Source organism: Serratia symbiotica, from assembly GCF_000821185.2.
GTDB classification, from domain to species: domain Bacteria; phylum Pseudomonadota; class Gammaproteobacteria; order Enterobacterales; family Enterobacteriaceae; genus Serratia; species Serratia symbiotica.
Genome location: NZ_CP050855.1, coordinates 2,353,224 through 2,468,566, shown reverse-complemented (window position 1 = coordinate 2,468,566; position 115,343 = coordinate 2,353,224). Strand labels below are relative to the sequence as shown.

The following is a 115,343-nucleotide window of genomic DNA, read 5'->3' as shown; positions in this document are numbered from 1 at the left end:
CTGACCGTATAATCCAACCCCGCCACCCAGCGCGCCCTTAGCTCAGTTGGATAGAGCAACGGCCTTCTAAGCCGTAGGTCACAGGTTCGAATCCTGTAGGGCGTACCATTTCGAAGTAAACAGACGTCAACCGACGTCTTTTTTTATGCCTAAAATTCAGCAGGTTGGTTGATTTTAGTGCATCGAGATTCTCTGCAAGTCTACCTACATCTACCAGCATCAAGTAGTATCTGTTGGTATATGTGATGGTACATCCCCGTTCAATAAAATCTTGTACCAACAGCCAGCAACGGAGGGCCTTAAATGGCATTAACCGATGTAAAGGTAAGAAGTGCAAAGCCTACCGATAAGCCTTACAAGCTTACCGATGGCGAAGGAATGCATTTAATGGTTCATCCCAATGGATCTAAATACTGGCGCTTACAGTACCGCTTTGACGGTAAACAAAAGATGCTGGCGTTAGGTATCTATCCAGAGATTTCGTTATCTGAAGCCAGACAACGCAGAGATGAAGCTAAACGGCAAGTCGCTAACGCTATTGATCCCAGTGAACAGAAAAAGGTTGAGAAACAAGCTCGCAAAGCGACGGTAGAAAACACCTTCAAAGCTATCGCACTGGAGTGGCATGAGTATAAACGCCCTAACTGGTCGAAGGGTTACGCTGAAGACATTATGGAAGCGTTTGAAAACGATATCTTCCCGGATATCGGTAAGCGCCCAATTGCAGAGATAAAGCCTCTGGAGATTCTCAGTTCACTTCGTAAACTCGAAAAACGTGGTGTTTTAGACAAACTGCGCAAAATCCGCCAGGCCTGTAATCAGGTATTTTGTAGTGGCACACTGAATTTGGCCACCTGAACAGAGGTGATATGCTCACCTCAGGACATTACAGGTGCTTCAATGAAAAAAAGAAATTTCAGTGCAGAGTTCAAACGCGAATCCGCTCAACTGGTCGTTGACCAGAACTACACCGTGGCAGATGCAGCCAGTGCTATGGATGTCGGCCTTTCCACAATGACGCGATGGGTGAAGCAGTTGCGTGATGAGCGGCAGGGAAAAATACCTAAAGCCTCTCCCATTACTCCTGAACAAATTGAAATACGTGAGCTGAGGAAAAAAATACAACGTATTGAAATGGAAAACGAAATATTAAAAAAGGCTACCGCGCTCTTGATGTCAGACTCCCTGAACAGTTCTCGATAATCGGGAAACTCAGAGCGCATTATCCGGTGGTCACACTCTGCCACGTGTTCGGGGTTCATCGCAGCAGCTACAAATACTGGAAAAACCGTCCTGAAAAACCAGATGGCAGACGAGCTGTATTACGCAGCCAGGTACTGGAACTGCATAGCGTCAGCCATGGCTCTGCTGGCGCAAGGAGTATCGCAACTATGGCAACCATGAAGGGCTTCAGGATGGGACGATGGCTCGCCGGCAGGCTCATGAAAGAGCTGGGGCTGGTCAGTTGTCAACAGCCCACTCATCGGTATAAATGCGGTGGCCTTGAACACATCGCTATCCCGAATCACCTTGAGCGGCAGTTCGCAGTGACAGAGCCTAATCAGGTGTGGTGTGGCGATGTGACCTATATCTGGACAGGCAGGCGCTGGGCCTACCTCGCCGTTGTTCTCGACCTGTTCGCGAGAAAACCGGTGGGCTGGGCAATGTCGTTCTCACCGGACAGCAGGCTGACCATCAAAGCGCTGGAGATGGCGTGGGAGGCCCGGGGAAAACCAGCCGGAGTGATGTTCCACAGCGATCAGGGCAGCCATTACACAAGCAGACAGTTCCGGCAGTCACTGTGGAGGTATCGGATCAGACAGAGTATGAGTCGGCGTGGAAACTGCTGGGATAATAGCCCAATGGAGCGCTTCTTCAGGAGTCTGAAGAACGAATGGGTACCGGTGACGGGTTACATAAACTTCAGCGATGCAGCCCACGCAATAACGGACTATATCGTTGGGTATTACAGCGCGCTCAGGCCGCATGAATATAACGGTGGGTTACCACCAAACGAATCGGAAAACCGATACTGGAAAAACTCTAACGCGGTGGCCAGTTTTAGTTGACCACTACAGTGTGGACGCCCAAGTATCGCTACAAGATTTTAACTGGGGCGGTAGGTAAAGAGCTTTACCGCTCAGTTTATATACTTTGCAATATGAAAGATTGCGAGGTACTGGAACTGAATGTTCAACCAGACCATGTTCATCTTGTCGTGATGATCCCACCTAAACTCTCAATCTCAACGCTGATGGGCGTCCTGAAAGGGCGCACTGCTATTCGTCTCTACAACAAGTTCCCGCATATACGAAAGAAGCTCTGGGGTAATCATTTTTGGGCGAGGGGATACTTTGCAGACACAGTTTGGAGTGAACGAAGAAATTATCAGGCGTTACGTGAGGCATCAGGATAAGAAAGACCAAGAATACGAACAGCAAATGGCGTTATTACAGGACTAAAACGGACAAGCCCCCCTTTTAGGGGGCCCCATTTAAATCCACCTCTTCAAGAGGTGGATTTTTACTTGTAACCGAACTTTGAGTGAAAACATAAAAGTACTATGATAAAAAATGAGTTAGTAACCTTACAGAGAAATACAGATAACAAAATTATTTTAAAGGAATTATGTGACAAGTGTATAATGCCGGGATTACCAAAACATCTAAAAAACAATTCAGTTTTTAACGTGAAGCAATAAAACTTTCTCCGCAAACCCCTCGTCCAGCACATAGAAATAACACTCAGGGACGTTAAGTACACGTGCCAGTGCGCACATAGTCGTAAAGGACGGGGTGTAGGTACCACTCTCGTATTGGGAGACCCGCGAACGGGCAGTGGCTTCATCAATACCCGCCAGTACACCCAGTTTCTCTTGTGTAAGCCCAGCCTGAAGGCGGGCACTTTTCAGTCGTTGGGGAACCATGGTCTGCCGTCATAGAAAGGATTGACAACATGTTTAGCATTACTTAACATCAGACTTGTTTAGAGTTGCTAAACATCAGAGACACCAACCATGCAATACGCTAGGAAACACCAGGGAGACAAAAGGCCGGTCACTTGACCGGCCTGCCTGTTTTTACCTATCGGCCATTCACTACCGACCTTTAAGCATCATCACCGCCTCCGCTTCCGGCATCGAGAACTGCACCGATGCCGCGCAGCCACATCCAGCGCAAACACCTTCGTATAGACCTCAGTCGAGCTGATCGACTTGTGCCCCATCAACGCTTGCAGCTCCTTGAGTGGAATACCGGCATACAGCATATGCATCGCGTAGCTGTGTCGGAAAGTGTGCGGGGTGATGGGGACCGAGAACGTCACACCATCCTGCGCTGCCGTTCTGTCAGTGATTGTCCACAGGCGTACTTTCTCCATGCGACCGTTTTTGGGATCCCGGCGTTCCAGTGGAATTTTCAGCGTGGCCACCATGGTCTGCAATTGCGCGACGTACTGCGGATCAGACTTCGGCACCAGGCGGTGTGCCGAGCTGCCAGCCTGCGGTTCGCGCGGCCTTCTTCTGCCCGCAGCTTGAGCGTGGCCAACTGCGCGAACGGGTAGGGCGGTGCCAACGAAAAATCCCCCTTGTCAGCGCCAGCGCTTCGTTAATCCGGTCGCCGGTATTCCACAACGTAGCCAGCAACATCTTGCAGTGCAGATCCGGCACATAGTGGAGCAGGGCGCTCTTCGGCAGTTCGTCCTGTACCAGTGCCATCTGGCACAGCGCCAGCGCAGCCGGGTAGTCGATGGACACAGGCAACTGAGTTGCAGTTCCTGGCTGCCCCAGGGTAACAAGCCCGGTCATCAGGAGGCCTCTCCGGCTGGAGGTATGTTCAGTGCTGACGCTATAATTTCCCAGTTTTCCTCATTACGCAAGTTACCGAAATAGCCCACTTCCAGGCGCAGGGACTGGTGTGCCGCCTCTATAAGGTCAGATACTCTCTGCAGGGAATTCTGTGGCTGCTGCGCGGATATCGCTCTTGGCACATCATGTTCATCCACGCCGTTACGGTGCACCAGGTCGTTTCGCCACTCTGCGATGATGCCCAGCGGCTTAACCGGCCAGACGGGTGGGATGTGCAGCACGGCGCCGAAATAGCGCTCAATGGTTTCAACGTTATGAAATGTCATTCGGGAAACAACATTCTGCGCCGCAGGGCGGAACAGAGACAGACCCATGTCACGGGCAGCATGTTTTTCCGGATTTTTGATTCGTTTGGACTTCATGTAATACGCATCCCTGAAGCGTTTAAGGGGCTAGTCATGTTCCAGCAGGGCCCTGGCGCAGTACATCAGATACGCCTCCATGACCGTCACAGCATGGACGAAAGACATCCTGTACACCAGTTCAGGCTGTTCTTTATCGAGTAGGGCATATAACTTCTTCAGCTCCTGATTTGCGTGCAGGTAACGCTGACGAACATTGTTCAGGGAAGCCACAAACAGCTCGTGTTCATGATCCCACTGAGCCTGATCGGCAAGCGCCTCCTGCTCCCATTCTTCAGAGTCGGGGATAACATCCGGGTAATTTTCCGCAAACCATTCATCAAATCGTTCAGCTTCAATATCCAGCATCAGGTCTTTCATGCTTCCCATAACACCTGTACCTTTCTGTGTGGTTTTATAAATGAGAAATCCCGATACCGGCGACTGCGCAGGCATCGCCGGGGAGAACTCCGGAACCACTAAACCGCTCATGCATTATTCCTCTCGGCCAGTCGTTGCTTGTGCCGCGACTTTCGCTCTTTACGCCAGCATTGCCACAGCGTTTTCTGCGGAGACCAGCGGTATTTGTCGAGGCGGGAAGAGGGCATGCCGGTGCAAATACAGCTGAATGAGGAACGCAGCCCAGTGGTGGGAAAATAACGTTAAACATCAGTACCAGCACGCCGGTATGTAACAACACTCAGGGCCATAGCATAAACCGACCAGGACAAGGCAATCACCCGGTCGGTGTCGCCCAATGTTTACTTTCCCTCACTTTTCAGACACATTGGCAGGCAGCACCGCACTGCGTTGTGCACGACTGGCGCTCAGGCCAAGAGAGAAAAGCAGGCATACCAGCACCAGGATGGTAATCCACGAGATAGCGACGACGGAAAGGTTGCCAACTGTGGACAAATAAGAACCGAATATGAACCCTATACCCAGGCCGATTGCACTCGTCATAAAATTGAACAATGTTATTCTCTGTAACGTATTTTCTGGTGTATCGGTAATTAAATCCACAGCCAATTGTGGTACCAGATATTCACCGAGAGAGAAAATAAAAACTACAAAAGCCAATCCAAAATAGCCAGATACCAGGGGCGTTGAAATCAATGATAGGCATGAACAGAAGCTACCAAAGGCCAAAATGGATATTTTTGGAAGTTTGTCAATCTTCCTTATCACTCTCCCGCCAAAAAAAGAAAAAACAATTAGGAAAATCGAGTTCAATGTAAAAATATAGGCAACACCATCCTGAATATCATTCTCTTTTATTTTTAACGTAATGAATGTGTATATCTGCGCTTCGAAGATATAATGAAAAAGCGCCCCCAAAGAAAGCAGTACAAAAGCTTTGTCGCGAATAATCTGAATAATGCCTTGAAACACATTTACAAACTGTGCCGGCTGAGACTTCTTTACACCGGGAACAAACAGAAAAACCAATATGGCTGCGAACAAAAAAGTGATCGCGCAAAAAACTGATAGAGCGCCATACCCCCCGTAATTGATGAGGGCTTGTCCAATAACTGGTCCGAGCCCGCCACCGATACTATTAACAAATTTTATATTAGAAAATAATCTTAACTTCTCGTGTTCTTTATCGAGCGAGTAAATTTGATACGCGCGCGAGATATTATAATAGACGCCCACAGAAAACCGATAAAGTACAACACAACACAAAAGAAGGACATACTGATAAACCGTGCTGGAGATATTGCTGACGAAGTAAAAACCAAAAGCGGCCAAAGAGAACACCATCAGTGCCAGCGTAAATACAGGTTTATACACCTTTTCAGACAAAAACATGCAAACAATGACAGAGGATAAATTGCCAGCAATAATACCCACTGACATCATGATGCCCACATCAGCAGCAGTAAAGGCATAATGCCCTGTCAGGATAGTGACAAGGAAAGGGAAAAACGAAAACATGCTAACACAAGATATTAGCATAACGAACATGAGTATATAGTTAGTTCTGCTCATTTTGCGTCCTGAATCATATTTGACTGTTCCCACTCAAATGTATATCGGTTTTATCAGGGTTTGGCACAGCTCGAGCTTACTTTTCACATCCTCGGGTGTGCTGCAAATCACATAGCCATTACGTGAAAAAGAATCGACGGGGCGGGAAAGTGGCGCATTGATGAGTTCAGGTAAACTTACGTCTTTGACGTAGGGTAACAGTTTAACACGTTGTTCACCGCAAAGACTACTGACCTGACCAGGTTCAAAATCAAAGAAGAGAATCCCACTATTATTGCTCACCGACTTGCGCGTATTATCCAAAGGCAGGCCCGACGCATCTTGTATCGCCAGTGAATACAGATCGACTCCCGTCGCATGGTAAACCAATTCAGGAATACTGTCGCCGCCGACCCGATTATGGGACTCAATGATGTGTATGCCACTCAGATCGACCTTCACTTCGGTATGGGTCGCGCCGGACTCAATCCCGATAAGGGATAAGAAGCCACAGACAAAATCATCGATCGCGGCAAAAAACGGCCCATCATTATTCTCCCTGGAGACAACATGTCCATGCTCAACAAACCGGGAGTCTTCATTATCAAACAGGGATTTCTCGGTGACCGCGTGAACGGTATGTACCCCATTGACAGAAAATGCCTCAATGGAATATTCCTTTCCCCCGATGTACTGTTCTGCGATTAATGTCTGCAGAACGTTTATTGTCGAAAGTTGCTTATCATCGACAACAAGATGAACATTTTCGCTTCCCACACCCCGAGATGGTTTCAGAATAAACGGAAATCCGAGCTGGGCAGCGGCCCGAGACAGATCATTGGCGGAATGGACCGCATGATAGTTGACATTACCGTAGGGGGTTGCCCTAAGCCTATCACGCATTAATATTTTATTTTTGACTATTTCAGCGATCGTACTATTTTTAGTATCGTACGATAATTCGTCATTTATCCATGCCGCTGCTGGCAAAGCTTTCTCAGAAAGCGTCAGGACCTTTTCGATTCGTTGCTCCCGTAAGAAATCCAATATCATCTTTTTATTATCAGCGGCATCATAGTCACACAGCAGAACACTGTCTGCCAGTGCAATAGCTTCCATCGAAGCAAGTGACTGTTTTTGAATCAGTACCACATAAAGACCAAACGACTTCGCGCGATCTAAAAGCAGTTTACCGCTGCCGATAAAACCAATTTTATTTACCATGCTCACCACCAAAATAAAATGTATTGTCAAGTCAGGACAATGCCGACTGGGTAATATTGAAACCATTACCATCAAGCAGAGCGTTAACACGCAGCTCAATCTGCTGATAACGGTCTTTATTTAAAATGACATACCCCAACCGGTCTTCGCTGCTGCGCAACCCTTTCAGTGTTTTTGGGAGCGAAAAAATATTGATCCGGGAGAAAATGTCCCCATCACTCTCGACGGTAATATCGGTTATATGTCCACAGCGACTATCTGTGATATACACGATAGCCGAAGCATCCCCCTGTACGCCTGTGTTTTCTATACTCAAAGGTTGATTGATATTCGCTTCCAACATAAGACCAGCTGCATCATACCCTTTCGCATTTTTCATGAGTTCGATAATCATGTCTCCCCCCAAGCGCGGATTGATTTCAATGACATCAAAGCGCCCATCGGAGAATTTAAATTCCATATGTAAAAACGTATTTCGCAGACCAATATGTTTAAGTATACGGTTGGCATGCAGGCTCACCTGCTCTGAAAATTCACTGCCGTCTGCATACGGAAAAATATGGGCCTTTTCGACGCAAAACGGGGGAGGAGTAACAAATTTTTGCGTAACGCCAAGCAGTCTCCAGTCCTCATTTTCACAATCCCAAACCAACTCGGCACTGTATTCTTCCCCGGTAATAAACTCTTCAACCAGGATGTCTTTTGAAACGGTAAACCCGCGACCATTATATTTTGGTAGAGACAGAATATAGTCGATAGCCTCGTCCGACTCCGATTTTGAATGACACACCTTGACACCGATGCTGCCACTTTCATCTACCGGCTTGATTACACATGGGTATTTCAATAACGCTTGATGGGCTGTGCTGTCACCCGCCAAACGTGTAAAGTCAATTGCATACGCAGTATTGTTGAGTTTTTCTCTTAACAAATGTTTAAATCGCACCGTCAATAATGCCTCAACAGCAGGCGCATACGGCAGGTTAAGGAACTGATTAATGAGCGCGGCCTGTATCATTCTAAAGTCATCAAATGCCATGACTGCGTCAACCGTATCCGGGTAACTCTGGAAGAAGGCCAGTAGCTTGGCTATGTCATAAGAGTCAACAACGGCCACTTCATCCGCAAAATCAATCGGATTAATCACGGTATTGGCGTATTCCGCTTTATTTCCACAGACAAAAAGCGTTTTATAACCCTTTAGTTTGGCCGCCTGAATGACTAAGGTACCATTGCCTGCCAGGTTTGACTCAAGAACAGCAATAACTGACATATTTATCTCCTAGTTTTTCAGTAAATTAGCTAATGCAGTGTGCAAGGAATTTCTCAGCGAATGGTCCAGAATACCTCGGCCTGCATCAAAATAGTCGGTATGCTGCCTGCGAGGGATCTTCAATGCGGTCACTGGCACGCGGCCAATAGTGATGCTGTCCATTGCCACGTTGCGCTCGTATTCGCTATCCAGGTAGGTTGACTTGAGCCCGACGGATGAGAAAGCAACTCTCACTTTACACCCGGTGAAACCAAGAGAATCCGCAGGGGACAGGGACAATTTCTGTTCTTTAAGCAAATACGCAACCAGATCGCAGCCTGACTTTATGCGCCCGTGCGTCGCCTTGATCAAATAGTCGAAATCGAGCAAAAATCCGTGCCCTGCGGCTGGTTTATGCGTGGTGTTTATCACCTGCTCCCCCAGAGAGTTATTGATGTCATACACAGACGCATCAATAATACGCGCACGTTGTGCACTTTCCAGATTGTTTTCTCTGATATATTCATGACAGTGTAGAACACCGTACTTGACCATTTCCAGTGCCACATTTGAGATCGACGGGTTTTTCGCAGAACAGATATCACGCAGCGCTGCGATAATATTCTCCCCACCACATGCCCAACCCACCCTGACATTGGCCAGATTTAAAAATTTGGAAGCACTTTTAATCGTTACGATATTGTCAGGATGCTGCGTAAAATATTTTGCCATCTGAGGAGTTCTCTCCTCATCGTTAAATTCCGTACCAGAAAAAACACTATCTACAAAAACCGCTATATTAAATTCAATACACACTTTAGACAGTGCCATGAGCTCAGCATCTGTATAAATCGCACCGGTTTGCGTAGGATTAAACAAGAACAGTGTATCAATTTCTTTTTCTGATACCGATTTAGACAATTCTTCCGCTGTCAGTTTATAATCATTTTCAATCTTCGTATACTGGCACGTAAGATGTTCGTGATATAACGCTGACCACTTTATCAGGTTGTGATAGAACGAAGAAGGCACTAAATAACGACGTCCTTTTCCGATATAATAAGTAAATATGGCATCAAAGAAACTGGTCGAACCGTGTGACAGCACAATATTGTTGGCGAGACTCTCATGTATCCCATCCGCCTTGAAATCATCGATGATCCAGGTTTCCAACTCTGCATTATGCGTCATCACATGGTAGTCATCAGGGGAGTAACGATCATCGAGCAATGCTAAAACCCCCGCAGAAATAATGCCGCACTGAGGTCGTCTTGTGCCGTCGCCGTGAGAGAGAGAAACGACATCGCTGTCAAACATCCCCGGAAAGACTTTCATACCGGTTTCATCGTTTCCGGACAGGACGTTGCGCGCATTTTTGTATGCGTGGAAGAGAAGGTTAGACATGTTTACTCCTCAACGTTTGATAGCGTTGTACCAACTCAGCGGACACCTCAGCGACCTCAGAAATATGATATTCCCCGAGCCCAAATCCCATCAGGGCATTCATGACATCCGAGGATTCTTGCTTGAGCCGGATATAACCGTCCTGGATACTGTCAATCCCATCATACCGCTGGCCTTTTTCATTGATGCTGATCGCGTCTGAGAGTGAAATATCGTCATTGAGCGCCACATCGAAAGTTCGCCTGCCAATGGTGACGGGATACCCTCCGACTAAGCCCCTGACACCTGGTGCATGTGCCGCTATCGTTTTATCACCGAAAAAGCCTTCAATAATTCTCACTGCCGAACTGGCAGTTACAAACATACCGTCCTTTCCTCTTTTTCTCTTTAAGTCTGTTTTGATGTGTTTGAAGATTTTATCGTGCGGTAACATGTCCTGACTGATTTCCTCCCCATTATTTTTTACGCTCAAATGATAAGGCGCGCCCTTTGCATGTCCTTCTGAGGGAATGGTATTGCCAACATAGTGGTGAGCGACTATTTTGACGGAGATTGAAGATATGTCACTATTGAGAATCTTTGAAACCGCCTCGCGGATAGGCTGACAAATATTTGAGACATTGCCAATGCCGATATCAGGGGCAAGTGCTATGCCCTTAAGCAACGGATTCACTGCATCAGGAAATGCCGCGTTGACTACCGTCGTTTTTACACCGGAGGCTTTTATTGCTTTCATCAATTGGAGTGCCGGATAGGCATGGCATGCGGTCCAGGGGCCCACGCCTGCGGACCATAATGCTTTGCTGATATGATCGGGCAGTTCTGAAACAACCCAAAATGACTGAACTGAAGCAGTATTGAAAATTAAATCAGGTTCAATATCACTAATGATTTCCGCCATTTCCTCAACAGAGTCAAGGTTGATTTTTTTTGACGATATATTAAATGTATGGCCAACATTCTCTGACGTGAATTTTATCAGGTTCACAATTTCGTCTGCAGCATTTTCATTCCTGGCAGCAATCGTTACCTGGCACGGAAAATTTCTCCAAGCCAACATCTCTGAAACCATCGTAGAAAGGATACCTGAACCAATGATAAGTACCTTATACATAATCACCCCTGTAGATTTAGAATATAATCATGCAACCCTTCATTTAATTCATCTTCGCTATACTGCAAACCACCACATCCAGCGACCAGTATGGTTTTAAGTGACGCAGAATTCCCTCCCAAAATATCCGTTTCTAGCGAATCCCCCAACATGCAAGCATTTGCTTTTTTCACACCAATCCCTGCCAATGCAATATTAAAAATATCCGTATTAGGTTTGCCATACTCGTAAACAGTACCACCGGCTTCTCTCACTTTTTGACAGAAGTACCCCGCAGCCTTATGAATACGACCTCCAATATTGACAAGTTTATCCGGATTCGTTGAATATACGACTAACCCTCTTCCTATGATTTTTCTTACTAACCTTTCGATCTCTTCATCATTTTCATAAATGATGTTTGCAGCAATAACAAAATCACATGTTTCGATAGAAGAGACTTGTCGATCAAAAATCGTAGTAAGCCAGTGGCATTCACCGGCGGTGCCCACTAGGATGAAAGTGTGTTGTGGATTGGCAGCAAAATGGCGAGTAATTCGTTCTTTGCACAGGCTTCCAGACGTGAAAATTCCATCAATAAATGTTCCTGAAATCCCTTTATCGTCCAGTAATAAAGCCAACTCTTCCGACGAGCGTGAGGTATTGCTCACGAGTGCGATCCGGCCATGTATTTTCATTTTCCGGATCAAATCATCGGCAATATGAGTTTTCGATTGGCCATCGTATAAGACACCCCACACGTCTACGAGATAACCTTCGAATACAGGCAATTCATCCACACAGGCAAGGCACTTTTTAGCTTTTTTCATCATGCATCCATTCGTGGAGTTGAAAATCATTCTCGTTTATTTATATGTAAATTATGCTCAAATATGTAGCAGTGCATATGGTATATGGGAAGTGTTTTTTGTTATTAAATTGTTACTCATCCGTTACATTTTACTCATCCAATTGAAATATAATGCATTAATGAAAACTAAGACCATTCCTAATTCATAAGATTTTTTGGTGATACATTTCAACGTCAATGACTTATCAAGCACATAATAAACTGCATCGTCAGCGTATCTTTCAGTTGCGTGATCTGTATCACGGGGGCTTTCCGTCTAAACCCCATATTGAACGATGGCTGGAATAGGGCAGTGATCACTCAATCTACGACAACAACCTGTGCAACCTCTGCCTTCCGAGGTATACGCGTCTGCTGGTTACACAAATGACGAAGCGGGCAGACTTTGCACCAGGAAATAGGTCCCTTGCTAACTACCGAACATGTAGTAACGCTGCGTTGAATGGCTTGCAGAGATGCGGTTGAGGTAAACACCGGTCTGCTGTTGTGAAACTGGCGATACTTTGATGGGAATGGAGGTTATCTGGCTGGATGCTGGTTGTATTAACAGCAAACTTGAGGTGTCAGACATCGCGCGCCCCTGGCTCCACCTCGGTCGATGTAGGTTATTTAACTTATGTTAAGCGTGAATCTAGTTCATAATCTACAGTAACTATATCTCTTTGATTTAAATTGGTATTTTTAATAAAAATATAAATTCACTTCAGGAGAACTTCATGAACTAACAAAGAATATGCTTCTTATGAGCATTTTCTGACAGCTTACTTACTTCAGTTCATCAATCATTTCCCATCGTAATTGCACGACCAAGCGCACTAAACTTTAGGGATTATCTAATTGTCTTCTTGAACAACTCATGAGTTTTGATAACATTCGGATATGCCTATACTTAATCGGCACTGATGTCTCTGGGGGCGGCAGCGTTGGCAAGGCTGACTGGGTTTGCCAGAAGGGATATAAGCTCAATCCCTAGTAGCCAGTTAGCTTCCAATTGAATGAGTTTCTTCAGTCCCTTGTCTATCCTTATATAAGGTTCTAATCCAGCGTTTTTTCATTATAAGAGGAATTTAAATGTACAATGGTACACCAACTGAAGTAGAAGAAAAACTTAGAACATGTCAGGTAGAAAGTATTAGTGTAGCGGCAAAATATTTTAGATCGCGCTCTTCTGGCTCATGTCTTATAAGCTTGCCGACAGGGGCAGGGAAAAGTGGTGTTATATGTTGTCTAAGTCAATTCAGTAAATATAAAAAAATATTAATTGTTACTTATCGAAGAGCTGTTTGCGATCAGTTGTATAAACAGATTAGAGGTGATTTTTTTACTAAATTAACCGACTCGGATAAATCTAAATCACTTACAATTAAAGATGTGCACAACAACATCAATAAAGAAAGTAATAGAGGGGTCTTTTGTACTACCTTCCAAAAATTACTCAAAATCAACAGCGAGGAAATAAATAAAATATGTGATGAATTTGAGTTGGTCATTATTGATGAAGGCCATTCCGAACCATCTCCAGAATGGGGAGGGGTTATTCGCAGGTTTAATGCAAAAAAATAATAGTGACTGCCACACCATACCGAAACGACTTATTTATTTTTGATGTTGACACAGAACACTCATATATATACATATAAAAATGCCATAGAAGAAGGTATAATATCAGCACCTATTTTTGAAAAAGCAAAAAAAAAAGAAGAATTAGTCAATGTAGTAAGGGGCTATTTAAACAAAAATAGTGATTCGTTGTGCAAATTGATGCCTGGATGACGCTCTTCGTGAATCACCCATAACTAAAACCGAGTCGTTGGGAAACTGTCGCAGCAGTGAGTAATATTAGCGCTGCTGGCGCTGGATATTGTCATTGTGATTTCGTGAAAGAGGGCGAAAATGTACATAGTCAGGACAGGATCTCAAGTCGATACGCTCCCGGTGAAGTAAGCGAAGTCTTTGCTCAAGGATCCATTGACCCAAATCTGGCGTTTGTGCATTGTTCCAGCGCCAGGGCGCTTGTAAGGTTGCCAGAGTGGGGAAAAAAGTTTCAACAGTGCTTTTCCAGTCTGGCATAGGGCCGCTGAAGCTGAAGATACACTGCATCGGGTCTCCAAAGACGACTGTTGGTAGCAAGCGTGAAAGCGCACAGGTCAGATTATGTTGCTGGCTATTGCAGTCCTGGTATTCATCGACCAGCAAACGCGAATAAGTGGCCGTGATGATTTCGCTAATATTACCGTTAACAACCAGATTCAGTACGGCACGGCGAAGAGAAGGGTAGAAAACGGTTGGATTTTCAGGACCCACATCAAGCGGACACAATCGCGGAAAGCAGCCTGCTATTTTCAGAGCCCATCCATCGATTGTTGTCACAATATAGTTCCGCAGAGGAATTGCAAAACGGCTCAGTCGCTTTTTGAGTGCCGTGACACCTGCGGTTGTGTGCGTCAGCACGAGATACGGCTTACTTTGCGCAATACCAAGAGCTTCAGTAATCAGGTGGGTTTTGCCACATCCCGCAGGTGCTACAATCAGGCCTTTACTGGCGTTTAGAACGGCATCCACACTCATCGGGGGTCACCATTTTCCGCAGCCCATGCTTTGAAAAGCTGCTACGGACGTGTTTATGCTCTATAAGTGATTTTCTGTTCTGCGTGCCTGTAACGTCCTGGCGTTATGACGAACAACTCTCTTATCAAGTGACTTTTGCCCCGTATCTAGCTCCGTTGGCTCGACTGATAGAGAGAACTGTAGGGAAGGGAGGCAAGCGAGATGGTTACGTGACGTTATATGTTGGTATAAAAAAGTTGTAACTTAATTTTTTTGTTATTTTTCATAGTGTAATGAAATGAATTCGAAGCCTGTAGGAACAAAAATAACAAACCTATATTTGACTGACTGGCTTGTGGTACGGCTTTAAACGTTAGTTTAGAATGTGCAACCTTTGCATTTCATCAGACTGTTTCTCTGATGCTGGAGGTTTTGTGGAGTACCAATTACAGACAACCGATGGCTGCGCTCGCCGTGGTCGCCTGATCTTTGAACGCGGCGTGGTGGAAACTCCGGCTTTTATGCCGGTTGGCACCTATGGCACGGTTAAAGGCATGACGCCAGAAGAAGTGAAAGAGACAGGGGCACAGATCCTGTTGGGTAACACTTTCCACCTGTGGCTGCGTCCAGGGCAGACGATCATGAAGTTGCACGGTGACTTGCACGATTTCATGCAGTGGCACGGCCCGATCCTCACTGATTCCGGTGGCTTTCAAGTGTTTAGCCTGGGCGCGATGCGCAAGATTAAAGAGGAAGGCGTCTATTTCCGTAACCCGATCAACGGCGACAAAGTATTTCTTAGCCCCGAAAAATCGATGGAAATCCAGTATGACCTGGGTTCTGATATCGTGATGATCTTTGACGAGTGCACGCCGTACCCAGCTGATTGGGATTACGCCAAGCGTTCGATGGAGCTGTCACTGCGCTGGGCGCAGCGCAGTCGTCAACGTTTTGACGAGTTGAATAATAAAAATGCTTTATTCGGCATTATCCAGGGTGGCGTTTACGAAGATTTACGTGATGCTTCAGTAAAAGGGCTGGTGGATATCGGCTTTGATGGTTACGCTATTGGCGGCTTGGCGGTGGGGGAGCCAAAAGAGGCTATGCACCGCATTCTCGAACACGTTTGCCCGCAAATTCCGCCAGATAAGCCACGCTATCTGATGGGCGTCGGCAAGCCTGAAGATTTGGTGGAGGGTGTGCGTCGCGGCATTGACATGTTCGATTGCGTGATGCCAACGCGTAACGCCCGCAACGGTCATCTGTTCGTCACTGACGGTGTGGTTAAAATTCGTAATGCCAAGTATAAAGATGATATTTCTCCGTTGGATAAAGACTGTGATTGCTATACTTGTCGCCATTACAGCCGTGCCTATTTGCATCATCTTGATCGTTGCAACGAAATACTGGGGGCTAGATTGAACACTATTCATAACCTGCGCTATTACCAGCGTCTGATGGCGGGTTTACGCCAGGCCATTGAAGAGGGTAAATTAGCGCTGTTTGTTGCGGATTTTTATGGTCGGCTCGGCAAGCCGATGCCACCTTTAAATACCTAATAGACCTCAAAATGCGGCAAAGTGGCGACCAAACGAATCCTCAGGGCTTTAGAGTGCTATGTGATGGGGAGAGGGAAGCCAACACCGCTGTAGTTTGAAAGATGAAGGGTAGAATTGCTAAATCTATACCCTAAATAATTCGAGTTGCAGGAAGGCGGCAACGCAGCGGCTTCCCAGGCGCTTACCCCAGTCAGCGCCTATCCCAGTAGGCGTACATTGTTGCAGCCAGTTTGCACCAGGACAGCGTGCAACAGCCGTAGCGTACATGGCGTACATGGCGTACGTGAGGAGGGTGAGCACTGCCCAGGGCCAAAATGGCAAAAAAATAGCCTAATGGGATAAGTTCTGAGTGACTGGGGTGAGTGAGGGAAGCTGACGTACAGGCAACTTGAAGTATGACGGGTATAATAATTGATAACTTAATGAGGGAATTTTAATGAGCTTTTTCATGTCTGACGCCATCGCATCCCCAGGGGCTCCGGCTCAGGGAAGCCCGTACTCTCTGATCATTATGCTAGTGATGTTCGGTCTGATTTTCTATTTCATGATCCTACGGCCTCAACAGAAACGCGCTAAAGATCATAAAAAACTGATGGATTCCATCGGCAAGGGTGATGAAGTTATGACTACCGGTGGTCTGATTGGCCGCGTGGCCAAAGTGGCCGACACCGGCATTATCACCATTGCGTTAAACGACACCACGGAAGTGATGATCAAGCGCGACTTCGTGGCGGCCGTTCTGCCTAAAGGTACCATGAAGGCCCTATAATTTTTTTCCCTAAGGGAATTGCCGTGTTAAACCGTTATCCTCTGTGGAAGTATCTGATGTTGATCGTGGTGATCCTCATTGGGCTGCTTTATGCACTTCCCAACCTTTACGGTGAGGATCCAGCCTTACAAATCACTGGTGCGCGCGGTGTCGCCGCCAGTGAAACTACACTGGATCAGATCCGTACCGTATTAGAAAAAGACCATATCGCGATCAAGTCGATAGCGTTGGAAAATGGTGCCATCTTGGCGCGTTTTAATGCTCCTGACATTCAACTGCGCGCCCGTGAAGCGCTGATGGCGGAACTGGGTGACAAATTTGTCGTCGCGCTGAACCTGGCCCCGGCCACGCCGAGCTGGTTGGTGATGCTGGGGGCTGAGCCGATGAAACTCGGCCTGGATCTGCGTGGCGGTGTGCACTTCCTGATGGAAGTTGACATGAACACCGCGCTCGGCAAGTTGCAGGAACAGACCATGGATACCTTGCGTAGCGAGCTGCGCGAAAAGGGCATTCCTTACGCGTCTATCCGTAAGTTAAGCAACAATGGCGTGGAAGTGCGCTTCCGTGACGATGCCACCCGCGATAAGGCCATCAGCTACATGGGGCCACGCCAACGCGACCTGGTGCTTTCCAGCAATGGCAGCAACACTCTGAAAGCCAACCTGTCTGATGCCCGTCTGAGCGAAGCGCGTGAATATGCGGTGCAGCAAAACATCACTATTCTGCGTAACCGCGTTAACCAGCTTGGTGTTGCCGAACCCCTGGTGCAGCGCCAGGGGACTGATCGCATTGTGGTCGAGTTACCGGGTATTCAGGATACCGCACGGGCTAAAGAGATCCTGGGTGCGACTGCAACGCTGGAGTTCCGTTTGGTGAACACCACTGCGGATGCCACTGCGGCGGCCAATGGCCGCGTGCCGGGCGATTCCGAAGTGAAATACACCCGTGATGGTCATCCGATAGTGCTGTACAAGCGCGTGATCCTGACTGGTAACCACATCACCGATTCCACCTCAAGCACCGACGAGTACAACCAGCCGCAGGTTAATATCTCGCTGGACAGCGCTGGCGGTACCTCAATGTCTAACTTCACCAAGGACAACATCGGCAAGCCGATGTCGACCCTGTTCGTGGAGTATAAAGATAGCGGCAAGAAAGACGCCAATGGTCGTGCAGTGTTGGTCAAGCAAGAAGAAGTGATCAACGTGGCAAATATTCAGTCGCGTCTGGGCAACAGCTTCCGCATTACCGGTATCGGTAATGCGAACGAAGCACGTCAGCTTGCGCTGTTGCTACGTGCTGGTGCACTGATCGCGCCGATCCAGATTGTTGAAGAACGCACCATCGGCCCAACGTTGGGTCAGCAGAACATTGCCCAAGGTCTGGAAGCCTGTTTATGGGGGCTGGTGGCATCCATCATCTTCATGGTGGCTTGGTATCGCAAGTTTGGCATGATCGCCACCACTGCGCTGGTCGCGAACCTGGTGTTGATCGTTGGTGTGATGTCCCTGCTACCGGGGGCGACGCTGACCATGCCGGGCATTGCCGGGATCGTATTGACGTTGGCGGTGGCAGTAGACGCCAATGTACTGATAAACGAACGTATCAAGGAAGAGCTGAAGAACGGGCGTTCTGTTCAGCAAGCGATCCATGAGGGCTATAAAGGTGCCTTCTCCAGTATCGTTGACGCCAACATCACCACCCTGATCACCGCAGTCATTTTGTACGCTGTGGGAACGGGTTCGATCAAGGGCTTTGCAATTACCACCGCAATCGGTGTGGCGACCTCCATGTTCACCGCGATTGTCGGTACTCGTGCTATCGTCAACCTGCTTTACGGCGGCAAACGCATTAACAAGCTGTCTATCTGAGGAGTGCGTTGTGGCACAGGATTATACTGTTGAGCAACTCAACTATGGCCGTAAAGTCTACGACTTTATGCGCTGGGATTACGTGGCCTTTGGCATCTCATTGTTGCTGCTGGTCGCATCAATCGCCACCATGTCGGTGCGTGGATTTAACTGGGGGTTAGATTTTACTGGCGGTACGGTAATTGAAATTAACCTGGAAAAACCGGCTAACCTTGACCTGATACGCGATAGGCTGGAAAAAGCTGGGTTCCAAGACCCGATTATCCAAAATTTTGGCAGCAGCCGCGACGTGATGGTGCGTATGCCCCCGACGACCGGTACTGCAGGCCAGGAACTGGGTAATAAGGTGATCAACGTGATCAATGACTCGGTGGATAACCACGCCATCGTGAAGCGTATCGAGTTTGTTGGCCCAAGCGTGGGCAGCGAGTTGGCGCAAAACGGTGGTATGGCGTTACTGGTGGCGTTGATTTGTATTCTGATCTACGTCGGTTTCCGCTTTGAATGGCGTCTGGCGTTGGGGGCGGTTATTGCCTTGGCGCACGATGTGGTCATCACCTTGGGCGTACTATCGCTGTTCCACATCGAGATTGACCTCACTATCGTCGCATCCCTGATGTCAGTTATTGGTTACTCGTTGAACGACAGCATTGTGGTTTCTGATCGTATTCGTGAGAACTTCCGTAAGATCCGCCGTGGCACGCCTTATGAGATCATGAATGTATCCTTGACTCAAACGTTGAGCCGCACGCTGATGACCTCTGGCACCACGTTGTTGGTGGTGCTGATGCTGTACATTTTCGGTGGTGCGATGCTGCATGGCTTCTCGCTGGCGATGCTGATCGGCGTGTCGATTGGTACCCTCTCTTCCATCTATGTTGCCTCGGCGCTGGCATTAAAGCTGGGTATGAAGCGCGAGCACATGCTGCAACAAAAAGTGGAAAAAGAGGGCGCGGATCAGCCGGCGATCCTGCCGTAAACCAGGTGGTGTTCAGCTAAATAATTTAAGGGGCGCCGATTGGCGTAATGCTTGTCAGTTAAGCTTTTGAGGACGCCGCAACGGGTAACGTTGCGGCTTCTTTTTTACCGCTCTTGGATAATGTCTTTGCCGTCGGGCTGGCAGGACGAAGCTTTCAGCCATCGCCAGGATTTCATTCATCACTTTCGGCACCTTTCCCGGAGCCACCGCTGGCAGTATGCTCAGTTGCGCTGTTAGATACAGTGCAGCCTGTTTAAACCCTATCTGGTAAGGCTCCACGTTTTTCAGGCTGTAAGCCATCTGTGCCATCATGAACCTCAGCAGGTTATAAGCCAGCACTACACCCCAGAGTTCCTGTCTTATTAGCTCTGGCTTTCTGCTTCTCAGCGTCAGTTCATTTTGCAACAGATGCTGTTTCATTTCTCTGAAGCCCTGCTCGATTTCCCAACGCTGCCCGTAAAGGTCAACGATATCAGCTTTAGGGTAACGTAACGGATCGCACATTGACGTCAGGATCTGTATTGTTTTTCCGTTGATTTCTTTACTTATCAACCTCGCCGTCAGTGTTTGAGGCGCATCTTTCCATTTCTTACGGGCCTGAGGGGGTAAGCTGAGTTCGACCAGTTCATGTCCTGCACCCAGCTTCTCGCGCACCTGATACTGCGCGCCTTTGCGCAGTGGGATCATCCAGTGTTTTTCTGTTCCTGATGACCACCAGTGGTGAAGCAACCCGAGTGCATAGAAGCCTTTATCCAGTATCGTCAGTGAGTGGTCCTGCGTCTGCCCGGCCAATTGAGCGGCAAGGTCAACTTCGCTGGTTTCTGACACGCTGCCAAAGCTCACACCGGATAACAGATGACTGGTCACTTCCATCTGACAGACCATACGCAGCTGTGGCCAGTCGGACTGGGCATACTCATTAGCTGTTCGTCCAAAAGCAGCATCATTTTCCGGCGTGTCCGGTGTTCTCCACAGAGTGCCGTCTACAGCCATCAATGTCAGACCGTTCCAGTGGGATAACGGTGTTTTCTCGAACCAGAGTTGGCGTGTTTTCTCGAAAACCAGTCTAACCACATCTTCCCCGAGCCGCTGACGGGCTTGTACCACGGCGCTGGGTGCGACAAAAGGACGCTTACCCGGCAGCATAATATCGAGATGTGAAACCAACTGATTCATGGAAAATGAGCGGAACAAGGACATACCGGCGACAGCCCAGACCATCATCTCCATGGGGAGACGGCGCTTGCGAAGCGTCACGACCCCGGTATCAGCCAGGCACTCATCGATAAGCTCAGGTGAGAGCAAATCAGACAGTGCAGCAAACTCTTTAGGAGAGAATTTAAGAACGGCATCAAGCGCCTGACTCAGTAACATAAAAAAATCCGTAATCTCAGGGAGATTACGGATTTTCACACAGAGGTAGGATCGTTCAAGTGATCCTTAACTGATCGGCATTACGCCGATTGGCGCTCTTTTTTTGCCCGGCTAACGGATGGGCGGCTTGTGAGCAGTAGTGACAATCAGCACATTGCTGAAGGCTCCATTGCGAAGCCTGGCCGATCACAACAAATGGCCGATGACCTTTGTTGTGGCCGCACTATCGCGTTAAACTGCCTAACTATGAAATCGTTTATCAGGACGTGTTATGCATTGCCCTTTCTGTGCCGCCGTTGATACCAAAGTCATTGATTCCCGCCTGGTGGGTGATGGTTCGCAGGTACGCCGCCGCCGTCAGTGTCTGATGTGTAGCGAACGCTTTACTACCTTTGAGGTGGCTGAGCTGGTGATGCCACGGGTGATTAAAAGCAGTGAGGTGCGCGAGCCATTCGATGAAAACAAACTGCGTCGCGGCATGCTGAAGGCGCTGGAAAAACGCCCGGTGAGTGCGGATGATGTGGAAAATGCCATCAATCATATCAAATCACAGCTACGCGCTATGGGGGAACGAGAAGTGCCGACCAAGCTGGTCGGCAATCTGGTGATGGAGGCGCTGAAAAAATTGGATAAGGTAGCTTATATCCGCTTTGCATCGGTATACCGCAGTTTTGAAGATATCCGCGAATTCGGCGAAGAGATCGCCCGCCTACAGGACTGAAGGAGCAGGGGATGCAAAGTGACGAATTTTACATGGCGCGTGCTTTTAAACTGGCGCGGCTGGGGCGTTTTACCACTGCCCCTAATCCCAACGTTGGCTGTGTTATTGTGCGCGATGGCGAAATCGTGGGTGAAGGGTATCATCTACGCGCTGGTGAACCCCACGCAGAAGTGCATGCACTGTGCATGGCGGGAGAAAAGGCGCGTGGTGCCACCGCCTATGTCACGCTTGAACCGTGCAGCCATCATGGCCGCACGCCGCCGTGCGCCGATGCGTTGGTTGCAGCTGGCGTCAGCCGGGTGGTCACCGCGATGCAGGATCCCAATCCACAGGTGGCGGGGCGTGGGTTGTACCAATTGCAGCAGGCTGGTATCGAGGTGTGTCACGGCTTGATGCTGGCGGAAGCCGAAGCAGTGAATCCGGGCTTTCTGAAACGTATGCGCACCGGATTCCCTTATGTGCAACTTAAGCTTGCGGTATCGCTGGATGGCCGCACGGCGATGGCCTCCGGTGAAAGCCAATGGATCACCTCCTCTCAGGCTCGCCAAGACGTACAGCGTCTACGCGCGCAAAGCGCGGCGATCCTCAGTACCAGCGCCACCGTATTGGCAGACGATCCTGCGCTGACGGTGCGTTGGGATGAGCTGGATGCCGAAACGCAAAGCCTATATCCGCAGGAAAACCTGCGCCAGCCATGGCGTATTATCCTTGACAGCCAGAACCGCGTGACGCCGCAGCATCGGGTAGTGCAACAGCCGGGCGCTACCTGGCTGGCGCGCCTACAGCCAGATAAACAGGCTTGGCCGCAGGATGTTGAACAGTTGATCTTTCCAGCGCACGGTGGCGGCGTCGATCTGGTGGTGATGATGATGCATCTGGCGAAGCGCCAAGTGAACTCAATCTGGGTCGAAGCGGGCGCTCAATTGTCCGGTGCGCTGCTCCAGGCCGGGCTAGTAGATGAGCTAGTTCTGTACCTCGCCCCAAAACTGTTGGGTGATGATGGCCGGGGTCTGTGTCATCTGCCGGGACTTGAGCAACTGGCTGATGCGCCTGAGTTTGTTTTCAGCGAGGTGCGGCAAGTCGGGCCTGATCTGCGCCTGCGGCTCAGGGCTAAGTACGGAATATAATGTGCGGCGAGGGGCGAAACTGCCCGTGCAGGCAGATATACCCCAAATCATTGGCGTGGCATCAATGTGGCAAGGGCGTTTATCCAATGAGTCAGTGCTTATCCCAGTAGGCATACATTATTGCAGCCAGTCTGGATCAGGACAGCGCGCAACAGCCGATGCAACTTGAAGTATCACGGGTATAGATGCAGCTTCAAGTATGACGGGTATAAAGGATATGATAGAATCCGCCCCCTTGTGGGATACTGAACCCTTTTTTAAGGAAAGCCTATGAAAATTATCGAAGGTGTTATTGCGACTCCAGATGCCCGTGTAGCGATCGCAATTGCACGTTTTAACAATTTCATCAACGGCAGCCTGCTGCAAGGTGCCAGCGACGCACTAAAGCGCATCGGTCAGGTTGCTGACGACAACATCACCGTGGTCTGGGTTCCAGGGGCTTACGAGTTGCCGTTGGCTGTGCGCGTACTGGCCAACACGGGCAAATATGACGCAGTTATCGCATTGGGTACCGTTATCCGTGGGGGGACTGCGCACTTCGAATATGTGGCGGGTGAAGCTAGCTCCGGCATCGGGAGTGTTGCTTTGAACACTGAAGTCCCGGTTGCCTTTGGCGTGCTGACCACTGAAAGCATTGAACAGGCTATCGAACGTGCTGGCACCAAAGCGGGCAACAAAGGTGCTGAAGCTGCGCTGACTGCACTTGAAATGATTAATGTTATCAAAGCTATTAAAGCCTGAATTTAGTTAAGGGGAATTCCGTGAAACCTGCTGCTCGTCGTCGCGCTCGTGAGTGCGCTGTTCAAGCGCTTTACTCTTGGCAGTTGTCTAAAAATGACATCGCCGATGTTGAACACCAGTTCCTGACGGAGCAGGATGTCAACGGTGTTGACATCGCCTATTTTCGCGAGTTGTTTTCCGGCGTAGCGGTGAATGCAGGTATGCTGGATACGCTGATGGTTCCCTATTTGTCGCGCCAGCTTGACGAACTGGGCCAGGTGGAGCGTGCAGTTTTGCGCATTGCGCTGTTTGAGCTGAAAATGCGTGAAGACGTTCCTTACAAAGTGGCCATCAATGAAGCGATCGAATTGGCGAAAACCTTCGGCGCTGAGGATAGCCACAAGTTTGTGAATGGCGTGCTGGATAAAGCGGCACCCACTATTCGCAAGAAAAAATAAAAGTTAGGGGCGGCATGCCCGGCCTTAACTGCTGTTACTGGAATATCGACCATGGCATGCAGCGAATTTGACCTCATTGCTCGCTATTTTAACCGGATTGAACACTTACGCCGGGACGTACAGTTGGGCATTGGAGATGACTGCGCACTTCTTACAGTGGCAGAAAAACAGCTTTTGGCCGTCAGTACCGACACTCTGGTTGCTGGCATTCACTTTCTACCGGATATCGCTCCGGCCGATCTCGGCCGCAAGGCGCTGGCGGTTAACCTAAGCGATCTGGCAGCGATGGGGGCCGATCCAGCCTGGCTTTCACTGGCACTCACGCTACCTAAAGTGGATGAAGCGTGGCTTAAGGCATTTAGCGACAGCCTATTCGAACAGCTTGATTACTACGGCATGCAGTTGATTGGTGGTGATACCACGCGTGGCCCGCTGAGCATGACGCTGACTATCCAGGGGTTGATCCCGGCTGGGCGAGCGCTGACCCGCAGCGGCGCGCGTATTGGCGACTGGATCTACGTTACCGGCACGTTGGGCGATAGCGCCGCCGGTTTAGCGATTATTCAGGGGCGCCTACAAGTTACGGATGCACAAGCCCGTGATTACTTGATTGGCCGTCACCTGTGGCCGCAGCCTCGGGTATTACAGGGCCAGGCGCTACGCGATCTGGCCAGTTCGGCGATCGACATCTCCGATGGTTTGATCGCTGATCTGAGGCATGTGCTGAAGGCCAGCGAATGTGGTGCGCGTATCGATTTGGATGAATTACCGCTGTCGCAGATGCTGAGTCGTCACGCGGATGCCGAACAGGCATTGTACTGGGGGCTGACGGGTGGCGAGGATTACGAACTGTGTTTCACTGTGCCGGAGATCAACCGTGGCGCGCTGGAAGTGGCATTGAGCCACCTCGGCGCGGACTACACTTGCATTGGTCAGATTTGCCCGCTGTCGGAAGGTATCAAATTCTATCGCCATGATCAGGTGGTGGAACTGGCGTGGAAAGGTTATGACCATTTCAGCCCTGGGCAGGGTGGGGTTTATGGATGAAGCCAAACGTCGCCTGCGGATGAGCAATCCATGGCACCTGCTGGCTACCGGCTTTGGCAGCGGTTTGTCATCGGTGATGCCGGGTACCATAGGGTCGCTGGCGGCGATCCCGTTCTGGCTACTGCTGATCCAGCTACCGTGGCAATTGTATTTGCTACTGCTGATGTTCAGCATCTGCATTGGTGTTTATCTCTGCCATCAGACCGCCAAAGACATGCGGGTGCACGATCACGGCAGCATCGTTTGGGATGAGTTTGTCGGTATGTGGATCACGCTGATGGCGCTGCCAGTTAATAATTGGCAGTGGGTGATCGCCGGTTTGGTGATTTTCCGCATTCTGGATATAGGGAAACCCTGGCCGATCCGCTGGTTTGATCGCAATGTGCAGGGCGGAATGGGCATCATGATCGATGACATCGTCGCCGGGGTGTTGTCAGCCGGTATTATCTACCTGATAGGCCACTACCAGCCAATGTGAACGTCATGAGCACGTTGATTTATGGTGGCTAAGGGCCTCCCAACTGTTTTCATTAGGCGTCACGGGAAATATTCCAAATGACGTTTTCATAGGCAGATTTTCGCCAAAAACAAATATGCCCCAGCAAATGGGGCAAGAAAGCGTTATTGTGCCAACCAGCTTTCGATCTGGCGTTGAATGCCAGCGGCATCCAACGCCAGGTCGGCGCGCACTTCTTCCTGGCTACCTTGTGGCACGAAGCTGTCCGGTAGGCCGATATTTAGCACCGCAACCGGGCGGCAGCGGGCCATCAGTAACTCATTGACGCCGCTGCCAGCGCCGCCGATGACGGCGTTTTCTTCCAGCGTCACCAGCACCTCGTGGCTGGCGGCCATTTCCAGCACCAACTGTTCGTCCAGCGGTTTGACAAAGCGCATGTCCACCAGCGTGGCGTCGAGCACTTCCGCCGCCTGAGCGGCTTCCGGCAGCAAGGTACCGAAATTAAGGATAGCGATGTTCTTACCGGCGCGGCGCACTCTGCCTTTACCGATCGGCAGCATGTTGAGTGGCTCCAGCGTTGCGCCAGTGCCGGTGCCGCGTGGGTAGCGCACTGCGCTTGGGCCATCGTTGTAGTGATAGCCGGTGTATAACATCTGGCGGCACTCGTTCTCATCGCTCGGCGTCATGATCACCATGGTCGGGATACAACGCAGGAACGACAAATCGAAAGCGCCCTGATGGGTCTGGCCGTCAGCGCCAACGATACCACCGCGATCAATGGCGAACATCACCGGGAGTTGTTGGATTGCCACATCGTGGATCAGTTGATCGTAGGCGCGTTGCAAGAAGGTGGAGTAGATCGCCACTACTGGCTTGTAGCCGCCGATTGCCAGCCCAGCGGCGAAGGTTACCGCGTGCTGCTCGGCGATCGCTACGTCAAAATATTGTTGTGGGTAGTCACGCGAGAATTGCACCATGCCGGAACCCTCACGCATCGCTGGCGTAATGGCCATCAGCGCGCTATCTTTGGCGGCCGTTTCACACAACCAGTCACCAAAAATTTTTGAATAGCTCGGCAAGCTGCCGACGATCGTCGGCAGCTTGCCACTGGCTGGATCGAACTTTGGCACCGAGTGGAAGCTGATCGGGTCTTTTTCCGCTGGTGCATAGCCCCGGCCTTTCTTCGTCATGATGTGCAGTAGCTGCGGGCCTTTCAGGTCACGCATGTTTTTCAACGTGGCGACCAGGTTATGGACATCGTGGCCGTCAACCGGGCCGATATAATTGAAGCCTAGTTCTTCGAACAATGTACCGGGAACCACCATACCTTTCAGGTGTTCTTCGGTGCGTTTCACCAGTTCTTTGATTGGCGGTAGGCCGGACAGCACTTTTTTACCCCCCTCGCGTAACGTGGTGTATAGCTTGCCGGAGAGCAACTGCGCCAGATGGTTATTCAGCGCCCCGACATTCTCCGAGATCGACATCTCGTTATCGTTTAACACCACCAGTATATCCGGGTTGATGTCTCCGGCGTGGTTCATCGCTTCAAACGCCATGCCAGCGGTAATAGCACCATCGCCGATCACGCACAGGGTGCGGCGGCCCAGCCCCTCACGCTGCGCTGCCACCGCCATGCCGAGGCCAGCGCTGATCGAGGTTGACGAATGGCCGACCGACAGCACATCGTATTCGCTTTCGGCACGCCAAGGGAAGGGATGCAGGCCGCCTTTTTGACGGATGGTGGCGATACGGTCACGGCGACCGGTTAAAATTTTATGTGGGTAGGCTTGGTGGCCAACATCCCACACCAGGCGATCGAACGGCGTATGGTAGACATAGTGTAACGCCACCGTCAGTTCGACGGTACCTAGCCCGGAGGCGAAGTGGCCGCTGGAGCGGCTGACGCTGTCTAGCAAGTATTGCCGCAGTTCATCACACAGCTTCGGCAAGCTCTCTTTGGGTAGCAAACGGAGTTCATGGGGATCCTCCGCTAGCGCTAAGGTTGGGTATTTGGCTATATCAATACTCATTCGATACTCATATCAGAGGAGTTTACCCTTCATCTTTCAAGTTGCAGCGGCGTTGGCCACCTTCGATTACCTGGCCCCTCTATGGGCCAGGCCTCTTACGGGGGCGTTGCTAGCAGTACTCAAATCTGCTCGCGGTAGATTTGTCACCTCAGTGACTAAGTTATCGCTCAGTCACCACCTAGCCGCAGATTGAAATCTATTGGGTATAATGTCACACGTTAATTGTCGCGTTTAATAATAAAACTAGCTAGTGCTCGCAATGGCGCTGTGTCATAAGATTGCGCCGCCAAAGCATTTAATGCAGCTAATGCTTCCTGATAGAGTTCCCACGCCTTAGCCTTTGCGTAGTCAAGCCCCAACAAGGCGGGATAGGTACTTTTGCGGTGTTGCTGATCCGCTCCTTGACGTTTGCCGATTTTTTCGGTTTCACCGATAACATCTAAAATGTCGTCTTGCACTTGAAATGCCAGGCCGATGGCAGCGGCGTAACGGTCAAGCAGTGGCAGGGCCGCCCGACCGGAACTACCGGCGGCCAGAGCGCCAAGACGAATTGCTGCACGGATCAGGGCACCGGTTTTGTGACGGTGGATCTGCTCCAGCGCTGCCAAGCCGATTTGCTTGCCCTCGGCGTCCAGATCCATCGACTGGCCACCGCACATGCCGGCTACGCCGCTGGCAGCCGCCAGCTCGGAGACCATCGCTAATCGATCACGCAACGCTACGTCGGGCATCTCGGCGTCGGCCAAAATGGAAAAGGCCAGACTTTGCAGTGCATCCCCAGCCAGAATGGCGTTGGCTTCGCCAAATTTGATATGGCAGGTCGGCTGACCACGGCGTAGATCGTCGTTGTCCATCGCCGGCAGATCGTCATGGATCAGCGAATAGGCATGAATGCACTCGACTGCGGCGGCTGGTGCATCCAGGTTATTCTGTGCAATGCCAAACATTTGCCCGGTGGTGTAAACCAAGAATGGACGCAGGCGTTTGCCACCCAGCAGCGCGCCGTGACGCATTGACGCCACCAAATCGCCATCGTTGAATGGCAAAGGTGCGATGAAATCCAGCAGCGTGCGATCAGCGCGCTGGCGGAAAGCCAGCAACTGATCGGCAAAGGCGGCGGATTTGCCGATCTCAGGCATGGGTGTTACTCGGTATCCGGGGTGAAAGGTACCAGCGGTGCATCTTCGGCGCTGTCGTTAAGTAGCATTTGTACACGTTGTTCTGCCTGTTGCAGCTTTTGCTGGCCCTGACGCGCCAACTGTACGCCGCGTTCGAATTCACTCAGCGCGTCTTCCAGCGGCAATTCACCGGATTCCAGACGTGTCACGATGTTTTCCAACTCGTTAAGGGAGCTTTCAAAATGGGTGCTTTTATTTTTACCGCCTGATTTTGAATTATTTTTTTGCATAATCTTCTTTTTACATCATCATGTGAACCAGGGTCTCAGAGACTATCCTAGCGGATCTTGATTAGCAAATCATGGTGCATATGTATGGAATTCTGCGCTGAGCCTAGTGATAGGGTGATATACTCCGCGCCGGAATTCTTATCTGACAACAAAGATCGCCATGAAGTTTATCATTAAATTATTTCCGGAAATCACCATCAAGAGCCAATCTGTGCGTTTGCGCTTTATCAAGATCCTCTCGACCAATATTCGCAACGTCCTAAAGCAGTATGATGAAACGCTGGCGGTAGTCCGTCACTGGGATCATATTGAAGTTCGTGCCAAAGATGAAAAACAGCAGCCAGTGATTGCCGACGCGCTGACACGCATTCCCGGTATCCATCATATTCTGGCAGTGGATGATCGCACCTATACCGATGTTCACCACATTTTTGAACAGACGCTGGCCGCTTACCGTGAGCAGTTGGTAGGGAAAACCTTCTGTGTGCGGGTTAAACGCCGAGGTAAGCAGGATTTCAACTCGCAGGATCTAGAGCGCTATGTTGGCGGTGGGTTGAACCAGCATATTGAAAGTGCATGCGTGAATCTCTCCTGCCCACAGGTGACGGTGAATCTGGAAATTGAAGACAACAAGCTGATGTTGGTCAAGGGGCGCAGCGAGGGCATCGGTGGTTATCCCGTTGGCACTCAGGATGATGTGCTGTCGCTGATCTCCGGCGGTTTTGATTCAGGCGTGTCCAGCTATATGCTGATGCGTCGTGGCTGCCGTGTGCATTTCTGTTTCTTCAACCTAGGCGGCGCGGCGCATGAGATCGGCGTCAAGCAGGTAGCTCACTACCTGTGGAACCGCTTCGCCAGCTCGCACAAGGTGCGTTTCGTTGCCATCGACTTTGAGCCAGTGGTGGGCGAAATACTGGAGAAGGTCGACGACGGTCAGATGGGTGTGGTGTTGAAGCGCATGATGGTGCGCGCTGCTTCACAGATTGCCGAACGTTACGGGGTGCAGGCGCTGGTGACCGGTGAGGCGCTGGGTCAGGTATCAAGTCAGACACTGACCAACCTGCGTCTGATCGATAATGCCTCGGATACGCTGATTTTGCGTCCGCTGATTTCCCATGACAAAGAGCACATCATTAAAGTAGCGCGTGAGATAGGCACCGAAGATTTCGCCAAAACCATGCCTGAATATTGCGGCGTGATTTCGAAAAGCCCTACGGTAAAGGCCATCAAAGCCAAAATCGAGGAAGAGGAAAGTCACTTCGACTTTTCTATTCTCGATCGGGTGGTGAGCGAAGCGAAAAACGTCGATATCCGCACCATCGCCGAGCAAGCGCAGGAGCAGGTTGCCGAAGTAGAAACCGTCGTGGACTTTGGCGCGGATGATGTGATCCTCGATATCCGTTCAAACGATGAGCAGGAAGACAAACCGCTACAATTGGCGCAAGTTGAAGTGAAACCCTTGCCGTTCTATAAGCTCGGCAGCCAATTCGGCACCCTGGATCAGAGCAAGACTTACCTGCTGTATTGCGAGCGCGGTGTGATGAGCCGCCTGCAAGCGCTGTACCTGCTTGAGCAGGGCTATAGTAATGTGAAAGTTTATCGCCCCTAATCCACTTCAATTATTTGGGGGATTTTATATTTTGCTCGCAGAACAGAAAATGCTTAATCGCGGAAATCGTACATCCCCGGGATCAGCACCAGTTGCGCGGCGATCTCCGCCGCTTTGGCTTTGCCGAGCAGCAAATCGATCAGCTTTAGCGCAAATTCCATCGCAGTTCCCGGCCCCTGGCTGGTGAGCAAATTAACGCGCGCGTCATACACTACCCGCCGCTCTAGCCATTTGTTCGCCGGGATTTGCTCTTTTAGGCCGGGAAAGCTGGTCATATTGCCGATCGGGAACAGATCGTGGTGCTGCAATACCAGCGCGGGCGCGGCACAAATGGCCGCCACGATGTTGCCCTGCAAGTGTGTCTGACGCACCTTTTCTACCAGCAGCGGGCTGTCGCGGAAGCATTCGGCACCTTGCATCCCACCGGGTAGCACGATAGCGTTAAAGGGCTGATCAGCGATCGATACCAGCGGCGTGTCGGCCAGTAGTTTCACGCCGCGCGAGCAGACAATGGTTAGGTCGCCATCGGCAGCTACGCTGGCGGTGGTGACTTTGACGCCGGCCCGCACCAACAAATCGATGGTGGTGACGGCTTCGGTTTCTTCACTACCCGGTGCCAGGCAGACCAGTGCTGATACGCTCATATTCATTTTCCTTTCGCTTAACAAATTCAAATAGCCGCGTGTTTTCCGGTAAGGTAATGCCGTGGTGGTGCGCGCGTCGTAGCAGGTAGCCGGTAATATAGTCAATCTCGGTAGGTCGCTGGGTGCGAATGTCTTGCAGCATTGAGGAGATGTTATCCGCTGTGCTCTGAATCACTGCCATGACATACTGCCTCAGCGTGTCATCAGCGGTGTGGTAGCCTTCTCGCTCCATCACGCTGGCGACTTCGTGACAGATAGCCGCAATCTGTTGCGGATAGCGCTGTAGCTCGCCGTTGCGGCAATCGTATAGCGCTGTCAACGGATTGATCACGCAGTTGACTGCCAGTTTGAGCCAGCTTGCCGAGGCGATGTTGTTATGCCAAACGACGTTGGGCAAAGCCTGATGCAACACCTCCGCCACATGGTTGAGGTGTTGCGCCGCTGGCGATGTCGGGCCGATGTGAGTGGTGCCACTGGCGACATGAACAATGCTGTTGCCGTCATGGCGCGCTGCGTGGGTGGTAGTGCCTGCAAGCATTGGCTGAGTGCTTGGCGGCAGTTCATCCTGGGTGCCCATGCCGTTATGTAACAGCAGAATGGCGCAGTTGGCGTTAAGCTTTGGCAGCAGTGGACTGACGGTGGCGGAAACCTGCCAGGCTTTCAGCGTAACCAGCAGTAGCTCACTGTGCGCCAAATGGTCAAAATTGTTGGCAGGCAAAGTGTGGTTGCACCAGGTCCCATCAGGTTCGATCACCTTCACTGGGCAGAAGGGCTGTGGCACCCTTAACCATCCCTGTACATCGTGACCCTGCTGATACAGCCGCGAGAACCACAGTTGTCCGAGCGCACCGCAACCAAGAATAGTTATTTTCATCTAGACTCCTTGGCAATACCGCTCAATGACTGGCAGTTAAATTTAGACTTTGCTGCTACCCTAGGCATTATCCATGGGGCATTCTGCAGATTTTGCCTGATAGGGTAAAGCGGTTATCATATACGGCATTAAAATTGTCTAAGGTATTCATTCAGGAGGAAGAAGTATGCCATCTTTCGACATTGTTTCTGAAATTGATATGCAGGAAGTGCGTAACGCCGTTGAAAACGCCTCGCGCGATCTCAGTACCCGCTGGGATTTTCGTAATGTGCCAGCCAGCTTTGAATTGAACGAGAAAAACGAAAGCATCAAGGTTGCCAGTGGATCCGATTTCCAGGTGCAGCAGTTGCTCGATATTTTGCGCGAAAAGTTAAGTAAGCGCAGCATCGAAGGCGGCGCGTTGGAGATCCCGGACGAACTGACTCACAGCGGAAAAACCTTCAGCGTGGATGCCAAGCTGAAGCAGGGTATCGACACTATCCAGGCGAAGAAAATCGTCAAGCTGATTAAAGACAGCAAGCTGAAGGTCCAGGCGCAGATCCAGGGCGATGAAGTGCGCGTGACCGGTAAATCGCGCGACGACCTGCAAAGCGTGATGGCGCTGGTGCGTGGCGCGGATCTGGAGCAGCCATTCCAGTTCAAGAACTTCCGCGATTAACCAACCAGAGCCAGTATATTGGCTCTGGTTTTTATCGTGAATTCATTAGCGCTTCAAGTTGGCTTCGGCTGGTCTGTTTGATATCGACCTTGATGTAGGCGCTGCGCTCTTCCGGCAGTACAATCGCTTCCGCCACGCCGGGCTGGGCTTTCAGGCGGCTTTCCAGCGCTGAATCTTTCACCGCCAGTGCTGACAGTGTGATGCGTAGGCTACTGACGTAAGGGGGTTCTTTCATGGTGCTACTGATCAGGAACCAGAGAGCGGCAAGCACCGCGCCGGCGATAAACACCAGCCCTGCGCCTTGCAGGCTATATAACCAACCGCCCAGGCTGCCACCGATCGCCACACCGATAAATTGGCTGGTGGAGTAAGCCCCCATTGCGGTACCCTTATAGCCGGCTGGCGATTCTTTACTGATCAACGAAGGCAGGATCGCCTCCATCACGTTAAATGCCATAAAGAACAACTGCACGCCAGTAATGATGCCCCACAGGTGAGCGTTGGACAGCCATAGCAGTACTTCAGCGCAGAACAGCATCGCCACGCAGCCCATGAACACCTGCTTCATGCGGCGATATTTCTCGGCGTAGATAATGAAAGGCAGCACGGTGGCGAACGACACCAGCATAGTGACCAGATAGACTTTCCAATGTTCGCAGGCTGCCAACCCGGCTTTTTCCATCGCCAATGGTAGCGCCACGAAGCTCGACATCAGCAGAATATGCAGGCACATGATACCGACGTTGAGTTTCAGTAGCCGCGAATTGCTTAGCACCTTGCTGAAGCTGCCGCGCACCATGCTTGACTCACGGTTCAGCACGTGGTGATCGGCAGAAGGTACGATAGCCAGGATTATCACGATGCCAGCAAGAGCCAGCACGGCGATCATCCAGAACAGCGCATGCAGGCCAAAGGCATGGGTAACGATTGGCCCCAGTACCATCGCGATGGCAAAGGTAATGCCGAAGCTTACGCCAATAAACGCCATGGCTTTAGTGCGGTTTTGTTCACGAGTCAGATCGGATAACAGTGCCATCACCGCCGCCGCAATGGCACCGGAACCTTGCAGTGCCCGGCCGAGGATCACACCCCAAATAGAGTCAGTGGTTGCGGCGATCATGCTGCCAGTTGCAAAGATCAACAACCCACAGACGATCAGCGGTTTGCGGCCAACACGATCGGAAATCAGGCCGAACGGAATTTGAAATACTGCTTGTGCCAAGCCATAGATGCCGATGGCAATGCCGATCAGCGCCTCGCTGGCACCGTTGAGCACCATGCCGTAGGTAGTTAACACCGGCAGCACCATAAACATGCCGAGCATGCGCAGTGAGAACACGGTACCCAGCCCCCAGGTGGCGCGCAGCTCCAGTGGGGTCATTGTATTATCGTTCACATCAAACCTCGGTAAAAACTCTTCTATCAGGCATTTGAAGATAGTGCCTAAGAGAAGGGACTCTATGCTGCGTCATTTTAGTGTGAAGGGCGGGGAGGGTAAACCTAATGTTGTTTAACAGATATTTCCGTTTGGCCACTTTTCGCAGAGAGAAATAAAATGAGCCGCAGAAGCGGCTCATCTACAGCCAATTTGGTTTACCGGACGTAGGTTACCAGCGCTCCTGGCATAGCTGTGACACTGAAGTCGATCGACATCATCACGCTCAGAGAAATGATGGCAACGATAGAGAACACAAACAATTTGCGCGCCCAGATGCTGTCATTTTCGGTTTTGTAACCGCGTAGTGCCATGCCCAGCCACCATGCGCTCACCGCTGCAGCGACGAGCAGGTACTTGTAGCCAGCGTAGCCGCTCAGGGTCAACATCAGCGTGGCGATCATAAACGCTAGGATATAAACAGTGATATGATTTTTGGCGACGGAGATACCCTTCACCACAGGCAGTACTGGGATGTTAGCCGCTTGGTAATCTTTAAAGCGGAAAATGGCGATCGCATAGGAATGCGGCATCTGCCACAAGCTAAAGATGGCCAGCAGGATCAATGCACCAGTGTCAAGCTCGTTGGTCACCGCACAGTAGCCGATAACCGGTGGTGCGGCACCCGACAAGCTACCTATCAGCGTGCCATATACCGAATGACGTTTCATGTACAGGCTGTAAACGCCAACATAAACCACGAAGCCCATCACCGCCAGCCACATGGCCAACGGATTAGCACCGATATACAGCAACGCAAGACCCACAATACCTAGAACGGTAGCATAAACCAGGGTGACACTCGGTGCGATCAGACCTCTGACCAGTACCCGGTTCTTCGTTCTCTCCATTTTCTTATCGATGTCGCGATCGATGTAGTTGTTAAACACACAGCCTGAGGCGACCACCAACGAGACACCCAGCAGGGTAGCAAGGAACAAGGGATAATCGATGCTGCCTTTGGAGGCAAGCAGGAATCCCCCAACGACAGAAATTAAATTGCCGAAAATAATTCCTGGTTTAGTGACTTGCAGGTATTGCTTAATCATCACGTGCAGCTCGATTGTTAACTGACCATCATATTGATGTTGAGGTTATACATAATCCAGAGTGAACCTACAACAACGATACCGATGACCATAGCGGTGAACAGCAATGCCACCAGGTTCCAGCGCTCTTCCGATGAGGTGTTCATGTGCAGGAAGTAAATCAGGTGAACTAGCACCTGAATCACCGCCGTGCCAACAACAACCGCTAGGATGGTGGCATGAGAAGCGGAGTCGTTCATCACCATCGCAAATGGGATTACCGTCAGGATGATCGACAGGATAAAGCCGATCAGATATGACTTAACGCTGCCGTGGCTTGCGCCGCCGTGAGAAGTTTCATGGGATGAATGACTCATGACATAACCCCCAGCAGGTAGACAACGGTAAATACGCAAATCCAAATCACATCCAAGAAATGCCAGAATAGGCTCAGACACATCAAACGGGTTTTATTGATTGAGGTCAGACCGCGTTGACTCACTTGAATCATCATGATGGTGATCCAAATCAAGCCGATAGACACATGCAGACCGTGAGTCGCAACCAGCGCGAAGAAGCTGGACAGGAATGCGCTGCGATCTGGACCGAAGCCTTCGACGATCAAGTGATGGAACTCATAGATTTCCATCGCGACGAAGCCCAGACCAAACAGGAAGGTTAGGAACAGCCAGATATTTACGCCACCCACTTTGCCTTTTTTCATGGCGATCATTGCCATGCCGTAGGTGATGGAGCTGAATAACAGCAGGAAAGTTTCAACCAAGACAAACTTCAGCTCGAAGATGTCTTTGCCCGCAGGCCCCCCTGCGGTTCCGTTCGCCAGTACAGCATAAGTCGCGAACAAGCATGCAAACAAAATACAATCGCTCATTAGGTAGATCCAAAACCCAAAGACTTTGGTCTCTCCCGCGTCGTGGTGCCCATGCTCTGCATGGGCTGCGTTAGGGGTAATCAGAGTATCAGTTGACATGTTTCACGCCTGCTTTGCTGATTTGTTCATAGTGTTGGTTTTCAATGCGCTCGATTTCATCAACTTGCACATAGTAATCAACATCTTCATCGAAGCTCTTGGCTATCCAAGTCACGATCATGCCCACGAAGCCAGCGATCGCCATCCACCAGATATTCCAGATCATCGCGAAACCGAATACCAGGCTAAAGCCAGCAATAATCACACCGGCACCGGTATTTTTCGGCATATGAATCGGTTCGTATTTCGCCGGTTTCTTATAGGCTTCACCTTTTTCTTTCATGTCCCAGAATTCATCGCGATCATGAATTTGTGGCACTACGGCAAAGTTGTAGAACGGCGGTGGAGACGAGGTTGACCACTCCAGTGTGCGAGCGTCCCATGGGTCACCAGTCAGATCGCGGTTCTGCTCGCGGTCACGCACGCTAACGAAGATCTGAATCAACTGGCACAGGACACCACAGGCAATCAGCGCTGCACCACAAGCCGCTACCAGCAGCAGAGGGTGGAACTCAGGGTTGATGTTCTGGCTGATACGACGAGTCATACCCATAAAACCCAGAGCGTACAGCGGCATAAAGGCAATGAAGAAGCCGATGATCCAGCACCAAAACGCACGGATGCCCCATTTCTCGTTAAGCCTGAAGCCGAAAGATTTAGGGAACCAGTAGGTCAGGCCAGCAAAGCAACCGAACACCACACCGCCGATGATTACGTTATGGAAGTGGGCAATCAGGAACAAGCTGTTGTGCAACACGAAGTTCGCGCCTGGCACCGCCAGCAGAACGCCAGTCATGCCACCTACAGAAAAGGTGATGATGAAGCCAACAGTCCACAGCATGATAGAGTTGAACTGTATACGGCCCTGATACATGGTAAACAGCCAGTTAAAGATCTTCACCCCGGTTGGGATGGAAATGATCATGGTGGCGATACCGAAGAAGGCGTTAACGTTCGCGCCGGACCCCATGGTGAAGAAGTGGTGCAACCATACGATGAATGACAGAAGGGTAATCGCGATGGTTGCCCATACCAGCGAGGTATAACCGAATAGGCGTTTTCTGGAGAAGGTGGCGGTAACTTCGGAGAACACACCGAATACCGGCAGCACCAGAATGTACACTTCTGGGTGACCCCAAGCCCAGATCAGGTTGATGTACATCATCATGTTGCCACCCATATCATTGGTGAAGAAATGGGTACCCAGATAGCGATCCAGGGTCAGCAATGCGATGGTTACAGTCAGAATGGGGAAAGCAACGATGATCAGGACGTTAGTACAGAGTACCGCCCAAGTGAATACCGGCATCTTCATCAGCGGCATGCCAGGAGCACGCATCTTCATGATGGTAGCGAAGAAGTTCACGCCGGTCAGCAGGGTACCCAGCCCAGAAATTTGCAGGCTCCAGATCCAGTAATCAACTCCGACGCCAGGGCTGTACTCTTTGCCCGACAGTGGCGGATACGCCAGCCAACCGGTTTGTGCGAACTCACCAACGCCCAGCGAGAGGTTGATCAACACCACGCCTACCACAAACAGCCAGAAACTCAGGGAGTTCAGGAACGGGAAAGCTACGTCACGCGCACCGATTTGCAACGGTACCACGATATTCATCAGACCGACCACCAGCGGCATCGCCATGAAGAAGATCATGATGACGCCGTGGGCGGTGAAGATTTGATCGTAGTGGTGAGGCGGCAGGAACCCAGCCTCACCGGCGGACGCAATCGCCTGCTGGCTTCGCATCATGATGGCATCGGCAAAACCGCGTAGCAGCATAACCATGGCTACAATGATGTACATGATACCAATTTTCTTGTGGTCGACCGAAGTCAGCCAATCTTTCCACAGCCATTTCCATTTACCTAAATATGTTATCAGTGCCAGCAGCGCCAGACCCCCAATAACAATCGCAGCAACGGTGACCATGATGATCGGTTCGTGGTATGGAACCGCATCAAGTGTTAATTTTCCCAACATCAGTTTATTCCTCAGCTCCAGCGTGAGCATGTTCACCCATGTCCATACCCTGGCTCATGTCCATACCTGGATGAGCAGTAGCGCCAGTGTGCATGTCCATATCGCCCATGAATTTGGCAATAGTCTCTTTGAACAAATTCGATTTGACACTGGAGAAGTACGTGACCGGGTTGTTTTCACTCGGTGCTGCCAGTGTGTTAAAGTCGCTGGTAGCATTAAGGTTATTAGGTGATGCTTTCACCTTGGCAACCCACTGATCAAAGCCGCCTTTGGTCGGAGTCACAATTGCGGTGAACTTCATGCCGGAGAACCCACGGCCACTGTAGCTGCTGGAAATACCGGCGTATTCCCCAGCTTCGTTACCGATCAGGTGCAGTTTGGTTTGCATCCCGGCCATCGCATAAATCTGCCCACCTAACTGAGGAATAAAGAACGAGTTCATTACTGAGTCAGAAGTGACCTTAAATTCGATAGGAACGTCTTTCGGGAAAGCCAGCTCATTAACAGTCGCAATGCCTTGCTCTGGGTAGATAAACAGCCATTTCCAGTCGAGCGACACCACTTCGATAGTCATCGGCTTCTTGTCAGTGACAATCGGCTTGAACGGATCAAGCTCATGTGTGGTCTTCCAGGTAATAGTGCCGAGGATGGCAATAATAATGATAGGAATGGTCCAGACGACTACTTCAATCTTATTGGAGTGTGCCCAGTTAGGACGGTATTTGGCGTCTTTGTTGGAGGCTCGGTACTTCCAGGCAAAAGTGAACGCCATAAAAATAACCGGTATTACCACGATCAGCATTAACATGATTGCAGTGATAATCAGTGTTCGTTGCTCAACACCAATTGCTCCTTTGGGGTTCATCAATACCATATTATGGCAGCCACTGAGCACTACCGTTGCTGCAATTAATGACATTACCCCAATACTTTTATTGTATTTCTTAAGTCTCATCTAACGACCCCAATTGCTAAAGCTCTATTGTCGTTTCATGTGTATGGACATTTTACGGGAAGGGCGCAGTACTGTAAACATGCTTAAGGGTATGTCAGCGCCTGAGTTGGCACTTTCTGTTAACGAGGTCACAGATGTTGCCCTGCTGCGTATTTACCCAATGGCAATGACACGTTGTCATGTTGCAACATGTTGGGGCGTATGTTAAGGAAAAATAAAGGTATGCGGAATCAGACAGGCGAAGCATATTTTTAAAAGCAGAAGAAATGGTTGGCTTGATGTAAATTAATTGTGAGTTAAGGGTGAATTTAATTTGATTTCGAATACGTGTTGGGCGGACAAAAAATAATTTTGCCGCCAGTGATCTTTTTTAACCAATAGATTCGCGCGGGGGGTTTTTGCTGACCAGCGTGAACGTCGGCCAGCGACATCATACCCGCATGCGGCGTAATGCCAGAGAGTCCAACAGGCTACCCATCAGGATGCCCATCAGACTGAACGCGGCACCGATCTGTAACATCCTCTCTGCCAGACCGGGCACCTGGAACCAGTCCAGATTATCGGCTATCAGCAACAATAGCCACAAGCCTAGCAGCGTACAACCTAGCGTCAATAACCGCAGCGTCCAGCTATAAGCCCTAGGGAACGCCTCACGCGGCATAAAATTACCGGTCTTTTGAGTATATTCAAGCGTCTTGCGGCAGATGCCCAGCAGCAGCAGGCCAGGTAAGGCGGCGGCGATCGAGAATAAATAGAACAGCGGCCAGCCATTGGTCTCGACGAACCAGCCAGCGATCGGGCCGACATAGACACGGCCAACGGCGGAGAACGCGGAAAGCAACGCAAATTGGGTGGCGGAAAATGATCGATTGCATAGAGTCATCAGCAGCGTGACGAACGCCGCAGTACCCATACCCCCGCACAGGTGTTCCAGGAAGATGACGCTGCCCATGGTGAAGATGTTTTTGTCGGTCACCGCCAGAACCCAGTAGCCGAGGTTGGAGACCGCCTGTAGGATACCGAACAGCATCAGAGCGCGGAACAGGCTTATCTGTTGCATTAGCACGCCACCAAACAACGCACCGCCGATAGTGGCGAGCAGGCCAAGGGTCTTGTTCACCAGACCCACTTCACTCGCATTGAAACCCACGCCACGGATCAGGAAAGTGGTGCTCAGACTACCGGCGAAGGCATCGCCCATTTTGTACGTCACGATCAGCAGCAGGATCAGCCAGGCATTATTACGTGCAAAGAAATCGCGCAGCGGTGCGACCACCGCCTGCTCCATAGTGCGCGGTACCGGGATACTGTTGTCCGGCTCTGGAGCCATCAGGGTAGCGGCGATGCCAATCAGCATCAGCCCGGCCATCAGCCAATAGGTCACCTGCCAACCGAGATAGCGATCCGCCAGCCACAATGCTAGCCCGCCGGAAACCAGCATTGCCAGCCGGTAGCTAAGCACCGATATTGCGGCGCCGGCACCGCGTTCCTTTGCACTTAGCAGGTCAGTTTTGTAGGCGTCAAAAACAATATCTTGCGATGCGGAACAGAACGCCACCATCACTGCCAGTGCCGCCAGCCACCCTAAATGCTGTGCTGGCTGCATGAAGCCCATCGCCGCTATTGCCGCAACCAGCAGGATTTGGCTAATCAGTAGCCAACCTCGCCGCCGCCCTAAGAAGGGCGGGGTGTAGCGATCCATAAAGGGTGCCCAGAGGAATTTAAACACATAGGCTTGACCGACCAGCGAGAAGATGCCGATGGTTTTCAAATCGATATTTTCGACAGTCATCCAAGCCTGTAGTGTGCCGGAGGATAATGCCAACGGCAAACCCGATGCAAAGCCCAGCAACAGCAGAATGGCATAATTGCGCTGGGTGAAGATGTTCAAATACTGTTTTAACATGAGTTCCTGGTCTGTATCCTTGGGTTATTATCCGCGCGGCATAAGGTATTGTCGCATTAGCGCGCATTTTTCTGGATAAAGTCGTTGATGATGGTGTCCTGCGCCATATTGGCGATGACAACGCCGAGTATGCTATTGACTGCACTGGTGATTTTCTCATTAGTGGCGGTGAAAGCGCCTTGCACGTTATAGGTGGAGCGGTAGTTTTTCACCTGTTTGTTGCCGTTCTTCGCCTGGGCGATGACCGAAATATCAGCTTTGGTGGTGATGTTGTAGCGCAGGTTGCCTTCGGATACATCGGCATACAGATTATTGACCACGATTTGCAGATCAACTGCGCCAGTGTTTCCGATCATGTAGCCACGGGCATTCATCTGTTTTTCCAGCACTTCCTGTAACAGAAAGCGCAGATCGCGCGTTGGCCTCAAGGTCACCAATTGGCCATTGCGGTTCACTGTGGCCAGCGCTTGATCCTGGCGCTGATCCGCGCCATTGATGCTGACGGTGACGCCTTGCAGGGTGGGAACTTGCTGCGGCAACACGATCTTCGGCGTCACGTTTAGCGTGTTGCTGCTGGCCGCACAACCTAACAGTAGCAGTGCGCCCAGCAAGGGAAGACAAAGTTTCTTTAACATGGTTACTGTCTCATTTTCGACGGATTTAGCCATAATCAGAGCAACATAGCGCTGATACCATAGCATTGTCGCTGCTTGGTGACAGCGCATAATGCGCATGAGTGATAAATTTTTATTTGTTATTGATGAAAACAGACTTTTTAACAGATTCAATCAGATTAATCCCAATAGGCATGGCGCGTTGACCACCATATGTCCTGGAAGAAACAGAAATTTATCTGGGCGATGCGTTAAAATGGGGTTGCTTCTGCTAGGCTGTGTCCGGTAATTGGTTGTGGTGGCGCTCACCTGGACATGGTCGGACACAGCCTAATATTGAACTGGATGAGTATGATCTTCATGCCAGTGGTGTAAGGAAATCCTATGGTTCGCGAGCAGATAGAAGCAAAGTTAAAGGCGGCGTTTGAGCCTACGCATCTGGATGTCGTTGATGAAAGCTATCGTCACAACGTTCCGGTCGGTTCAGAAAGCCATTTCAAGGTGGTATTGGTCAGTGATCGCTTTATTGGCGAGCGTTTGTTAACGCGCCACCGTTCGATCTACGGCGTGCTGTCGGAAGAACTGGCAGACGGTGTGCATGCACTGGCCTTGCACACCTTTACCCTGAAAGAGTGGGAAAGGCAACAGGACAAGGTACCGGCCTCGCCACGCTGTCGCGGGGCTGGCACCTTGGCCTAAGGTTAAAATTGACAGTAATCAGTGGAACTTTTCCCTTGATTTGGGGTATTACTACTGACGAATTTTGGAGCGGCCTGCGGGCCGTTTCTGTTTTGGCTTTTGACGACCACACAGGTGATGACCAATAGGGCTACGCGGTGGTCGGCTTCGGTGGCCCTTTGACCATCAAATTGGCAGAATGTGCGTTTTAATGCGTCAGTGTTGCCTTGCTGTCCTCGACTCGCCACGCATGCACCGCTATAATGCCGCGTTTTATTTTTTGGAATGGTTTCGGTACGCTTCTGTCATCAGGGAACTCGGTTCTGCATGTAGCCGCCCTGGTACTTGGGCGGAGTTAACCGAGCACTGTGATTTTTTTGAGGTAACAAGATGCAAGTTTCAGTAGAAACCACTCAAGGTCTGGGGCGCCGTCTCTCTATTACTGTACCCGCCGAAAGTATCAGCCAGGCAGTTAAGAAAGAACTGATCAATACGGCGAAAAGCGTTCGTATTGATGGCTTCCGTAAAGGAAAAGTGCCGCGTAACATCGTTGAACAGCGTTACGGCACCTCTATTCGTCAGGACGTGCTGGGCGAAGTGATGCAGCGCAGCTTCATTGATGCGATCGTCAAAGAAAAGATCAATCCGGCTGGTAGGCCAAATTACCTGCCGGGCGAATATAAAGAAGGTGAAGATTTCAGCTTCGCTGTTGAGTTCGAAGTGTATCCAGACGTTGAGCTGAAAGCTCTGGACAGCATTGAGGTCGAGAAGCCATTGGTTGAAGTTACCGATGCTGACGTTGACACCATGTTGGAAACTTTGCGCAAGCAGCAGGCGACTTGGAAAGAAAGTGACCGCGCAACAGAGGTTGAAGACCGCGTGACCATTGACTTCACCGGTTCTATCGACGGCGAGGAGTTTGAAGGCGGTAAAGCTTCTGATTTTGTGCTGGTCATGGGCCAGGGCCGCATGATCCCAGGTTTTGAAGAAGGTCTGGCTGGTCACAAGGCCGGTGAAGAATTCACCATCGATGTTAACTTTCCGGAAGACTACCACGCAGAAAATCTGCAGGGTAAAGCGGCTAAATTCGCTATTGTTCTGAAGAAAGTTGAAGAGCGTGAGTTGCCAGAGCTGAGCGAAGAGTTCATCAAGCGCTTTGGTGTGGCTGATGGTTCCGTTGACGGTCTGCGCGCCGAAGTGCGTAAAAACATGGAACGCGAGCTGAAAGGTGCCGTGCGTAACCGTATCAAGACTCAGGTAATCGACGGCTTGGTCAGCACTAACGACATCGACGTGCCTGCTGTGCTGATCGATGGTGAGGTTGACGTTCTGCGCCATCAGGCGGCACAGCGTTTCGGTGGCGACGAGAAACAAGCACTGGAACTGCCACGCGAACTGTTTGAAGAGCAGGCTAAGCGTCGCGTTGCTGTCGGTCTGCTGCTGGGCGAAGTGATCTCTGCCAACAATCTGAAAGCTGACGAAGAGCGCGTAAAAACTCTGATTGAGGAAATGGCCTCCGCCTACGAAGATCCGCGAGAAGTTGTTGAATTCTATAGTAAGAACAAAGATCTGATGAACAACATGCGCAACGTGGCATTGGAAGATCAAGCGGTCGAAACCCTGTTGGCAAAAGCACAAGTGACCGAGAAGGCCATCACTTTCAGCGAATTGATGAACCAGCCTCAACAGGCGTAATAGCAGTATTTGAGTGCGGAGGGAACGCTCTGGTTTTCACTGGCGGAGCGCTGTAGGCTGTATAATAAAAAGCCCGTAACCTTCAGTTGCGGGCTTTTATTTTATCATGTTGCTGATTAATCACCGCTTTAATCTTAGCAATAGATACATGTTTACTTGGTTACATATTGGTCACACGGCATGCTGGGGACTGGAGCGATAAAGTCATCGTCTGGGCTTGAAAACCCGCCATCGCTCCCCAATGTGTAAAAATCTAGCGACTGTTTGCCAAAATGCATGGGATGATGAAATAGCCGTTGGGTAGGTGTGGAGTGGGTCGAATGCTTGAGCATAGTCATCATGACCGTTCTCAAGTAGAATTGGTGTATTAGGGGGTAACCCTAGCCGCCAAAGCAATTTCTATTAGGAGACGGTAATGTCATACAGTGGCGAAAGAGACCAATGCGCACCTCACATGGCTTTGGTGCCGATGGTGGTAGAGCAGACTTCACGCGGGGAACGTTCTTACGATATCTATTCCCGCCTGCTGAAAGAGCGCATCATTTTCCTGACTGGTCAAGTAGAAGACCACATGGCCAACCTGATTGTGGCACAGATGCTGTTCCTCGAAGCGGAAAGCCCGGAAAAAGACATTTTCCTCTACATCAACTCGCCGGGTGGCGTGATCACTGCGGGTATGTCAATCTATGACACCATGAAATTCATCAAGCCGGACGTCAGCACCATTTGTATGGGGCAAGCGTGTTCGATGGGATCCTTCCTGTTGACTGCCGGTGCCAAAGGCAAGCGTTTCTGCTTGCCTAATTCGCGCGTAATGATTCACCAGCCGCTGGGCGGCTATCAGGGCCAGGCGACGGATATCGAAATCCACGCGCGTGAAATCTTGAAAGTGAAGGCACGCATGAATGAATTGATGGCGGAGCATACCGGCCAGTCATTGGCGCAGATCGAATGTGACACCGAGCGCGATCGCTTTATGACTGCGGACGAAGCCGTAGAATACGGTTTGGTTGACGGCATTCTGACACACCGCAGCTAGACGTGGTGCCTTGAGTATAGAAATCAGAATAGGCACGGCTCGTTCTGTTGAGGGTTTTCGGTGTTCCCGATAGGTGTCTGGGGTATCACTGTCGCCGTAATGTTCTTGCGGGACAAAGACTAAGAAGAGGTTTGACTTATGACAGATAGACGCAAAGACGGTTCAGGAAAGCTGCTGTACTGCTCTTTCTGCGGCAAAAGCCAGCATGAAGTACGTAAGCTGATTGCCGGCCCGTCAGTGTATATCTGCGATGAATGTGTTGACCTGTGTAACGACATTATTCGCGAAGAGATTAAAGACGTTGCACCGCATCGTGAGCGCAGTGAGCTGCCGACGCCGCACGAAATTCGCCAGCATCTGGATGACTACGTTATTGGTCAAGAACAGGCGAAGAAAGTGCTGGCGGTTGCGGTGTACAACCACTACAAACGCCTGCGCAACGGCGATGCCAGCAATGGTGTCGAGTTGGGTAAAAGCAACATTTTGCTGATTGGCCCGACTGGCAGCGGTAAGACGCTGCTGGCGGAAACCTTGGCGCGTTTTCTGGATGTGCCGTTCACCATGGCTGATGCCACTACATTGACCGAAGCCGGTTATGTGGGTGAGGACGTGGAGAATATCATCCAAAAATTGTTGCAAAAATGTGACTATGACGTACAGAAAGCGCAGCGTGGTATCGTCTATATCGATGAAATCGATAAGATTTCCCGTAAGTCAGATAACCCATCTATCACCCGTGATGTATCGGGCGAAGGTGTGCAGCAGGCGCTGCTAAAGCTGATTGAAGGCACTATCGCCGCCGTTCCGCCGCAGGGCGGGCGTAAGCATCCACAGCAGGAATTCCTGCAAGTTGATACCTCGAAGATCTTGTTTATCTGCGGCGGCGCTTTTGCTGGCCTGGATAAAGTGATCGGTCAGCGCGTCAACACGGGTTCCGGCATTGGTTTTGGCGCAACCGTCAAAGGAGAATCTGAGAAAGCGACCGAAGGCGAACTGCTGCTACAGGCCGAACCGGAAGATTTGATCAAGTTTGGTCTGATCCCTGAATTTATTGGCCGTTTGCCGGTAGTGGCAACGTTGAGCGAGCTAAGTGAAGATGCGCTGATCCAGATCCTGAAAGAGCCGAAAAATGCCCTGACCAAGCAATATCAGGCATTGTTCAATCTGGAAGGTGCGGAGCTTGAGTTCCGTGACGAGGCGTTGAACGCCATTGCCAAGAAAGCCATGGCGCGTAAAACCGGCGCTCGTGGTTTGCGCTCTATCGTGGAGGGCGCGCTGCTCGACACTATGTACGATCTGCCATCGATGGACAGCGTAGAAAAAGTGGTGATCGACGAGCCGGTAATCGCGGGTCAGTCGAAGCCGCTGCTGATTTATGGCAAACCGGAAGCGCAGGCTTCAGGTGAATAATTCGCCAGTCAAACCATAATGTTAGACAGTAAAATGGGGGATCTTATCCCCCATTTCTCTTTCCTGTATTCTGGCTGTTGAATGTCAGCCATTCGTCCCCATATACTCACAACCAGATTTTGTGAAACGTGTGATGCTGACGTCTTATGAGATCCCCTAAACCTGGCGGAAATTAAAACTAAGAGAGAGCTCTATGAACCTTGAGCGTTCCGAACGCATTGAAATCCCCGTTTTGCCATTGCGCGACGTGGTGGTTTATCCGCACATGGTGATCCCGTTATTTGTTGGCCGGGAAAAATCGATTCGGTGCCTAGAAGCAGCAATGGATCATGATAAAAAGATCATGCTGGTGGCACAGAAAGAGGCCTCAACGGATGAGCCTAGCATTAATGATTTATTCTCTGTCGGCACCGTAGCGTCGATTCTACAGATGCTGAAGCTGCCGGATGGCACGGTCAAAGTGCTGGTGGAGGGACTCCAGCGTATGCATATCACCACGCTTTCCGACAGCGGTGAGTGTTTTACCGCCCAGGCGGAATACCTTGAGTCACCGGCGATTGATGAGCGTGAGCAGGAAGTACTGGTGCGTACTGCGATCAACCAGTTTGAAGGCTACATCAAACTGAACAAGAAGATCCCCCCGGAGGTGCTGGCTTCACTCAATAGCATCGACGATGCCGCACGTCTAGCGGATACCATCGCCGCGCATATGCCGCTGAAGCTTAACGACAAGCAGTCGGTGTTGGAGATGTTCGATATTACTGAACGCTTGGAATACCTGATGGCGATGATGGAATCGGAAATCGACCTGCTACAGGTAGAAAAACGCATTCGTAATCGCGTCAAAAAACAGATGGAAAAAAGTCAGCGCGAATACTATCTGAATGAGCAAATGAAGGCGATTCAGAAAGAACTCGGCGAGATGGATGATGTGCCGGATGAACATGAAGCGCTGAAACGCAAGATCGCAGCGGCAAAAATGCCGAAAGAAGCGCGTGAAAAAACCGAAGCTGAACTGCAAAAGCTGAAAATGATGTCGCCGATGTCTGCGGAAGCGACTGTGGTGCGTGGCTATATCGACTGGATGCTGCAAGTGCCTTGGAATGCGCGCAGCAAGGTGAAAAAAGACTTACTCAAGGCGCAGGAAGTGCTCGATACCGATCACTATGGCCTGGCACGCGTCAAAGATCGCATTCTTGAGTATCTCGCTGTGCAGAGCCGCGTCAGCAAAATCAAGGGGCCGATCCTGTGCCTGGTGGGGCCTCCGGGCGTGGGGAAAACCTCGCTGGGCCAGTCGATCGCTAAGGCAACTGGGCGTCAGTATGTGCGTATGGCATTGGGCGGCGTGCGGGACGAAGCAGAAATTCGCGGACATCGGCGCACTTACATCGGTTCGATGCCCGGTAAGCTGATCCAAAAAATGGCTAAGGTCGGGGTGAAGAACCCGTTGTTCCTGCTAGATGAGATCGACAAAATGTCTTCCGACATGCGCGGTGATCCGGCTTCTGCACTACTTGAGGTGCTGGATCCGGAACAAAACGTGGCGTTTAATGATCACTACCTGGAAGTGGATTATGATCTGTCCGATGTCATGTTCGTCGCTACCTCAAACTCGATGAGCATCCCTGGGCCGTTGCTGGATCGTATGGAAGTGATCCGCCTGTCGGGTTACACCGAGGATGAAAAGTTCAACATTGCCAAGCAGCATTTGTTGCCGAAGCAGCTTGAGCGCAACGCGTTGCAGCAAAGCGAACTGGTGGTTGATGACAGCGCCATTATCGGCATTATCCGCTATTACACCCGTGAAGCTGGGGTGCGTAGTTTGGAACGCGAAATTTCCAAGCTGTGCCGTAAAGCGGTGAAAACGCTATTGATGGACAAAAAAGTCAAACATATCAAAATCAATGGCGACAACTTGAAAGATTATCTGGGTGTGCAGCGTGTTGACTATGGTCGTGCGGACATCGAAAACCGCGTAGGTCAGGTTACTGGCTTGGCGTGGACGGAAGTGGGCGGCGATTTGCTAACCATCGAAACTGCTTGTGTGCCGGGCAAGGGTAAACTGACCTACACCGGTTCCTTGGGTGAAGTGATGCAGGAATCGATCCAAGCTGCGCTGACCGTGGTACGTGCGAGCGCAGAAAAACTGGGTATCAACGCTGATTTCTATGAAAAGCGTGACATCCATGTCCATGTGCCGGAAGGTGCGACGCCGAAAGACGGGCCGAGTGCCGGTATTGCGATGTGCACCGCGCTGGTTTCCTGCCTGACTGGCAACCCGGTACGTGCCGATGTAGCAATGACCGGTGAGATCACCCTACGTGGTCAAGTGTTGCCGATAGGTGGCCTGAAAGAGAAGCTGCTGGCGGCGCATCGCGGCGGCATCAAAACCGTGCTGATCCCACATGAGAACAAGCGCGATCTGGAAGAAATTCCGGACAACGTTATCGCCGATTTGGAGATTCATCCGGTACAGAGAATTGATGAGGTTTTGAACATTACCTTGCAAAATCCAGCCTTCGGCGCACTACCAGTCGCGGTAAAAACGGTGACGAAGAGCAAAAGCCATTGATAAAACTTATGCTGATAAGCCATTTCGGACTTGCCAGTATTTTTTTGTGCCGCTAAGTTAGAGACTGTCGGCCTGTGTTTGGCCTCGAAGTCGGTGGCTTACCAAGATTCGACGGGACTGATATAACCGCTGCGCTGCTGCAACCGTAAATCTTTCTCGGTGCGGCGATAGAATTCTAGAGGGGATGATAGAGTGAATAAGTCACAACTGATCGACAAGATTGCCACAGGTGCCGATATTTCCAAAGCGGCAGCCGGGCGCGCTTTAGACGCAGTAATTGCTTCTGTTACCGACTCCTTGAAAGCAGGGGATGATGTGGCTCTGGTGGGTTTCGGCACCTTCACTGTGCGTGAGCGTTCGGCGCGTACTGGCCGCAACCCACAAACGGGTAAAGAGATCACCATCGCGGCAGCCAAAGTTCCGGCTTTCCGCGCAGGGAAAGCGCTTAAAGACGCAGTCAATTGATAGCTTGTGTCTAACCGTATAGCGAAACAGGTATGGCAATAAACAATCACCTGACGCAAAGCGACTGGTAAGGTAAGATACAAGGCGCATCGTTACGATGCGCCTTTTTTATTTTTGTCGCAGGGGGGAACCCTGCGCAAGGGTTGTTAATCCATATCACAGCGGAGTGTTGTCACACTATGATGGACAATTTACGCGCGGCTGCAAATCACGTCGCGCTCAAAATCATCTTGGCCCTGATCATCCTGTCATTCATTTTGACCGGGGTGGGTAATTACCTGATCGGCGGCTTCGGCGATTATGCGGCAAAAGTAAATGGTCAGGTGATTGAACGCGCTCAACTGGAACAGGTTTTCCAAAGCGAACGCCAACGCATGCAGCAGCAACTGGGTGACCAGTTCTCTGTGCTGGCTGGCAATGAAGGCTATATGCAGCGGATGCGCCAACAAGTGCTATCACAACTGATCGATAACATGCTGCTGGCCCAATACGCCAAGAAATTAGGTCTGAGCGTCAGCGACGAGCAGATCAAAAATGCCATCCGCAAGACCCCTTACTTCCAGACCGACGGCCAATTCGATAACGCCAAATATCTCGACTTGCTCGGCCGCATGGGTTACACCGCAGATGATTTCGCGCAGTCCATGCGCCAGCAATTGGTTAACCAGCAAGTGACCCAAGCTTTCGGCGAGTCGGGTTTCGTGCTACCTGCTGAGTCCCAGGCCATGGCGGCGTTGCTGTTGCAGCAGCGCAATGTGCGCCTGGCGACGATTGATCTGAGCGCGTTGCAGGCTAAGCAGAACGTCAGTGACGACGAGCTAAAAGCCTACTACCAACAGAACCAGAATAGCTTTATCGCACCTGAGCAGATCAAGGTGAGTTATATCTCGATAGACGCTGTGTCCATGCAAGACAAGGTGAAAGTCAGTGATGCGGACATTAGCGCCTATTACGATCGGCACAAAAGTAGCTACGGCCAGCCGGAGCGCAAGAACTACAGCGTGATCCAACTGAAAACCGAGACAGAAGCCAACGCGGTGCTCAGTGAGCTGAAAAAAGGCGGTGATTTTGCCACCCTGGCGAAGGACAAATCTACCGATATCATCTCACGCCGCACTGGTGGTGAACTGGGCTGGTTGGAGCCGGAAACCACTGCCGACGAACTGAAACAAGCTCACCTGACTGAAAAAGGCCAACTGTCCAGCGTAGTGAAGTCTTCCATCGGCTATTTGATCGTGCGTCTAAATGATATCGAGCCTGAGAAAATGAAGCCGCTGAGCGACGTGCATGAGACCATCGCTAAACAGGTTCGGCGGGAGAAAGCGCTAGATGCCTATTACGCGCTGCAACAGAAGGTGAGCGCAGCGGCGACCAGCGACAACGAATCCCTGGCCTCGGCTGAAGAAGTAGCCGGCGTGAAAGCGGCGCAAACTGGCTGGTTCACCCGCGACAGCATTCCCGCCGCGCTGAACTTCAAACCGGTAGTGCAGTCGATCTTCGACGGTTCACTGCTTGGCGAGAACGGTGCACCGGGTAGTAACTCTGACGTGATTACCGTGGAGGGTGATCGGGCATTTGTGGTGCGCGTGACTGCCCACAAAGCGGAAGGCATTGAACCTTTCGATCAGGTGAAAGATCGCGTAGCAGAGCGGGTAAAACACAACAAAGCGCTGGAAAAAGCGAAACTGCAAGGCGAGCAACTGTTGGTAGAGTTGAAGCAGGGCAAGGGCGACGAGGCGATGAAAGCCGCTGGTCTGAGCTTTGGCAGCGTGCAAAAGATGGTGCGTGCTTCAGAAGATAAGCCGTTGGTGGAAAATGTGTTTGCACTGCCGCACCCACAGGAAGGTAAACCGGTTTATGGCATGTCGCAGGATCGTCAGGACAATGTGGTGTTGATCGCGCTTGATGTGGTTAAACCAGGTTCGTTACCAGCCGATGAAATGAAAACTTTCGTCAGCAAGATGGAACAGAGTGCCGCCAGCGGCACCTTCTACTCTCTTCTGGCGAGCCTGCGTAAAGACGCCAAAATCAATATGGGTGCCGCTGAGCAGTATCAACCTCAGTAACCACCGCATTTTTATGTAACGCATTGCAATAACCCAAGGCCGCTTTCGCGGCCTTTACCAGATCTAAAATCTGCCGATTGCTGAACATTTGCCACTGCGGCAAAGTGAGCCTGCTGTTAAACACAAGGAGAATACAGCATGCAACATACAGAAAAAAAGGCGCTTTATGATTATGGGATCCACACTTGGGTGTTCCTGCTGTGCCTGATGGCTTCAGCGGTGGCGGTAGCTGAAAAAGTATCGCCGTCGCCGATGCTTTCGCAGCCAGCAGCTAACCCCGGACAAGGTGCGGTGATGCCGGTGGCAGGTGAGGCGGCAGTGAGCATTAATCAAGCGGGTGCTGAGCAGTTGGCCAGCATACTTAAAGGCATTGGCCTGAAAAAGGCCGAAAGCATAGTTCGTTACCGCGAGCAGAATGGGCCTTTCACTCAGATTGAGCAGTTGCAGGAAGTACCGGGCATCGGGCCGGAGCTGTTTGAAAAGAACCGATCGCGCTTGAAAATATGATCCTGTTAGCGCTTGCGCGGCAAAGTACCATTGCAGCAGTTCTTTCGCTACTATATTTCATCGGTCTTATCAGCTTAATTTATTGACGAAACGGGTGAGGGGGTCGTACATGGCCCCTTCTTTCTATAATCATTAGTGGATACGTATGAGTAGCCAAAGGGGGGACTAGGCTGTGTTCCATCATTAACCGTAGCGTCGTAGACCCAAAAGCCGGTAATCAAGGCAGAAGGTGCAATGGCATCGCGGGCCTATATTCAAGCCCGACAACGCGGAGTACCAGCTTTGGGGTGTCCCCCTAAGGGCTGAGGCCATTTAGGCACCCAAGGTGAGGTGCTGCTTATTTGGCCCACCAAACCTCACGGCTTGCGCCTTGCTGGGCGTTCAAATGATCGCCAGCGACGCTCACGGGCCATTGCTGGACACAGCCTAATGGCAAGAGCAGCATCTGAAACCAAAGAGTGGTGATACTACATGCTCTACATTTGCAACGGCTTGAAAACCTGGTGGGGCTGACGGCTGATGATCGAGGGGCAACTGGGCTAACACCGGCAGATGCTCACGTAGCTGGAAGAGAATCAATAAAGCAAACTCTTAACCACCGTTATTTTTCAGGCTAGACCGGTTTTCTGCTTCAGAGCCGCCATCACTTCCGCCTTGTTGAGTTGGTATTGCGCCAGGCCGTTTGCCCGCAGGTGGCATGCCGCGCACTCACCGCAGCCTTCGCCTTTAATACCGTTGTAGCAGGTCAGTGTGTCTTGACGCACCAGATCCAACTGATGGTAATAATCTGCCAGCGCCCAGGTTTCTGCCTTATTCAGCCACATCAGCGGCGTTTCGAAGCGAATATGGCGGGCGATGCCTAGCACGATCGCCTGATTCAGCGCTTTGATAAACTCGTCGCGGCAGTCGGGGTAACCTGAGAAATCAGTTTCGCAGACGCCAGTGATCACTGTTTCTGCTGCTATCTGGTAGGCGTAAATCGCCGCCAGCGTCAGGAACAAAATATTACGGCCCGGCACGAAGGTGCTTGGCAGCGCATTTTTCTGGTTGAGGTTATCGGGTCGCGCAAGGGAACTTCCCCCCTGCGCTCCCACGGAACCGGACGTGACAGTCTCCCGTCATCCGGCTCTTGTCGTTGACCACTCACGCCGCGTACAAATTTCCCAGTGTGCAAACAGACCGGGCCTGGCGCGCTGTATCCGTCTTAACCATTCATATGCCTGAGCCAGACTACCGTGGACCCGCTTATATTTGCGGGCGACCCATTTCGCAAGGTGCAGATCTACATGAGTGGCTATACAGTTCATTGCTGAACGATAAAAGTGACCATAGTACTTAACCCAGCCCCGTAACATGGGGTTGAGCCAACGGGCCATGACTTCCAGCGATAACGGCGTTTTGTGGCTCAGATCCCAGCCCCGTACCGTCTGCCGGATTGCCTTCGCAGCTCTGCCGCTCATTGCTGGCAGGAAATTCACCGACAGCTCTCCCTCTTTCGAGAAGGACTTTCTTGGCCTGAACGTATAGCCCACAAAGTCGAAGCTGATTTCAGGATATGCTTCCGTTCTTTCCCTGTCCTTGCAGTAAACGACTTTAGTCTTGCCCGGACTCATCTCCAGCTTACACTCAGCCAGCCGTTTTCTGAGCCTGCCACGCAGCATCATTGCCTGAGCATGACTCTTGCAGTGAATGACTACATCATCAGCGTATCGCTCGAACCGGACGACGGGGAATTCCCGCGTCATCCACATATCGAATGCATAATGCAGAAACAGATTGGCAAGTAATGGACTAATGACTCCGCCCTGAGGCGTTCCCTTGTCCCTCATCTGCACCGTTCCGTCCGGCATACACACCGATGCGGTCAGCCATCGCTCAATGTAGAGTTTCACCCATCTGCAGTCCGTATGCCTGCACACCGCTCTCATCAGGAGTTCGTGATCGATATTGTCGAAGAACCCCTTGATGTCCACGTCCAGCACCCAGTCAGTACGCCAGCATCGATGCCGGGCCATCCTCAGGGCATCGTGCGCAGATTTGTGCGGGCGATAGCCATAAGAGTCATTGTGGAACAGTGCCTCCAGAATCGGCTCCAGCATGTCTTTGACAACCATCTGCGCAATGCGATCCGAGACTGTGGGGATCCCCAGGGGTCTCGTTCCACCCGTCGCCTTGGGTATATCAACACGCCGAACCGCTGGCGGCATATAGCTGCCCGAGGCCATTCGGTTCCAGATTTTGTACAAGTTCCCCACGAGGTTCCTATCAAATTCCTCAATCGACTGACCATCGATCCCAGCACTGCCTTTGTTGGCTTTTACTTTCTTGTACGCGCTCCAGACGGCATGTCTGGATAACGCAAACGGTTTGGACTGGTTCACAGGCTCCTCCCGCTTATGCGGTTGGCCTGCAGTACAGCCCCAACGACTGGCCCCCTTCGCTCCACGTCCATTACAGACGCTTCATCACTACTACGGAACCATCTGCCCCTGTGCCCCGCATTGGTACTCTGGCGCTCGCAGGGTTTCTGCTCGACGCCGCTCCCTTCGCATCGGGACGACAGGTTCCCACGTTCCATGCCAGAGCCTGTGTTGTGCTCATGCTGTCTATATGCCGGATGCCGACCAGCCAGTAACCAGATAACCGCTGGACTTATCACGCACCGCTTAGAAAGCGCGTTTTTGACATCATCTTGTTCCTTTCGACACTGCATCTACAGTTCACTCTCGTTCATCTTCACAACACATACATGACGCATCTGACTGCGCCTTTTCCCTGACGCTCACCACCACCGCTCTTAACGGCAGCAGCTCAGGGTAGTTTGAAGGCTGCATCTGGACACCGCCTCCGAGGGGCCGCCCCTCATCTCTCGCACAGCATTGCACCCTTATTTGCCATAGGGTACATTCGTGGCACACATAGGCGGGAACCGGAATGTTGTCACGGGTCAGGCTGCTGATCGCCAGTTCGTTCAGCAAACCTACATCCAGCACCTTATGCGCTTTGGCACCAAGGGTTAACGACAGCTCCTGTGCTACCGCGATCTCGGCATGATGGCGCTGACCGTAATCGAATGTGACGCAGTGAACCTCGTCATATTGTTGTAATGCCTGGATCAAGCAGGTCGTGGAATCTTGTCCACCGCTGAAAATGACAACTGCACGCTTCATATGATCACCTTATTATTGGATTTGGCCTTTTCCGATATACCCGCCATATTTCAAGTTGTCGGTGCGTTAGCTTTCCTGGCTCACCCCAGTCACTTAACGATGTAAGCGCTTGCCGCCTTCCTGTAACTCGAATTATTTAGGGTATATACCATCGGGCAGTGGGATAAAAATGCGTTGCAGCGGCGATGGTAGCAGAAATAATGGGATGGCACAGGGGAAAAGCCTATGTTCAGCCTGCGGAGGGCTGCTCTGGGTTATCTACTGGCGACGGCCCCTACAGAAATCGAAACCAGCCATGGGCGGTCAGCGTGATGCCATGAATGCGCGGCTGCGCGCTGATTTAGTGTTGATAGTGGAGCTAGGGGGGGATAATGACAGCGCGCATCAACTGCTAATAGTAACTTTTCAACTGCTCGAAGCGCGGTGCCAGCAGTGGCTGAATTTGCCGCAGCCATCTCCCGTTGCCGCTGTCCTCGTTCTGTGGTCAGGACGCCGCACTACTGGGTATTTTACCGCAAGCGACTCTCCAGCGTCACTTCAGGCACCTCGCCGAGCAGGTTATCCACCTGCCGCAGGTCGGCCTGGGCGATTTGTGCCAGGTTTTGCCAGTGCTTGCCGGGGTAATAGCGTACTTCCAGTATGTAGCCGTGCTGCGCCAGTTACTGCTGAATGATGTGGTTTATTACAGTTGGTCAGGTATCGCTACTCGGTTTTTTATACTTACAGCCTTGGCTTAATGAGCTGACTTTTTAAGCTCGCAGCTTTGTTGCTATAGAGCGTCAGTAAAATTCCGATTAATAATGGCAGAATAAGCCACAGCGAGGCGTTGCTGATAGTGGTATTTTCAACCATTTTTTCAATGCCAATAGCGATAAGTGGAAAGACCAGAAATACCAGAGATGCCTGAAATGCACTGGCATATTGCTGTAGGGCGAAATAGGCCATAATACCGCAGACGCCAGCGATCACACCCAAATAGGCAACCGCTGACAGTGAACTTACTGAAAATAGACGGGTATCGGGCATTTCAACAAAATGTCCAAAAAAGAGCAGTAAAAAACCAGCGCCGAGACAAGGTAAGGTATTGTAGGTCAGTACGGAGACTTTTTGCCCACGCTTTTTACATAATACATACATAACGGCATGAATTAGCACCGCTGCTAACAGCGCTAGCACGCCGGGCCACCGTGTTTCTCCGCTATTGGCTGACTCTAGCCACAGAATGCCAGCCAGGCTGCCGACGCCAAGAATCAGTCCCGCCAATTGCGTCATACTCACGCGTTCCCCTAATAATAAAACGGAGGTCATCAATACAGCGACAGGCATATTGGCAAAAATAATTGAAGCCAATGCTGAGTTAACATAGCGCTCACCATAAATCATCAACGTAAAAGGGATAGCAAAATAGGCGATGCACACCCAAAGTTGAAATACTCGGTTGCCTTTGGGAAATAACAGCGGTGTCCGGGTGAAATAGCTCAATAGTATTAAGAGCGGTGAAGCCGCCAGAAAACGTAATCCAGTGGCATAAATGGGGGGGACAGTGGAGACGGCAATTTTCATTGCCATCCATGTGGTACCCCATGTGAGGGCAACCAGCGTGAATAAGATGATAATTATTCCCGTATTCTTAATTTTACTCGTCATCTCAGCGATTGGCTACCTATTATGAAGGACAGTACCCATAGAGTACGGCAATAATTAGGAAAGAATGTTGCTTTTCAACCTTCTTTTTTGTTTAAATGGAGAAAAATTTTCTCTGGATTGGCGATATGCTAGATAAAACAGACCGTAAGCTGCTATGTATGTTGCAGCAGGACTGCACCCAATCGCTACAGGCGCTGGCCGAAGCGGTCAATTTAACCTCCACTCCATGCTGGAAACGGCTGAAGCGGCTGGAGGATGAAGGCTATATCCGTGGCCGAGTGGCGCTGCTGGACAACGAAAAGTTGGGTCTAGGGCTGACGGCCTTTGTGCTGATTAAAACCCAGCAGCACAGCAGCGAGTGGTATCGGACGTTTGTTCAACTGACTGCCCAAATTCCCGAGGTGTTAGCGTTCTACCGCATGGCGGGTGAATACGACTACCTGATGCAAGTGGAAGTGGCGGATATGAAGAGCTACGACATCTTTTACAAGCGGCTAGTCAACGGCGTGCCAGGCCTGGTCGATGTCACTTCCAGCTTCGCCATGGAGAAAATCAAATATACCACCGCGCTGCCAGTGCCAGAGTGAAAAGTTCACCAAACTGACGCTGAATCGGTGGTATCCTGCTGTGCTGGAGCAGAGCAAAAGATAAAACCTATTCAATCCTGGAATCAAACTGCGTGAGATTATTTGCTCAAATCGGTTGGTATTTCCGCCGAGAATGGCACCGCTACCTGGGGGCAGTGGTGTTGCTGATCGTTATCGCTATTCTGCAACTGTTACCGCCCAAGCTGGTAGGCATTATCGTGGATGGTGTCACCGAAAAACAGATGTCGACCGACGTGCTGATGGCATGGCTGGGGCTGATGTTTGGTTCCGCGATTATTGTTTACCTGCTGCGCTACCTGTGGCGGGTATTGCTGTTTGGCGCGTCTTACCAGTTGGCCGTCGAGCTACGCGAGAATTTCTACCGCCAGCTTAGTCACCAGAACCCGGCTTTCTACCTGCGTCACCGCACTGGCGATCTGATGGCGCGTGCCACCAACGACGTGGATCGGGTGGTGTTTGCTGCTGGTGAAGGTGTGTTGACACTGGTGGACTCACTAGTGATGGGGGTGATAGTGCTGGTGGTGATGAGCACCCAAATCAGTTGGCAACTGACGCTCCTGTCTTTGATCCCAATGCCGCTGATGGCGATCGTCATCAAATATTACGGCGACCAACTGCATCAGCGCTTTAAATCAGCACAGGCGGCGTTTTCCCGCCTGAACGATCAGGCGCAGGAAAGTATGACCAGCATCCGCATGATCAAAGCCTTTGGTCTGGAGGATCACCAGTCCAAGCGGTTCGCCGAAGTGGCGGTGCAGACAGGTGCGAAGAACATGCATGTGGCGCGGGTTGACGCGTGCTTTGACCCGACGATCTATATCGCCATCGGCACCTCCAATCTGTTGGCTATTGGCGGCGGCAGTTGGATGGTAGTGAACGGTTCTCTAACGCTGGGGCAGTTGACCAGCTTTGTGATGTATCTCGGCCTGATGATTTGGCCGATGTTAGCGCTGGCTTGGATGTTCAATATCGTTGAACGCGGCAGTGCCGCATACAGCCGCATCCGTAGCCTGCTTGCAGAGGCACCGACGGTACAAGATGGTCAACTGCCGCTGCCTGCTGGCCGTGGCGTATTGGTGGCGGATATCCGAGCATTCCATTACCCAGAGAGTAAGCTGTCTGTGTTGTACAAGGTCATGTTGAGGCTAGAGCCTGGGCAGATGCTGGGGTTGTGCGGGCCAACGGGGGCCGGTAAATCGACGCTGTTATCGCTGATCCAGCGCCAGTTCGACGTTGACGCTGGTCAGATAAGCTACCACGGCTTGCCGCTGAGCCAGGTCAAGCTTGATGATTGGCGTTTGCGGTTGTCGGTGGTCAGTCAGACGCCATTCTTATTCTCCGACAGCGTGGCGAACAATATTGCGCTAGGCAATCCGGGAGCGACGCAAGAGCAAATTGAACAGGCGGCGCGGCTGGCCAGCGTGCACGAGGATATCCTGCGTCTGCCACAGGGCTATGAAACTGAAGTGGGCGAACGCGGTGTGATGCTCTCTGGTGGTCAGAAGCAGCGTATTTCCATCGCCCGTGCGCTGTTACTGGACACAGAGATCCTGATCCTCGACGATGCACTTTCAGCGGTAGATGGTCGTACTGAGCACCAAATTCTGCATAACTTGCGCCGTTGGGGGCAGGATCGCACGGTGATTATCAGTGCGCACCGGCTGTCGGCATTGACCGGAGCTAGCGAGATCCTGGTGATGCAGCATGGTAGCGTGGTGCAGCGCGGTGAACACCCAGCGCTGGCGACTCAGCCAGGTTGGTATCGCGATATGTACCGCTACCAGCAGTTGGAGGCGGCGCTGGATGAAGTGCCGGACTGCGGTGAGGAAGCGTTAGCCAATGAATAAAGTGCAAAAGCTGTGGCCGACGCTAAAACGGCTGCTGGCTTACGGTTCGCCATACCGCAAACCGCTGGGGATTGCGGTGTTGATGCTGTGGGTGGCGGCAGCGGCGGAAGTCGCTGGGCCAATCTTGATCAGCTATTTTATCGATCACTACGTTGCCAAAGGGCAACTGCCGCTGGCAATCGTCGGCGGGCTGGCGACGACCTACGTACTGCTAGAACTGCTGGCGGCGGCGTTGCATTATTTCCAGGCGCTGTTGTTCAATCAGGCGGCGGTGGGGGTGGTGCAGCGTTTGCGCACCGATGTGATGGACGCCGCGCTGCGCCAGCCGCTCAGTGCCTTCGACACCCAGCCGGTCGGGCAGTTGATCTCGCGCGTTACCAACGATACCGAGGTTATCAAGGATCTTTACGTGATGGTGGTCTCCACGGTGCTGAAAAGCGCCGCGTTGATCGGTACCATGCTGGTGGCAATGTTCCTCCTCGACTGGCGCATGGCACTGGTGGCGATCTGCATCTTCCCGGCAGTACTTGTGGTGATGGGCATCTATCAGTACTACAGTGCGCCGATCGTGCGGCGGGTGCGCAGCTATCTGGCGGATATCAACGACGGTTTTAATGAAGTGATTAACGGCATGAGTGTCATTCAGCAATTCCGTCAGCAGATCCGCTTTGGTGAGCGCCTGCGCGCAGCCAGTAAAAGGCATTACACCGCGCGCATGCAAACTCTGCGGCTGGACGGTTTTCTACTGCGGCCACTACTTAGCTTGTTTTCGATGCTGGTGCTGTGCGGCCTGCTGATGCTGTTCGGCTTGAGCGGTGAAGGTGTGATAAGCGCCGGCGTATTGTATGCCTTTATCAATTATTTGGGGCGCTTGAATGAACCGCTGATCGAGCTGACCTCGCAGCAGTCTATTTTGCAGCAGGCGCTGGTGGCTGGTGAACGCGTCTTTGAACTGATGGATCGCTGCCAACAGCGTTATGGTACGGAAACTCATCCGCTGACCAGCGGCAGCATTGATGTTAAAGACCTGAGTTTCGCCTATCGCGCGGATAAAAAGGTGTTGCAGCATATTTCATTGTCGGTGCCTTCGTGCGGTTTCACGGCGCTAGTCGGCCACACCGGCAGCGGCAAGAGCACATTGGCCAACCTGCTAATGGGCTACTACCCAGTCAATGAAGGCGAGGTGCGCCTTGGCGGCCGTCTGCTGTCCAGTCTATCGCATCGCACGCTGCGTCAGGGTATGGCAATGGTGCAGCAGGAGCCAGCGGTGATCGCCGAATCGGTGCTGGCCAATATCACGTTAGGGCGTAATATCGACGAAAAAACGGTTTGGCAGGCGCTGGAGACGGTGCAGTTGGCCGATCTGGTCCGCAGCTTCCCACAGGGCATTCACACCAGGCTGGGCGAGCAAGGTAATAACTTGTCGGTCGGCCAAAAACAACTGCTGGCGATGGCACGGGTACTGGTGCAGGCACCGCAGATCCTGATCCTCGACGAGGCGACGGCCAACATTGATTCGGGAACCGAGCAGGCCATCCAGCATGCGCTGCGTCTGATCCGTGAGCGCACCACGCTGATAGTGATCGCTCACCGTTTATCGACTATCGTCGATGCTGACTCAATTCTGGTGCTCCACCGTGGCCACGTGGTGGAGCAGGGCAATCATCTGCAACTGCTGGGGCAGCAGGGGCGCTACTACCAGATGTATCAATTGCAACAGGTGGGTGAGGCGCTGGCGGTTCGCGAGGAAAGCCAATCCGCTTGATCCCCAGGGGAGTGGGGCGCGGTTCCTCAAGTCCCTTCTGCGCCTTTTTCCGAAGCATTACGCACCAAAATGGTGTGCAATATTTGAGTGATGACTGGCGGTAAGGCGCTACATGACTCAAGGTTGTCGGTTCACCGAGTCATTTGCTGAATTCACGTACTAAACCATTTATGGCATAGTTTTTGCTTGATAAGTACTGTATCAGGGTGAGTTTGAGCTTTTTAGTAGAGGAACAATTATGAAGCTGGTGAGCGTAGTGATCAAACCATTCAAGCTGGAGGATGTGCGTGAAGCCTTATCCGCTGTAGGTATTCAGGGGCTGACTGTCACTGAAGTGAAAGGCTTTGGCCGCCAGAAAGGACATGCTGAGCTTTATCGTGGCGCAGAATACAGCGTCAACTTCCTACCTAAAGTAAAGATTGACATCGCCATTGCCGACGACCAATTGGATGACGTGATTGATGTCATTAGCAAAGCTGCCTATACCGGAAAAATCGGCGACGGCAAAATTTTCGTTGCCGAATTGCAGCATGTCATTCGCATTCGCACCGGCGAAACAGACGAAGCAGCACTGTAATTACAGGCTCTTAAGCAATGGGAATGGATTGATAATGAAAAAATTTTTATCCATATTGAGCTTGAGCACGGTAGCATTGGTACCTTCTTTTGCTCTGGCCACTCCGGTGGTCGCAGACAAGGCTGACAACGCATTCATGATGATTTGCACCACTTTGGTGCTGTTCATGACGTTGCCGGGCATTGCGCTGTTTTATGGCGGTTTGCTGCGTTCCAAGAACGTGCTTTCCATGCTGACTCAGGTTTCTATCACTTTTGCTCTAGTGTGCGTGCTATGGGTGCTATACGGTTACAGCCTAGTCTTCAGCGAGGGCAATGCGTTTTTGGGTAGTTTCCAGATGGCGATGCTGAAAGGGATCGGCATAGACAGCGTTATCGGCACTTTCCATCAGATGATCCATGTTGCTTTCCAATGTTCCTTCGCCTGTATTACCGTGGCGCTGGTAGTGGGGGGGATTGCCGAGCGCATCCGGTTCTCTGCGGTAGTGATTTTCGCCGCCATTTGGTTCACCCTCTCCTACCTGCCGATTGCGCACATGGTATGGGGCGGCGGTTTCTTGGCGGCTGATGGCACGCTGGACTTTGCTGGCGGTACTGTGGTGCACATCAACGCCGCCAGCGCAAGTTTGATCGGTGCTTACCTGCTGGGCAAGCGCGTCGGATTTGGTAGGGAAGCGTTCAAACCGCACAACCTACCGATGGTATTTACCGGTGCCTCTATCCTGTATATCGGCTGGTTCGGCTTCAATGCTGGCTCTGCCAGCGCGGCCAACGGCATTGCGGCATTGGCATTCTTGAACACCGTAATTGCAACCGCCGGTGCCATTCTCTCTTGGATATTCGCTGAGTGGATGGCGCGCGGTAAGCCTTCGCTATTGGGTGCCTGTTCTGGCTGCATCGCTGGCTTGGTTGCGGTGACCCCGGCTGCGGGTAGCGTCGGCGTTGGTGGAGCGCTGCTCATCGGCTTGGCGGGAGGCATTGCTGGCCTATGGGGCGTGGTCATGCTGAAGAAATGGCTGAATGTGGATGATACTTGTGATGTGTTCGGCGTGCACGGCGTTTGCGGTATTGTTGGTTGTCTGCTAACGGGGGTGTTCACCGCATCTTCACTAGGCGGCATCGGTTATGCAGAAGGTGTAACCATGGGACACCAGGTGTGGAGCCAGCTAATAAGCGTAGTGATCACCCTGGTGTGGTCTGGCATTGCCGCCTTTATCGCTTTCAAAGTGGCCGATGTTATCGTAGGCTTGCGTGTAGCGGAAGAACAAGAGCACGAAGGTTTGGATGTCAATAGTCACGGCGAGCGCGCTTACAACTCATAACGTTTGTAGAAGGGCAGGTCGTGAGTTTTGCAATGGCCCGTGAGGTTTGGTAGCCCAAATAAGCGGCTGGTAACCTAGGGGCGTGTTAAAATGGTTCCAGCCCTTCGGGTCGCGCCACAAAAGCCCGTAATCCGCGATGTCGGGCTTGAATATAGGCTTCTATGCCCTGTACCTTTTGCCTTGATTACGTGTCTTGGGGCTGCGACGCCGCCATGGTCAATAATATAAAATAATAACGATGCAAAATGGGCAGTGGCTTCTTATGTTCGGTGCTGGCGAATTACCCCTTCTTGCACCGTGCTGGCCACCAGAACCCCCTCGCGGGTATAGATCTGACCACGCACGAAACCACGTGCACCTGAGGCAGAAGTGCTTTCTACCGCGTACAGCAACCAGTCATCCATGCGGAAGGGACGATGGAACCACATCGAGTGGTCGATGGTGGCCACCTGCATGTCTGGTTCTAGGAAGCCGACGCCATGCGGTTGCAGCGCCGTCGGCAGCAAATGGAAATCGGAGGCATAACTTAGCAGGTGCTGATGAATATGCGGGTCGTCCGGCATGCTGCCATTGGCGCGCAACCACACGTAACGGTGCGGTTCTTGCACGCTGCCTTTCAGCGGGTTGTGGAACTTCACTGGCCGCATCTCCAACGGCTTCTGGCCGATAAACTTCTCACGCAACTTTTCCGGCAGCCTGTGCGCCAGCTCCTGGGCGATTTCGGACTCGGACATCAGACCTTCTGGTAGCGACACCTTCGGCATGGTGTTCTGATGTTCAAAGCCAACCTCCCGGCTTTGGAAGGAGGCGGTCATATAGAAGATCGGTTTATCATGCTGGATGGCGGTGATGCGGCGGGTACTAAAGCTGTGGCCATCGCGCAAATTTTCCACTTCATACAGGATGGGTTTGCTGCTGTTGCCTGGGCGCAGAAAATAGCTGTGGAACGAGTGTACGCTGCGCTCGTCCAACACCGTTTGCTTAGCGGCGTACAGCGCTTGGCCGATCAATTGACCCCCGAATAGCTGGCGTAATCCCAAATCTTCGCTCTGTCCTCGAAACACCCCTTCTTCGATTTTCTCCAAATCCAATAGATCAAGGAGACGATGCAATTCTTTCCCCATAAAATTATTGCCTCTTTAATCGTCTCGTCAGCTTTGCTGATAAAGCCTGCTATTAATAGCCTCTGCATTTCGCCCAAAGGCTATTTTATTGGTACCAGCCGTATAGCTGAAAGTCCACAGTACTGTGCGTGCTGAAAATAATCCCTTCTTCGAGCAATGCCTGCCTCTGCCGCTGAAAGTCTTCGCCCTGCTGCGAAATTTGTCCATGGCGATTCATCACCCGATGCCAGGGTAGGGTGCTGCCTTCCGGCAAACGTCGCAATACACCGCCGACCTGACGCGCTGCGCGCGGTGATCCCGCCAGCCGTGCCACTTCACCGTAGGTGGTGATCTTGCCATAGGGAATGGCGGCCACCACATGGAACACGCGTTGGCTAAAGGAGGGGGCTACGGGGTGCATTTTGTTTTCCTGCGCGAGTAAAATATCAGGTAGAGAGTATGCCATAGGTGAAACGAGTAAGAAAACAGCAGTTGGTTTTGCTTGGCTTGCTATTTGACGAACCATCACTGATAATGCCAACGCTTTAAAGTACAGAAGCCGTCAATGGGGGCCTTGTTGGTTCTCCCGCAACACTAACTTGTGGACTCGGTCAGATCCGGAAGGAAGCAGCCGCAGCAGGTAACGTGTGTGCCGGGATGTAGCTGGTAGGGCCTCCACCAAATTCAGTGATTAATCAAGATTCAGTGCATTATATTTCTAGATATTACACTTTTATTCTCACTTGGGATGTTAACTATCCTCAGCGCTTTCTCTCCCACCAAGGCATGCAGTTCTACCGTCTGACAAGCATAGTGCGCTGGTGCCATTGGTCGTCAGCCAGCGGTTTCCGACGGTGCGACAACCTCTGGCCGAAGACTTCCTTCGGCTATATTAAATTTTAGCACTGGGCAAAGGTTTCACTGCTGTCGCAGCGAGATTAACAGTGTTTATGCAGCACGACGATTCTTAGGCGGATTCATGCCATTTGCTGTGTTTCCCAGCGTAATAGTGCGATTTTCCGAGGGGGATATCAGCCGTTTGGTGTTGGTGGAAAGCCACCGCCTGAATTCAACCGTCCCCTATCCGATGGATTTTTCGACGCGTTATATGGCGTTCAAATTTGACCAGGGTTATTTTACCATGGCTTTATACCCTACCAGTTGAAGGATAACGAATTAACCATTGCTTAATCGTAGCGATAATCATTTAGCTAAGGCTATATTTAATGCGTAAAGCCTATCGCCATTAATGAGGGCAGATATTTTTGAGTTCTCATATAGAACGAAATCACAGTAATTCAATAATATAAAAAATAAATCAGGGCAGGCATTGAAGCCGATAAGTGTATCGGCCCAATGCATCGTAGCCTGGATTATCTTACATATTTCCAAACGGCGGTAGGGATTTTATCATACAGTTTGTTCATGGTGAGTTCAGCAAGGCGGTGGTCGGCTGCGGAGTAAAATAGCTCCAGTTCATCGTTGGAAAGTTCATACTTATTTTTTTCAATAACACGCTCTAGCGTATCAATCGTGGTGCATTTACGTAAACGCATCAGATAGTCAGTTTTAGTCATGATGGCCTTTAATTTTTTAAACCGTAAAATAGGTTGAGGAATAATAAATCCCTAAGTTTTCATTGTAGTACAGATGCCCTCTCCTGAGAACATTCTGAATAATTTCGCTTTGGTTTTTTGCCAGCGGCGAAGATCGGAATCATTGATACCGTAGCTACTGAACAGCATATAGGCATCATCGAGATATTCTTCGACTAACTCCGACAGATCACTTTCATCCATGTATTTAATTTTATAACTCATCACAAACGAAGCAATATGTTCAATCAACTCATTGAGCTGGAGGTTGACAAAAGACGTTGGATCGTTTACCCACCCATGGTAGCTGTCATCCAGGGTGGCGATGCCTTCGTCGTACAGATTTTCGCACAAGAATTTGAGTTGAGCAATATCATGTCGCTTAGACGAATACTCATCCATATCATCCCCTCCGTAAGTTATAATTTCGGTGTTGATAACACTCTGTGAGTAAGCTGATTTACATCATCGACGGAGGCAGCTTAACGCTAACTTTATAAGTTTCTTATAGGATGAATATAAATCATTTTTTCGCGTTTGACCTGTTGTGATTACGTAAACTTACAATTCATCAACAGTTGATTTAAAGGGTGTTATCAATGATTTCATAGGTAAGTCCCCGCTACATAACCCTATTTCTGATGCATTCATTGGCGTTTATATACCGACTGACAGTGAAAATTAGCTTGCTTATAACGATAATTCATTAAGTAAATGCCTTCATAACTATATCAAATATTCCTAATGAGTTTTTTCCATGATGAACGTGCGCTAAATAAAAATTCAGTCTGCTGGTCAACGCTGACAACTTACCCAGATATTCTATCATTAATCACTTTCTTTAATATTTAACAAAAAATACTTTGATTTTCATATGCATCAATGTTGAGTCAGGAGAAAATCTGCGGCCATTATTATCAGGGTGAGAACACACATACCCACTTTTCAACCAGCGAGCTAAAGCCGACGGCAAGGATCTGTTCCAGGTAAGTGCTATTCATACTCGATAATTTACGTCTCCTCCAGATACTGGCTTTTCTCGTTTTTTCCGTATGCAGTATATTCAGTGCAATGTGGCGCATGCAGCACAGAATTTCCGCTGCCTCTCCACGGCAGATGAGACTGGCATCCTCGTTTATCAATACATCCAGTACCCAGTGCAGACTGTTCCCAATACGCCAGTGGCCTCTGACTGCTCTGGCAAAGCGGTTCTCATTTAGCTCTGCCAAACTGATGTAGTAGCGGTATTCGAGGGACTCTTTTCCCCATTTATCCAATCGGTAACTGACAGCCGCCCCTAGCGTTTCATGTTCTTCCACTCAGCAAATTGAGCAGCCAGGTTACCCGCTGGAAGTACCTGGTATTCCCTGACCTCAATATGCCCGAGCCATTTTTCCACAATCACATTGCCGATTTTTTCAACTGTGCAGGGCGGCTACAGTGCCTTTTTTACCGCGCTATAGCGCTGCTTCTGGTGCCAGAAGATAATCGCCTCCCTGCCTGAAATCGTGTCAGCGATATTGGTCTGGCACCCTAATTGCGTCAATGGATATCAGGCATCCCTTAAGTTCCAGTAGTTTCATCAGCGCTGGGAGGGCTGTGATCTGCTTTTAACTGGCCCATTACCCCATCATTGCGGGTGGCAAAAGCACTGACCCTATGAATGACAGAGTAGCGATTCCTTTTGTCGCAGACACCCCGTAACACCTTGCCATAAGCTCGCCTCTGGTGAGCTTATTCACCGATTGCACCCAGCGGACAAAGCACTGCTGAAACTGAGTCGGGTTGAGGCGGGAAACAATGCGTGCAATAATGGTGTCGTGAACAGGTAACCCATTGGCGAAAATACTTTATTTCTGAAGCCACTCAATATGGACTTCGCCAAAGTCCTCAATGTCTTCCCATCCTTAAGCACTGGCAATAACAGCGTAGTCAAACAAGGGATAATTGATTTTTGCTGTCTGGCGAGGGTCTTCTAAGCAACCGAAGTACAGCAAACAAGCATCAGATATTATCAGGTATGGTTCCCACAAGGGAGCATAAGGTCACAACGGGAACAGGCCGTCAAATCGATCGATTTTGCTCAAAAGGCGGTTAAGATTTCACCCTGCCGTTATTGTACATGCATGTTGCTCATTGGTAAATTTCTATACTAGCCGGTATTGACCTAATGGGCAGTGGTCGCGCTTCGTTGTATTATTGATGGGAGAAGGCTTGAGCTGATACGGGGTTTGTGATGTAATATTATTACATCACATATTTTCTCTTTAATTCTTGTTGGCCATGAAATTGACATCGACATCTCGATATGACACCGAAACATCATTAAATACCTTGTTCACCGCCTCAGCAGTACTGCGCTGCGGAATTGCCGTTGTGCTGTTGGCTTTGCTGTGGCTGGGCATTTGTTGGGCGGTGGCGTTGCCATGATCACGTTGCAACAGGCCGAGATCGGTTATGGCAGTGTACCGCTATTCTCACCGCTTAGTGGCCATTTTGCCACTGGCTCTCTGACGGCGGTCGTCGGGGTTAATGGCGCGGGCAAATCCACATTGCTAAAAACGCTGGCTGGGCTACAGCCCCTGCAAGGCGGTAGCCTGCATTTCAGTGGCAATCAACCGCCACGAATGGCCTACTTGCCGCAGCAGACGGAGCTGGATCGCCAGTTCCCGATACGGGTCAGCGATTTGGTCGCGATGGGAAACTGGGCGAAAAGTGGCATGTTCGGTGGGTTGAGCAAGTGTGCGTCGCGGCATATTGCCGAGGCACTAGAGTGCGTGGGTATGACCGCGATGGCGAGCAGACCGGTGGGGGAACTATCCGGTGGTCAGTTGCAACGGGTATTGTTTGCGCGCCTGTTGGTACAGCAGGCACCGCTGATTTTACTGGACGAACCTTTCACCGGTATCGACAGCGCTACCACCCAATTGTTGGTACAGGTTATTGAGCAACTGCACCGGCAGGGGAGGACGCTTATCGCCGTGCTGCACGATATGTCGCTGGTGACCAATCATTTCCCTCAGGTACTGCTGTTGACGCCGCAGTGTTGTCATTGGGGGGATGCTGATCGGGTTTTGGAACATATTCCAGCGTTGAATGTTGCCAGCCAACCTCAGTGCCAGATGGCGGTGGTGTCATGACGCTGCTGCACCTGTTGCTTGATCCCTTCGTGTCCTTTGGTTTTATGCGTCGTGCGTTGGTGGCCTGTTTGGCGCTGTCGTTCAGTGCGGCACCGTTGGGGATTTTTCTATTGCTGCGGCGTATGAGTCTGGTTGGTGATGCGCTCTCTCATGCGGTATTGCCTGGTGCGGCGATAGGCTATCTGATTTCCGGCATGTCGCTGGTGGCGATGGGGGTGGGTGGGTTTATTGCTGGATTGGCCGTGGCGATGTTGTCCGGTTTGGTCAGCCGCCGCACGCCGTTAAAGGAAGATGCCAGCTTCGCCGGTTTTTACCTTGGCTCTCTGGCATTGGGAGTGACGCTGGTATCGTTGCGTGGTTCCAGCGTTGATCTGCTGCATGTGCTGTTTGGCTCGATTTTGGCGGTGGGAACTCATGCCATTCTGATGGTTGGTGCGATAGCCAGCTTTTCATTATTGGCGTTAGCGGTGCTGTATCGTGCGTTAGTGATTGAGTCTTTTGATGTTACTTTTCTGCGGGTCAGTGCACCGCGCTGGCTAGCGCTGATACATGGGCTGTTTCTGGCGCTGGTGGTGATCAATCTGGTGGCGGGTTTTCAAATCCTCGGCACTTTGATGTCGGTGGGGCTGATGATGCTGCCCGCTGCCAGTGCGCGTTTCTGGGCGCGTAATTTACCATATATGCTGGCGGTGGCGATGGGGATCGGTATGCTTTCCAGCCTGATTGGTCTGGAATGGTCGTATTACGCCTCGCTGCCTGCTGGCCCGGCGATTGTGCTGAGCGCCAGCATGATCTTTTTTGTTTCGATTCTATTTGGGACGTGCGGCGGGATCTACTCTTGCGCGCGCCGTTGAGAAGTGCTATTTGCAGGAGGAAAAAGTATGAAACGTTTACCTATATTGCTGGCAGTCGCTGTTCTGCTGTCCAGCCCATTGGCAATGGCGAAGACTGTCAATGCCGTTGCCAGCTTTTCTATCCTCAGTGATATCGTCAAGCAAGTGGGGGGAGAGCACGTCAAAGTTAGCACGCTGGTAAGGCCAGGCGGCGATCCGCACAGCTTTGAACCTTCACCGCAGGACAGCAAGTTGTTGTCACAGGCTGACGTGGTGTTCGTCAGCGGCCTGGGGTTGGAAGGGTGGCTCGATCGTTTGGTTAGCGCTTCGGGTTATCAAGGACGGGTAATCATCGCTTCACAGGGGACTGACACGCGGCAGATGGAAGAAAACGGTAAGAAAATGACCGATCCTCACGCCTGGAATAGTATGAAAAATGGCGTTCAGTACGCCACTAATGTGATGAATGCGCTGATTGCTGCCGATCCGCAAGACGCCAACTATTTCCGCCAGCGAGGAACGGAGTATATTCAGCAGTTGCAAAAGCTGGATCTGTGGGCTAAAACGCAGTTTGCTGCGGTGCCGCCAGAGAAACGTAAGGTGCTAACCAGCCACGATGCTTTTGGTTACTTTGGGCATGAGTATGGTGTCACCTTCCTTGCCCCGGTTGGTTTTTCTACCGAAGCTGAAGCCAGTGCCAGCGACGTAGCCAGCTTGATTAAGCAGATCAAGCAGGAAAAGGTTAGCGCCTATTTTATTGAGAACCAAACTGACTCGCGCCTGGTAAAGCAAATTGCGGTTGCCACTGGGGCCAAGGCGGGTGGGGAGTTATATCCAGAGGCATTGTCTAGCGCACATGGCCCAGCAGCGACCTATGTGCAGGCATTCAAACATAATGTCGATGTGTTGCTCGCTAGCATGAAGTAATGATGATCAGTCTTGTTAATATGGCCGGGCGCTTTTTAGTGTTCAGCTTCTCCATAGAGTAGGAGGCGGGATTATTCCCGCCGTCCTCTCACACTACTGTAGGTGCGGTTCCGTATACGGCGGTTCATTGTTAACGCTGGAGTTCCCGTAGTGATACCCCCCTCCCCGCTTTTGAGACCCCTTTCTTCGGGAACTCAGGGTTCATGTGGCTTGCCCCTAAGTTCCACCACAGACCTCGTTGGTTTACCGCTGATATCCACACTCTTTCCTTTGTGAGTCTGTTTCTTATTAGCATTTTTGCTCAGGCATACGGCCTTTTCTTGTTCCTTCATAATAGGCAGCGAACCTTGCGCCGTTAGGTCTTCAACCACAAGACACTATTGTATGAGATCTTCAGTTTCCTTCAGGTCTCCTCTCACACAGAGCACCCTTGTTGTTCGGCTGACACTTCCTTTTGCCGGGTGTGTAGAGGACTGTCATCTCCAAGTCACCCACTTGATCACCACAGTCAGACTGGTTGCGCTCATGTGCAACGTGCCATGCACGGTGTACATAAAAATCTATGGTCACCGCCATTTTTGCAACACTGATTTTTCCATTAGTCAAAAATCAGTGCAAACTCCAGCAGAAAACCGTGGATCGGGTTAGTAGTTTTTACTTTGTCTCTGATAAGAGATCCTCTGACCCGATGCAGTGCTCGCATCGCCTGCTGAACCTCAGTTCTCGGCTGGACAAAATGCATTGACGGCCGGGGTGCGGCTTCACATATCGCCTCTGCATCAACAAAATCTTTTTTATTGCTCTTAACAAATGGGCGCACAAATTGCGGAGAGATAAGTTTTGCTTTATGGCTGCTATCACTGATACGCCGCGCCATAAAGTGTGCACCAGCTCAAGCTTCCATAACAATAACCGAAGACGGGTACGTCGCCAAAAACTGCATTAGCTTTGTGCGCGTAAACTGCTTACGCAGAAGCGCTTTACCTGACTTATCTTGGCAATGAATGTGGAAAGAGTGTTTACCGAGATCGATACCAATAAGAGCAACGTTTTCTATGATGGCCTCTCCTGAAAGAAAAACACCCTGCCAGCGTATCGCTCACAGGGTGGGGGTGGCCATCTTTAGCCCCGTTGAGCCGCTACCGGGCTTTACGACAGATGACATCTTGGATTAATGTTTTTTCTTACGTCCTTGTACCGCTTTGAAACGCGGGTTGCTTTTACAGATCACATAGATACGGCCATGACGGCGCACGACTTTACAATCTGGGTGGCGATTCTTCGCTGAGCGTAATGAACTCAAAACTTTCATGTTATTCCTTGTTACTTATTGCTGCCGATAAAGCGGCCAAAACGCTGCTGGAAGCGCGCCGTACTGCCTTCTTTGGAAAATGCTTTCTGCTTACCAGTATAATAGGGGGGCGAAGCGGAAGAGACATCAATGGTGACATACGGCCAGTTTTCGCCATTCAGCTCAATGGTACGATCAGTTTTGATGGTAGATCCCACTTTGAAATAGGTATTGGCACTGAGATCGTGGAACACTACGATATGGTAGTCAGGATGGATGCCTGCTTTCATGATGCACTCCATTGATATGTTATAATGTAACAATAATTATGCATCGCCTTGGCAGTAGGATCAAGGGAAAAATATATCTACAGGCTAACTAATGGGCGTGTTTACATTAAGAACCTATCCCATTAGGCTATTTTATTTGCCATTTTGGCCCTGGGCAGTGCTCGCCCTCCTAACGGAGGAGTCTGAGTTGAGTAGACCTGCCGGTTACCCGGACAGGCCCCTCCTCAGAACCGGACGTGCGGAACTACCGCATCCGGCTCCCGACAGACCCGTGTCCCCACACATTTTCAGCGTGAATCGAACATTGATCGGGTTTTCCTGTCAATACCGATTGAAATCGTGGGTCTTCCGCAACTTGGGTGGAAGAAAAGCAATGAAACTTTTTAGTTAACAAGGATCTAAGCTGTTTTAAGTTATGGATAACGAGATGCCCTCACTTAAGATACTTTTGCCGCTACCTTGTGGATGGCAATCCAGCCGGCAAATTACTGGCTCTGATGGGATCACCCTCCATCTCCGTGCCACGCGTAAAACAGCGCAATGCCCTGAATGTCTCAAACGCAGCCGCTCTGTTCATAGTTGTCGACGATGACGGATACAGCATCTTCCATGCTCAGGTCAGACACTCTGGTTAATCTTTGCTGTCCGGCACTGGTACTGTCGTAACCCATCCTGTTCACGCAAAATCTTTGCTGAATCGTTGGTTCCCTTTGCGGCTCCACAGCAGCAGTCTTCGAAATTACTGCAAAATATGCAGCATCAACTGGGATTAATTGCCGGCGGGGAAGCAGGGAGACGAGCTGCGGTAGCATCCGGGATGCAGATTAGCGCAGATACCCTATTGCGCAGGGTTGTTCATGCTCCGGAGCAGGCAGAGAACCGGACCCGGCATGTCGGTATCGATGAGTGGGTATGGCACCGGGGCCACAGGTACGGCACGTTGATCGTTAACCTCGATACTCATCGTCCCCTGGTACTGCTGCCTGGTCGGGAGCAACGCACACTGGCGGCATGGTTCAAAAAATATCCGGAGATACTGGTCGTCTCACGCGATCGTGGCGGGAGCTATGCATTAGCTGCCCGCGACGGAGCACCGCAGGCAATACAGGTAGCCGAACGCTGGCACCTGCTGAAGAATATCGGTGATGCGCTGGAGCGAATGATGTACAGACACATGCCATTAATAAGGCTGGTTGCCACTGAGTTATCTCCTAAAAAACAAAACCCTGAAGCGTCTCTGCCTCCAGTCTCAACGCTACGTCGCCCTGAAAAAATTAAACAACAGCGGCGTGACAAGCGGTATCAGCGCTGGTCTGAGGTCGACGCTCTTCATAAAAAAGGTTGCGGGATCAGAGAAATATCACGTCTCACCGGGCTGTCCCGGATGACGGTTCGTCGGTAGATACAGTCGAAAGCCTTCCCTGAAATATCAACGAAACCACCAAAACCCGGGCTTCTGGATCCGTGGCAGGGATGGCTGGAAGAACAACGAATAAACGGTAACCATAATGCCCGGCAGCTATGGCGGGAGATGGTTGATGCTGGTTTTAGCGGGAGTGAAACGACAGTCAGGGATGCTGTGTCCAGGTGGCGTAAACAGATTAACGATCCGGTTGTCGCCCCAGGGCGGCTTCCCTCAGCATCCCGGGTCAGTCGCTGGTTAATGCCCTGGCGAATGATCAGAGGAGAAGAAAACTATGCGTCCCGCTTCATCGAGTCAATGTGCCAGAAAGAACCGCAACTGAAAATGGCGCAACAGCTGTCACTCGACTTCTACCGGATGCTGAAGATGAAGAATAAATCCCAGCTAAATCAGTGGTTCGTTGACGTCAGTCAGAGCGGTCTCGTTGACCTTCAACGCGTTGTAGCCGGGATGGAGGCTGATGCAACAGCAGTACACGAAGCGATAAGCAGCAGATGGAGTAATGGTGTAGTCGAAGGCGATGTAAACCGACTAAAGATGCTGAAACGCCAGATGTATGGTCGCGCCGGGTTCGAGCTACTGAGACGACGTGTGATGGTCCTCTGGCTTAAAAGGTTCCACCCAAGTTGCGGAAGACTCATTTTTACATCGGTACTAACAAAAAGACATCAAAACTGAAGCCGATCTCAATAATATACTCAACCAGTTCGTTAAAATGACCGTCGAGGCGGCGCTCGGCGCCGAGATGGAACATCACCTCGGCTATGCTAAAAGTGCTACTGAAGGCTGCGGCACCGGTAGCAGCCGCAACGGCTTCTCCCCCAAGACCCTCACCTCACCGTATGGTGAGCTGGCCATCGAGGCGCCCCGTGACCGCAACAGCGAGTTTGAGCCGGTTATCGTTCAGAAGGGGCAAACCCGGCTGACTGGCTTTGATGACCAGATTTTAGTTTTCTACGCGCAGGGGATGACCACGCGGGAAATCACCGACACCTTTAAAAAACTTTATGATGCCGACGTCTCCCCGACGCTGATATCGAAAGTCACCGATGCCATTATTGACCGGGAACCGCCTGGCGTAGCAGACCGTTGGATAATCTCTATCCCATTGCTTATCTGGACTGTATTGTCATTAAGGTGCATCAGGATAAGCGGGTTATCAATAAATCGGTGTACATCGCGCTGGGTGTCAATCTGGAAGGACAAAAGGAATGTCTAGGCCTGTGGATAGCCGATGCCGAAGGTGCCCGAACTTGGTTATCGATACTGAAGGTATTAAAAAATCGCGGGCTGAACGATATCCTGATTGCCTGTGTTGACGGCCTCAAGGGCTTCCCGGACGCGGTCAATACGGTGTATCCGCAAACGAAGATCCAACTGTGCATTGTCCACATGGTGCGTAACTCGTTGAAATACGTCAGTTGGAAAGACCAGAAGGCACTGTGTGCCGAGCTGAAGCTGATTTACCGCTCGGCAACGGAGGAAGTTGCCCTGCGTGAGCTGGATGATTTTGAGACTCGGTGGTCGGAAAAATACCCGAGCGTGGCCCCAATCTGGCGGCGAAACTGGGTTGATTTATCGTCATTTTTTGCTTATCCAGTAGAGATCCCAAAGTAATTTATAAGACGAATGCGATAGAGTCGCTAAACAGCGAGATCCGTAAATCGATAAAGAAACGTAAGATATTCCCGCACGATCAGTCAGCGCTGAAGGTGATTTGTCTTGCGATAGAGTTAGCGTCAGAGAAATGGACAATGCCGTTAGCTAACTGGCGACAAGCTTTAAACCATTTTATGATTGAGTACCCGGAGCGAATGGGTGGGTACTGACAAACGGGCGTTTACACAAAATCTGGTACAGGCCCGGAATATCCGATACGGGCGTTCTGTCCGACTATTCCAGAAGAGAAACCACGCGGCGTGAACATCAGGTTCTGATACGTCGCCAGTATGGCTATCATGCTTTTTCGTGGTCATGAACCTTCAGGTTGAGCCGGTTGCTATTCACCCGCAGCTGGCTCAGCAACGAAAAACCGGGCCTGCTGTTCGATCTGGTAATCAACTGGCTTCTGCAAAATAAAATACTGTTGCCGGGTGTCACCACGCTAACCCGTCTGATATCCGAAATACGTGAAAAATCAGCAGACAGGTTCTGGTCTCGTCTGTCCTGACTGGCATCGGACGAGCAGTTCTCATTATTTGAAGAATTGTTACAGATGCCTGATGGAACACGCACCTCACATTTTGACCATTTAAGAAAGGGTCAAGTTGCCATCAGCGGGCCAGTATTTAACCAGGCCATTGCGTGCTATCTGAAACTTAAATCATTTGGCATGCAGGATCTCGACTTCACCCCCATTTTTAACTGGAATTCTATAGGTTGGACAAATAAGATCTTACCTAATTTGTCCAACCCTTTATTATTTTAGCGATTAACTTAAAACTCCTGAGAAGTCGGTCGAAGCGTTATTTCATTGATCGACACATCATCAGGTTGTTCCACTGCATAGGCGATTGCTCTTGCAATAGAATCTGCCGAAATTTCATAATTTTCGTAAAAAGCCTTCATTGCAGAACTGGCTTCTGCATCACTACTACCATTGACCAACTCGGATGCCACAGCGCCTGGATAAAGTGTTGTAACTTTTACTCCTGAAGCACCCACTTCAGCTCGCAGCCCCTCGCTGATGGCCTTAACCGCAAATTTAGTTGCACTGTAAACTGTACCAACGCCTGCAAATACCCGTAACCCGGCAACAGATGACAAGTTGATAATGTGCCCACTTTTATTATTCAACATACCTGGAAGTACAGCGGCAATACCATACAGTACACCTTTAATGTTCACATCTATCATTAAATCCCATTCTTCTACTTTTCGCTTAGACATCGCAGCCATTGACATAACGCCAGCATTGTTAACGAGAACATCAACTCGCCCAAATTTTTCCTCAGCAGACCGAATAAGATTTTCCATGTCATCGCGCTTTGCAACATCCGTGATGACCGTTAATGCCTCACCCCCTGCCTTCTTAATATCCTTGGCCAGATTTTCCAGCCTGTCTGCTCTACGAGCCGCTAGAACGACTTTAGCTCCACGCTCTGACAGAAGACGAGCTGTAGCCTCGCCGAGACCACTGGATGCTCCTGTTATTACTACGACTTTTTCTGTAATTGAATTCATCATTTTTATCCTCTCATTATTGAAGCAGGCAAAAAGTGTCAACACCGGGTAAAAAGTGAGTTTTCCGCAACTTGGGTGGCGCCATTCACGCCAGCTGACTCATCACCCGCCGTCTGTGTAGTTCGAACCCGGCGCGACCATACATCTGTCGCTTCAGCATCTTCAGCCGATTTACATGGCCCTCTACAACCCCATTACTCTACCTGCTACTAATGGCTTCACATATTGCTGCTGTATCGGCACCCATCCTGTTGCAACACGCTGAAGTTCAACAGATCCGCTTTCGCTGACACTGGCAAATCTCCGTCTGAGCCAAAGGATTGACGGATAGATTGCCACCCGCAGGGCAGTCGCAAAAGCGTCTTAAGTGAGGGCATCGCGTTATCCATAACTTAAAACAACTTAGATCCTTGTTAGCTGGAAAGTTTCATCGATTTTTCTCCACCCAAGTTGCGGAAGACTCACTTTCCCCCCGTTAGTGACAAAAATCAGCTTTTATTTATGTTTACCAGAGTAGAAGTAGCCCATCTTCGAAAAAACCGCCAGTTGGGCCATCTTCTGGCAATAATGCCAGCTCCACCGCAGTTCTTGCCCCATTTGATACTGGTCTGCCACCAGCAGTACCAGGCACCAGATCTGTATCTGTGTAGTGGATCACATAATCAGGGCAGGGATAGCCTGTTCCCACCGTTCTTCATACCCACAAGATGATAGGCCACCCTTGTTTGTATGAGGGCGATATACAGCGTAATAACGGTTTATCCCGTTGCTGATATCACGTATCGCATGGTCAAAATTAGCATAGCCCCTTTTTGGTAGCCATTCGCTTTTGAGGCTGCGAAAGACTCTTTCCATTGGCGAATTATCCAGGCAGTTCCCTCTGCGACTCATACTTTGCATAACACCATACCGCCAGAGTAACTGTCTGTATTGGTCGCTTTTATACTGACTTCCCTGCTCCGAATGAAACAGTAGACGCCCACCACGCTGTCGCGTTTCCAGGGCATTACGCATTGCCCGACACACTCAATCAGCATCGGCGGTTAGTGAGAGAGCTGAACCGATAATTCGGTGCGCATATAAATCAACGACAAGTGCGAGATAACCCCATTTGTCATGCAGGCGAATAAAACTGATATCGCCGCACCAGACGCGATTTGGTGCGACTAGGTTAAACTGCCGACTCAATAAGTGCCTGAGTGACTTCCCTGGCATCGCGCTGGTATATAACAACTTGCCCGATAGCGTCGAGTTTGAACTTCAGGGAAAATGTGCGTTTGGTTCGACGAGTTTTGATCATTCATCACCTCGTATTCACTTTCACTGTTTAACATTAACAGGATTTAGACGTATCCTGAATGACTGATCCACTACAATCTTTTGATTTCATTATTTTATACTTTTTGATTTGTAAGGGTTTTGTTTCTTTCGTTTGATTCTTTTCACCGCTCCAAACTTAATTCTCCTAAGCGCCATCGAATTCAATTTTTCTTTATAAATAAGCAGTTATAGCATTTTATTAGTCAATCAATCTCAACAGTATTCCCTCAGAGGCGAGGTTAATGTGGGGGTAATGAGTCCTCTGGTGTAAATGGATCCACCAAGGTTGCGGAAGATCCACTTTTGTACCGTTGGTGACAATTATTCTGCGTAACTTACTACAAAAATTGGAATTCATGACATTTTTGTGGCGATCCCGTAGCAAGTGGGCATAAGGAGAAGTTGCTCGAACCATGCGCGGCAGGAAGGAGGGATGTGCTGCGTCTGCCAATAGGGAAATGTCAGTTTAGATAAAGATAAAAACGCTGTTTGCTGTGTCATGTAGAAAAGACGGGCGCAAATAAAAAGGCCCTTGCTATGTAAAGCAGGGGCGAAAAAATAACGATATTGATTTTCCTAATAGCTAAGCCTAATTGCTACTTAAAGGTGATTTTTTAATTATTGTCTTTATATTTTTCTCTATTGTATAATAGGAAAATAATGCCAAAAGGTAGACTAAGGAGAGTATCAATACAGCTTGGTAAGGTTTAATTCTGACCTGGCTGTTAATAATGCCAAAATGAAAATAGTGATCTAGAAATATCACTAAGAAAGGATGGGAAAGATAGATTGAATATGAGATGACACCCAAGTGCCTCACCACCTTTCCTCCTAATATTTTATAGAAAAGTGTGTTCTCAATCGTGATGTAACCAACAAGTAAGGGCCATGTTAGCGCAATTAATGCAGGCTGATTTTTACTTAGAATAAATAAAATCCATAAAAAAATAACGAAGTCAAAAACCATATGGTATTTGATCTTTTTTATCCGGGAAAATTTCCCATGTACTATTTTGAATGCAAAAATCCCTAAATAAAAATCTGAGAAAGCACGTAATATTGTGCCAAATCCATGGTAATAAGCGTAATCTAAACCACCGCGACGTTCTGGTTGTCCCCCCCAGAAGAATTCACTATCAGAATAAGCTAAGAGTATGATAGCACTTATCGAAGAAAGAAAGAGAATCAGTGATAACTTAAATTTATTGCATAGTGTATAGAGCGCAAATGGAAGTATTAAATACAGTATTATTTCAATGCTTAGAGACCATGAAACGACAAGTATGGGTTTCGTTAATCCCCAGTTTTGTATAAGTAGTAAATTACTTAACGTTTCAATAAAGGTGAATTTAACATCCATAATCATGTACAGTATCATCATCGCAATCAGCCAGAAAAAATACAAAGGCCAGACCCTTATAAACCTTGATGTTATGAAATTGAAATATTTTTTTATTGAAAAGTAAGATGAAAAATCTTGGAGGTGTGTGTAAGATAACACATATCCACTAAGAACAAAGAATATATCTACACCAAGATATCCGTTGTTAATAAAGTAACTTTCACTTGGGTTTATTATGTGGTAAATAACAACGTAGACTGCTGCTATTCCTCGAACTCCAGTTAAAGACTTTATTTCTTTCACAAAATACCTCCCACATTAAGTTCATTTATGTACATGTTTATTTCAATGGCATCGATATTACTAATGGATTTTATTATTCTCACAGGATGCTTACCACTTCATGTCTGATCGAAAATTATCAATTCATCGTTTAACACTAAAGAATGAATTTGACCCATCGATGGAGAAACACTAATATTAACGAGAGTATCGTGACGATGATGATCTGCGTAAAAAAATCTACGTCTTGCAAAAATAATAAAACAGCCCAATGCCCAAGGTAAATAGCCGTAGAAAATAGCGGCACCAATAATTTGTAATTGGAGTTAATAGTAATATCCATGTTTTTGAAATAAATAAATAATAGAGCGGCAGCTATTGGCGTCATCAGCATCACGTCTATACTTTTATAACCAACAAAAATATATTGTGCATAACTTTCACAGGCAACTAGCACCAATGCCAATATCAACATAATTCCATTTTTATGGTACTTTCCGTCATAATTGGTTTTTGATATCGCATAACCCAATGACATGATAGGAAAACAAAAGAAAAAGAAGTTTCTAGCAACAGGTGTAGAAGATAAGTATATTCCAACAGGGCCTTTAATAAAGTTACATAAACTCACTTCTTGTATTATCAACCCAAGAAAGTAAATTAAAAAAGCTACCAGGAGCAAGTTTCGTATTGTTACTTTCCGCATAAACCATAGGAGTGTTCCGCCGAGGAGTGTACCCAACAAGTACCAAAGATGCATATATCCAAAAATGAAATCAGTCCAATGCGCAGGGAATTTATTAAAATAATAACATAACAACATATAACATAATGACCAGAATACATAAAGTTTACCTACGCGGAGACACCACTTTACAAAGCCGCTGAAATTATTTATTTTTACAAAAAAATAACCGCTTACGACAAGAAAGAAGGGAACAGCAATACGAAATAAACCATTTTCTAATATAAATCTTATTGCTGGTGCTTCTATTTCATCAGCTGAATGGTGCACCATATAAAAAGCTGATTGATGAAGCAGCACCACACAGTAAGCCATTACTACCTTGATGATATCTAAGGAGATATTCCGTTGCTTATCCACTTTCCCTTCTTCTTCTTGGAATAACATAAAAAATTCTCCACAATAAAAAATAGAGTGCTAATTATTAGCTGTATTTGCAAAATCTAAGGTGGATGCCCCGTTTTTTTGCAATTAATTGATTTTAAATGTATTTTTTTTGATACCGCATGATTCCTTATATGGATATTAATAACTTACCATAAGGATAGCTTAAAAATTAAGTAACATAATATTAATAATTCTACACTTTCGTCACTCCCTGAATCGTCCCCCGTATCAACATCGGTAGGCTTCCTACAACGGTTGTGAGTCATCGTGGCTATTTATGTTGCTCAACGAAAATTGGGTATCTTTCGTTAAACTGCGTTTATATTCCTCTGGGCTGATATTTCCCTGCTGGGAATGGCGCTGCTAGCTCATGCTGCAACGGATGCGTACCCGTTATGGCAAATGCTGATCGTTTTGAACTTATTGGTCTATACAACCGATTTTCTTCGTGGATTTAACCATGATAAGACCTACGGTATTTAAGATATAAATAACCTAGAACGTATTTGTGGTTTTTGTTTATGTATTTAACATGTTGATAATTTTGTAAAATTGCTCTTTTATAGAGAGCATCGGATGGCTAAAGTTGACGTAAAATACCGGTTTTGTGGAAAGATTGAATCGGTTAAAAAGCATGGGCTGGGTAAGGCTAATCACCTGTGCTATCGCTGTCAGCTATGCTACCGAACCTTTAAATTGATTATGCTTACCGCGCCTGCCAGCCCAGAATGAAAGAAAAAATTGTTGACCTTGCGCTGAACAATGCCAGTATTCGGGATACCGAACGGGCGCTATATATCACATTGATGCCGTTGTGCGCACGTAAGAGAACCCGTACCAGGGCGTAACCACGCTTTCTCTGGGCAATTTGCCAATTCAGCTCATCTGCGAAGTTGATGAAATGTGGTTATTTGTAGGAAACAAAAGGAAACAGCGTTGGTTATGGTCTGCATGGGAACCATGCCTCAAACGCATTGTCGCCTATTCTTTTGGCCGCCGAAGTAAAAAGACATGTCGCAAATTACTAAAGCTGTTATCAGGCTTCAGAGTCGTCTTCTGGTGTACAAATAACTTCAGCGCATATGACAGCTGCCAGATGAAAAGCACATCACTGGCAAGCTTTACACACAGCGAATTGAACGCGAAAACCTGAGTCTTCGCAACAAGCTGAAATGTAAGACGCTCGGGTACTCGAAAGCCATAAAGATACGTGACTAGCTCATCGGTACGTCTATTTAGCGTGAAAATTATCTGTTATGACATCAATCAACACATTGAATGTATGACCACCTTCTGGCGCGTTCAGCGTTGGCAAAAAAAGCATCCTCTATTTCCCATGCTTCGGTCTAATTTACTGGCTGTCGGGCAATGTTTTTATTGAGCACAGTAATAAGATGAAAGCTATGCAGGCATTGCAAAAAGCTAAAGGAAAAATGTTGCGAGATAACATGTCTGTTTGGCTTTTTCCCAGAAGGAACGCGTAATTAGGGTAAAGGGTTAAAACCTATTCAAAATAGGGGTGTTTCACTTGGCACGTAGTGCAGGTTTACCGCTGGTTCCGGTGGTGGCTAGTCATTATTATCTTGACTTTCGGCTGAACCGTTTAAACAATGGTAAAGTTGTCATTAAGTTTATGCTGTGGGTAAGCAAAGAAACGATCACTTCTCAACCCGTCCGTGATGTTGTCGCTGCTGTTCATCAACGGATGGAGGCAAAATTGCTGCATTAGATAAAAAATAAACGCGGGATAGTTTTCTTCCTCAGATCAAAGCGCGGGTTGCCAGCGGGGAGTATAGGCTTCAGAAAGCGAAGTTATCCGTGAAAGGCTAGGCGTGTTGGTAGTTCGTGACCGGGCTGTAGAAGAGTGGCTGCATGAGCAGGTTATGCCTGCATATGAGACACCGAGGTTGCTCCAGAACGCAGTATAAGCAGTGTACAGCTTCGGGGAAAACTGGCAGAAGAACTCAGGAAAGTTGGTAAGGGATAAGGCATGTCAGGTAATCGTCGCATTGGAAGCAGAAGAATAACTGCTTGCGCCATATCGCTTTATCGCTGAGTCCGCCTGAGCTGCCACGGCACAGGAGTATATAGAAGGTATCATCAGTTACTGTGAACGTCTGGACACCTTCCCTTAAAGAGGTCATCGCCGGGATGATCTGATTACCGGAGCGAGAGTGACAAACTGGCGTCAACGCAGCGTTATTGCCATCGTAGTGGAAGAGGGGAACGTGAAAATACCAGGTATTTGGTATGCGTTCAGCAGTATGAAACAGCGTTCACGGGTGAATAGTGAGCTGTCGGAAAGCCAGTCAGAGTTAGCCGATTCCCTATGAGTAGGATTAGTCCGTTGATGGCAGAGCGCTTCTAGGGGGATCCGCCCAGGCTGATCTGTGTTGAAAAGCAAGTAGTCAGTGCTGACATGTGATGTTGTCGCTACCTTCATCGGGTGCGTGAGCAGGGGATTGGTTAACTTTGGTATTGCCTAAAGCCGCCGCCGATTGAGTGTTTTCGGCAGCAGCGATGGGGTCAACTGCGTTTAAATAGGTTAGCAGCTTGGAACAGCCCGAAGGAACTGATCAACATTTCAATGCCGACAATTGTCGTCACCAGGGTGACTGAAGCTATTGGCCCCGAACCGACCAGCATCCAGGCGATGATCAAATCTAGTACGCCAATCACAAACAGCAGCCAGTTACTGGGTAGCCCACGGCGGGTGTAACCCGCCACCAAGCGCGCAATGCCACCGAGCGTAAATAGTACGGCGAGGTAGACCGCCAGCACCAGAATACCGGCCATTGGGCTGGTGATGAATACGTAACCGATAATCAGGTAAGCCAGGCCCAATAGAATGCCGCCGATCATCGGCCAAGTGTTTTGCGCCCGGTTGGCGATCATGCCGATAATCAGTGCTATGCCACTCAGTATCAGCAGGATGCCGATGGCGATGCTCAGTGTTGCGCCGGAGGCAAAGGGGGTAACCAAACACAGGATGCCGCCCACCAGCAGCAAGAAAGCGATGATCAGCAGTAGGGTACGCTGCTTTTTGAGGATTTCTGCACTCAGTAAGGGTAAATTATTACGGTCTAGATTTAGCATGGCATTACTCCATTTCGTCTTTTGTCGTGTGGTAAATTGATGAATCATCACCTAGTTAGCATAGACTCTCTGAAGTTTTTTGATGGGCTCTGCTCAAATGTTACTCTTGTCCACCGACTGGCGCGGGTCAAACCCCTGAAAAGATAACTGAGGACAGAATTTGAGCACAGGAAGCAAACTTGCGTGGTGGCACCGTGCTGTGATGTGTTTGGCATTGGGCCTACTGCTGACCGGGTGTTCCGGTAAGAGCCGTTTCAGCCGCGATTACGACAAATTGCCGAAGGGCAGCTACAGCGGCAAATCCTATACCGTTAAACGGGGCGATACGCTGTATTACATCGCTTGGATCACTGACAACGAAGTCAGTGATCTGGCCAGAATCAACAAAATACCTGCGCCCTACAATCTGGATGTGGGGCAAAAGTTGCGCCTGAGTGGCGGTGTGACAAGCAAAACGGCAACAAATCGCCGCAAAAATAGCACTTCCGGTACGCTGCTGGCTAAATTGCCGTCGCCGGGTGCCTCTCGTTGCTGGCGTTGGCCAACCAATGGCAAAGTGGTGCAGAACTACTCCAGTGCAGATGGCGGTAACAAGGGCATTGATATTGCTGGAGTACGTGGTCAGCCTATTTACACCGCCGCCAAGGGTAAGGTGGTGTATGTCGGTAACCAACTGCGTGGCTATGGCAACCTGATCATGATTAAGCACGGCGAGGATTTTATCACCGCCTATGCCCATAACGACACCACAGTGGTACGCAATGGTCAGGATGTGAAGGCAGGGCAGAAGATTGGCACTATGGGTAGCAGTGGGACTCATTCGGTGTTCTTGCATTTCCAAATCCGCTATCGTGCTACCGCACTCGATCCGCAGAGTTATCTGCCACCACGCGGTTCCCCGCCATCCTGTTAAATGCCGTACAGCCATATTATGGTCAACAGCCATGAGCCACTGTGCGGCCATTGACAACTATGGCAGGATCAAGTTGAAGTTAAATGGCCTGAACCCAGTGAGTACAGCACTCAGGCCATGAGTGCTTAATTTCCGCTGTCTAACTTTTGTAGTCACTACATTATTGTGGCCACTTCATTTCGCCTTTCAATACTTTCGCGCTTATTTCCAGGCTTGGCTTATCCTTCAGTTTTGGATAGCGTTTTTCCATTGCTGTGGTCAATGCGGCGGCACCCTTCGTCCTCGGCAGCTCGGCCTCCAGCGTGGTGAGGTATTTTTGCGTGAAGTTAACTGATTTCAACGTCAGGGCTGCACCCGGCAGGAAGTGACCCGGTATAACGACACGGGGGTTCAATGTCTTGATGTCCCGTAGCTGGTGCCGCCAGTACTCGCGGGAAATCACCGTCTGGTTATCGGCAACCCATGGATGAATGTTGTCGCCCGCTACCGCCACACCGCCCACAACCGCTTTCAGTGCTGGGACCCACACGAAGGTGCGATCAGGCGTTGGGCCAAACAGACCTCTCACTTCCACTGTCTGGCTGTCAATGGTAAAGCTGTCGCCATGCAACGGTTCTGGTATCACCAGCAATTTTGGCGCGTTGTCTTTAAGGATTGGCCCCCAGTAGGCCAGTTTGCCGTCTTTAGTGGCGTTGATGTCTTTAATGGTACTCGGAGAAGCGATAATTTTCGCGTCCGGGAAAGCGGCTTTAATCACGTCCAAACCGAAGTAGAAATCCGGGTCGGAATGGCTGATGTAAACCGTAGTCAGTTTTTTTCCGGTGGCTTTGATCTTTTTCACCAGTTCTTCGGCATCATCGCGCTGGAACTGGGCGTCAATCAACGCCACCTCGTGTTTGCCGCTGATAATTTCGGAAGAAACTGGGAATATGCTTTTTTCGCCAGGGTTAAACACCTCCATACTTAGGGCATGGGCCTCTACATCGCAAGCGTTCAGGGCGGTAAAGCCGGTGAAGAGCAGGGTCAGCAATAGTTTCTTAAACATATCTAAAGTTCCTTATGAGTATCAGTTAATGCTTAATGATTTTAGAACGTTAGACTGCATACAGTGATAAAAAAACCGGATAATGAGCAATTATTCATTGCATGAATCGAACGAATCATGGATCACATTACCGCCGCTAAATTTTTTATCACCATCGTGGTCGGGGCAGCCTAATTGCTGTTGCAAAGACGCTGGAGATTCACCCACTAACTTGTATAGATGGAGCAATAGGTGCGCGTTTATTGCATCGCACTACTTCGTAATCTCAGCTCACAGATGCCGGGGAACACACGTTGGAACGTTGCCGCCAAATGCTGGTACTGGCGGAAGATATCGCATTGGTGGGGGGATGACCAGCGTGCTGCTGGCGGTAGCGGCCATCGTCCAGTGACCTTCAGCCGCTCCAAACGTCCGGTCAGCGGCTGATAAACGCCGTCAGACGGGCGGGCAACCTCTCTGCCTGTTGGTGTAAATGTTCAATAAATGCCGTGACCAGGGTTGATGAGGGGCGATGCCGTGGACGGATGAGGCTGACGGTAAAGGGTACATCGATGCTGAATGGTCGCAGGTGCACGCCGCTGCTGGCGTAGTCGAGCGCCGTCAACGGATTGATAATCGATAGTCCAACCCCAGCTTTTACCATCGCGCAGACTGATGCAGCGTTATGGGTTTCCATTATCAGGCGGCGATCGACCCCTTGCTCATTAAACAACGTATCGAGTAACTGACGGTAACTGTCGGCGCTTGACAGGCTGATATAGTTCTGGCCGGCAAAATCCTGTGGTGTCAGCATCTCTCTGGCCAACAGTGGATGCCCGGCAGGCAGTACGCACACCTCGTTCAATGTCATTAACGTCATCCGCTCGGTGCCAGCTGGGGTCAGCCTATTTTCCGTTAACCCCAAATCATAACGCTGAGCCGACAGCCACTCTTCCAGCAGTGGCGACTCTTGCGGAATAATGCTGAAGCTGACTTCTGGATAACGCTCAATAAAGGGTTTGCACACGGCTGGCAGCAGCGATTGGCAGAATACCGGTAGGCAGGTTATCGAGAGTTGTGCTTGTTGAAACTGCCGGATGCTGGCGGCGGCATTGACGATGCGATCGAGACCGTAATAGGAGCGCTGCACCTCTTCAAACAGCCGCAGCCCTTCCATTGTGGGAGACAATCGACCGCGCACCCGAGCGAATAGCTGTAGCTGCATCCGTTTTTCAAAGTGTGCCAGCTCGCGGCTGACGGTAGGCTGCGAGGTGTGCAGCAGCATTGCCGCCTCGGTCAGGTTGCCGGTGGTCATCACCGCTCGGAAAATTTCAATTTGGCGTAGGGTTATCGCGTGCATAGGGCCATTCGGTAATGGAGAAAGCCATATCATAAATGAATAGACTTCAGCTAAATAGATATTTTCCGGCTGGTAAAAAGTGCGGCATTATAGCCGCCTAGTCACCACCTACGCTTTGGGAACACCACCATGCCTTGCCCGTTAAATGACAACAGTACAGCCCTGAACGCCGCCAACCTGCTGGCTTTACCGCCGCGTTTTGGTTGCCCGGTCTGGGCCTATGATGCGGATATCATCCGCCAACGCATCGCTCAGTTGCGTCATTTTGACGTGATTCGCTTTGCTCAGAAAGCATGTTCGAACATCCATATTTTGCGCCTGATGCGTGAACAGGGCGTGAAGGTGGACTCGGTATCGCTAGGGGAAATTGAACGTGCGTTGCAGGCTGGTTTTCAACCGGGCGGTGCATCGTGTGAGATGGTGTTTACTGCCGATGTGCTGGATCAGGCTACGTTGGTGCGCGTCAGTGAGTTGAACATCCCGGTAAACGCTGGCTCCAGTGATATGCTGGATCAGCTTGGTCCGGTTTCCGCTGGGCATCCGGTGTGGTTGCGTATCAACCCAGGCTTTGGTCACGGACACAGCCAGAAAACCAATACCGGCGGTGAAAACAGTAAGCACGGCATTTGGTATGCCGATTTGCCGCAAGCGGTGGCAAAAATCCAACACTATGGCATGAAATTGATCGGCGTGCATATGCACATCGGTTCAGGCGTTGATTATCAGCATCTGGAGCGCGTCTGTGATGCGATGGTGCAACAAGTGATCGCACTCGGTCAGGATATCAGTGCCATTTCTGCTGGGGGAGGATTGTCGATTCCTTACCAGTATGGAAAAGAAGCGATTGATACTGAACACTATTTTGGCTTGTGGAACAGCGCCCGCGAGCGTATTGCTGCCCATCTGGGCCATCCGGTGCATCTGGAAATTGAGCCGGGGCGTTTTCTGATGGCTGAGGCCGGGGTGCTGGTGGCTGAGGTGCGCGCGGTGAAGGACATGGGTAGCCGACACTTTGTGCTGGTGGACGCCGGGTTTAACGATTTGATGCGCCCGGCGATGTATGGCAGTTATCACCATATCTCCCTGCTGCCAGCAGATGGCCGGGAGTTGGCACAGCAACCGCTGCGCGAAACGGTGATCGCTGGCCCGCTGTGCGAATCCGGGGATGTATTTACCCAGCAGGCAGGGGGCGGCGTGGAAACCCGCTCACTGCCGCCGGTGAAAGTGGGCGATTATCTGGTGTTTCATGACACCGGGGCATACGGCGCATCGATGTCCTCCAACTACAACAGCCGACCGCTGCTGCCGGAAGTGCTGTTCGAGAACGGGGTGCCGTGCCTGATCCGCCGCCGCCAGACCATCGAAGAATTGATCGCGCTGGAACAGGTTTGACCGCTGTAACGATAGAGGGAATGATCAGGCTTGGCAATGTGCTATACCGCTGGTTACACTTTGTGGCTTAACGTTGCGATTGCCTGCTGGAAGGTTTTCACCGTGACGCGATAAATTGTGCATCCCAAAGGTTATTTTTTGGTGAGTTTCAGCGCCTTGCATGTTGAACCCAAATTCATTACACCAGCCTACGTCGATGCGTAGGTTTTTTTTTGCCTCCTGGAATTGGGCATCGCCGATAATGCCCGCCATCGTTGCTGAATGTCGTGGTGGCGGCGGCATTGTGGCCGCGGCCGTGCGGTTGTCACGCTAAAGACCGTCTGGCATTGCATGCTGACTGGTGACGGAGTGGTGATTTTTTGTACTGAAAATCACGGTGCTTAACGTCCATGTGCTGTTAACGATCATTGGCACGCTGGGCAGTTTCTTCGTGGTGCCACTGAACGCGCTGTTACAGGAATGCCGCAAACGTTTGGTCGGTGCTGGTAATGCCATTGTGGTACAGAATTTGGGCAAAAACGCTGCCATGCTGCTGGGGCTGGAGCTGTACTCGCTGGTGGTGAAGTGGAACGTGCCGTTGGTGGGCGTTTGGGCGGTTTTGGCGTGGTGTATGCGCGGGCTATCACTGCGCTTTGGCTGTCGCAACGCCATGCGCAGTAATGAAATAAAGCACATCCCGTATCGTTAAGGTGCCGGAATGGTGAAACGGGTGTGAATTTCCTCAAGCGCTTGCAGCACGTCCTCACCCAACACGACATTGTAACTGTCGATGTTGGTTTTCAACTGTTCCAGTGTGGTGGCACCCAGCAGGGTGCTGGCGACGAATGGCTGCTGGCGTACAAATGCTAATGCCATCTGCGAAGGGTCTAGCCCGTGCTTTTTAGCCAGCGTCACATACTCACCAATCGCTAGCTGGGCTTGCTGCCCGGAATAGCGGTTGAAACGGCTAAACAGCGTATTGCGCGCACCAACTGGTTGGGCACCGTTGAGGTATTTGCCACTCAGAGTACCGAACGCCAGGCTGGAATAGGCCAGCAGTTCGACCCCCTCATGTTGGCTGATCTCTGACAGACCGATTTCAACGCTGCGGTTTAATAGGCTGTAAGGGTTCTGAATCGAGATGATGCGCGGCAATTCGTGCTTCTCTGCCAGTTGCAGATAACGCATCACCCCCCACGGCGTCTCGTTGGAAACCCCAATATAACGGATTTTACCCGCGCGTACCTGCTCAGTCAGTGCTTCCAAGGTTTCCAACAGTGTGACCGCTGCTTTCTTATTGCTGTACTGATAATTGAGTTTGCCAAAGCAGTTAGTAGAGCGCTGTGGCCAGTGAAGCTGGTACAAGTCGAGATAATCGGTGTTCAACCGCTGCAAGCTGGCGTCCAGTGCGGCGCGGATATTTTTGTGATCCAGCGCTTGCTGCGGACGGATGCTGCTGTCGTTGCCGCGCACTGGCCCGGAGACTTTACTGGCCAGCACAATTTTCTCGCGGTTACCGCGTGCCTTGATCCAACGGCCAATATAGTGCTCAGTCAGCCCCTGGGTTTCTGGACGGGGTGGCACCGGGTACATCTCGGCGGTATCTATCAGGTTGATGCCTGCGGCTAGTGCATAGTCCAACTGTGCATGGGCATCGGCTTGCGTGTTTTGTTCGCCAAAAGTCATGGTGCCTAGTCCCAGCACACTCACTTCCAACGAACTATGGGGAATACGGTGGTATTGCATTAACAGTCTTCCTTTTCTGGTTAGCGCTTATGGTTTATTCAGTAAGGTGAAACAGGAGCCAGGTATCAGGTGACGACGAAAGATCCACTATAATCAAGGCCGAGATAGTGGGAAAAGCGGATCCAGTGCGGCGTGGCTCCTATAAGGGGATCTCATTTAGAAACGCCGCCCTTTTTACTGCGCATTAAGTTGAGTGTCTCGACCGCCATCGAGAAGAACATGGCGAAGTAAATATAACCTTTTGGCACATGCACCTGGAAGCTTTCCAGCATTAGGGTAAACCCCACCAGGATCAAAAACGCCAGCGCCAACACTTTCACCGATGGATGGTGGTTAACAAACTCGCCGATTGGCCGGGCGGCATACATCATCACGCCAACGGCGGACACCACCGCTGCCATCATGATAAACAAGTGATCGGATAGCCCCACTGCGGTGATCACCGAGTCCAGGCTAAAAATGATGTCCAATAGCATGATTTGCATGATCGCGCCGAAGAAGCTGTGCACCTGAGTATGCTGCTCTTCTCGCGGACCCTCGATAGTTTCGTGGATCTCTTTGCTGGCTTTCCAAATCAGGAACAGCCCGCCCAACAGCAGGATCAGATCGCGGGCGGAAACGCTATGAGCCATGATGCTGAACAGCGGATGCGTCAGGCGGATCACCCAAGTGATGGAACCAAGCAACGCCAAACGCATCAGCATGGCAGCGGCTAGGCCCAGACGGCGTGCTTTGTTCTGCTGGGTTTTCGGCAGCTTGGCCACCACCAGGGAAAGGAAAATAATGTTATCAATACCCAATATGATCTCAAGAATGGTCAACGTACCTAAGGCTAACCAAGCATTGGGATCTACAATCCATTCGAACATCGCCCTACATACCTTAATAAATACAAGAGAGTAATTGTACGCGTTTATTCTAGTACCGACAGGGCTTGCTAAACGCGTGCTAAACAAAGAAATTTAAATTAAGAAATATCTTGCTAACAGGGCACCGGTGAAATTCTTTTTGAGATAGAAGCCGCGTGGCAACGTCAAAATTGGCTGCCCCTGTTCACCGATGGCCTCAGTTAACGCCTTGCCGTTGGCCGCCTTGGGGCGTAGCTGAAGTACTGCGCCGTGACGGGCGGTGATGCGTTCCACATGACCCAGAACGATCAGATCCATCAGTTCTTCCCAATCGCGGCGCAGCATCTCTTCCTCTGCGGCGTTTGGACTCCACAGCAGCGGCGAGCCGATGCGCCGATGTGTCAGCGGGATTTGCCGCTCGCCTTCCACCGGTATCCACAGCACCCTAGCCATCTTATGGCGAACATGGCTACTGGCCCAGGTGACACCGCTATTGCCAGTGAGTGGTGCCACGCAGACGAAGGTGGTTTCTAACGGTTTGCCAGCGGCGTCGATCGGAATGGTTTTCAGCTCGATGCCCAATTCAGGAAAATCTTGTTCAGGCTTGCTGCCAGCCATGGCACCGAGGAACCGCTCCAGCAGTATACCAACCCAGCCTTTATCGCGCTTTAGGTCTTTAGGGATAGGCAGTTGTGCGTGTGTCGCCAGTTCACCCAGGCTGAACCCGGCCAATGCCTGGGCGCGCTCGAACAGTTGTTGTTCATTTTCCGGTGGAAGGAGTAATGGAGATAAAAACGCCATAAATCAAGCCTGTTGGGTTTGTTTGAAAAACATACTTTATCTACCTGCCGCCAGTAGCGGTTAGTTCGGTTTGGGGAAAATAGCGATAGTAGCATGATCTTACATGACTTTTTACCTTACCCTGAGTAATAAAGTCATTCCGCGCGCTGCTTGTGCAGTTGAAGCCACCGACAATAAACAGGATCTTACCCCTCTTTATCCACAGATTTACGGGATAACTCAAACTTTTGTCGATCACTGGTTCGATTTACAGCCTTGACGCCGGCAATCTTTTACGAATTTGTTCGATTTGTGGGTCACTTCCCCGGATAATCTGTGGATAAAAATAACGCTGGTGGATCTTTCGCCAAAGCAGGTTCTTAACCCTGTAAAGATCACATTCCTGACCTATTCATTGCCGCCGTGATCGCATTATCTTTTTGTATTATAAATATTAATATTAAACTCATTTTGGTAGTGCTTTTATGCCTGTAAGAGTTTTACCGACTTTTCCCTTGAGTTTTTCACATACCTATCCACAGAAAAAGTGAATAAATTGGCCGAAAACGCGCAGGCGTGTTTATAACTTCGCCATTATCTGTGAATTACATCCCTGTTATTCGGTATAGTGTGCTGCAAAGCAGTGGTTTACCACCCGTAGCTTGTGTGAAACAATCAGGGCATCTATTGAGTATGCGAATTTAAGCTTATCGAGGTAGTCCGGTGATCGATGATGATGGCTACCGCCCGAATGTTGGTATCGTAATCTGTAATCGTCAGGGGCAGGTTCTATGGGCCCGCCGTTACGGTCAGCACTCCTGGCAGTTTCCCCAAGGTGGGATTAACCGTGGGGAAACGGCGGAACAGGCGATGTACCGTGAACTGTTCGAAGAAGTGGGTCTGAGCAAAAAGGATGTACGTATCCTGGCTTCAACCCGCAACTGGTTGCGCTATAAATTGCCAAAACGTTTGGTGCGTTGGGACACAAAGCCGGTATGTATCGGCCAAAAACAGAAATGGTTTTTGTTGCAGTTGATGTGCAACGACGCTGATATCAATATGCAACGTAGCAGCACGCCGGAGTTCGATGGTTGGCGCTGGGTGAGCTTTTGGTATCCGGTGCGCCAGGTGGTGTCGTTCAAACGGGATGTTTACCGCTGGGTGATGAAAGAATTCGCCGCGACTGTGATGCCAGTACCGGCAACACAACGGCAGATTCCCGCTTACCGCCGAAAGAGAGGTTAAGTTAAGCCGATTATGCTCACGCGCTTGCGAGAAATTGTTGAGAAGGTGGCCACAGCTGCCAACCTGACGGTTGCGCTGGATATCTTAGTCAATGAAACCTGCCTGGCGATGGATACGGAAGTCTGCTCTATTTATCTGGCAGACAATAATCGCCGCTGCTATTACCTGATGGCGACACGTGGCTTACAAAAACCGCGTGGGCGCTCCATCTCATTGGCTTTTAATGAAGGCGTAGTAGGTTTGGTCGGGAGCCGGGCAGAGCCAATCAACTTGGCTGATGTGCAGAATCACCCTAGTTTTAAATACGTTCCCCAAGTGAAGGAGGAGCGTTTCCGATCTTTCCTTGGCGTACCGATCATCCATCGTCGCCAACTGTTGGGCGTGCTTGTGGTGCAGCAGCGTGAGCTACGCCAGTTCGATGAAAGCGAAGAATCTTTCATGGTGACCCTGGCCACACAGATGGCTGGGGTCTTATCACACTCGCAGCTCAACGCCATTTTCGGTCAATATCGGCAGACGCGCATCTGCGCGCTGGCAGCATCGCCTGGTGTGGCGGTGGCGGTAGGGTGGCAAGACAGCGGCCAACCTTCGCTCGAACAGGTATACCGTGCCTCGACGTTGGACACCGTCAGCGAGCGTGAACGCCTAAATCAGGCACTGGAAGAAGCAGGCACGGAGTTTCGCCGATTCAGCAAACGCTTTGCCGCCAGCTCGCAAAAAGAGAGTGCGGCGATCTTTGACCTATACTCCCACCTGTTAAACGATGCACGCCTCAAGCGTGAACTGTTTGCCGAAATTGACCGTGGTTCGGTCGCTGAGTGGGCGGTAAAGCTGGTGATAGAGACGTTTGCCGAACAGTTAGCCAGCCTACAAGATACCTATATGCGCGAGCGCGCCAGCGATCTGCGCGCACTGGGTCAACGTTTGCTGTTCCACCTCGATGATATCACCCCAGCGGCCACCCAATGGCCCGCGCGTTTTGTACTGGTAGCGGATGAACTGACCGCAACCATGCTGGCTGAAGTACCGCAGGATCGTTTGGTGGGTGTCGTGGTACGCGATGGCGCAGCCAACTCCCATGCGGCGATTTTGGTGCGGGCGATGGGGGTGCCAACTGTGATGGGTGCCGATATCCAACCAGCGTTGCTCAGCCAACGGTTGCTGATTGTCGATGGCTATCGCGGCGAACTGCTGGTCGATCCCGAACCGTTGCTGGTACAAGAATATCTAAGACTGATCAGCGAAGAGTTGGAACTGAGCAAACTGGCGGAAGACGACGTCGAGCAGCCAGCTCAACTGAGAAGCGGCGAACGTATCCTAGTAATGTTGAACGCCGGTCTCAGCCCGGAACATGAACAACTGCTGGGTGGGCGGGTAGATGGTGTTGGCCTGTACCGCACTGAAATCCCCTTCATGCTGCAAAGCGGTTTCCCCTCGGAAGAAGAACAACTGGGGCAATATCAGGGTATGTTGCAACTCTACCCGACCAAGTCGGTTACCCTGCGCACGCTGGATATCGGTGCTGACAAACAGTTGCCGTACATGCCGATCAGCGAAGAGAATCCTTGCCTGGGCTGGCGTGGCACACGTATTACTCTAGACCAACCGGAAATTTTTTTGATTCAGGTGCGAGCCATGCTGCGCGCGAATGTCAGCACTGGTAACCTCAGCATTTTACTGCCAATGATCACCAGTATTGAGGAGATCGACGAAGCCAAACGCCTGATCGATCGTGCCGTGTGTGAAGTAGAAGAAGTATTGGGCTATGAGATCCCGAAACCGAAGATTGGCGTGATGCTAGAAGTGCCGTCGATGATTTTCCTGATCCCTTCTTTGGGCACGCGTCTAGACTTTATCTCGATCGGCACCAATGATTTGACCCAATATCTACTGGCGGTTGACCGCAACAATACGCGGGTGGCGTCGTTATATGACAGCCTGCACCCCGCCATGCTGCATGTGCTGAAACTGATCGCCGAACAGGGCAAGGTAGCCGGGTTACAGGTTTGCCTGTGCGGCGAACTGGCAGGCGATCCCATGGGTGCGCTGCTGCTGGTAGGCATGGGTTACCGCAATCTCAGCATGAATGGCCGTAGCGTGGCACGCATCAAATACCTGCTGCGGCACATTGCGTTATCGGATGCCGAAGCGCTGGCGCAGCGGGTATTGAGCGCCGAAATGACGAGCGAAGTGCGCCACTTGGCGGCGGCATTTATGGAGCGTAGCGGCATGGGGGGGTTGATCCGTGGTGGCAGATAAGCCCAGTAGCGGACTGGTTTTTTACAGATTTTCCCCCATCCGCCGCCTTAAACACCGTTAAGCCTATGTTATGATACATAATCTCCGCGGGCGGTGCATGCCTATCGTCTTTCAAGTTGTAGCATTATTGGCGACATGCGCTTATCCCAGTGGCTGACTTAGAGCTTATCCCATTAGGCTATTTTATTCGCCATTTTGCATCTGGGCAGTGCTCACCATCCTCGTGTACGCTATGTACGCTGCGGTTGTTGTGCGCTGTTGCTGTCCAAACTGGCTACAACTTGAAATCCATTGGGTAACCTTCGTCGCGTTTGGCACCTGCCGCCCCCTAATGGGGAAGAATAACAGACATATTATGGTGATAGATGAGCAATAACTATCTGGCATTTCCTAAATTTGACCCGATCATTTTTTCTATCGGCCCGGTTTCCCTACATTGGTACGGTCTGATGTACTTGGTCGGCTTCGTTTTTGCCATGTGGTTAGCGGTGCGCCGCGCCAGCAAGCCGGACAGCGGCTGGACTAAAGATGAAGTGGAAAACCTGCTGTATGCCGGTTTTTTGGGCGTTTTTGTCGGTGGCCGCGTAGGCTACGTGGTGTTCTACAACCTACCGTTGTTCTTGGATAACCCTTTATACCTGTTCAAAGTTTGGGATGGTGGCATGTCTTTCCATGGTGGGTTGATGGGGGTGATCCTGGTGATGGCCTGGTTTGCCCATCGCACTCAGCGTACCTTCTTTCAAGTCTCTGATTTTATTGCTCCGCTGATCCCATTTGGCCTGGGGGCCGGGCGTCTCGGTAACTTTATCAACGGCGAATTGTGGGGGCGTGTGACCACCGACACCCCTTGGGCGATGTTGTTCCCAGGCTCGCGCAGCGAAGACATAGCAATTGCTACCGCTACCGCCGATGCTACATTGTTGCCGTTATTGAATCAGTATGGTGTGCTGCCGCGTCACCCATCGCAATTATATGAACTGCTGCTGGAAGGCGTGGTGTTGTTTATCATACTGAACCTGTTTATCCGCAAGCCGCGCCCTATGGGGGCTGTATCCGGTCTGTTCCTACTCAGCTATGGCACCTTCCGCATTATCGTTGAAACTTTCCGCCAGCCAGACGCTCAGCTTGGCCTGTTTAACGGCATGATCAGCATGGGGCAAATCCTCTCTATCCCGATGGTGGTGGCCGGTATTATGATGATGGTTTGGGCATACCGTCGTCGCCCACAGCAACAATTGCCATGAGAAACCAATGAAACAGTATCTGGATTTAATGAACAAGGTGCTCGCTGAGGGTACTTCCAAAGCCGACCGTACCGGCACTGGCACGCTATCGATTTTTGGCCACCAGATGCGTTTCAATTTACAGGAAGGTTTCCCGCTGGTGACCACTAAGAAATGTCACCTACGTTCCATTATTCATGAGTTATTGTGGTTCCTGAATGGTGACACAAACGTCGCCTACCTGCGTGAAAACAACGTCACCATCTGGGATGAGTGGGCTGATGAAAACGGCGATCTTGGCCCGGTTTATGGCAAACAGTGGCGCGCTTGGGGGGCGACGGATGGCCGCCAGATCGACCAATTGAGCAATGTGCTCCAACAGTTGAAACAGGAACCGGACTCACGGCGTATCATCGTATCCGCTTGGAATGTCGGCGAATTGGGTCAAATGGCGTTGGCACCGTGCCACGCGTTCTTCCAGTTCTACGTAGCTGGGGGCAAATTGTCCTGCCAGCTATATCAGCGCTCGTGTGATGTATTCCTCGGTCTACCGTTCAACATCGCCAGCTATGCGCTATTGGTGCATATGATGGCGCAGCAGTGCGATCTGGAGGTGGGCGATTTTGTCTGGACCGGTGGCGATACCCACCTGTACAGCAACCATATGGAACAGACGCAGCTACAGTTGACCCGGGAGCCACGCCCGCTACCAAAGCTAGTGATCAAGCGCAAACCGGCTTCCTTGTTTGATTATTGCTTCGAAGACCTTGCCATTGAAGGCTATGATCCGCATCCGGCAATCAAGGCACCGGTAGCGATCTGACGTCTGTCGCATGTACTTAGGGGCACCGTAGCCCCTATTTTTTGACCCGAATTTGCGTGTCGCAGCGCATTTTATTGTTATCGTCTGTATGTAGCGTAAAAACAATGCACGGCACGCCTTAATGCCAGCTTGTGCTGCTTTATCGCTTTCCTCAGGCCATTACACTGGTCATCATGAACGAGAACTCAGATCTAAACATCGACAATTGCCAACGCGGCATGACGCTGATTGAGCTACTGGTGGTGATCTTGATCGCCGGAATACTCACCGGTTGGGGGGTTAGCCACTGGCACCTGTATCAGCAGGCTCTGCGGCTTGAGCATACCGCTCAGCAGTTGCTGGCATTTCTCATCCGCCTACAGGCGGATGCCAACTGGCGCAATCGCACCGCGCTGTTGTGGTTCAAAACCGGTGATCCCTGGTGCATCGGCAGCGGTGTGCCGCCGCCCGACTGCGCTTCGGCAGAAAGCGATCGGTATCTTCCTTATTACCGCGACGTATTGTTGAGCGCCTATACCGACAAAGAGATCGGCTTTTACGGGGTGCGCAACAACGCTCAGGCTGGGCATATTGTCCTTAGTAACGGTGCGGGCAGCTTGCGGTTGGTGCTGTCCGCCAAAGGGCGGTTACGGGTGTGCAGCGAGCGGAAAAACGCGCGGGGAATAGCCCTATGTCAACTTTAGAGCGCGGTTTCACCCTGCCGGAAGTGATGTTGGCCTTAACGTTTGGTAGCTTGCTCGCGCTGGCAGCGGCCAAAACCTACCCACTGCTGTGCCAGCAAAGTGTGGCGGTCGGGCAGCACTATCGGCTGGAGTTGTTGTTGCGGCAACTGGCGTTCGCCATGGAAAAAGATCTGCGCCGCGCCGGGTTTTGCGCTGGGCAGTGCGCCGGGCGGGCGCTGCTGATCGACCACGCGCCAGGCGAGGCAGCAGGCAGCTGCGTGATCGTCGCCTACGACATTAACCGTAGTGGCCAATGGGCAAGTACTGGTGATAATGCCGGGTATTTCGGCTACCGGCTGCGGCAGGGTAGCCTAGAGGGGCAGCGCGGCGTCAGCCATTGCAATGAAACCGGTTGGGAAAGGCTGTTGGATCATCACGAGGTGCGCATAGAATTGTTCAACGTGGTTGTCAGCAAAGGGAACAGCGGCAAAACTTTGGCCCGATTGACGTTAGCGGGGTGCTCGACGGCTGATAGCAGTATCAAACGCCGCCTGAGCTGGGCAATTGATATGGCCGCATTGCCATGAACGCGCCTTCACAGCAGGGGGGGAGCACGCTGGCTGCGGTGATGCTGCTGCTGGTAGTGGGATTGATGTTGCTGAATGCCCAGCACCGCCAGTTGGATCATGCCCTATTGCTGGCGGGTGACCAGCAGCGCTATCTGCTGGCTTATAATCAGGCCGCCTCTGCACTAAGTTGGGGAATGGCGCAACGTTGGCCGCGCGATCAGTTGACTATCAACGGCTGGCTGTGCCGACAAGCCTCCGGGTTAACCGCCTGCGTCAGGTTGTCCGCCAAGAGGGGGCTCCTGATGGTGCGTGGGGCGGGGGAGATACGTGGCAGCGATCCGCTGTGGCTTTATCAACTGAGCAAGCTCGAAAGCGTAGATCGTGACGTGGGGTTGATTGCCGAATCGGGCGGCTGGTTGGACTTTTGCCCGGATCAGAAGTCAACCGTCTGTGCGGAATAGCCCTCAGGAGAACGGCATGACTCAACGTGGCTTCAGCCTACCCGAAGTGTTAGTCGCTGCATTGTTGTTCGCAGTGTCGCTGCTGGGATTGTTACAGTATCATCAAGTGTTGCTACAGTCGTTCCAACGTCAATGGCAATATCGTCAGGCATGGTCGCTGGCGCACCGGCAATTAGAGGTTTTTGCTGTCACCGGGCAGCACGATATCGAGCTACCGGCTGGTTGGCGGCGCGAGCTACAGTTCTACCGTGCAGATGCCTCTTGCCAGCGGCTGGTGGTGAAGATACAGACGCCACAGCAGCAGTGGGCAGAACTGAGCCGTTGGTATTGCACCCGCCGGTAATATTGCGCGGATTTGTTTTTAAAGGGAACCACCATGTTCACGGTTTATCATTCCAATCAACTGGATTTATTAAAAACGCTGACCAGCGCGTTGATAGCCAGAGATCCGTTGGCCGATCCTTTTCGACAGGAAGTGGTACTGGTGCAAAGCCCCGGTATGGCGCAATGGTTGCAGATGCAATTAGCGGAGCAGTTCGGCATCGCCGCCAATATCGCCTTTCCCCTGCCGGCGACTTTCATCTGGCAGATGTTTACCCAAGTGTTGCCGGATATTCCGAAAGAGAGCGCCTTCAGTAAAGATGCCATGACTTGGAAGCTGATGTGGCTGTTGCCAGAGTTGCTGACTATGCCGGCGTTTGCGCCGCTGCAACACTATCTCACCGACGATGGCGACAAACGTAAAATTCATCAGTTGGCTGGCCGGGTGGCCGACCTGTTTGACCAATACTTGGTGTATCGCCCGAAGTGGCTGGAGAGCTGGCAGCGCGGCGAACGCATCGACGGCCTGGCGGAGGCTCAGCAGTGGCAGGCTCCGTTGTGGGCACGGTTGGTTGAGTACACGCGCGAATTAGGGCAACCGGAATGGCATCGCGCCAACCTGTACAGCCGCTTTATGAGTACTTTGGATAATGCTGAACATTGCCCGCCTGGCTTGCCGCAGCGAGTGTTCATCTGCGGCATTTCGGCGCTGCCGCCAGCATATCTGGACGCCTTGCAGGCGCTGGGTCGTCACATAGACATTCACCTGATGTTCACCAATCCCTGCCGCTACTATTGGGGTGATATTCAGGACTATGCGTTTTTGGCTCGGTTGCAAAGCCGCAAACGCCGTCATTACCACCAGACACGGGAACAAAACTTGTTTCGTGAGCCGAACCAGGCGGTACACTTGTTTAACAGCGAAGGGCAACAACAGCTTGGTAATCCTCTGTTAGCTTCCTGGGGAAAGTTGGGACGTGACTATCTGTACCTATTGTCGCAATTGGAAGGAGCACAGGAGGTCGATGCCTTTGTGGATATCCCCGCTGATAATATGCTGCACGCCATTCAGCGCGACATGCTGGAACTGGAAGATCACGCGGTGATCGGCATCACGCCAGAAACATTGGAGAACAGCGTTACCAAGCGCCGGCTGGAGCCTGAAGACCGTTCCCTCAGCCTGCACCTCTGTCACAGCCCGCAGCGTGAAGTGGAAGTGCTGCATGACCAATTGCTGACCATGCTGGCGGAAGATCCAGAACTGACGCCGCGTGATATTATTGTGATGGTAGCGGACATCGACAGCTATACGCCCTACATTCAGGCCGTGTTCGGCAACGCTTCCGCCGAGTGTTACCTACCGTTTGCCATTTCTGATCGTAAAGCGCGCCAAGCGCATCCGGCGCTACAAGCGTTTATTTCATTGCTCGACCTGCCACAAAGCCGGTTTACTGCTGAACAGGTGCTGGCCTTGCTCGAAGTGCCTGCACTGGCGGCGCGTTTTGCCATCGGTGAAGAAGGGCTACGCCTGTTGCGTTATTGGGTCGGTGAATCCGGCGTGCGCTGGGGATTGGACGATGACAACGTACGCGAGCTGGATCTGCCAGCCACTGGCCAGCATACCTGGCGCTTCGGTATTACGCGCATGCTGCTCGGCTATGCGATGGACAGCAACGCTGGCGATTGGCAGGGCATTCTGCCGTATGATGAATCGAGCGGGTTGGCTGCCGAGTTGGCCGGGCAACTGGCGGATCTGTTGAACAGTCTCGGCTGCTGGCGACAGTGGCTGAGCGAAATGCGGTCGCTGGAAGAATGGCTGCCGTTGTGCCGCCAACTCCTAGATACCTTCTTTGTGCAGGAGGGTGAAACCGAAGTGGTGCTGGCACTGATCGAACAGCAGTGGCAGCAAGTTATCCGCTTTGGCTTGGCGGCGCGTTATCCGAATGCGGTACCGTTGAGCATTCTGCGAGATGATCTGGTGGCGCATCTCGATCAGGCGCGCATCAGCCAGCGCTTTTTGGCCGGGCAAATCAATTTCTGCACGCTGATGCCGATGCGTTCCATTCCGTTCAAGGTGGTTTGCCTGCTGGGTATGAATGACGGGGTTTACCCACGCGCCCTGCCACTGCTTGGGTTTGACCTGATGGCGCAGCAACCTAAGTGTGGTGACCGCAGCCGACGCGACGATGACCGTTATTTGTTCCTTGAGGCGATTCTGTCGGCGCAGCAACGGCTATATATCAGCTTTATCGGTCGTTCTATCCAGGATAACCGAGAGCGTTATCCTTCAGTGCTGGTCACCGAGTTGCTGGAATATCTGGAGCAAAGCTATTGCTTGCCCGGCGATGAGGATTTAGACGCTGACGGCAGCGCCCAGCGGGTTGGCGAGTACTTGCTGAAGTGGCATGCGCGCATGCCGTTCGCCGTCGAAAATTTCCTGCCTGGTTCCGAGCAACAAAGTTACGCCGCTGAATGGTTGCCCGCCGCCGATGGGCGCGGCGCGACACCCCCGCCCTTCAATCAGCCGCTGCTTCCCGCAGGCGAACAGCAAATTTCACTGGATGATCTGCGGCGGTTTTACCGTCACCCGATCCGCGCCTTCTTCCAGTTGCGCCTCGGCGTCAGCTTTACTCTGGAAGAGACCGAACTGCCGAACGAAGAACCCTTTACACTGGATAACCTCAGCCGCTATAAGTTAAACAGCCAGCTACTGAATACCCTGATCGAAGGTGATAGCCCAAGCTGTCTGTTCCAGCGAGTATGTGCTGCTGGTGAGTTACCCTTCGGCGCTTTTGGCGAAATCTATTGGCAAAAGCAGCAGGAAGAGATGATCGAATTGGCCGAAAAAGTGCGAGCCGAGCGCGGCGTAGATCACAGCCTGGAGCTGGATATTGAGATTGACGGCATGCGTATCAGCGGCTGGCTGCATCAGGTGCAAGGTGATGGCTTACTGCGCTGGCGGCCTGCTACCCTGTCGGCAGTGGATGGCATTCTGTTGTGGCTGGAACACCTGGTGTACTGCTGCGCTGGTGGTACGGGAATAAGCCGCCTCTATGGACGCAAAAGTACCGCCTGGTGCTTCGCGGCGCTCACGCAGGAGGATGCCCGCAAACATCTAGCGGAGCTGATGGCAGGGTATCAGCGTGGTCTGTGCCAACCGCTGTTGCTGCTGAACAAAAGCGGCTGGGCATGGCTGAACCAATGTTATCAGCCGGAAACACAGCGGATTGACTGGCAGGAAGAGACGCAAACCAAAGCACAGGCCAAACTGTTGCAGGCTTGGCAGGGCGATCAGCGCATCCCAGGTGAAGGAGAAGATCCTTATGTGCAGCGAGTGTTCCGTCAGTTGGATTTGGATAATGACGACTTAGCGCAGATTTTGGCCGAAACAGAACGCTACTTGCTACCGGTAGCGCGGCATAACACCGGTTGACCTTGTGGCTTTACCCTGGGTAATTCTCTCCCGGTAGTGCTAGGCTGCGTCCGGCCATTGAACGTGGCGGCGTCACAGACCCAAAATCGCGTCATCAAGGCGGAGGGGGCAGGGGCTATGTTCAAGCCCGACAACGCAGAGTACTGGCTTTTGGGCGCGACCCGAAGGGCGGAGGCCATTTGAGCGACCATAGGTGATGAGCCGCTTATTTATTCCATCAACCGCCTTACTGATCGTTCAAATGTTACGGGTAATTTCGGGCCACAGCCTGGGTGCCGGGGATACGGTAAAAATAATTGAGGTGATATTCAACCATTGGGCTACTCCAGTCTTACATAACGTACAGGCGTATATTCCCATCGTTTTTCAAGCTGCATCTTGAAATCCATCGGGTAAAGATTTTAATTGTGTGGTTTTGACGAATACCATTAACGTCAAGGCATTGGCGAAATGGTGTCAGAATAGAGGTTTTGGCTATGCGTAGACAGTTGGCCCGTATCACCAGGCTAGTATGCTTGGCAATATGTTGGGTGCCGTTCATCTCGGCGGCACAGGGATGGCAACCGCTGGCAGAGAAGATTAACAAAAGCCCAAAAGATGCGCGACACTATCAGGCGATCAAACTGGTGAACGGCATGACGGTGCTGCTGGTTTCCGATGCTCAGGCACCAAAATCGCTGGCGGCATTGGCGCTGCCGGTCGGTTCGCTGGAAGATCCGAACAGCCAGCTAGGATTGGCTCACTACCTGGAACACATGGTGCTGATGGGATCCAAGCGTTATCCGCAGTCAGAAAATCTGTCGGAATTTTTGAAAAAACACGGTGGAAGCCACAACGCCAGTACAGCCTCCTACCGCACCGCGTTCTATTTGACCGTGGAGAATGACGCGCTGGAGCCTGCGGCTGATCGCATGGCGGATGCCATTGCGGAACCACTGCTGGAGCCGGGCAATGCTGATCGCGAGCGCCATGCGGTTAACGCCGAGCTGACGATGGCGCGTTCACACGACGGCATGCGTATGGCGCAGGTTAGGGCAGAAACGCTGAATCCGGCGCATCCTAGCGCGCGTTTCTCCGGCGGCAACCTCGAAACCTTGAAGGATAAGCCGAGCAGCAAACTGCACGATGAACTGACCGACTTCTATAAACGCTATTATTCCGCCAACCTGATGGTGGGGGTGCTGTACGGCAACCAGTCATTGCCACAGCTAGCGGAAATCGCCGCCAAAACTTTTGGCCGGGTGGCGAATCATAATGCTAGCGTGCCGCCTATCACCGTACCGTCCGTCTTGCCGGAGCAACAAAGCATCATTATTCACTATGTGCCTGCCCAACCGCGCAAACGACTGAAAGTCGAATTCCCTATCAGCAACAATAGCGCGGCGTTCCGCAGCAAAACTGATACCTACATCAGCTACCTGATTGGCAACCGCAGCAAAAATACCTTGTCCGATTGGTTGCAGAAACAGGGACTAGCGGATGCCATTAACGCTGGTGCTGATCCGATGGTGGATCGCAATGGTGGCGTATTCTCGATCAGCGTATCGCTGACCGATAAAGGTCTGGCTCAGCGTGATGAGGTGGTGGCGGCTATTTTCAACTACCTGAAAATGCTGCGCAGCAAAGGCATCAAGCAGAGTTACTTTGACGAGATTTCACAGGTTCTGAATCTGAATTTCCGCTACCCGTCGATCACTCGTGACATCGGCTACATTGAATGGCTGGTGGATACCCTGCTGCGCGTGCCGGTCGAACACGCATTGGACTCGTCTTATCTGGCGGATCGTTATGATGCCAAGGCAATCGCCGAGCGTCTGGATGCCATGACGCCGCAAAACGCGCGCATTTGGTTCATTAGCCCGAGCGAGATGCACAACAAGACGGCCTATTTCGTTAATGCACCCTACCAGGTGGATAAAATAACTCCACAGCGTTTTGCACAGTGGCAGCAGTTGGGAAGAGGCATCTCCCTGTCGTTGCCAGCACTGAACCCTTATATTCCAGATAGCTTTACCCTGACCAAACCGTCGCGCGAGTTCAAAAAACCGCAGCCGGTGGTGGATCAGCCGGGTTTGCGTGTACTGTACATGCCGAGCCGTTATTTTGCCGACGATCCTAAGGCTGACGTTACCGTTGCTTTGCGCAATGCCAAAGCCATGAATTCTGCACGTAATCAGGTGCTATTCTCTTTGACAGATTATCTGGCTGGCATCGCGCTGGATCAACTGAGCTATCAGGCATCGGTTGGCGGTTTAAGCTTCTCTACCTCGCTGAACAACGGCCTGATGATTAACGCCAATGGTTTTACCCAGCGTCTGCCGCAACTGTTAAGCTCGCTGATTGAAGACTACGCCAGTTTTACCCCGACAGAGGAGCAACTGGCGCAAGCTAAATCCTGGTATCTAGAACAGTTGGATTCTGCCGAGAAGGGCAAAGCCTTTGAGTTGGCGATCCAGCCAGTGAAAATGATTTCTCGCGTGCCATACTCGGAGCGCAGTGAGCGCCGTGATGTGCTGAAAACCCTGACGCTAAAAGATGTCTTGGCTTACCGCGACAGCCTACTGGTGGAGGCTAGGCTGGAACTGCTGGTGGTGGGGAATATGAACGAGCGGCAGGTTTCTACTCTGGCCTCGGCACTGAAGCAGCGCCTGGGGTGCAGTGGTGTTGCGTGGTGGCATGGCGAAGAGGTGGTGGTGGACAAGCACCAATTGGCCAACTTACAACGAGCGGCCAGTAGCACTGACTCGGCACTGGCGGCGGTTTATGTACCGACCGGCTACGACGAAGTCGTCAGCATGGCCTATAGCGCGTTGTTGGGGCAGATTATCCAGCCGTGGTTCTATAGCCAATTGCGCATTAAGGAACAATTAGGTTATGCGCTATTCGCCTTCCCGATATCGGTAGGTCGCCAATGGGGTGTCGGCTTCCTATTGCAGAGCAATAGCAAACAGCCAGCGTACTTGTATCAGCGTTACCAAGATTTCTACTTAAAAACGGAAAAAAGCCTGCGTGAAATGAGTGATGCGGACTTCCAACAGTACCAGCAAGCGCTGATCAACGAACTGAAGCAGCGGCCACAAACCCTTGGCGAAGAAGCCAGCCGCTTTGCCGACGATTTTGATCGCAGTAATTTTGCTTTTGATACGCGTCAGAAGCTGATTGTGCAGGTTATGCAACTGACGGCAGCCACGTTGGCGGGCTACTTCCATCAGGCGGTGATCCAGCCGCAGGGGCTGGCGCTGCTGTCGCAGCTCAGTGGCAGCGGCCAAGATAAAGCAGACTATGCTGAGCCGAAGGGTTGGGTCACCTATCCTAACGCCTCCGCATTGCAGAAGGTGCTACCGCGCAAGGTGGCGACACCATGACCGAGAAGGTTCCGCAGAGGCTTGATCCGCTGACGTTGCCACTGTTTGGTGAGCGGCTGATTGAAGCATCGGCGGGAACGGGCAAAACCTTCACTATTGGCGCGCTTTACCTGCGGCTGCTACTGGGGCTTGGTCAGGACGCGGCATTCTACCGGCCGTTGACGGTCGAAGAAATCCTGGTCGTGACCTTTACCGAGGCCGCCACCGAGGAATTGCGCGGGCGTATTCGCAACAATATTCACGAGCTGCGCCTTGCTTGCGTGCGTGGCAAAAGCCCAGAACCGTTGTTTTCGGCGCTGTTGGATGAGATTGACGATCTGTCCGATGCCGCTGCGCAATTGCTCTCGGCCGAGCGGCAGATGGACGAAGCGGCGATTTATACCATCCACGGCTTTTGCCAGCGCATGCTGACCCACAATGCTTTCGAATCCGGCATGCTGTTTGAACAAACGCTGGTGCGGGACGAACTACCGCTACGTCGGCAGGCGTGTGCCGACTTCTGGCGTCGCCACTGCTACCCGCTACCCTTGGGCATTGCCCGTGTGGTTAGCCAAGAGTGGAACGGCCCAGAGGCGCTGCTAGCCGATCTTTCCGACTATTTGCATGGCGAAGCGCCAACACTGCGCCAGCCGCCTAAGGATGAAGAAACAGTGCTAACGCGCCATGAGCAAATCGTGGCGCGCATAGACGCTATCAAGGCGCATTGGCAGAAGGTTGCAGGTGATCTGGAGACATTAATCCGCCAGTCCGGTGCCGATAAGCGCAGCTACAGCAGCAAACACCTGCCGAATTGGTTAGGCAAAGTCGGTGAGTGGGCGATGAAGGAAACCTTGGATTACCAGTTACCGAAAGAACTGGATAAATTCCGCCAGTCGGTATTGTTGGAAAAAACCAAGCAGGGTGAAGCGCCGCGTCATGCATTGTTTACTGCTATTGATGAACTTTTTGCCGCTCCCTTGACGCTGCGCGACCTGATTATAGCGCGTGCGCTCAGCGAAATACGCCGCTCGATTCAGCAGGAGAAACGCCAGCGCGCTGAGCTGGGTTTTGACGATCTGCTTAGCCGAATGGACAGTGCATTGCAAAACGTAGGGGGGGAGCAATTGGCACAGGCGATCCGTCAACGCTACCCGGTGGCGATGATCGACGAATTCCAGGATACTGACCCGCAGCAATACCGCATCTTCCAGAAACTTTATGTCGGTCAGCAGGACTGTGGCTTGCTGCTGATTGGCGATCCAAAACAGGCTATTTACGCCTTCCGGGGTGCTGATATTTTCACCTATATGCGCGCCCGTTCTGAGGTGAGCGCACACTATACCCTTGAAACAAACTGGCGCTCGTCTCCTGCGATGGTCGCCAGCGTCAATACGCTGTTTTGCCAATTGGAAAAACCCTTCCTGTTTGGTCAAATCCCCTTTATTGAGGTCAGCGCGGCGGAAAAGAATCAAGGGCTGGTGTTTGAACTGTACAACCAGTCACAGCCAGCGATGCAGTTCTGGTTGCAACAGGGCGAAGGTGTTGGTGTAAGTGATTACCAACAACTGATGGCACGGCTATGCGCCACGCAAATCCGTGACTGGCTCAGTGCCGGGCAGCAAGGGCAGGCTTGGCTGGATAACGGTAAATGTCGCAGGCCGGTGCAGGCGTCGAATATCACGGTGCTGGTACGCAGCCGCAATGAAGCAGCGCTAGTGCGTGATGCGCTCAGTGCGCTGTCGATCCCCTCAGTTTATCTTTCCAACCGCGACAGCATATTCGACACGCCGGAAGCCAAAGATCTGCTGTGGCTGTTGCAGGCGGTGCTGGTGCCGGAGCAGGAACGCACGTTGCGTAGTGCTATGGCAACCGGGCTGATGGGGCTGGATGCGCCAACGTTGGCTGGCTTGAGCAGCGACGAACTCGCCTGGGATGCATTGGTGGACGAGTTCGATAAATACCGCACGCTCTGGCGGCATCGCGGTGTATTGCCGATGCTGAGCGAAGTGATGAAAACACGCTATCTGGCGGAAAACCTGCTGGCTAGCCCTGGTGGTGAACGGCGTCTGACTGACGTGCTGCACTTGGGTGAACTGTTGCAGGAAGCCGCTGCGCAGCTTGACAGCGAGCATGCGTTGGTTCGCTGGCTGGCACAGCAAATCGCACAGCCTAACCGCCAGTCCGATAACCAGCAATTGAGGCTGGAGAGCGATCGTCATCTGGTGCAGGTGATCACTATCCACAAATCCAAAGGGCTGGAGTTCGATCTCGTATGGCTGCCATTTGTCGGCAATTTCCGCCAGCAGCAGCAGGCACTGTATCACGATCGCCACAGCTTCCAGGCGCTGTTGGATCTCAACGTTAATGAAGATAGCCTGGCTTGGGCGGAAGAAGAACGCTTGGCGGAAGATCTGCGCTTGCTGTACGTGGCGTTGACTCGCTCGGTATATCACAGCAGCATCGGCATTGCGCCGTTGATCCAGGGCGCACGCAAGAAGCAGGGTGGCACAGATGTGCATCGTAGCGCATTGGGCTATTTGGTGCAGGCTGGGCAAGCGGGTGATGCGGCTTACTTGCATGAATGTTTGCAGCAGTTGGCTGGCAGCGGTGTTGTGCTTTCGCGGGTCGAGACGCTAAACGAGCAGCCTTGGCAACCGCAAGCAGCCATCTCGACAAAGCTGGCAGCAAAAGATTTCACCCGCCAGATCCAAGATTTCTGGCGGGTTACCAGCTATACCGGCCTGCGGCAGCACGGTGGGAATCTGATGCAGGATTTGTTGCCACAGTTGGATATCGATGCTGCTGGGGAGCAAGCGGAAAAAGGAGAGCCAGCACTCACGGCCCATACCTTCCCGCGTGGTGCGGCACCCGGCACCTTTCTGCACAGTGTGTTCGAGACACTGGACTTTACTCAGCCGCTGGACGAACAGTGGCTGTTGAAACAGTTGCAACAGCAGGGTTTTGCCGATCACTGGCAGCCTATTTTGCTGGCATGGGTGCAGGTGCTGCTCACTACCCCGCTGAATGACAGCGGGGTGACCTTGGCAGCGTTGGCACCGCAGCACAAGCAGGCCGAGTTGCAGTTCTATCTGCCGATTAACCGGGTGTTACAGGCACACGAGCTTGATGAACTGGTAAAACGCCACGATCCGCTGTCTGCTCGCTGTCCGGTGCTGGATTTCCAGCAGGTTCAAGGCATGCTCAAAGGCTTTATCGATTTGGTGTTCTGCTGGCAGGACAAATACTATTTGCTGGACTACAAATCCAACTGGCTGGGCGAGGACAGCAGCGCTTATACCCGGCCAGCGATGGAACGTGCGATGGCGGAACATCGCTATGACCTGCAATATCAGCTCTATACCCTGGCGTTGCATCGCTATCTGCGCCATCGGCTGGCGGACTACGACTACCAGCGCCATTTTGGCGGGGTCATTTACCTATTCTTACGCGGTGTTGATGCGCTGCATCCGGGCAATGGCATTTTTGCCTGCCGCCCGGAACAACAATTGGTGGAAGGCATGGATTTGTTGTTCAGTGGTGACGCTGCTGCGGGGGAGGATGAATGATGATTGCGCTGCTGGATCAGGCGGTGGCGCTTGGTGTGCTGAGGCCACTGGATGTGCAGTTCGCTGGTGTGGTAGCGGCCAAAGATGAACCCGATATTCTGCTGGCGGCGGCCTGCCTGAGCGCAGAGGCAGGGGCCGGTCATGTTTGCTTGATGTTGGATCAGCTACAGATGGGGCAATTGTTTGCAGGGCGGCAGCCAGAACTGGCACAGGCCGTCTGGTTGGCCGCCGGGCAACCGGATATCGCCCGCTGGCGGCAGCGTCTGATGGCCTGCGCCGCAGTTGGTGATGGCAGCGGTGCTACGCCGCTGGTGTTGCAGGGTCAACGCCTGTACTTACAGCGCATGTGGCAGAGCGAAGGTGAGGTGGCGGTATTTATCAGCAGCGACCGCGAACATCAGGTAGTAGATGAAGCTCAGTTGCGCGCTATTCTCGATCGGTTGTTTGGTGCGGCTACCGATGAACCGGACTGGCAGAAAATTGCCGCTGCGGTGGCCGTGACCCGGCGAATTGCGGTGATTTCCGGTGGGCCAGGTACCGGTAAAACTGCCACCGTGGCCAAATTACTGGCGGCACTGGTGCAGCTCGATGAGCGCGCGCGGCTACGTATTCAATTGGCGGCACCGACGGGCAAAGCGGCAGCGCGGTTGACTGAGTCGCTTGGCAGCGCCAGCCGTAAGCTGGCGTTAACGCCGACGCAGCAGGCGTTATTCCCGACTGAAGCTGCAACGCTGCATCGGCTGTTGGGTGTGCAACCCAACAGCCAACGCATGCGCTATCATCGCGGTAATCCGCTGCATCTGGATGTGCTGGTGGTGGATGAGGCGTCAATGGTCGATTTGCCGATGATGGCGCGTTTGATTGCCGCTTTGCCGGAACGGGCGCGGGTGATTTTCCTCGGTGACCGTGATCAATTGGCCTCGGTAGAAGCGGGGGCGGTGTTGGGTGATATTTGTCGTTTTGCCGAACAGGGGTACAGCGAGGCGCGTGCCGCAGAGCTAAGCCGTTTGACCGGCTGCCTATTGCGGGGGCAGCAAGCGCGGGCAGAAGCAGCGGTGCGCGACAGCCTATGTTTACTGCGCAAGAGCTATCGCTTTGACGCCAAATCTGGCATCGGCCAATTGGCGCAGGCAGTCAATGTTGGTGATGTTGCACGGGCGCGGTCAGTGATTGACGGTGGTTTCAGCGATGTTGCGGGTTATTCGCTGGCGACCACTGAAGAATACCAGGCGCTGTTGGCGGTGTGTGTGGCGGGATACCGCGATTACCTGAAACAGGTGAGTGCTGGGGCCGATGCCGCGACGGTGCTGGCAGCATTCGGCTGTTTTCAAGTGTTGTGCGCGCTGCGTGTAGGGCCATTCGGCGTTGCCGGGTTGAACCAGCGTATCGAGTCCGGGTTGCAGCATGCCGGGTTGATCCACCGCTCACTGGGGCGCTGGTATCTTGGGCGACCAGTGATGATCGGGCGTAATGACAGTGCGTTGGGGTTGTATAACGGTGATATCGGTATTGCCTTGCGGGATGGGCGCGGTGAGTTGCGCGTGCATTTCCTTCTGCCGGACGGTAGCGTCAAATCGGTGCAGCCAAGCCGTTTGCCCGCGCATGAAACTGCCTACGCGATGACTGTGCATAAATCCCAGGGTTCTGAGTTTGATCATACGCTGTTGGTGTTGCCGACCCATTTCCTGCCGTTGCTGACCCGTGAGTTGGTCTATACCGCCATCACTCGTGCACGTACTCGGCTTTCGCTATACGCCGCCGATGGGGTGTTGATGAAGGCGATTTGCACGCCAACCCAGCGTCGCAGCGGTTTGGCTGAACGCTTGCGGAGTGAGGAATAGACGGCAGAAGAGCACAGCAGGGGTTACAGCTCCGCCAGCAGAATTTTGGCGCGTCGCTGGTAGTTGTATAGCGACTTTTTTTGTATCGGAAGTACCTCGACTTCAGCCGGAGTAAAGCCGCGCTCTTGGAACCAATGGATGCTGCGGGTGGTCAGTACGAACAGTTTTTGCAGGCCCATTTGTCGCGCCTGGCTTTCCACCCGTTGCAGCAGAATTTCGCCGCGCGAAGAACTACGGTAGTCTGGATGTACTGCTAGGCAAGCCATTTCGCCGATTGTCTCTTCTGGAAACGGGTACAGCGCAGCGCAGGCAATGGTCAGATTATCGCGTTCGATAATGGTGAACTTGTCGATTTCCATCTCCAGTTGCTCACGTGAACGGCGTACTAGAATGCCCTGCTGCTCCAGCGGGCGGATCAACTCCAGGATGCCTCCGATATCGTCGATAGTTGCACGGCGCACCTGTTCGGCACTCTCCATAACGATTTGGCTGCCGATGCCATCGCGCGAGAACAGCTCCTGTACCAACGCGCCATCCTCCTGATAGCTGATTAAGTGGCTGCGGCGCACCCCGCTGCGGCAGGCTTTTACTGCGCCGCGCAGGAAACGCACAGTACTGGAATGATAGTCACCGCGCTCTTCCCGCTGCTCAATGCATTTTTGCGTGTCGTTAGGGGAGAGTTCAGAAATGACGTTGCCTTGTGGATCGGTCACACCCTGTGAGGAACAGAAACCGATCATTTTCTCCGCCTTCAGCTTGATCGCCAACTGAGTGGCAACTTCTTCCGAGCTTAGGTTAAAGCTTTCGCCAGTCACCGACACGGCCACTGGGCCGATCAACACGATGGCGTTGTTGGCAAGTTCGTGGTGGATAGCCTTTTCATCAATACGGCGGATACGCCCGCTATGGCAATAATCCACGCCGTCATCGATGCCGAGAGGTTGGGCGATGATAAAGTTGCCGCTGACTACGTTGATGTGCGCACCCTGTAGCGGGGTATTATTGAGGCTCATTGATAGCTGGGCGGTGATGTCCAGTTGCAGTAAGCCGGCAGCCTGTTTAACCCACTCAAGTGTAAGGGCATCAGTGACCCGAGTATGCTTGTGATAAATAGGTTGATAATGATGCAGCGCCAGATTGTTGTCGATCTGTGGCCTTGCACCATAAACTACCACCAGACGAATACCCAAGCTATGCAGCAGGCCGATATCGTTGACGATGCTGGGAAAATTCTCATGCTTGATAGCTTCCCCATCAAGCATGACGACAAATGTCTTGCCCCGATGGGCGTTAATATAGGGAACTGAGTGACGAAATCCTTGAACCAGCTCTGTACTACGTTCCTTCACGGCAAACCCTCATATGCATATTTATACGTTATTTTTGTATTTTTATTCTTTTTTGTGTGGATAGCAAGCGAGAAATTATCTTAATTTCTGTGTTAACCGCACTGAATGGTAATAAATTGAAAACTATAAAAAGATTTTCTGGTGACAGGGTTGGCATGATTGGTTAAAGTTTTCGGCACTTCCGTTTGACTGGTGTTTTTTTCATCTACTTTAATCAGTTATCACTGTCGGAGCCACATGCCAAACTTAAATCACAATCTGGGGCGCCGCCGTTTATTACAAGGGGCTGCTGCCAGTTGGTTGCTGAGTGTGAGTCACGCAGGCTTCGCAGCAGCATCACATGTCATCGCCGTGCGTGTATGGCCTTCTTCCACCTATACTCGCATCACGCTCGAATCTAACGTCGCGCTGAAATACCAACAGTTTGTGCTGACCAATCCTGACCGTGTGGTGGTGGATATCGTTGGTGTGCATCTCAACAGTGTGCTGAAGGGCATCGCTAGCCAGGTTCACGCCGACGATCCTTACCTCAAGCAGGTGCGCGTTGGCCAGTTTGATCAACACACTGTGCGGCTAGTGCTGGAACTTAAGCACAGCGTCAGCCCACACATATTCTCGCTGGCACCGGTGCCAGAGTATCGCCACCGGTTGGTGCTGGATCTCTATCCCACCAAGGGCGGTAGTGGCACGGAGTATGATCCGTTATTGGCGTTACTGGAAGATTACAACCAAGGCGTTCTGGATCGCACGTTGCCAGTAGAGGCGGCGCAGGCTGGCAATGCGGGGCGCGATCGGCCGATTATCATCATGTTAGATCCTGGCCATGGTGGTGAGGATCCCGGCGCGATTGGCATGCTCAAGACGCGCGAGAAGGACATCGTGTTGCAAATTGCCCGCAAGTTGAGCGCGTTGATCAAACGTGAACCTGCGATGAAAGTGTTTATGACGCGTAATGACGATGTGTTTATTCCGCTCAAGGTACGTGTCGCCAAGGCGCGTAAACAGCGTGCTGATTTGTTCGTTTCCATTCACGCCGATGCCTTTACCAGCCGGGCAGCACGCGGTTCATCGGTATTCGCACTATCGACCAAAGGTGCCACCAGCTCGGCGGCCAAGTTCTTGGCACAGACCCAAAACGCCTCAGACCAAATCGGCGGCGTCAGTAAAAGCGGTGACCGTTATCTCGATCATACCTTGTTCGATCTGGTGCAGACGGCGACCATTAATGACAGCCTGAAATTCGGCAATGAAGTGCTGAACCGGATGGGAAAAATTAATCGGTTGCATAAAAATCGTGTCGAGCAGGCGGGCTTTGCGGTGTTAAAGGCTCCGGATATACCTTCGATTCTGGTTGAAACAGCGTTTATTAGCAACCTAGAAGAAGAGCGCAGGTTGCGCACCCATCATTTCCAGCAGCAGGTGGCGGAGTCTGTTCTGGCGGGGATCAAGGCGTACTTTGCTAACGGCGGTGCATTGGCAAGTAGATAATGGCGGTGTTGTCTGCGGATGGGGCCGGTTTTAACCGGTCTCTAATGCTAAAAAACACCCTGGAGGGTGTTTTGCTGTTGTTATCAAGATTGGTTGCGGGGGCCGGATTTGAACCGACGACCTTCGGGTTATGAGCCCGACGAGCTACCAGGCTGCTCCACCCCGCGTCCGTCTTGATACTGTGTTATCGAACCCGACCTATACGGATACTGCTGGCGCAGTATCGGTTGGTTGCGGGGGCCGGATTTGAACCGACGACCTTCGGGTTATGAGCCCGACGAGCTACCAGGCTGCTCCACCCCGCGTCCGATGGATGCGCACTATACTCTCCGTGCATTTTGTTGCAAACCCTTTTTGCAATTTATTGGTAGAAAATCGTTTTTATGCTGAATTTAACCGCAAATTGCATTCTTTTTCATCATCATCCCGCTATCTGGTTTTTTTATTTGCAGCGATTCCTTTATCGATAGGCGTTTGTTATCGTTCAGCCGATATATCATTCAGTATGAGAGTGTGCGATGAAAGGGCGTTGGAATAAATATCTGCTGGGTGGGTTAGTGGGGGTGCTGGTGGGATGTTCGTCTAAGCCGACTGATCGTGGGCAGCAATA

The 115,343-nt window shown here is 51.1% G+C and carries 92 protein-coding genes, 3 tRNA genes, 1 other RNA gene and 14 pseudogenes (1 of these 110 only partly in view); 61 read left to right on the top strand and 49 right to left on the bottom strand.

Features of this window, described 5'->3' with window-relative positions:
- Nucleotides 1-31: 31 nt before the first annotated feature.
- From SYMBAF_RS12360 to tnpA, 4 genes and pseudogenes are all read left to right on the top strand, one after another.
- Nucleotides 32-108, top strand: a tRNA-Arg gene (locus tag SYMBAF_RS12360).
- 195 nt (nucleotides 109-303) lie between these two features.
- Nucleotides 304-828: pseudogene (locus SYMBAF_RS12355) on the top strand (tyrosine-type recombinase/integrase); the annotation flags it as partial.
- Between the two features lie 72 nt (nucleotides 829-900).
- Nucleotides 901-2,069, top strand: a protein-coding gene (locus SYMBAF_RS12350) for an IS3 family transposase (RefSeq protein ID WP_152609001.1) whose coding sequence is annotated in 2 segments (ribosomal slippage) — nucleotides 901-1,150 and nucleotides 1,150-2,069 — 1,170 coding nt in all. Because the reading frame shifts where the segments join, the coding sequence is not laid out codon by codon here.
- A pseudogene (tnpA, locus tag SYMBAF_RS12345) lies at nucleotides 2,066-2,462 on the top strand (IS200/IS605 family transposase). Before SYMBAF_RS12350 ends, tnpA begins: the two are co-directional and overlap by 4 nt.
- A gap of 215 nt (nucleotides 2,463-2,677) precedes the next feature.
- Here the strand turns inward: tnpA and SYMBAF_RS12340 are convergent.
- From SYMBAF_RS12340 to SYMBAF_RS12300, 9 genes and pseudogenes are all read right to left on the bottom strand, one after another.
- Nucleotides 2,678-2,926, bottom strand: coding sequence for a helix-turn-helix transcriptional regulator (locus SYMBAF_RS12340; protein ID WP_040266903.1), 249 nt, complete (start codon nucleotides 2,924-2,926; stop codon nucleotides 2,678-2,680).
- Nucleotides 2,927-3,097: 171 nt separating this feature from the next.
- Nucleotides 3,098-3,805 (bottom strand): annotated as a pseudogene (locus SYMBAF_RS12335) (tyrosine-type recombinase/integrase).
- A pseudogene (locus SYMBAF_RS18185) lies at nucleotides 3,805-4,596 on the bottom strand (hypothetical protein). Before SYMBAF_RS18185 ends, SYMBAF_RS12335 begins: the two co-directional pseudogenes overlap by 1 nt.
- A gap of 381 nt (nucleotides 4,597-4,977) precedes the next feature.
- Entirely contained in the window at nucleotides 4,978-6,198 is a 1,221-nt protein-coding gene (locus tag SYMBAF_RS12325) for an MFS transporter (protein ID WP_040266902.1), read from the bottom strand.
- A 33-nt stretch (nucleotides 6,199-6,231) separates the two neighbouring features.
- On the bottom strand, nucleotides 6,232-7,401 hold the full coding sequence (locus SYMBAF_RS12320) for an ATP-grasp domain-containing protein (protein WP_040266900.1): 1,170 nt from the start codon (nucleotides 7,399-7,401) through the stop codon (nucleotides 6,232-6,234).
- Nucleotides 7,402-7,432: 31 nt separating this feature from the next.
- Nucleotides 7,433-8,674, bottom strand: coding sequence for an ATP-grasp domain-containing protein (locus SYMBAF_RS12315; protein ID WP_040266897.1), 1,242 nt, complete (start codon nucleotides 8,672-8,674; stop codon nucleotides 7,433-7,435).
- A gap of 9 nt (nucleotides 8,675-8,683) precedes the next feature.
- Nucleotides 8,684-10,057 (bottom strand): pyridoxal phosphate-dependent aminotransferase, encoded by a 1,374-nt coding sequence (locus SYMBAF_RS12310; RefSeq protein ID WP_040266893.1) that lies wholly within the window; start codon nucleotides 10,055-10,057, stop codon nucleotides 8,684-8,686.
- Nucleotides 10,050-11,171, bottom strand: coding sequence for a hypothetical protein (locus SYMBAF_RS12305; RefSeq protein WP_040266892.1), 1,122 nt, complete (start codon nucleotides 11,169-11,171; stop codon nucleotides 10,050-10,052). The genes SYMBAF_RS12310 and SYMBAF_RS12305 overlap by 8 nt, the downstream gene beginning before the upstream one ends.
- A gap of 2 nt (nucleotides 11,172-11,173) precedes the next feature.
- On the bottom strand, nucleotides 11,174-11,983 hold the full coding sequence (locus SYMBAF_RS12300) for a TIGR01459 family HAD-type hydrolase (protein ID WP_160289820.1): 810 nt from the start codon (nucleotides 11,981-11,983) through the stop codon (nucleotides 11,174-11,176).
- Between the two features lie 1,109 nt (nucleotides 11,984-13,092).
- Between SYMBAF_RS12300 and SYMBAF_RS12295 the strand changes: the two genes are divergently transcribed.
- Nucleotides 13,093-13,584 carry a DEAD/DEAH box helicase gene (locus tag SYMBAF_RS12295; protein ID WP_237162871.1) on the top strand — a complete coding sequence of 164 codons (492 nt, stop codon included), beginning with the start codon at nucleotides 13,093-13,095 and terminating at the stop codon, nucleotides 13,582-13,584.
- A gap of 276 nt (nucleotides 13,585-13,860) precedes the next feature.
- Here SYMBAF_RS12295 and SYMBAF_RS12290 read toward each other — a convergent pair whose 3' ends face one another.
- Nucleotides 13,861-14,589: a UvrD-helicase domain-containing protein gene (locus SYMBAF_RS12290; protein WP_226020212.1), complete on the bottom strand. Its 729-nt coding sequence runs from the start codon at nucleotides 14,587-14,589 to the stop codon at nucleotides 13,861-13,863.
- Nucleotides 14,590-15,002: 413 nt separating this feature from the next.
- Between SYMBAF_RS12290 and tgt the strand changes: the two genes are divergently transcribed.
- The 4 genes from tgt to secF all read left to right on the top strand — a co-directional run bounded on the left by tgt (nucleotide 15,003) and on the right by secF (nucleotide 19,746).
- Nucleotides 15,003-16,127 carry a tRNA guanosine(34) transglycosylase Tgt gene (gene tgt / locus SYMBAF_RS12285; protein WP_040266886.1) on the top strand — a complete coding sequence of 375 codons (1,125 nt, stop codon included), beginning with the start codon at nucleotides 15,003-15,005 and terminating at the stop codon, nucleotides 16,125-16,127.
- Between the two features lie 436 nt (nucleotides 16,128-16,563).
- A complete protein-coding gene (yajC, locus tag SYMBAF_RS12280; protein ID WP_040266885.1) occupies nucleotides 16,564-16,896 on the top strand; it encodes a preprotein translocase subunit YajC in 333 nt (110 codons plus the stop codon).
- Nucleotides 16,897-16,919: 23 nt separating this feature from the next.
- Nucleotides 16,920-18,767 (top strand): protein translocase subunit SecD, encoded by a 1,848-nt coding sequence (gene secD, locus SYMBAF_RS12275; protein WP_082027034.1) that lies wholly within the window; start codon nucleotides 16,920-16,922, stop codon nucleotides 18,765-18,767.
- Nucleotides 18,768-18,777: 10 nt separating this feature from the next.
- A complete protein-coding gene (secF, locus tag SYMBAF_RS12270; protein WP_040266884.1) occupies nucleotides 18,778-19,746 on the top strand; it encodes a protein translocase subunit SecF in 969 nt (322 codons plus the stop codon).
- A gap of 54 nt (nucleotides 19,747-19,800) precedes the next feature.
- Here the strand turns inward: secF and SYMBAF_RS12265 are convergent, their stop codons facing one another.
- Nucleotides 19,801-21,120 carry an IS4 family transposase gene (locus tag SYMBAF_RS12265; RefSeq protein WP_040263633.1) on the bottom strand — a complete coding sequence of 440 codons (1,320 nt, stop codon included), beginning with the start codon at nucleotides 21,118-21,120 and terminating at the stop codon, nucleotides 19,801-19,803.
- Nucleotides 21,121-21,391: 271 nt separating this feature from the next.
- Between SYMBAF_RS12265 and nrdR the strand changes: the two genes are divergently transcribed.
- The 6 genes from nrdR to pgpA all read left to right on the top strand — a co-directional run bounded on the left by nrdR (nucleotide 21,392) and on the right by pgpA (nucleotide 25,671).
- Nucleotides 21,392-21,841, top strand: coding sequence for a transcriptional regulator NrdR (nrdR, locus tag SYMBAF_RS12260; protein ID WP_040266882.1), 450 nt, complete (start codon nucleotides 21,392-21,394; stop codon nucleotides 21,839-21,841).
- A gap of 11 nt (nucleotides 21,842-21,852) precedes the next feature.
- A complete protein-coding gene (gene ribD, locus SYMBAF_RS12255) occupies nucleotides 21,853-22,968 on the top strand; it encodes a bifunctional diaminohydroxyphosphoribosylaminopyrimidine deaminase/5-amino-6-(5-phosphoribosylamino)uracil reductase RibD (protein WP_040266880.1) in 1,116 nt (371 codons plus the stop codon).
- 270 nt (nucleotides 22,969-23,238) lie between these two features.
- Nucleotides 23,239-23,709: a 6,7-dimethyl-8-ribityllumazine synthase gene (gene ribH / locus SYMBAF_RS12250; protein ID WP_006709489.1), complete on the top strand. Its 471-nt coding sequence runs from the start codon at nucleotides 23,239-23,241 to the stop codon at nucleotides 23,707-23,709.
- Between the two features lie 20 nt (nucleotides 23,710-23,729).
- Complete coding sequence (nusB, locus tag SYMBAF_RS12245; RefSeq protein WP_006709490.1) at nucleotides 23,730-24,146, top strand: transcription antitermination factor NusB; 417 nt, start codon at nucleotides 23,730-23,732, stop codon at nucleotides 24,144-24,146.
- Between the two features lie 51 nt (nucleotides 24,147-24,197).
- Complete coding sequence (gene thiL, locus SYMBAF_RS12240) at nucleotides 24,198-25,193, top strand: thiamine-phosphate kinase (RefSeq protein ID WP_040266878.1); 996 nt, start codon at nucleotides 24,198-24,200, stop codon at nucleotides 25,191-25,193.
- The gene (pgpA, locus tag SYMBAF_RS12235; RefSeq protein WP_040266877.1) at nucleotides 25,186-25,671 is read left to right on the top strand and encodes a phosphatidylglycerophosphatase A; all 486 of its coding nucleotides are present in this window, start codon (nucleotides 25,186-25,188) and stop codon (nucleotides 25,669-25,671) included. The genes thiL and pgpA overlap by 8 nt, the downstream gene beginning before the upstream one ends.
- Before the next feature lie 143 nt (nucleotides 25,672-25,814).
- On the opposite strand, the gene dxs is transcribed toward pgpA, so the two are convergent.
- The 3 genes from dxs to xseB all read right to left on the bottom strand — a co-directional run bounded on the left by dxs (nucleotide 25,815) and on the right by xseB (nucleotide 29,088).
- Nucleotides 25,815-27,680, bottom strand: a complete 1,866-nt coding sequence (gene dxs / locus SYMBAF_RS12230; RefSeq protein WP_040266875.1) for a 1-deoxy-D-xylulose-5-phosphate synthase — start codon at nucleotides 27,678-27,680, stop codon at nucleotides 25,815-25,817.
- Between the two features lie 218 nt (nucleotides 27,681-27,898).
- On the bottom strand, nucleotides 27,899-28,819 hold the full coding sequence (gene ispA, locus SYMBAF_RS12225) for a (2E,6E)-farnesyl diphosphate synthase (RefSeq protein WP_040266874.1): 921 nt from the start codon (nucleotides 28,817-28,819) through the stop codon (nucleotides 27,899-27,901).
- A gap of 5 nt (nucleotides 28,820-28,824) precedes the next feature.
- Nucleotides 28,825-29,088 (bottom strand): exodeoxyribonuclease VII small subunit, encoded by a 264-nt coding sequence (gene xseB / locus SYMBAF_RS12220; protein ID WP_006709495.1) that lies wholly within the window; start codon nucleotides 29,086-29,088, stop codon nucleotides 28,825-28,827.
- Nucleotides 29,089-29,248: 160 nt separating this feature from the next.
- Between xseB and thiI the strand changes: the two genes are divergently transcribed.
- Complete coding sequence (gene thiI / locus SYMBAF_RS12215) at nucleotides 29,249-30,697, top strand: tRNA uracil 4-sulfurtransferase ThiI (RefSeq protein WP_040266872.1); 1,449 nt, start codon at nucleotides 29,249-29,251, stop codon at nucleotides 30,695-30,697.
- A gap of 53 nt (nucleotides 30,698-30,750) precedes the next feature.
- Here thiI and yajL read toward each other — a convergent pair whose 3' ends face one another.
- Both yajL and panE read right to left on the bottom strand, forming a co-directional pair.
- On the bottom strand, nucleotides 30,751-31,341 hold the full coding sequence (yajL, locus tag SYMBAF_RS12210) for a protein deglycase YajL (protein WP_040266870.1): 591 nt from the start codon (nucleotides 31,339-31,341) through the stop codon (nucleotides 30,751-30,753).
- Complete coding sequence (panE, locus tag SYMBAF_RS12205; protein ID WP_040266869.1) at nucleotides 31,304-32,215, bottom strand: 2-dehydropantoate 2-reductase; 912 nt, start codon at nucleotides 32,213-32,215, stop codon at nucleotides 31,304-31,306. Before panE ends, yajL begins: the two co-directional genes overlap by 38 nt.
- Before the next feature lie 166 nt (nucleotides 32,216-32,381).
- Between panE and SYMBAF_RS12200 the strand changes: the two genes are divergently transcribed.
- Nucleotides 32,382-32,873 carry a YajQ family cyclic di-GMP-binding protein gene (locus SYMBAF_RS12200; RefSeq protein WP_040266867.1) on the top strand — a complete coding sequence of 164 codons (492 nt, stop codon included), beginning with the start codon at nucleotides 32,382-32,384 and terminating at the stop codon, nucleotides 32,871-32,873.
- Between the two features lie 31 nt (nucleotides 32,874-32,904).
- Here the strand turns inward: SYMBAF_RS12200 and SYMBAF_RS12195 are convergent, their stop codons facing one another.
- From SYMBAF_RS12195 to SYMBAF_RS12160, 8 genes are all read right to left on the bottom strand, one after another.
- Nucleotides 32,905-34,269, bottom strand: coding sequence for an MFS transporter (locus tag SYMBAF_RS12195; RefSeq protein WP_040266865.1), 1,365 nt, complete (start codon nucleotides 34,267-34,269; stop codon nucleotides 32,905-32,907).
- Nucleotides 34,270-34,466: 197 nt separating this feature from the next.
- The gene (gene cyoE, locus SYMBAF_RS12190; RefSeq protein WP_040266863.1) at nucleotides 34,467-35,357 is read right to left on the bottom strand and encodes a heme o synthase; all 891 of its coding nucleotides are present in this window, start codon (nucleotides 35,355-35,357) and stop codon (nucleotides 34,467-34,469) included.
- Nucleotides 35,358-35,374: 17 nt separating this feature from the next.
- Complete coding sequence (locus SYMBAF_RS12185; RefSeq protein WP_006709501.1) at nucleotides 35,375-35,713, bottom strand: cytochrome o ubiquinol oxidase subunit IV; 339 nt, start codon at nucleotides 35,711-35,713, stop codon at nucleotides 35,375-35,377.
- Nucleotides 35,710-36,327, bottom strand: coding sequence for a cytochrome o ubiquinol oxidase subunit III (locus SYMBAF_RS12180; RefSeq protein ID WP_006709502.1), 618 nt, complete (start codon nucleotides 36,325-36,327; stop codon nucleotides 35,710-35,712). Before SYMBAF_RS12180 ends, SYMBAF_RS12185 begins: the two co-directional genes overlap by 4 nt.
- Nucleotides 36,317-38,308, bottom strand: a complete 1,992-nt coding sequence (cyoB, locus tag SYMBAF_RS12175) for a cytochrome o ubiquinol oxidase subunit I (RefSeq protein ID WP_040267104.1) — start codon at nucleotides 38,306-38,308, stop codon at nucleotides 36,317-36,319. The genes SYMBAF_RS12180 and cyoB overlap by 11 nt, the downstream gene beginning before the upstream one ends.
- A 4-nt stretch (nucleotides 38,309-38,312) precedes the next feature.
- Nucleotides 38,313-39,263: a cytochrome o ubiquinol oxidase subunit II gene (gene cyoA / locus SYMBAF_RS12170; RefSeq protein WP_040266861.1), complete on the bottom strand. Its 951-nt coding sequence runs from the start codon at nucleotides 39,261-39,263 to the stop codon at nucleotides 38,313-38,315.
- 430 nt (nucleotides 39,264-39,693) lie between these two features.
- A complete protein-coding gene (gene ampG, locus SYMBAF_RS12165; RefSeq protein WP_040266860.1) occupies nucleotides 39,694-41,169 on the bottom strand; it encodes a muropeptide MFS transporter AmpG in 1,476 nt (491 codons plus the stop codon).
- Nucleotides 41,170-41,225: 56 nt separating this feature from the next.
- Nucleotides 41,226-41,804, bottom strand: a complete 579-nt coding sequence (locus SYMBAF_RS12160; protein WP_040267102.1) for a YajG family lipoprotein — start codon at nucleotides 41,802-41,804, stop codon at nucleotides 41,226-41,228.
- Nucleotides 41,805-42,167: 363 nt separating this feature from the next.
- Between SYMBAF_RS12160 and bolA the strand changes: the two genes are divergently transcribed.
- The 8 genes from bolA to SYMBAF_RS12120 all read left to right on the top strand — a co-directional run bounded on the left by bolA (nucleotide 42,168) and on the right by SYMBAF_RS12120 (nucleotide 52,215).
- Nucleotides 42,168-42,482 (top strand): transcriptional regulator BolA, encoded by a 315-nt coding sequence (bolA, locus tag SYMBAF_RS12155; RefSeq protein ID WP_040266858.1) that lies wholly within the window; start codon nucleotides 42,168-42,170, stop codon nucleotides 42,480-42,482.
- Between the two features lie 369 nt (nucleotides 42,483-42,851).
- A complete protein-coding gene (gene tig, locus SYMBAF_RS12150; RefSeq protein ID WP_040266856.1) occupies nucleotides 42,852-44,156 on the top strand; it encodes a trigger factor in 1,305 nt (434 codons plus the stop codon).
- Between the two features lie 415 nt (nucleotides 44,157-44,571).
- The gene (gene clpP, locus SYMBAF_RS12145) at nucleotides 44,572-45,195 is read left to right on the top strand and encodes an ATP-dependent Clp endopeptidase proteolytic subunit ClpP (protein ID WP_040266855.1); all 624 of its coding nucleotides are present in this window, start codon (nucleotides 44,572-44,574) and stop codon (nucleotides 45,193-45,195) included.
- Between the two features lie 138 nt (nucleotides 45,196-45,333).
- Nucleotides 45,334-46,605: an ATP-dependent protease ATP-binding subunit ClpX gene (gene clpX, locus SYMBAF_RS12140; protein WP_040266853.1), complete on the top strand. Its 1,272-nt coding sequence runs from the start codon at nucleotides 45,334-45,336 to the stop codon at nucleotides 46,603-46,605.
- 193 nt (nucleotides 46,606-46,798) lie between these two features.
- A complete protein-coding gene (gene lon, locus SYMBAF_RS12135) occupies nucleotides 46,799-49,177 on the top strand; it encodes an endopeptidase La (protein WP_040266851.1) in 2,379 nt (792 codons plus the stop codon).
- Nucleotides 49,178-49,369: 192 nt separating this feature from the next.
- Nucleotides 49,370-49,642: a nucleoid-associated protein HU-beta gene (gene hupB / locus SYMBAF_RS12130; RefSeq protein WP_040266850.1), complete on the top strand. Its 273-nt coding sequence runs from the start codon at nucleotides 49,370-49,372 to the stop codon at nucleotides 49,640-49,642.
- Nucleotides 49,643-49,821: 179 nt separating this feature from the next.
- On the top strand, nucleotides 49,822-51,708 hold the full coding sequence (gene ppiD, locus SYMBAF_RS12125; RefSeq protein ID WP_040266848.1) for a peptidylprolyl isomerase: 1,887 nt from the start codon (nucleotides 49,822-49,824) through the stop codon (nucleotides 51,706-51,708).
- 138 nt (nucleotides 51,709-51,846) lie between these two features.
- A complete protein-coding gene (locus tag SYMBAF_RS12120) occupies nucleotides 51,847-52,215 on the top strand; it encodes a ComEA family DNA-binding protein (protein ID WP_040266846.1) in 369 nt (122 codons plus the stop codon).
- A gap of 608 nt (nucleotides 52,216-52,823) precedes the next feature.
- Here the strand turns inward: SYMBAF_RS12120 and queC are convergent.
- The 3 genes and pseudogenes from queC to SYMBAF_RS12105 form a co-directional block, all read right to left on the bottom strand.
- Nucleotides 52,824-53,261 (bottom strand): annotated as a pseudogene (gene queC / locus SYMBAF_RS12115) (7-cyano-7-deazaguanine synthase QueC); the annotation flags it as partial.
- A 72-nt stretch (nucleotides 53,262-53,333) separates the two neighbouring features.
- A complete protein-coding gene (gene ltrA, locus SYMBAF_RS12110; RefSeq protein WP_052447675.1) occupies nucleotides 53,334-54,596 on the bottom strand; it encodes a group II intron reverse transcriptase/maturase in 1,263 nt (420 codons plus the stop codon).
- A gap of 537 nt (nucleotides 54,597-55,133) precedes the next feature.
- A pseudogene (locus SYMBAF_RS12105) lies at nucleotides 55,134-55,385 on the bottom strand (7-cyano-7-deazaguanine synthase); the annotation flags it as partial.
- 461 nt (nucleotides 55,386-55,846) lie between these two features.
- On the opposite strand from SYMBAF_RS12105, the gene SYMBAF_RS18180 reads away from it, so the two are divergent.
- Nucleotides 55,847-56,122, top strand: a complete 276-nt coding sequence (locus SYMBAF_RS18180) for a hypothetical protein (RefSeq protein ID WP_040266844.1) — start codon at nucleotides 55,847-55,849, stop codon at nucleotides 56,120-56,122.
- Here the strand turns inward: SYMBAF_RS18180 and SYMBAF_RS12095 are convergent.
- Nucleotides 56,106-57,032 carry a DMT family transporter gene (locus SYMBAF_RS12095; protein ID WP_040266842.1) on the bottom strand — a complete coding sequence of 309 codons (927 nt, stop codon included), beginning with the start codon at nucleotides 57,030-57,032 and terminating at the stop codon, nucleotides 56,106-56,108. The genes SYMBAF_RS18180 and SYMBAF_RS12095 overlap by 17 nt on opposite strands.
- 125 nt (nucleotides 57,033-57,157) lie before the next feature.
- Between SYMBAF_RS12095 and SYMBAF_RS12090 the strand changes: the two genes are divergently transcribed.
- The 5 genes from SYMBAF_RS12090 (at nucleotide 57,158) to amtB (ending at nucleotide 63,150) form a co-directional block, all read left to right on the top strand.
- Nucleotides 57,158-57,619 (top strand): Lrp/AsnC family transcriptional regulator, encoded by a 462-nt coding sequence (locus tag SYMBAF_RS12090; protein ID WP_040267098.1) that lies wholly within the window; start codon nucleotides 57,158-57,160, stop codon nucleotides 57,617-57,619.
- A gap of 92 nt (nucleotides 57,620-57,711) precedes the next feature.
- On the top strand, nucleotides 57,712-59,487 hold the full coding sequence (locus SYMBAF_RS12085) for a SmdA family multidrug ABC transporter permease/ATP-binding protein (protein WP_040266840.1): 1,776 nt from the start codon (nucleotides 57,712-57,714) through the stop codon (nucleotides 59,485-59,487).
- Nucleotides 59,480-61,252: a SmdB family multidrug efflux ABC transporter permease/ATP-binding protein gene (locus SYMBAF_RS12080; protein ID WP_040266838.1), complete on the top strand. Its 1,773-nt coding sequence runs from the start codon at nucleotides 59,480-59,482 to the stop codon at nucleotides 61,250-61,252. The genes SYMBAF_RS12085 and SYMBAF_RS12080 overlap by 8 nt, the downstream gene beginning before the upstream one ends.
- Nucleotides 61,253-61,490: 238 nt before the next feature.
- A complete protein-coding gene (glnK, locus tag SYMBAF_RS12075; protein ID WP_040266837.1) occupies nucleotides 61,491-61,829 on the top strand; it encodes a P-II family nitrogen regulator in 339 nt (112 codons plus the stop codon).
- Nucleotides 61,830-61,863: 34 nt separating this feature from the next.
- On the top strand, nucleotides 61,864-63,150 hold the full coding sequence (gene amtB / locus SYMBAF_RS12070) for an ammonium transporter AmtB (protein ID WP_040266836.1): 1,287 nt from the start codon (nucleotides 61,864-61,866) through the stop codon (nucleotides 63,148-63,150).
- 260 nt (nucleotides 63,151-63,410) lie between these two features.
- On the opposite strand, the gene tesB is transcribed toward amtB, so the two are convergent.
- The gene (tesB, locus tag SYMBAF_RS12065; RefSeq protein ID WP_040266834.1) at nucleotides 63,411-64,274 is read right to left on the bottom strand and encodes an acyl-CoA thioesterase II; all 864 of its coding nucleotides are present in this window, start codon (nucleotides 64,272-64,274) and stop codon (nucleotides 63,411-63,413) included.
- A gap of 85 nt (nucleotides 64,275-64,359) precedes the next feature.
- The gene (locus tag SYMBAF_RS12060; RefSeq protein WP_040266830.1) at nucleotides 64,360-64,674 is read right to left on the bottom strand and encodes an MGMT family protein; all 315 of its coding nucleotides are present in this window, start codon (nucleotides 64,672-64,674) and stop codon (nucleotides 64,360-64,362) included.
- Between the two features lie 154 nt (nucleotides 64,675-64,828).
- Between SYMBAF_RS12060 and ffs the strand changes: the two genes are divergently transcribed.
- Nucleotides 64,829-64,925, top strand: an RNA gene (gene ffs, locus SYMBAF_RS12055) — signal recognition particle sRNA small type.
- A gap of 701 nt (nucleotides 64,926-65,626) precedes the next feature.
- Here ffs and SYMBAF_RS12050 read toward each other — a convergent pair.
- The 3 genes and pseudogenes from SYMBAF_RS12050 to SYMBAF_RS12040 all read right to left on the bottom strand — a co-directional run bounded on the left by SYMBAF_RS12050 (nucleotide 65,627) and on the right by SYMBAF_RS12040 (nucleotide 67,863).
- Entirely contained in the window at nucleotides 65,627-65,830 is a 204-nt protein-coding gene (locus SYMBAF_RS12050; RefSeq protein WP_006709525.1) for an HHA domain-containing protein, read from the bottom strand.
- Nucleotides 65,831-65,881: 51 nt separating this feature from the next.
- Nucleotides 65,882-66,250: an Hha toxicity modulator TomB gene (tomB, locus tag SYMBAF_RS12045; RefSeq protein ID WP_040266826.1), complete on the bottom strand. Its 369-nt coding sequence runs from the start codon at nucleotides 66,248-66,250 to the stop codon at nucleotides 65,882-65,884.
- Nucleotides 66,251-66,765: 515 nt separating this feature from the next.
- A pseudogene (locus SYMBAF_RS12040) lies at nucleotides 66,766-67,863 on the bottom strand (ISAs1 family transposase).
- 411 nt (nucleotides 67,864-68,274) lie between these two features.
- Here SYMBAF_RS12040 and SYMBAF_RS12035 point away from each other — a divergent pair.
- The 3 genes from SYMBAF_RS12035 to SYMBAF_RS12025 are packed head-to-tail and all read left to right on the top strand — an operon-like array spanning nucleotide 68,275 to nucleotide 70,748.
- The gene (locus SYMBAF_RS12035; protein ID WP_040267096.1) at nucleotides 68,275-68,988 is read left to right on the top strand and encodes a metal ABC transporter ATP-binding protein; all 714 of its coding nucleotides are present in this window, start codon (nucleotides 68,275-68,277) and stop codon (nucleotides 68,986-68,988) included.
- Nucleotides 68,985-69,842: a metal ABC transporter permease gene (locus SYMBAF_RS12030; protein ID WP_040266824.1), complete on the top strand. Its 858-nt coding sequence runs from the start codon at nucleotides 68,985-68,987 to the stop codon at nucleotides 69,840-69,842. The genes SYMBAF_RS12035 and SYMBAF_RS12030 overlap by 4 nt, the downstream gene beginning before the upstream one ends.
- Nucleotides 69,843-69,869: 27 nt before the next feature.
- Complete coding sequence (locus SYMBAF_RS12025) at nucleotides 69,870-70,748, top strand: metal ABC transporter substrate-binding protein (protein ID WP_040266823.1); 879 nt, start codon at nucleotides 69,870-69,872, stop codon at nucleotides 70,746-70,748.
- A gap of 610 nt (nucleotides 70,749-71,358) precedes the next feature.
- On the opposite strand, the pseudogene SYMBAF_RS12020 reads toward SYMBAF_RS12025, so the two are convergent.
- The 3 genes and pseudogenes from SYMBAF_RS12020 to SYMBAF_RS12010 all read right to left on the bottom strand — a co-directional run.
- A pseudogene (locus tag SYMBAF_RS12020) lies at nucleotides 71,359-71,805 on the bottom strand (IS110 family RNA-guided transposase); the annotation flags it as partial.
- Nucleotides 71,806-71,919: 114 nt separating this feature from the next.
- Nucleotides 71,920-72,060, bottom strand: a complete 141-nt coding sequence (ykgO, locus tag SYMBAF_RS12015) for a type B 50S ribosomal protein L36 (protein WP_040266822.1) — start codon at nucleotides 72,058-72,060, stop codon at nucleotides 71,920-71,922.
- An 11-nt stretch (nucleotides 72,061-72,071) separates the two neighbouring features.
- On the bottom strand, nucleotides 72,072-72,329 hold the full coding sequence (locus tag SYMBAF_RS12010) for a type B 50S ribosomal protein L31 (RefSeq protein ID WP_040266820.1): 258 nt from the start codon (nucleotides 72,327-72,329) through the stop codon (nucleotides 72,072-72,074).
- Between the two features lie 415 nt (nucleotides 72,330-72,744).
- Here SYMBAF_RS12010 and SYMBAF_RS12005 point away from each other — a divergent pair.
- The 3 genes and pseudogenes from SYMBAF_RS12005 to SYMBAF_RS18485 form a co-directional block, all read left to right on the top strand.
- Nucleotides 72,745-74,349 (top strand): annotated as a pseudogene (locus SYMBAF_RS12005) (ISL3 family transposase); the annotation flags it as partial.
- A gap of 70 nt (nucleotides 74,350-74,419) precedes the next feature.
- Nucleotides 74,420-75,581 (top strand): annotated as a pseudogene (locus SYMBAF_RS12000) (IS256 family transposase).
- 167 nt (nucleotides 75,582-75,748) lie between these two features.
- Nucleotides 75,749-75,922: a DUF4158 domain-containing protein gene (locus SYMBAF_RS18485; RefSeq protein ID WP_404829922.1), complete on the top strand. Its 174-nt coding sequence runs from the start codon at nucleotides 75,749-75,751 to the stop codon at nucleotides 75,920-75,922.
- Nucleotides 75,923-76,188: 266 nt separating this feature from the next.
- Here SYMBAF_RS18485 and SYMBAF_RS11990 read toward each other — a convergent pair whose 3' ends face one another.
- From SYMBAF_RS11990 to SYMBAF_RS11970, 4 genes and pseudogenes are all read right to left on the bottom strand, one after another.
- Nucleotides 76,189-76,935, bottom strand: coding sequence for an SDR family oxidoreductase (locus SYMBAF_RS11990; RefSeq protein ID WP_318839317.1), 747 nt, complete (start codon nucleotides 76,933-76,935; stop codon nucleotides 76,189-76,191).
- A 654-nt stretch (nucleotides 76,936-77,589) separates the two neighbouring features.
- A pseudogene (locus SYMBAF_RS11980) lies at nucleotides 77,590-78,135 on the bottom strand (IS3 family transposase); the annotation flags it as partial.
- Between the two features lie 709 nt (nucleotides 78,136-78,844).
- The gene (locus SYMBAF_RS11975) at nucleotides 78,845-79,900 is read right to left on the bottom strand and encodes an acyltransferase family protein (protein ID WP_082027032.1); all 1,056 of its coding nucleotides are present in this window, start codon (nucleotides 79,898-79,900) and stop codon (nucleotides 78,845-78,847) included.
- Between the two features lie 136 nt (nucleotides 79,901-80,036).
- Nucleotides 80,037-81,011 carry an acyltransferase family protein gene (locus tag SYMBAF_RS11970; RefSeq protein ID WP_040266810.1) on the bottom strand — a complete coding sequence of 325 codons (975 nt, stop codon included), beginning with the start codon at nucleotides 81,009-81,011 and terminating at the stop codon, nucleotides 80,037-80,039.
- A 728-nt stretch (nucleotides 81,012-81,739) separates the two neighbouring features.
- Between SYMBAF_RS11970 and SYMBAF_RS18720 the strand changes: the two genes are divergently transcribed.
- The 5 genes and pseudogenes from SYMBAF_RS18720 to SYMBAF_RS17810 all read left to right on the top strand — a co-directional run bounded on the left by SYMBAF_RS18720 (nucleotide 81,740) and on the right by SYMBAF_RS17810 (nucleotide 83,344).
- Nucleotides 81,740-81,859: a hypothetical protein gene (locus SYMBAF_RS18720; protein WP_410176132.1), complete on the top strand. Its 120-nt coding sequence runs from the start codon at nucleotides 81,740-81,742 to the stop codon at nucleotides 81,857-81,859.
- A 53-nt stretch (nucleotides 81,860-81,912) separates the two neighbouring features.
- Nucleotides 81,913-82,229, top strand: a pseudogene (locus SYMBAF_RS18715) (IS1 family transposase).
- A gap of 95 nt (nucleotides 82,230-82,324) precedes the next feature.
- Nucleotides 82,325-82,495, top strand: a pseudogene (locus SYMBAF_RS18480) (1-acyl-sn-glycerol-3-phosphate acyltransferase); the annotation flags it as partial.
- Nucleotides 82,496-82,539: 44 nt separating this feature from the next.
- Nucleotides 82,540-82,740 (top strand): lysophospholipid acyltransferase family protein, encoded by a 201-nt coding sequence (locus tag SYMBAF_RS11955; RefSeq protein WP_052447853.1) that lies wholly within the window; start codon nucleotides 82,540-82,542, stop codon nucleotides 82,738-82,740.
- A 445-nt stretch (nucleotides 82,741-83,185) separates the two neighbouring features.
- On the top strand, nucleotides 83,186-83,344 hold the full coding sequence (locus tag SYMBAF_RS17810; protein ID WP_226020204.1) for a hypothetical protein: 159 nt from the start codon (nucleotides 83,186-83,188) through the stop codon (nucleotides 83,342-83,344).
- Nucleotides 83,345-83,537: 193 nt separating this feature from the next.
- Here the strand turns inward: SYMBAF_RS17810 and SYMBAF_RS11945 are convergent, their stop codons facing one another.
- Nucleotides 83,538-84,107 carry an HdeD family acid-resistance protein gene (locus SYMBAF_RS11945; RefSeq protein WP_040266808.1) on the bottom strand — a complete coding sequence of 190 codons (570 nt, stop codon included), beginning with the start codon at nucleotides 84,105-84,107 and terminating at the stop codon, nucleotides 83,538-83,540.
- Nucleotides 84,108-84,309: 202 nt separating this feature from the next.
- Here SYMBAF_RS11945 and actS point away from each other — a divergent pair, with 202 nt between their 5' ends.
- A complete protein-coding gene (gene actS / locus SYMBAF_RS11940) occupies nucleotides 84,310-85,020 on the top strand; it encodes an amidase activator ActS (protein WP_162835912.1) in 711 nt (236 codons plus the stop codon).
- A gap of 160 nt (nucleotides 85,021-85,180) precedes the next feature.
- Here the strand turns inward: actS and SYMBAF_RS11935 are convergent, their stop codons facing one another.
- Nucleotides 85,181-86,065: an MBL fold metallo-hydrolase gene (locus SYMBAF_RS11935; RefSeq protein ID WP_040266804.1), complete on the bottom strand. Its 885-nt coding sequence runs from the start codon at nucleotides 86,063-86,065 to the stop codon at nucleotides 85,181-85,183.
- Between the two features lie 231 nt (nucleotides 86,066-86,296).
- Here SYMBAF_RS11935 and SYMBAF_RS11930 point away from each other — a divergent pair, with 231 nt between their 5' ends.
- Nucleotides 86,297-86,491, top strand: coding sequence for a hypothetical protein (locus tag SYMBAF_RS11930; RefSeq protein ID WP_152609183.1), 195 nt, complete (start codon nucleotides 86,297-86,299; stop codon nucleotides 86,489-86,491).
- Here the strand turns inward: SYMBAF_RS11930 and SYMBAF_RS11925 are convergent.
- Complete coding sequence (locus SYMBAF_RS11925; protein ID WP_040266802.1) at nucleotides 86,481-87,404, bottom strand: LysR family transcriptional regulator; 924 nt, start codon at nucleotides 87,402-87,404, stop codon at nucleotides 86,481-86,483. The two genes, SYMBAF_RS11930 and SYMBAF_RS11925, sit on opposite strands and share 11 nt — an antisense overlap.
- Nucleotides 87,405-87,533: 129 nt before the next feature.
- On the opposite strand from SYMBAF_RS11925, the gene lysA reads away from it, so the two are divergent.
- The gene (gene lysA / locus SYMBAF_RS11920; RefSeq protein ID WP_040266800.1) at nucleotides 87,534-88,796 is read left to right on the top strand and encodes a diaminopimelate decarboxylase; all 1,263 of its coding nucleotides are present in this window, start codon (nucleotides 87,534-87,536) and stop codon (nucleotides 88,794-88,796) included.
- Between the two features lie 204 nt (nucleotides 88,797-89,000).
- A pseudogene (locus SYMBAF_RS11915) lies at nucleotides 89,001-89,456 on the top strand (MFS transporter); the annotation flags it as partial.
- 24 nt (nucleotides 89,457-89,480) lie between these two features.
- On the opposite strand, the gene SYMBAF_RS11910 reads toward SYMBAF_RS11915, so the two are convergent.
- The 3 genes from SYMBAF_RS11910 to mutH all read right to left on the bottom strand — a co-directional run bounded on the left by SYMBAF_RS11910 (nucleotide 89,481) and on the right by mutH (nucleotide 92,170).
- A complete protein-coding gene (locus SYMBAF_RS11910; protein WP_040266795.1) occupies nucleotides 89,481-90,521 on the bottom strand; it encodes an NADP(H)-dependent aldo-keto reductase in 1,041 nt (346 codons plus the stop codon).
- 152 nt (nucleotides 90,522-90,673) lie between these two features.
- Nucleotides 90,674-91,390 carry a TerC family protein gene (locus SYMBAF_RS11905; RefSeq protein WP_040266793.1) on the bottom strand — a complete coding sequence of 239 codons (717 nt, stop codon included), beginning with the start codon at nucleotides 91,388-91,390 and terminating at the stop codon, nucleotides 90,674-90,676.
- A 93-nt stretch (nucleotides 91,391-91,483) separates the two neighbouring features.
- The gene (gene mutH, locus SYMBAF_RS11900) at nucleotides 91,484-92,170 is read right to left on the bottom strand and encodes a DNA mismatch repair endonuclease MutH (protein WP_040266791.1); all 687 of its coding nucleotides are present in this window, start codon (nucleotides 92,168-92,170) and stop codon (nucleotides 91,484-91,486) included.
- 702 nt (nucleotides 92,171-92,872) lie between these two features.
- Between mutH and rppH the strand changes: the two genes are divergently transcribed.
- The 12 genes from rppH (at nucleotide 92,873) to recD (ending at nucleotide 111,896) form a co-directional block, all read left to right on the top strand.
- Nucleotides 92,873-93,394, top strand: a complete 522-nt coding sequence (gene rppH / locus SYMBAF_RS11895) for an RNA pyrophosphohydrolase (RefSeq protein WP_040266789.1) — start codon at nucleotides 92,873-92,875, stop codon at nucleotides 93,392-93,394.
- Between the two features lie 12 nt (nucleotides 93,395-93,406).
- Nucleotides 93,407-95,653, top strand: a complete 2,247-nt coding sequence (gene ptsP / locus SYMBAF_RS11890) for a phosphoenolpyruvate--protein phosphotransferase (protein WP_040266787.1) — start codon at nucleotides 93,407-93,409, stop codon at nucleotides 95,651-95,653.
- Nucleotides 95,654-96,018: 365 nt separating this feature from the next.
- The gene (lgt, locus tag SYMBAF_RS11885; protein ID WP_040266786.1) at nucleotides 96,019-96,897 is read left to right on the top strand and encodes a prolipoprotein diacylglyceryl transferase; all 879 of its coding nucleotides are present in this window, start codon (nucleotides 96,019-96,021) and stop codon (nucleotides 96,895-96,897) included.
- 7 nt (nucleotides 96,898-96,904) lie between these two features.
- The gene (gene thyA / locus SYMBAF_RS11880; protein ID WP_040266784.1) at nucleotides 96,905-97,699 is read left to right on the top strand and encodes a thymidylate synthase; all 795 of its coding nucleotides are present in this window, start codon (nucleotides 96,905-96,907) and stop codon (nucleotides 97,697-97,699) included.
- Nucleotides 97,700-97,872: 173 nt separating this feature from the next.
- Nucleotides 97,873-98,382 (top strand): prepilin peptidase-dependent protein, encoded by a 510-nt coding sequence (locus SYMBAF_RS11875; protein ID WP_040267090.1) that lies wholly within the window; start codon nucleotides 97,873-97,875, stop codon nucleotides 98,380-98,382.
- Entirely contained in the window at nucleotides 98,370-98,948 is a 579-nt protein-coding gene (locus SYMBAF_RS11870; RefSeq protein ID WP_040266782.1) for a prepilin peptidase-dependent protein, read from the top strand. Before SYMBAF_RS11875 ends, SYMBAF_RS11870 begins: the two co-directional genes overlap by 13 nt.
- On the top strand, nucleotides 98,945-99,391 hold the full coding sequence (locus tag SYMBAF_RS11865) for a YgdB family protein (protein WP_040266776.1): 447 nt from the start codon (nucleotides 98,945-98,947) through the stop codon (nucleotides 99,389-99,391). Before SYMBAF_RS11870 ends, SYMBAF_RS11865 begins: the two co-directional genes overlap by 4 nt.
- 16 nt (nucleotides 99,392-99,407) lie before the next feature.
- The gene (locus tag SYMBAF_RS11860) at nucleotides 99,408-99,734 is read left to right on the top strand and encodes a prepilin-type N-terminal cleavage/methylation domain-containing protein (protein ID WP_052447852.1); all 327 of its coding nucleotides are present in this window, start codon (nucleotides 99,408-99,410) and stop codon (nucleotides 99,732-99,734) included.
- 33 nt (nucleotides 99,735-99,767) lie between these two features.
- Nucleotides 99,768-103,145: an exodeoxyribonuclease V subunit gamma gene (gene recC, locus SYMBAF_RS11855; protein WP_040266774.1), complete on the top strand. Its 3,378-nt coding sequence runs from the start codon at nucleotides 99,768-99,770 to the stop codon at nucleotides 103,143-103,145.
- A 476-nt stretch (nucleotides 103,146-103,621) separates the two neighbouring features.
- The gene (gene ptrA / locus SYMBAF_RS11850; protein WP_040266773.1) at nucleotides 103,622-106,510 is read left to right on the top strand and encodes a pitrilysin; all 2,889 of its coding nucleotides are present in this window, start codon (nucleotides 103,622-103,624) and stop codon (nucleotides 106,508-106,510) included.
- A complete protein-coding gene (gene recB / locus SYMBAF_RS11845) occupies nucleotides 106,507-110,055 on the top strand; it encodes an exodeoxyribonuclease V subunit beta (RefSeq protein ID WP_040266771.1) in 3,549 nt (1,182 codons plus the stop codon). The genes ptrA and recB overlap by 4 nt, the downstream gene beginning before the upstream one ends.
- Entirely contained in the window at nucleotides 110,055-111,896 is a 1,842-nt protein-coding gene (gene recD / locus SYMBAF_RS11840) for an exodeoxyribonuclease V subunit alpha (protein ID WP_040266769.1), read from the top strand. Before recB ends, recD begins: the two co-directional genes overlap by 1 nt.
- 23 nt (nucleotides 111,897-111,919) lie before the next feature.
- Here recD and argA read toward each other — a convergent pair whose 3' ends face one another.
- Entirely contained in the window at nucleotides 111,920-113,245 is a 1,326-nt protein-coding gene (gene argA / locus SYMBAF_RS11835; protein WP_040266767.1) for an amino-acid N-acetyltransferase, read from the bottom strand.
- A 237-nt stretch (nucleotides 113,246-113,482) separates the two neighbouring features.
- On the opposite strand from argA, the gene amiC reads away from it, so the two are divergent.
- Entirely contained in the window at nucleotides 113,483-114,733 is a 1,251-nt protein-coding gene (gene amiC, locus SYMBAF_RS11830) for an N-acetylmuramoyl-L-alanine amidase AmiC (RefSeq protein WP_040266764.1), read from the top strand.
- A 90-nt stretch (nucleotides 114,734-114,823) separates the two neighbouring features.
- On the opposite strand, the gene SYMBAF_RS11825 is transcribed toward amiC, so the two are convergent.
- Nucleotides 114,824-114,900: transfer RNA gene (locus SYMBAF_RS11825), tRNA-Met, on the bottom strand.
- Between the two features lie 61 nt (nucleotides 114,901-114,961).
- Nucleotides 114,962-115,038: transfer RNA gene (locus SYMBAF_RS11820), tRNA-Met, on the bottom strand.
- 213 nt (nucleotides 115,039-115,251) lie between these two features.
- On the opposite strand from SYMBAF_RS11820, the gene mltA reads away from it, so the two are divergent.
- Nucleotides 115,252-115,343: the 5' portion of a murein transglycosylase A gene (mltA, locus tag SYMBAF_RS11815; protein ID WP_052447851.1), read on the top strand. It continues 1,036 nt past the right edge of the window; the window shows 92 of its 1,128 coding nt (coding positions 1-92); it begins with the start codon at nucleotides 115,252-115,254; the stop codon falls past the right edge of the window.

Bases quoted from the DNA above. Each gene is read 5' to 3' on its own strand.
- SYMBAF_RS12340 (WP_040266903.1), bottom strand. From the start codon at position 2,926: ATGGTTCCCCAACGACTGAAAAGTGCCCGCCTTCAGGCTGGGCTTACA.
- SYMBAF_RS12325 (WP_040266902.1), bottom strand. From the start codon at position 6,198: ATGAGCAGAACTAACTATATACTCATGTTCGTTATGCTAATATCTTGT.
- SYMBAF_RS12320 (WP_040266900.1), bottom strand. From the start codon at position 7,401: ATGGTAAATAAAATTGGTTTTATCGGCAGCGGTAAACTGCTTTTAGAT.
- SYMBAF_RS12315 (WP_040266897.1), bottom strand. From the start codon at position 8,674: ATGTCAGTTATTGCTGTTCTTGAGTCAAACCTGGCAGGCAATGGTACC.
- SYMBAF_RS12310 (WP_040266893.1), bottom strand. From the start codon at position 10,057: ATGTCTAACCTTCTCTTCCACGCATACAAAAATGCGCGCAACGTCCTG.
- SYMBAF_RS12305 (WP_040266892.1), bottom strand. From the start codon at position 11,171: ATGTATAAGGTACTTATCATTGGTTCAGGTATCCTTTCTACGATGGTT.
- SYMBAF_RS12300 (WP_160289820.1), bottom strand. From the start codon at position 11,983: ATGATGAAAAAAGCTAAAAAGTGCCTTGCCTGTGTGGATGAATTGCCT.
- SYMBAF_RS12295 (WP_237162871.1), top strand. From the start codon at position 13,093: ATGTACAATGGTACACCAACTGAAGTAGAAGAAAAACTTAGAACATGT.
- SYMBAF_RS12290 (WP_226020212.1), bottom strand. From the start codon at position 14,589: ATGAGTGTGGATGCCGTTCTAAACGCCAGTAAAGGCCTGATTGTAGCA.
- yajC (WP_040266885.1), top strand. From the start codon at position 16,564: ATGAGCTTTTTCATGTCTGACGCCATCGCATCCCCAGGGGCTCCGGCT.
- SYMBAF_RS12265 (WP_040263633.1), bottom strand. From the start codon at position 21,120: ATGTTACTGAGTCAGGCGCTTGATGCCGTTCTTAAATTCTCTCCTAAA.
- nrdR (WP_040266882.1), top strand. From the start codon at position 21,392: ATGCATTGCCCTTTCTGTGCCGCCGTTGATACCAAAGTCATTGATTCC.
- ribD (WP_040266880.1), top strand. From the start codon at position 21,853: ATGCAAAGTGACGAATTTTACATGGCGCGTGCTTTTAAACTGGCGCGG.
- ribH (WP_006709489.1), top strand. From the start codon at position 23,239: ATGAAAATTATCGAAGGTGTTATTGCGACTCCAGATGCCCGTGTAGCG.
- thiL (WP_040266878.1), top strand. From the start codon at position 24,198: ATGGCATGCAGCGAATTTGACCTCATTGCTCGCTATTTTAACCGGATT.
- pgpA (WP_040266877.1), top strand. From the start codon at position 25,186: ATGGATGAAGCCAAACGTCGCCTGCGGATGAGCAATCCATGGCACCTG.
- dxs (WP_040266875.1), bottom strand. From the start codon at position 27,680: ATGAGTATTGATATAGCCAAATACCCAACCTTAGCGCTAGCGGAGGAT.
- ispA (WP_040266874.1), bottom strand. From the start codon at position 28,819: ATGCCTGAGATCGGCAAATCCGCCGCCTTTGCCGATCAGTTGCTGGCT.
- xseB (WP_006709495.1), bottom strand. From the start codon at position 29,088: ATGCAAAAAAATAATTCAAAATCAGGCGGTAAAAATAAAAGCACCCAT.
- thiI (WP_040266872.1), top strand. From the start codon at position 29,249: ATGAAGTTTATCATTAAATTATTTCCGGAAATCACCATCAAGAGCCAA.
- yajL (WP_040266870.1), bottom strand. From the start codon at position 31,341: ATGAGCGTATCAGCACTGGTCTGCCTGGCACCGGGTAGTGAAGAAACC.
- panE (WP_040266869.1), bottom strand. From the start codon at position 32,215: ATGAAAATAACTATTCTTGGTTGCGGTGCGCTCGGACAACTGTGGTTC.
- SYMBAF_RS12200 (WP_040266867.1), top strand. From the start codon at position 32,382: ATGCCATCTTTCGACATTGTTTCTGAAATTGATATGCAGGAAGTGCGT.
- cyoE (WP_040266863.1), bottom strand. From the start codon at position 35,357: ATGATTAAGCAATACCTGCAAGTCACTAAACCAGGAATTATTTTCGGC.
- SYMBAF_RS12185 (WP_006709501.1), bottom strand. From the start codon at position 35,713: ATGAGTCATTCATCCCATGAAACTTCTCACGGCGGCGCAAGCCACGGC.
- SYMBAF_RS12180 (WP_006709502.1), bottom strand. From the start codon at position 36,327: ATGTCAACTGATACTCTGATTACCCCTAACGCAGCCCATGCAGAGCAT.
- cyoB (WP_040267104.1), bottom strand. From the start codon at position 38,308: ATGTTGGGAAAATTAACACTTGATGCGGTTCCATACCACGAACCGATC.
- cyoA (WP_040266861.1), bottom strand. From the start codon at position 39,263: ATGAGACTTAAGAAATACAATAAAAGTATTGGGGTAATGTCATTAATT.
- ampG (WP_040266860.1), bottom strand. From the start codon at position 41,169: ATGTTAAAACAGTATTTGAACATCTTCACCCAGCGCAATTATGCCATT.
- SYMBAF_RS12160 (WP_040267102.1), bottom strand. From the start codon at position 41,804: ATGTTAAAGAAACTTTGTCTTCCCTTGCTGGGCGCACTGCTACTGTTA.
- bolA (WP_040266858.1), top strand. From the start codon at position 42,168: ATGGTTCGCGAGCAGATAGAAGCAAAGTTAAAGGCGGCGTTTGAGCCT.
- tig (WP_040266856.1), top strand. From the start codon at position 42,852: ATGCAAGTTTCAGTAGAAACCACTCAAGGTCTGGGGCGCCGTCTCTCT.
- clpP (WP_040266855.1), top strand. From the start codon at position 44,572: ATGTCATACAGTGGCGAAAGAGACCAATGCGCACCTCACATGGCTTTG.
- clpX (WP_040266853.1), top strand. From the start codon at position 45,334: ATGACAGATAGACGCAAAGACGGTTCAGGAAAGCTGCTGTACTGCTCT.
- lon (WP_040266851.1), top strand. From the start codon at position 46,799: ATGAACCTTGAGCGTTCCGAACGCATTGAAATCCCCGTTTTGCCATTG.
- ppiD (WP_040266848.1), top strand. From the start codon at position 49,822: ATGATGGACAATTTACGCGCGGCTGCAAATCACGTCGCGCTCAAAATC.
- SYMBAF_RS12120 (WP_040266846.1), top strand. From the start codon at position 51,847: ATGCAACATACAGAAAAAAAGGCGCTTTATGATTATGGGATCCACACT.
- SYMBAF_RS12095 (WP_040266842.1), bottom strand. From the start codon at position 57,032: ATGACGAGTAAAATTAAGAATACGGGAATAATTATCATCTTATTCACG.
- SYMBAF_RS12090 (WP_040267098.1), top strand. From the start codon at position 57,158: ATGCTAGATAAAACAGACCGTAAGCTGCTATGTATGTTGCAGCAGGAC.
- SYMBAF_RS12080 (WP_040266838.1), top strand. From the start codon at position 59,480: ATGAATAAAGTGCAAAAGCTGTGGCCGACGCTAAAACGGCTGCTGGCT.
- glnK (WP_040266837.1), top strand. From the start codon at position 61,491: ATGAAGCTGGTGAGCGTAGTGATCAAACCATTCAAGCTGGAGGATGTG.
- amtB (WP_040266836.1), top strand. From the start codon at position 61,864: ATGAAAAAATTTTTATCCATATTGAGCTTGAGCACGGTAGCATTGGTA.
- tesB (WP_040266834.1), bottom strand. From the start codon at position 64,274: ATGGGGAAAGAATTGCATCGTCTCCTTGATCTATTGGATTTGGAGAAA.
- SYMBAF_RS12060 (WP_040266830.1), bottom strand. From the start codon at position 64,674: ATGCACCCCGTAGCCCCCTCCTTTAGCCAACGCGTGTTCCATGTGGTG.
- SYMBAF_RS12050 (WP_006709525.1), bottom strand. From the start codon at position 65,830: ATGACTAAAACTGACTATCTGATGCGTTTACGTAAATGCACCACGATT.
- tomB (WP_040266826.1), bottom strand. From the start codon at position 66,250: ATGGATGAGTATTCGTCTAAGCGACATGATATTGCTCAACTCAAATTC.
- SYMBAF_RS12035 (WP_040267096.1), top strand. From the start codon at position 68,275: ATGATCACGTTGCAACAGGCCGAGATCGGTTATGGCAGTGTACCGCTA.
- SYMBAF_RS12030 (WP_040266824.1), top strand. From the start codon at position 68,985: ATGACGCTGCTGCACCTGTTGCTTGATCCCTTCGTGTCCTTTGGTTTT.
- SYMBAF_RS12025 (WP_040266823.1), top strand. From the start codon at position 69,870: ATGAAACGTTTACCTATATTGCTGGCAGTCGCTGTTCTGCTGTCCAGC.
- ykgO (WP_040266822.1), bottom strand. From the start codon at position 72,060: ATGAAAGTTTTGAGTTCATTACGCTCAGCGAAGAATCGCCACCCAGAT.
- SYMBAF_RS12010 (WP_040266820.1), bottom strand. From the start codon at position 72,329: ATGAAAGCAGGCATCCATCCTGACTACCATATCGTAGTGTTCCACGAT.
- SYMBAF_RS11990 (WP_318839317.1), bottom strand. From the start codon at position 76,935: ATGAATTCAATTACAGAAAAAGTCGTAGTAATAACAGGAGCATCCAGT.
- SYMBAF_RS11970 (WP_040266810.1), bottom strand. From the start codon at position 81,011: ATGTTATTCCAAGAAGAAGAAGGGAAAGTGGATAAGCAACGGAATATC.
- SYMBAF_RS18720 (WP_410176132.1), top strand. From the start codon at position 81,740: ATGAAAGAAAAAATTGTTGACCTTGCGCTGAACAATGCCAGTATTCGG.
- SYMBAF_RS11945 (WP_040266808.1), bottom strand. From the start codon at position 84,107: ATGCTAAATCTAGACCGTAATAATTTACCCTTACTGAGTGCAGAAATC.
- actS (WP_162835912.1), top strand. From the start codon at position 84,310: ATGTGTTTGGCATTGGGCCTACTGCTGACCGGGTGTTCCGGTAAGAGC.
- SYMBAF_RS11935 (WP_040266804.1), bottom strand. From the start codon at position 86,065: ATGTTTAAGAAACTATTGCTGACCCTGCTCTTCACCGGCTTTACCGCC.
- SYMBAF_RS11925 (WP_040266802.1), bottom strand. From the start codon at position 87,404: ATGCACGCGATAACCCTACGCCAAATTGAAATTTTCCGAGCGGTGATG.
- lysA (WP_040266800.1), top strand. From the start codon at position 87,534: ATGCCTTGCCCGTTAAATGACAACAGTACAGCCCTGAACGCCGCCAAC.
- SYMBAF_RS11910 (WP_040266795.1), bottom strand. From the start codon at position 90,521: ATGCAATACCACCGTATTCCCCATAGTTCGTTGGAAGTGAGTGTGCTG.
- SYMBAF_RS11905 (WP_040266793.1), bottom strand. From the start codon at position 91,390: ATGTTCGAATGGATTGTAGATCCCAATGCTTGGTTAGCCTTAGGTACG.
- mutH (WP_040266791.1), bottom strand. From the start codon at position 92,170: ATGGCGTTTTTATCTCCATTACTCCTTCCACCGGAAAATGAACAACAA.
- ptsP (WP_040266787.1), top strand. From the start codon at position 93,407: ATGCTCACGCGCTTGCGAGAAATTGTTGAGAAGGTGGCCACAGCTGCC.
- lgt (WP_040266786.1), top strand. From the start codon at position 96,019: ATGAGCAATAACTATCTGGCATTTCCTAAATTTGACCCGATCATTTTT.
- thyA (WP_040266784.1), top strand. From the start codon at position 96,905: ATGAAACAGTATCTGGATTTAATGAACAAGGTGCTCGCTGAGGGTACT.
- SYMBAF_RS11875 (WP_040267090.1), top strand. From the start codon at position 97,873: ATGAACGAGAACTCAGATCTAAACATCGACAATTGCCAACGCGGCATG.
- SYMBAF_RS11870 (WP_040266782.1), top strand. From the start codon at position 98,370: ATGTCAACTTTAGAGCGCGGTTTCACCCTGCCGGAAGTGATGTTGGCC.
- SYMBAF_RS11865 (WP_040266776.1), top strand. From the start codon at position 98,945: ATGAACGCGCCTTCACAGCAGGGGGGGAGCACGCTGGCTGCGGTGATG.
- SYMBAF_RS11860 (WP_052447852.1), top strand. From the start codon at position 99,408: ATGACTCAACGTGGCTTCAGCCTACCCGAAGTGTTAGTCGCTGCATTG.
- recC (WP_040266774.1), top strand. From the start codon at position 99,768: ATGTTCACGGTTTATCATTCCAATCAACTGGATTTATTAAAAACGCTG.
- ptrA (WP_040266773.1), top strand. From the start codon at position 103,622: ATGCGTAGACAGTTGGCCCGTATCACCAGGCTAGTATGCTTGGCAATA.
- recB (WP_040266771.1), top strand. From the start codon at position 106,507: ATGACCGAGAAGGTTCCGCAGAGGCTTGATCCGCTGACGTTGCCACTG.
- recD (WP_040266769.1), top strand. From the start codon at position 110,055: ATGATTGCGCTGCTGGATCAGGCGGTGGCGCTTGGTGTGCTGAGGCCA.
- amiC (WP_040266764.1), top strand. From the start codon at position 113,483: ATGCCAAACTTAAATCACAATCTGGGGCGCCGCCGTTTATTACAAGGG.